At 69.6% G+C, this 113,425-nt stretch carries 107 protein-coding genes, 2 tRNA genes and 1 pseudogene (2 of these 110 running past the window's edge); 42 read left to right on the top strand and 68 right to left on the bottom strand.

Annotated features, from left to right (window positions below; translation table 11 throughout):
- Positions 1-393, top strand: the 3' portion of a protein-coding gene (locus AL346_RS14080) for an aldolase (protein WP_019402096.1). The gene continues 285 nt to the left of window position 1, outside the view; the window shows 393 of its 678 coding nt (coding positions 286-678); the start codon falls outside the window, past its left edge; its stop codon occupies positions 391-393.
- Between the two features lie 6 nt (positions 394-399).
- Here AL346_RS14080 and AL346_RS14075 read toward each other — a convergent pair whose 3' ends face one another.
- Positions 400-1,242 carry an IclR family transcriptional regulator gene (locus AL346_RS14075; RefSeq protein WP_019402095.1) on the bottom strand — a complete coding sequence of 281 codons (843 nt, stop codon included), beginning with the start codon at positions 1,240-1,242 and terminating at the stop codon, positions 400-402.
- A 233-nt stretch (positions 1,243-1,475) separates the two neighbouring features.
- Between AL346_RS14075 and AL346_RS14070 the strand changes: the two genes are divergently transcribed.
- On the top strand, positions 1,476-1,793 hold the full coding sequence (locus AL346_RS14070; RefSeq protein ID WP_019402094.1) for a cytochrome c: 318 nt from the start codon (positions 1,476-1,478) through the stop codon (positions 1,791-1,793).
- Between the two features lie 2 nt (positions 1,794-1,795).
- On the opposite strand, the gene AL346_RS14065 is transcribed toward AL346_RS14070, so the two are convergent.
- The 7 genes from AL346_RS14065 to AL346_RS14035 form a co-directional block, all read right to left on the bottom strand.
- The gene (locus AL346_RS14065; RefSeq protein WP_019402093.1) at positions 1,796-2,584 is read right to left on the bottom strand and encodes an enoyl-CoA hydratase-related protein; all 789 of its coding nucleotides are present in this window, start codon (positions 2,582-2,584) and stop codon (positions 1,796-1,798) included.
- 84 nt (positions 2,585-2,668) lie between these two features.
- A complete protein-coding gene (locus AL346_RS14060) occupies positions 2,669-3,064 on the bottom strand; it encodes a cytochrome c family protein (protein ID WP_019402092.1) in 396 nt (131 codons plus the stop codon).
- Positions 3,065-3,145: 81 nt separating this feature from the next.
- Positions 3,146-4,069 carry a sugar kinase gene (locus tag AL346_RS14055; protein ID WP_019402091.1) on the bottom strand — a complete coding sequence of 308 codons (924 nt, stop codon included), beginning with the start codon at positions 4,067-4,069 and terminating at the stop codon, positions 3,146-3,148.
- A 69-nt stretch (positions 4,070-4,138) separates the two neighbouring features.
- Complete coding sequence (gene xdhC, locus AL346_RS14050; protein ID WP_019402090.1) at positions 4,139-5,056, bottom strand: xanthine dehydrogenase accessory protein XdhC; 918 nt, start codon at positions 5,054-5,056, stop codon at positions 4,139-4,141.
- A gap of 6 nt (positions 5,057-5,062) precedes the next feature.
- Positions 5,063-7,366, bottom strand: a complete 2,304-nt coding sequence (gene xdhB / locus AL346_RS14045; RefSeq protein WP_019402089.1) for a xanthine dehydrogenase molybdopterin binding subunit — start codon at positions 7,364-7,366, stop codon at positions 5,063-5,065.
- A gap of 190 nt (positions 7,367-7,556) precedes the next feature.
- On the bottom strand, positions 7,557-9,032 hold the full coding sequence (gene xdhA, locus AL346_RS14040) for a xanthine dehydrogenase small subunit (RefSeq protein ID WP_019402088.1): 1,476 nt from the start codon (positions 9,030-9,032) through the stop codon (positions 7,557-7,559).
- A gap of 411 nt (positions 9,033-9,443) precedes the next feature.
- Positions 9,444-10,499 (bottom strand): aldose epimerase family protein, encoded by a 1,056-nt coding sequence (locus AL346_RS14035; RefSeq protein WP_019402087.1) that lies wholly within the window; start codon positions 10,497-10,499, stop codon positions 9,444-9,446.
- Positions 10,500-10,690: 191 nt separating this feature from the next.
- Here AL346_RS14035 and AL346_RS25085 point away from each other — a divergent pair, with 191 nt between their 5' ends.
- A complete protein-coding gene (locus tag AL346_RS25085; RefSeq protein WP_156332756.1) occupies positions 10,691-10,846 on the top strand; it encodes a hypothetical protein in 156 nt (51 codons plus the stop codon).
- Between the two features lie 248 nt (positions 10,847-11,094).
- Here AL346_RS25085 and AL346_RS14030 read toward each other — a convergent pair whose 3' ends face one another.
- Positions 11,095-11,535, bottom strand: coding sequence for a VOC family protein (locus AL346_RS14030; protein WP_019402085.1), 441 nt, complete (start codon positions 11,533-11,535; stop codon positions 11,095-11,097).
- A gap of 76 nt (positions 11,536-11,611) precedes the next feature.
- Between AL346_RS14030 and AL346_RS14025 the strand changes: the two genes are divergently transcribed.
- The 4 genes from AL346_RS14025 (at position 11,612) to AL346_RS14010 (ending at position 19,222) form a co-directional block, all read left to right on the top strand.
- Complete coding sequence (locus AL346_RS14025; RefSeq protein WP_019402084.1) at positions 11,612-13,063, top strand: cation diffusion facilitator family transporter; 1,452 nt, start codon at positions 11,612-11,614, stop codon at positions 13,061-13,063.
- A gap of 23 nt (positions 13,064-13,086) precedes the next feature.
- Positions 13,087-15,723 carry an aminopeptidase N gene (gene pepN, locus AL346_RS14020; protein ID WP_019402083.1) on the top strand — a complete coding sequence of 879 codons (2,637 nt, stop codon included), beginning with the start codon at positions 13,087-13,089 and terminating at the stop codon, positions 15,721-15,723.
- A gap of 196 nt (positions 15,724-15,919) precedes the next feature.
- Positions 15,920-18,223: a PAS domain-containing sensor histidine kinase gene (locus AL346_RS14015; RefSeq protein ID WP_019402082.1), complete on the top strand. Its 2,304-nt coding sequence runs from the start codon at positions 15,920-15,922 to the stop codon at positions 18,221-18,223.
- A gap of 711 nt (positions 18,224-18,934) precedes the next feature.
- Positions 18,935-19,222: a GIY-YIG nuclease family protein gene (locus AL346_RS14010; protein WP_019403214.1), complete on the top strand. Its 288-nt coding sequence runs from the start codon at positions 18,935-18,937 to the stop codon at positions 19,220-19,222.
- Between the two features lie 176 nt (positions 19,223-19,398).
- Here the strand turns inward: AL346_RS14010 and AL346_RS14005 are convergent, their stop codons facing one another.
- The 24 genes from AL346_RS14005 to AL346_RS13890 all read right to left on the bottom strand — a co-directional run bounded on the left by AL346_RS14005 (position 19,399) and on the right by AL346_RS13890 (position 43,934).
- The gene (locus tag AL346_RS14005) at positions 19,399-22,323 is read right to left on the bottom strand and encodes a bifunctional [glutamine synthetase] adenylyltransferase/[glutamine synthetase]-adenylyl-L-tyrosine phosphorylase (protein ID WP_019403215.1); all 2,925 of its coding nucleotides are present in this window, start codon (positions 22,321-22,323) and stop codon (positions 19,399-19,401) included.
- Between the two features lie 184 nt (positions 22,324-22,507).
- Positions 22,508-23,899, bottom strand: coding sequence for an ATP-binding protein (locus tag AL346_RS14000; protein WP_019403216.1), 1,392 nt, complete (start codon positions 23,897-23,899; stop codon positions 22,508-22,510).
- On the bottom strand, positions 23,883-24,566 hold the full coding sequence (locus tag AL346_RS13995) for a response regulator transcription factor (RefSeq protein WP_026015311.1): 684 nt from the start codon (positions 24,564-24,566) through the stop codon (positions 23,883-23,885). The genes AL346_RS14000 and AL346_RS13995 overlap by 17 nt, the downstream gene beginning before the upstream one ends.
- Positions 24,567-24,691: 125 nt before the next feature.
- Entirely contained in the window at positions 24,692-26,227 is a 1,536-nt protein-coding gene (locus AL346_RS13990; protein WP_019403218.1) for a Do family serine endopeptidase, read from the bottom strand.
- Positions 26,228-26,339: 112 nt separating this feature from the next.
- The gene (locus AL346_RS13985) at positions 26,340-27,512 is read right to left on the bottom strand and encodes a M20 family metallopeptidase (RefSeq protein WP_019403219.1); all 1,173 of its coding nucleotides are present in this window, start codon (positions 27,510-27,512) and stop codon (positions 26,340-26,342) included.
- A 157-nt stretch (positions 27,513-27,669) separates the two neighbouring features.
- Complete coding sequence (locus AL346_RS13980; protein WP_019403221.1) at positions 27,670-28,143, bottom strand: cytochrome c-type biogenesis protein; 474 nt, start codon at positions 28,141-28,143, stop codon at positions 27,670-27,672.
- Between the two features lie 4 nt (positions 28,144-28,147).
- Positions 28,148-30,121, bottom strand: a complete 1,974-nt coding sequence (locus AL346_RS13975; RefSeq protein ID WP_019403222.1) for a heme lyase CcmF/NrfE family subunit — start codon at positions 30,119-30,121, stop codon at positions 28,148-28,150.
- 6 nt (positions 30,122-30,127) lie between these two features.
- On the bottom strand, positions 30,128-30,607 hold the full coding sequence (gene ccmE / locus AL346_RS13970) for a cytochrome c maturation protein CcmE (protein WP_026015313.1): 480 nt from the start codon (positions 30,605-30,607) through the stop codon (positions 30,128-30,130).
- Positions 30,604-31,710, bottom strand: a complete 1,107-nt coding sequence (ccmI, locus tag AL346_RS13965; RefSeq protein WP_053193794.1) for a c-type cytochrome biogenesis protein CcmI — start codon at positions 31,708-31,710, stop codon at positions 30,604-30,606. The genes ccmE and ccmI overlap by 4 nt, the downstream gene beginning before the upstream one ends.
- Before the next feature lie 87 nt (positions 31,711-31,797).
- Positions 31,798-33,189 (bottom strand): ATP-binding protein, encoded by a 1,392-nt coding sequence (locus tag AL346_RS13960; RefSeq protein ID WP_019401372.1) that lies wholly within the window; start codon positions 33,187-33,189, stop codon positions 31,798-31,800.
- Positions 33,189-33,854 (bottom strand): response regulator transcription factor, encoded by a 666-nt coding sequence (locus AL346_RS13955; RefSeq protein ID WP_019401373.1) that lies wholly within the window; start codon positions 33,852-33,854, stop codon positions 33,189-33,191. The genes AL346_RS13960 and AL346_RS13955 overlap by 1 nt, the downstream gene beginning before the upstream one ends.
- Before the next feature lie 32 nt (positions 33,855-33,886).
- Positions 33,887-34,198, bottom strand: a complete 312-nt coding sequence (locus tag AL346_RS13950; RefSeq protein ID WP_019401374.1) for a PepSY domain-containing protein — start codon at positions 34,196-34,198, stop codon at positions 33,887-33,889.
- Positions 34,199-34,282: 84 nt separating this feature from the next.
- A complete protein-coding gene (locus tag AL346_RS13945; RefSeq protein WP_019401375.1) occupies positions 34,283-35,062 on the bottom strand; it encodes a glycoside hydrolase family 108 protein in 780 nt (259 codons plus the stop codon).
- Between the two features lie 33 nt (positions 35,063-35,095).
- Positions 35,096-39,025, bottom strand: coding sequence for a glycoside hydrolase/phage tail family protein (locus tag AL346_RS13940; protein ID WP_053193791.1), 3,930 nt, complete (start codon positions 39,023-39,025; stop codon positions 35,096-35,098).
- Complete coding sequence (locus AL346_RS13935) at positions 39,025-39,468, bottom strand: NlpC/P60 family protein (RefSeq protein ID WP_019401031.1); 444 nt, start codon at positions 39,466-39,468, stop codon at positions 39,025-39,027. The genes AL346_RS13940 and AL346_RS13935 overlap by 1 nt, the downstream gene beginning before the upstream one ends.
- Positions 39,465-40,358 (bottom strand): DUF2163 domain-containing protein, encoded by an 894-nt coding sequence (locus AL346_RS13930; RefSeq protein ID WP_019401030.1) that lies wholly within the window; start codon positions 40,356-40,358, stop codon positions 39,465-39,467. Before AL346_RS13930 ends, AL346_RS13935 begins: the two co-directional genes overlap by 4 nt.
- 22 nt (positions 40,359-40,380) lie before the next feature.
- Positions 40,381-41,022, bottom strand: a complete 642-nt coding sequence (locus AL346_RS13925; RefSeq protein WP_019401029.1) for a DUF2460 domain-containing protein — start codon at positions 41,020-41,022, stop codon at positions 40,381-40,383.
- A gap of 10 nt (positions 41,023-41,032) precedes the next feature.
- The gene (locus AL346_RS13920) at positions 41,033-41,605 is read right to left on the bottom strand and encodes a phage tail tape measure protein (protein WP_019401028.1); all 573 of its coding nucleotides are present in this window, start codon (positions 41,603-41,605) and stop codon (positions 41,033-41,035) included.
- On the bottom strand, positions 41,602-41,850 hold the full coding sequence (locus AL346_RS13915; protein ID WP_019401027.1) for a rcc01693 family protein: 249 nt from the start codon (positions 41,848-41,850) through the stop codon (positions 41,602-41,604). Before AL346_RS13915 ends, AL346_RS13920 begins: the two co-directional genes overlap by 4 nt.
- Positions 41,847-42,179: a gene transfer agent family protein gene (locus AL346_RS13910; RefSeq protein ID WP_019401026.1), complete on the bottom strand. Its 333-nt coding sequence runs from the start codon at positions 42,177-42,179 to the stop codon at positions 41,847-41,849. Before AL346_RS13910 ends, AL346_RS13915 begins: the two co-directional genes overlap by 4 nt.
- A gap of 7 nt (positions 42,180-42,186) precedes the next feature.
- Positions 42,187-42,594 (bottom strand): phage major tail protein, TP901-1 family, encoded by a 408-nt coding sequence (locus AL346_RS13905; RefSeq protein WP_019401025.1) that lies wholly within the window; start codon positions 42,592-42,594, stop codon positions 42,187-42,189.
- 35 nt (positions 42,595-42,629) lie between these two features.
- A complete protein-coding gene (locus AL346_RS13900; RefSeq protein WP_019401024.1) occupies positions 42,630-43,046 on the bottom strand; it encodes a DUF3168 domain-containing protein in 417 nt (138 codons plus the stop codon).
- Entirely contained in the window at positions 43,043-43,378 is a 336-nt protein-coding gene (locus AL346_RS13895) for a phage head closure protein (protein ID WP_053193788.1), read from the bottom strand. The genes AL346_RS13900 and AL346_RS13895 overlap by 4 nt, the downstream gene beginning before the upstream one ends.
- A 1-nt stretch (position 43,379) precedes the next feature.
- On the bottom strand, positions 43,380-43,934 hold the full coding sequence (locus tag AL346_RS13890; RefSeq protein WP_019400414.1) for a hypothetical protein: 555 nt from the start codon (positions 43,932-43,934) through the stop codon (positions 43,380-43,382).
- Positions 43,935-44,015: 81 nt separating this feature from the next.
- Between AL346_RS13890 and AL346_RS13885 the strand changes: the two genes are divergently transcribed.
- Positions 44,016-44,801 carry a trypsin-like serine protease gene (locus AL346_RS13885; protein WP_082312518.1) on the top strand — a complete coding sequence of 262 codons (786 nt, stop codon included), beginning with the start codon at positions 44,016-44,018 and terminating at the stop codon, positions 44,799-44,801.
- Positions 44,802-44,808: 7 nt separating this feature from the next.
- Here AL346_RS13885 and AL346_RS13880 read toward each other — a convergent pair whose 3' ends face one another.
- The 7 genes from AL346_RS13880 to AL346_RS13850 are packed head-to-tail and all read right to left on the bottom strand — an operon-like array spanning position 44,809 to position 49,837.
- On the bottom strand, positions 44,809-46,047 hold the full coding sequence (locus AL346_RS13880; protein ID WP_019400416.1) for a phage major capsid protein: 1,239 nt from the start codon (positions 46,045-46,047) through the stop codon (positions 44,809-44,811).
- The gene (locus AL346_RS13875) at positions 46,044-46,586 is read right to left on the bottom strand and encodes an HK97 family phage prohead protease (RefSeq protein ID WP_019400417.1); all 543 of its coding nucleotides are present in this window, start codon (positions 46,584-46,586) and stop codon (positions 46,044-46,046) included. The genes AL346_RS13880 and AL346_RS13875 overlap by 4 nt, the downstream gene beginning before the upstream one ends.
- Before the next feature lie 14 nt (positions 46,587-46,600).
- Positions 46,601-46,780 (bottom strand): hypothetical protein, encoded by a 180-nt coding sequence (locus AL346_RS13870; RefSeq protein ID WP_019400418.1) that lies wholly within the window; start codon positions 46,778-46,780, stop codon positions 46,601-46,603.
- Positions 46,777-46,968, bottom strand: coding sequence for a hypothetical protein (locus tag AL346_RS13865; RefSeq protein WP_019400419.1), 192 nt, complete (start codon positions 46,966-46,968; stop codon positions 46,777-46,779). Before AL346_RS13865 ends, AL346_RS13870 begins: the two co-directional genes overlap by 4 nt.
- Positions 46,969-46,976: 8 nt before the next feature.
- Complete coding sequence (locus AL346_RS13860) at positions 46,977-48,188, bottom strand: phage portal protein (RefSeq protein ID WP_019400420.1); 1,212 nt, start codon at positions 48,186-48,188, stop codon at positions 46,977-46,979.
- A gap of 22 nt (positions 48,189-48,210) precedes the next feature.
- Positions 48,211-49,533, bottom strand: coding sequence for a DNA-packaging protein (locus tag AL346_RS13855; RefSeq protein WP_053193783.1), 1,323 nt, complete (start codon positions 49,531-49,533; stop codon positions 48,211-48,213).
- Positions 49,451-49,837 carry a hypothetical protein gene (locus AL346_RS13850; RefSeq protein WP_083861181.1) on the bottom strand — a complete coding sequence of 129 codons (387 nt, stop codon included), beginning with the start codon at positions 49,835-49,837 and terminating at the stop codon, positions 49,451-49,453. The genes AL346_RS13855 and AL346_RS13850 overlap by 83 nt, the downstream gene beginning before the upstream one ends.
- Positions 49,838-50,283: 446 nt before the next feature.
- Here AL346_RS13850 and AL346_RS13845 point away from each other — a divergent pair, with 446 nt between their 5' ends.
- Both AL346_RS13845 and AL346_RS13840 read left to right on the top strand, forming a co-directional pair.
- On the top strand, positions 50,284-51,060 hold the full coding sequence (locus AL346_RS13845) for a L,D-transpeptidase (protein ID WP_019400424.1): 777 nt from the start codon (positions 50,284-50,286) through the stop codon (positions 51,058-51,060).
- Positions 51,061-51,161: 101 nt separating this feature from the next.
- The gene (locus AL346_RS13840) at positions 51,162-51,620 is read left to right on the top strand and encodes a GFA family protein (protein ID WP_026014818.1); all 459 of its coding nucleotides are present in this window, start codon (positions 51,162-51,164) and stop codon (positions 51,618-51,620) included.
- A gap of 153 nt (positions 51,621-51,773) precedes the next feature.
- Here the strand turns inward: AL346_RS13840 and AL346_RS13835 are convergent, their stop codons facing one another.
- The gene (locus AL346_RS13835; RefSeq protein ID WP_019400426.1) at positions 51,774-52,259 is read right to left on the bottom strand and encodes a YcgN family cysteine cluster protein; all 486 of its coding nucleotides are present in this window, start codon (positions 52,257-52,259) and stop codon (positions 51,774-51,776) included.
- Between the two features lie 192 nt (positions 52,260-52,451).
- Here AL346_RS13835 and AL346_RS13830 point away from each other — a divergent pair, with 192 nt between their 5' ends.
- The 3 genes from AL346_RS13830 (at position 52,452) to AL346_RS13820 (ending at position 55,882) form a co-directional block, all read left to right on the top strand.
- The gene (locus tag AL346_RS13830) at positions 52,452-54,638 is read left to right on the top strand and encodes a transglycosylase domain-containing protein (protein ID WP_040403433.1); all 2,187 of its coding nucleotides are present in this window, start codon (positions 52,452-52,454) and stop codon (positions 54,636-54,638) included.
- A 117-nt stretch (positions 54,639-54,755) separates the two neighbouring features.
- Positions 54,756-55,325: a DUF1214 domain-containing protein gene (locus tag AL346_RS13825; protein ID WP_019400428.1), complete on the top strand. Its 570-nt coding sequence runs from the start codon at positions 54,756-54,758 to the stop codon at positions 55,323-55,325.
- Complete coding sequence (locus tag AL346_RS13820) at positions 55,322-55,882, top strand: hypothetical protein (RefSeq protein WP_019400429.1); 561 nt, start codon at positions 55,322-55,324, stop codon at positions 55,880-55,882. Before AL346_RS13825 ends, AL346_RS13820 begins: the two co-directional genes overlap by 4 nt.
- A gap of 6 nt (positions 55,883-55,888) precedes the next feature.
- On the opposite strand, the gene AL346_RS13815 is transcribed toward AL346_RS13820, so the two are convergent.
- Positions 55,889-56,119 (bottom strand): hypothetical protein, encoded by a 231-nt coding sequence (locus tag AL346_RS13815; RefSeq protein ID WP_026014820.1) that lies wholly within the window; start codon positions 56,117-56,119, stop codon positions 55,889-55,891.
- A gap of 177 nt (positions 56,120-56,296) precedes the next feature.
- Here AL346_RS13815 and AL346_RS13810 point away from each other — a divergent pair, with 177 nt between their 5' ends.
- A complete protein-coding gene (locus AL346_RS13810) occupies positions 56,297-57,421 on the top strand; it encodes a DUF2336 domain-containing protein (protein WP_019400431.1) in 1,125 nt (374 codons plus the stop codon).
- 27 nt (positions 57,422-57,448) lie between these two features.
- Here the strand turns inward: AL346_RS13810 and AL346_RS13805 are convergent, their stop codons facing one another.
- From AL346_RS13805 to AL346_RS13795, 3 genes are read right to left on the bottom strand one after another with little or no spacing between them, the layout of a single operon-like run.
- Positions 57,449-57,793, bottom strand: a complete 345-nt coding sequence (locus AL346_RS13805) for a DUF1491 family protein (RefSeq protein ID WP_026014821.1) — start codon at positions 57,791-57,793, stop codon at positions 57,449-57,451.
- Positions 57,794-57,798: 5 nt separating this feature from the next.
- Complete coding sequence (locus AL346_RS13800; protein WP_019400433.1) at positions 57,799-58,482, bottom strand: peptidoglycan-binding protein; 684 nt, start codon at positions 58,480-58,482, stop codon at positions 57,799-57,801.
- On the bottom strand, positions 58,475-60,280 hold the full coding sequence (locus tag AL346_RS13795) for a HAMP domain-containing sensor histidine kinase (protein ID WP_019400434.1): 1,806 nt from the start codon (positions 60,278-60,280) through the stop codon (positions 58,475-58,477). Before AL346_RS13795 ends, AL346_RS13800 begins: the two co-directional genes overlap by 8 nt.
- A gap of 382 nt (positions 60,281-60,662) precedes the next feature.
- Between AL346_RS13795 and AL346_RS13790 the strand changes: the two genes are divergently transcribed.
- On the top strand, positions 60,663-61,013 hold the full coding sequence (locus AL346_RS13790) for a hypothetical protein (protein ID WP_019400435.1): 351 nt from the start codon (positions 60,663-60,665) through the stop codon (positions 61,011-61,013).
- A gap of 126 nt (positions 61,014-61,139) precedes the next feature.
- Complete coding sequence (locus AL346_RS13785) at positions 61,140-61,571, top strand: SufE family protein (protein WP_019400436.1); 432 nt, start codon at positions 61,140-61,142, stop codon at positions 61,569-61,571.
- Between the two features lie 11 nt (positions 61,572-61,582).
- Here AL346_RS13785 and AL346_RS13780 read toward each other — a convergent pair whose 3' ends face one another.
- Entirely contained in the window at positions 61,583-62,431 is an 849-nt protein-coding gene (locus tag AL346_RS13780) for a DUF6456 domain-containing protein (RefSeq protein WP_019400437.1), read from the bottom strand.
- A gap of 372 nt (positions 62,432-62,803) precedes the next feature.
- On the opposite strand from AL346_RS13780, the gene AL346_RS13775 reads away from it, so the two are divergent.
- Positions 62,804-64,072 carry a diguanylate cyclase gene (locus AL346_RS13775; RefSeq protein ID WP_053193780.1) on the top strand — a complete coding sequence of 423 codons (1,269 nt, stop codon included), beginning with the start codon at positions 62,804-62,806 and terminating at the stop codon, positions 64,070-64,072.
- A gap of 118 nt (positions 64,073-64,190) precedes the next feature.
- Here AL346_RS13775 and AL346_RS13770 read toward each other — a convergent pair whose 3' ends face one another.
- Positions 64,191-64,622 (bottom strand): MucR family transcriptional regulator, encoded by a 432-nt coding sequence (locus AL346_RS13770; RefSeq protein WP_019400439.1) that lies wholly within the window; start codon positions 64,620-64,622, stop codon positions 64,191-64,193.
- A 382-nt stretch (positions 64,623-65,004) separates the two neighbouring features.
- On the opposite strand from AL346_RS13770, the gene msrB reads away from it, so the two are divergent.
- From msrB to AL346_RS13755, 3 genes are all read left to right on the top strand, one after another.
- Entirely contained in the window at positions 65,005-65,421 is a 417-nt protein-coding gene (gene msrB, locus AL346_RS13765) for a peptide-methionine (R)-S-oxide reductase MsrB (protein ID WP_026014822.1), read from the top strand.
- Entirely contained in the window at positions 65,418-67,517 is a 2,100-nt protein-coding gene (locus tag AL346_RS13760) for a S9 family peptidase (RefSeq protein WP_019400441.1), read from the top strand. Before msrB ends, AL346_RS13760 begins: the two co-directional genes overlap by 4 nt.
- 113 nt (positions 67,518-67,630) lie before the next feature.
- Positions 67,631-67,900, top strand: a complete 270-nt coding sequence (locus tag AL346_RS13755; protein WP_019400442.1) for a hypothetical protein — start codon at positions 67,631-67,633, stop codon at positions 67,898-67,900.
- Positions 67,901-68,115: 215 nt separating this feature from the next.
- Here the strand turns inward: AL346_RS13755 and AL346_RS13750 are convergent.
- Positions 68,116-68,192, bottom strand: a tRNA-Pro gene (locus AL346_RS13750).
- Between the two features lie 264 nt (positions 68,193-68,456).
- Between AL346_RS13750 and AL346_RS13745 the strand changes: the two genes are divergently transcribed.
- A tRNA-Gln gene (locus AL346_RS13745) sits at positions 68,457-68,531 on the top strand.
- Positions 68,532-68,562: 31 nt separating this feature from the next.
- Here AL346_RS13745 and AL346_RS13740 read toward each other — a convergent pair.
- The 4 genes from AL346_RS13740 to AL346_RS13730 form a co-directional block, all read right to left on the bottom strand.
- Positions 68,563-68,868 (bottom strand): addiction module antidote protein, encoded by a 306-nt coding sequence (locus AL346_RS13740; RefSeq protein ID WP_019400443.1) that lies wholly within the window; start codon positions 68,866-68,868, stop codon positions 68,563-68,565.
- A 38-nt stretch (positions 68,869-68,906) separates the two neighbouring features.
- On the bottom strand, positions 68,907-69,203 hold the full coding sequence (locus AL346_RS24685; protein WP_026014823.1) for a type II toxin-antitoxin system RelE/ParE family toxin: 297 nt from the start codon (positions 69,201-69,203) through the stop codon (positions 68,907-68,909).
- Positions 69,204-69,413: 210 nt separating this feature from the next.
- Entirely contained in the window at positions 69,414-70,793 is a 1,380-nt protein-coding gene (locus tag AL346_RS13735) for an HTH domain-containing protein (RefSeq protein ID WP_019400444.1), read from the bottom strand.
- A gap of 52 nt (positions 70,794-70,845) precedes the next feature.
- Complete coding sequence (locus AL346_RS13730) at positions 70,846-71,964, bottom strand: Gfo/Idh/MocA family protein (RefSeq protein WP_019400445.1); 1,119 nt, start codon at positions 71,962-71,964, stop codon at positions 70,846-70,848.
- A gap of 86 nt (positions 71,965-72,050) precedes the next feature.
- Here AL346_RS13730 and AL346_RS13725 point away from each other — a divergent pair, with 86 nt between their 5' ends.
- From AL346_RS13725 to AL346_RS13665, 13 genes are all read left to right on the top strand, one after another.
- On the top strand, positions 72,051-72,869 hold the full coding sequence (locus tag AL346_RS13725; RefSeq protein ID WP_053193777.1) for a MurR/RpiR family transcriptional regulator: 819 nt from the start codon (positions 72,051-72,053) through the stop codon (positions 72,867-72,869).
- Between the two features lie 194 nt (positions 72,870-73,063).
- Positions 73,064-74,008: a sugar ABC transporter substrate-binding protein gene (locus tag AL346_RS13720; RefSeq protein WP_053193775.1), complete on the top strand. Its 945-nt coding sequence runs from the start codon at positions 73,064-73,066 to the stop codon at positions 74,006-74,008.
- Between the two features lie 145 nt (positions 74,009-74,153).
- Positions 74,154-75,251: an ABC transporter permease gene (locus AL346_RS13715; RefSeq protein WP_019400448.1), complete on the top strand. Its 1,098-nt coding sequence runs from the start codon at positions 74,154-74,156 to the stop codon at positions 75,249-75,251.
- A complete protein-coding gene (locus AL346_RS13710; RefSeq protein WP_019400449.1) occupies positions 75,251-76,030 on the top strand; it encodes an ATP-binding cassette domain-containing protein in 780 nt (259 codons plus the stop codon). Before AL346_RS13715 ends, AL346_RS13710 begins: the two co-directional genes overlap by 1 nt.
- Complete coding sequence (gene iolC / locus AL346_RS13705) at positions 76,030-77,943, top strand: 5-dehydro-2-deoxygluconokinase (RefSeq protein WP_019400450.1); 1,914 nt, start codon at positions 76,030-76,032, stop codon at positions 77,941-77,943. Before AL346_RS13710 ends, iolC begins: the two co-directional genes overlap by 1 nt.
- Positions 77,940-79,769 (top strand): 3D-(3,5/4)-trihydroxycyclohexane-1,2-dione acylhydrolase (decyclizing), encoded by a 1,830-nt coding sequence (gene iolD, locus AL346_RS13700; RefSeq protein ID WP_019400451.1) that lies wholly within the window; start codon positions 77,940-77,942, stop codon positions 79,767-79,769. The genes iolC and iolD overlap by 4 nt, the downstream gene beginning before the upstream one ends.
- A 279-nt stretch (positions 79,770-80,048) precedes the next feature.
- Entirely contained in the window at positions 80,049-80,948 is a 900-nt protein-coding gene (iolE, locus tag AL346_RS13695) for a myo-inosose-2 dehydratase (RefSeq protein WP_019400452.1), read from the top strand.
- 236 nt (positions 80,949-81,184) lie between these two features.
- Entirely contained in the window at positions 81,185-81,985 is an 801-nt protein-coding gene (gene iolB / locus AL346_RS13690) for a 5-deoxy-glucuronate isomerase (RefSeq protein WP_019402420.1), read from the top strand.
- A 183-nt stretch (positions 81,986-82,168) separates the two neighbouring features.
- Positions 82,169-83,155 carry an inositol 2-dehydrogenase gene (gene iolG, locus AL346_RS13685; RefSeq protein ID WP_019402421.1) on the top strand — a complete coding sequence of 329 codons (987 nt, stop codon included), beginning with the start codon at positions 82,169-82,171 and terminating at the stop codon, positions 83,153-83,155.
- 112 nt (positions 83,156-83,267) lie between these two features.
- Positions 83,268-84,806 carry a PAS domain S-box protein gene (locus AL346_RS13680; protein ID WP_019402422.1) on the top strand — a complete coding sequence of 513 codons (1,539 nt, stop codon included), beginning with the start codon at positions 83,268-83,270 and terminating at the stop codon, positions 84,804-84,806.
- A complete protein-coding gene (fixJ, locus tag AL346_RS13675) occupies positions 84,796-85,425 on the top strand; it encodes a response regulator FixJ (RefSeq protein WP_019402423.1) in 630 nt (209 codons plus the stop codon). The genes AL346_RS13680 and fixJ overlap by 11 nt, the downstream gene beginning before the upstream one ends.
- Positions 85,426-85,561: 136 nt before the next feature.
- On the top strand, positions 85,562-85,939 hold the full coding sequence (locus AL346_RS13670; RefSeq protein ID WP_019402424.1) for a response regulator transcription factor: 378 nt from the start codon (positions 85,562-85,564) through the stop codon (positions 85,937-85,939).
- 178 nt (positions 85,940-86,117) lie between these two features.
- Entirely contained in the window at positions 86,118-86,795 is a 678-nt protein-coding gene (locus tag AL346_RS13665) for a helix-turn-helix domain-containing protein (protein ID WP_245258896.1), read from the top strand.
- Positions 86,796-87,169: 374 nt separating this feature from the next.
- Here the strand turns inward: AL346_RS13665 and hemN are convergent.
- Positions 87,170-88,518 (bottom strand): annotated as a pseudogene (hemN, locus tag AL346_RS13660) (oxygen-independent coproporphyrinogen III oxidase).
- An 89-nt stretch (positions 88,519-88,607) separates the two neighbouring features.
- The gene (locus tag AL346_RS13655) at positions 88,608-89,570 is read right to left on the bottom strand and encodes a LysR family transcriptional regulator (RefSeq protein ID WP_019402427.1); all 963 of its coding nucleotides are present in this window, start codon (positions 89,568-89,570) and stop codon (positions 88,608-88,610) included.
- Positions 89,571-89,830: 260 nt separating this feature from the next.
- On the opposite strand from AL346_RS13655, the gene AL346_RS13650 reads away from it, so the two are divergent.
- The 7 genes from AL346_RS13650 to AL346_RS13620 all read left to right on the top strand — a co-directional run bounded on the left by AL346_RS13650 (position 89,831) and on the right by AL346_RS13620 (position 98,235).
- Positions 89,831-91,354 carry an ABC transporter substrate-binding protein gene (locus tag AL346_RS13650; RefSeq protein ID WP_019402428.1) on the top strand — a complete coding sequence of 508 codons (1,524 nt, stop codon included), beginning with the start codon at positions 89,831-89,833 and terminating at the stop codon, positions 91,352-91,354.
- 206 nt (positions 91,355-91,560) lie between these two features.
- Complete coding sequence (locus AL346_RS13645) at positions 91,561-92,478, top strand: ABC transporter permease (protein ID WP_019402429.1); 918 nt, start codon at positions 91,561-91,563, stop codon at positions 92,476-92,478.
- A gap of 1 nt (position 92,479) precedes the next feature.
- On the top strand, positions 92,480-93,376 hold the full coding sequence (locus AL346_RS13640; RefSeq protein ID WP_019402430.1) for an ABC transporter permease: 897 nt from the start codon (positions 92,480-92,482) through the stop codon (positions 93,374-93,376).
- A gap of 4 nt (positions 93,377-93,380) precedes the next feature.
- Complete coding sequence (locus tag AL346_RS13635; protein ID WP_019402431.1) at positions 93,381-94,367, top strand: ABC transporter ATP-binding protein; 987 nt, start codon at positions 93,381-93,383, stop codon at positions 94,365-94,367.
- Positions 94,364-95,332 carry an ABC transporter ATP-binding protein gene (locus AL346_RS13630; protein WP_019402432.1) on the top strand — a complete coding sequence of 323 codons (969 nt, stop codon included), beginning with the start codon at positions 94,364-94,366 and terminating at the stop codon, positions 95,330-95,332. Before AL346_RS13635 ends, AL346_RS13630 begins: the two co-directional genes overlap by 4 nt.
- A 12-nt stretch (positions 95,333-95,344) precedes the next feature.
- Complete coding sequence (locus AL346_RS13625) at positions 95,345-96,811, top strand: amidase (RefSeq protein ID WP_019402433.1); 1,467 nt, start codon at positions 95,345-95,347, stop codon at positions 96,809-96,811.
- A 35-nt stretch (positions 96,812-96,846) separates the two neighbouring features.
- The gene (locus tag AL346_RS13620) at positions 96,847-98,235 is read left to right on the top strand and encodes a M20 family metallopeptidase (protein ID WP_019402434.1); all 1,389 of its coding nucleotides are present in this window, start codon (positions 96,847-96,849) and stop codon (positions 98,233-98,235) included.
- 672 nt (positions 98,236-98,907) lie between these two features.
- Here the strand turns inward: AL346_RS13620 and AL346_RS13615 are convergent.
- The 14 genes from AL346_RS13615 to AL346_RS13550 form a co-directional block, all read right to left on the bottom strand.
- Positions 98,908-100,410, bottom strand: coding sequence for a tripartite tricarboxylate transporter permease (locus tag AL346_RS13615; RefSeq protein WP_019402435.1), 1,503 nt, complete (start codon positions 100,408-100,410; stop codon positions 98,908-98,910).
- A 7-nt stretch (positions 100,411-100,417) separates the two neighbouring features.
- Complete coding sequence (locus AL346_RS13610) at positions 100,418-100,894, bottom strand: tripartite tricarboxylate transporter TctB family protein (protein ID WP_026015177.1); 477 nt, start codon at positions 100,892-100,894, stop codon at positions 100,418-100,420.
- A 132-nt stretch (positions 100,895-101,026) separates the two neighbouring features.
- Positions 101,027-102,001: a tripartite tricarboxylate transporter substrate binding protein gene (locus tag AL346_RS13605; protein WP_019402437.1), complete on the bottom strand. Its 975-nt coding sequence runs from the start codon at positions 101,999-102,001 to the stop codon at positions 101,027-101,029.
- A 258-nt stretch (positions 102,002-102,259) separates the two neighbouring features.
- The gene (locus AL346_RS13600) at positions 102,260-102,574 is read right to left on the bottom strand and encodes a hypothetical protein (protein ID WP_019402438.1); all 315 of its coding nucleotides are present in this window, start codon (positions 102,572-102,574) and stop codon (positions 102,260-102,262) included.
- Between the two features lie 375 nt (positions 102,575-102,949).
- Positions 102,950-103,621: an orotate phosphoribosyltransferase gene (locus tag AL346_RS13595; RefSeq protein WP_019400631.1), complete on the bottom strand. Its 672-nt coding sequence runs from the start codon at positions 103,619-103,621 to the stop codon at positions 102,950-102,952.
- 30 nt (positions 103,622-103,651) lie between these two features.
- Entirely contained in the window at positions 103,652-104,719 is a 1,068-nt protein-coding gene (gene pyrC / locus AL346_RS13590) for a dihydroorotase (protein WP_019400630.1), read from the bottom strand.
- Position 104,720: 1 nt separating this feature from the next.
- Positions 104,721-105,998, bottom strand: a complete 1,278-nt coding sequence (locus AL346_RS13585) for a hydantoinase/carbamoylase family amidase (RefSeq protein ID WP_019400629.1) — start codon at positions 105,996-105,998, stop codon at positions 104,721-104,723.
- The gene (locus AL346_RS13580; protein WP_050996447.1) at positions 105,995-106,966 is read right to left on the bottom strand and encodes a dihydroorotate dehydrogenase; all 972 of its coding nucleotides are present in this window, start codon (positions 106,964-106,966) and stop codon (positions 105,995-105,997) included. The genes AL346_RS13585 and AL346_RS13580 overlap by 4 nt, the downstream gene beginning before the upstream one ends.
- Positions 106,960-107,802, bottom strand: a complete 843-nt coding sequence (locus tag AL346_RS13575; RefSeq protein WP_019400627.1) for a dihydroorotate dehydrogenase electron transfer subunit — start codon at positions 107,800-107,802, stop codon at positions 106,960-106,962. The genes AL346_RS13580 and AL346_RS13575 overlap by 7 nt, the downstream gene beginning before the upstream one ends.
- Before the next feature lie 23 nt (positions 107,803-107,825).
- On the bottom strand, positions 107,826-109,106 hold the full coding sequence (locus AL346_RS13570; RefSeq protein ID WP_245303204.1) for a TRAP transporter large permease: 1,281 nt from the start codon (positions 109,104-109,106) through the stop codon (positions 107,826-107,828).
- Between the two features lie 51 nt (positions 109,107-109,157).
- A complete protein-coding gene (locus AL346_RS13565) occupies positions 109,158-109,667 on the bottom strand; it encodes a TRAP transporter small permease (RefSeq protein ID WP_026014854.1) in 510 nt (169 codons plus the stop codon).
- Positions 109,668-109,698: 31 nt separating this feature from the next.
- A complete protein-coding gene (locus AL346_RS13560; RefSeq protein WP_019400624.1) occupies positions 109,699-110,721 on the bottom strand; it encodes a TRAP transporter substrate-binding protein in 1,023 nt (340 codons plus the stop codon).
- Between the two features lie 67 nt (positions 110,722-110,788).
- On the bottom strand, positions 110,789-111,694 hold the full coding sequence (locus AL346_RS13555) for a helix-turn-helix domain-containing protein (RefSeq protein WP_026014853.1): 906 nt from the start codon (positions 111,692-111,694) through the stop codon (positions 110,789-110,791).
- Between the two features lie 94 nt (positions 111,695-111,788).
- Positions 111,789-112,610 carry a helix-turn-helix domain-containing protein gene (locus tag AL346_RS13550; RefSeq protein WP_019400622.1) on the bottom strand — a complete coding sequence of 274 codons (822 nt, stop codon included), beginning with the start codon at positions 112,608-112,610 and terminating at the stop codon, positions 111,789-111,791.
- A 378-nt stretch (positions 112,611-112,988) separates the two neighbouring features.
- On the opposite strand from AL346_RS13550, the gene AL346_RS13545 reads away from it, so the two are divergent.
- Positions 112,989-113,425, top strand: the beginning of a protein-coding gene (locus tag AL346_RS13545; protein ID WP_019400621.1) for an MBL fold metallo-hydrolase. The gene runs 475 nt beyond the window's last position; 437 of the gene's 912 nt are visible here — the first part of the coding sequence; the start codon lies at positions 112,989-112,991; its stop codon lies off the right edge, out of view.

Genomic DNA, 113,425 nt, shown 5'->3' with positions numbered 1-113,425 from the left:
TCGACCCATTCCGTCGCCGTGTCCATGCTGCCGGAGATCGATGCCAGGAACGTGCTGCCGCCGCTCACCGCCTATTCGGTGATGCGCGTCGGCCGCACGGCGCTGGTGCCCTACTACCGCCCCGGCGACCCGGCGGTGGCGGACGCCATCCGCGGCCTTGCCGGCCGCTACAGCGCGGTGCTGCTCGCCAACCACGGCCCGGTGGTGGCGGGCGACACGCTGGAGGCGGCCGTCTACGCCACGGAGGAGCTGGAGGAGACGGCGAAGCTCCACCTGCTAACGCGCGGCCTCAACCCGCGCCTGCTCTCACCGGCGCAGGTCCGGGACCTGATCGCGCATTTCAAGCTGGAGCCGTGGCCCGAAGACGAGCACGGGCACGATCACGACCACTGACGCAAGTCAGGCCCTGCGGGCCATGCGCGTCTTCGCCTCGCGGCCGCGGCCGAAATCGGCGAGCTTCATCTCGAGGCGGCGCGCCTCCTCCTGGAGGAGCGCCGCGACCTCGGCCCGCCGGGCTTCGCCGAGACGGCTCTCGATGGCCGCGACGCTCAGGGCGCCGACGGGCTGGCCCGCGGCGTCGCGCACGGCGACGCCCATGCCCCAGGAGCCCTGCATCAGCAGGCCGGGGTTGAGCGCATAGCCGGCGGTGCGCGTCTCCGCGATGCTCGCGCGCAGCATCTCCGGCGTGAAGCGCGGATAGCGCTCGGCCATGACCGCGCTGTTGGCGGCGATGACGGCCTCGACGTCCTCATCCGGCAGCGCCGCCAGGATGGCGAGCGAGCCGGAGCCGACGCCGAGCGGGTGCCGGTCTCCGGGCATCAGCACATGGGTGCGGATGGGGAAGGCCCCCTCCTCCCGATGCAGGCAGATGGCGTAGTTCTCGCGGCGGATGGAGACGAAGGCCGTATCCTCGGTGCGGGCGGCGAGCCGCGCCACGCCTTCGAGCGACAGGCGATGCAGGCCGAAGCGCTCCTCCGCCAGGGTGCCGAGCACGTAGCTCTCGGGTCCCAAATGATAGCGCCCGCCGGTCGCCTCCTGCTCGACGAGGCCGGCGCGCATGAGCGAGAGCAGCAGGCGGCGGACGGTCGGCTTGTTGAGCCCGCTCTCGGCCACGAGATCGGCCAGACGCGCGCCCTCCCGGCGGCGGGCGCCGACCATCATGAGCAGCGCGAGCGCCCGGTCGACGCTCTGCGCCCCCTCGGCCTTGCCCCCCTCGATCCTGCCATTCGAAGCATGATCCATACTGCGGATCATCCTGCACTCCCGCCTCGCCCGCAAAGGCGATGAGATTAGCGCCTATTGCGCGCGAGACAACCGAGCATGCCTGAAGCGCGACACCTGGGGTTCACATATCGGACCGCACCATCACGCGTGGCCCGAATATCCACATCCGGTGCATGCCTTCGCCGCGACGCATCGGGGCCAAACTGGGCTACCATCGTGCGAATCGCGGCCAGGGACGGGAGCGAAGCGCGATGGATGCCCGCTGGTTGATGCTCGGCCTTGCCGCAGCGATGTTCGGGACGGCGGCCATGGCCCGCCCCGGCGACGGGGCGGCGGGCCACGCCCTGGCGCAGAAGCACTGCGGTGCATGCCATGCCCTCGACAAGACGGGCAAGAGCCCCAAGCCCGAGGCGCCGCCCTTCCGCGCGCTGCACGAGCGCTATCCGGTCGAGGGCCTGGAGGAGGCGCTCGCCGAGGGCATGGTGACCCTGCATCCCGACATGCCCGAGATCACCTTCGCGCCCGACGACATCGACGATTTCATCGCCTATCTGAAGTCGCTGGAATAGCCCTAGCGACCCGTGAAGCGGGGCGCCCGCTTGCCGATGAAGGCGCTGACGCCTTCGGCGAAATCCGCGCTCGCGGCGCAGGTCGTAAAGGCGGAGGCCTCCTCGGCGAGCTGCGCGGGCAGGTCCCTGTCGAGCGAGGTGCGCATCAGCCGCTTGATCTTGCCGTAGGCGAGCGCTGGCCCGGCTGCGAGACGGGCGGCGAGCGCCTCCGTCTCCGCCTCGAGCCGCTCGCGCGGCACGACGCGGTTGACGAGGTTGAGCCGCAGCGCCTCGGCGGCGTCGATCGTGTCGGCGAGCAGCGCCAGTTCAAGCGCCTTGCGCAGCCCGACGACGCGCGGCAGCGACCAGGTGGCTGAGCCGTCCGGGCTCGTGCCGATGCGGGCATAGGCGAGCGTGAACTGCGCGTCGTCGGCGGCGATGGCGAGATCGGCGAGCAGCGCGATGCTGAGCCCGGCGCCGGCCACCGGGCCGTGCAGGCTGGCGATGACGGGCTTGGGCATCTCGGCGAGGCGCGCCACAGCCTCATGGAACGGCTCGATCAGCCGCTGCACCAGCGCCGGCGCCTCCGGCCCCGCGGCATGGAAGCGGCCGACATCGCCGCCGGCCATGAAGCCGCGGCCCTCGCCGGAGATGACGACGACCCGCACCCGCTCGTCGCGGGCGGCCGTCTCCACCGCCGCGCGCAGGGCGGCGACCATGGCCTCGTCGAGTGCGTTGAGCACCTGCGGCCTGTTGAAGCGGATGGAGGCGATGCCCTCCGCCCGCGCGAAGATGATGGGGCTGTCGTCCACGCAGGTCCTCCCGGATCGTTCGCGGCAGAATGGCGGCTGGCGGGCGCGGGCGCAATCGCCCCGTGGCGCGAGACCCCGACGGGCCTATTCGGCCACGCGTGTGCCGTCGGCGTTGAAGGTCTTGAGATAGGCGACGAGGTCGTCGACCTCCTGCTCCTTCTTGAGGCCGGCGAAGACCATCTTCGTCCCCGGGATCCTGGCCCGCGGATCGGCGATGTATTCGCGGAAATTGGCTTCGTCCCAGACGATGCCGGACGCCTTGTTGGCCTCGGAATAGCTGTAGCCGGGCGCCGTACCCGCCGTGCGGCCGAAGAGCCCGTTCAATTCCGGCCCGACGACGTTCTTCGCCTTCTCGCCGACCTGATGGCAGGCCCGGCACTTGAGGAAGACGCGCTCGCCGGCCTTGGCGTCGCCCGCGGCGGCGGCCGGCGACAAGGTGGCGGCGAGAATGGCGATTGCGAGCAGCGACTTCAGAATCATCGAACTCCCCTTCCATCGGCAAACGGGCGCCGTTATGGCCCGAATGCCGCAAAAGGAGGCGACGACTCTTCGTCGCGGGGCTCAGCCCTCGGCCAGGAAGGCGGCGACATCGGCCGCCCGCGGCATCGGGGCGACGGCGCCGTGGCCGAGGGTGGAGAGCGCCGCGGCGGCATTGCCATAGGCGGCAGCGGCGAAGGGATCGCCCGAGCGCAGCCATTCGGCGAGGAAGCCGCCGTCGAAGGTGTCGCCCGCCCCCGTCGCGTCTACCGCTTTGACCGGCCGGCCTGCGATCATCCGCCGCTCGCCCGGCACGGCGACCATGGTGCCGTCCTTGCCGAGCGTGAGCCCGACGATGCGCGCGCCGCCCTTCAGGTAGAAGTCGCAGATGTCCTCCGGCCGGTCGAGCCCGGTGAGCTGGCGGGCATCGTCGAGACCCGGCAGGACGATGTCGGCGAGCTCCGCCGTCGCGTTGATGACGGCGCGCGCCCTGTCGAGCGGCCACAGGCGCAGGCGCAGGTTGGTGTCGTAGCTGACCGCCACGCCTTTCTCGCGCGCATGGCGCACCGCCGCGAAACAGGCGTCGCACGTCTCCACCGAGATCGCCTGGCTGATACCGGAGATGTGGAGGATGCGGCTTGAACCGATTAGATCGAGCGGCAAAAGAGAAGGGCCGACGAGGCTCGCGGCGGAGCCGGCGCGGTAGTAGCTGAACTCGTGCCCGTCCGGGCCGTAGCTGATGAAGTAGATGCCGGTGCGCTCCCCGGGCATCGTGACCACGGAGGAGCGGTCGACCCCCTCTTCATCCCACAGCTTGAGGAAGTCGCGCCCGAAGGCGTCGTCGCCCACGGCGGTGAAGACCGCGGTCTTCGCCCCGAGGCGGGCCGCCGCGATGGCGACATTCGAGGTGTCGCCGCCGAAACCGGGCAAGTAGTGCCGCCGCGAATCGTCGAGCTGGGCGAATTCCATCAGGGGTTCGCCGAATGCCAGAATGTCGAAGGCGGCCATCAGGGGTCTCCGGTTTCTCGTCGCCGGCTGTCTAGACCATGGCGCCCGAAAGTGTAAGCGGTTTTCGCCTCAGCGCACGGCCTCGCGCCGGATCAGAAGATCCGCCGCCGTTGCCGCGGCGATCACGGCCGGCGTCTTGCCCGCGATGCCGGGAATGCCGATGGGGCAGACGAGGCGGGCGATGGCGGCGTCATCGAGCCCGGCCTGGGCGAGCTGGCTGACGAAACGCGCCTTCTTGGTCGCGCTGCCGATGAGGCCGACGTAGGCGATGTCCGGGCGCCGCAGGGCCGCAGCCACGACGGCGAGGTCGAGCGCATGGTCGTGCGTCATGACGAGGACGAAGGCGCCCGCTGGCGCGGCGGCGAGCTCTTCGGCAGGATCCGAGAAGACGGCGGGCGCCGCATTGGCCGGGATGTGGGCCGGGAAGGCATCGGGGCGCGCGTCGAGCCAGCGGACGGTGAACGGCAGCGGCGCCAGCGCCAGGACGAGCGCGCGCCCGACATGGCCGGCGCCGAAGAGGAGGAGCGGCGTCGCCTCCTCCTCGTAATGCTCGCGCCAGCCGCCGGCCGGCGCTTCCTCGCCGATGTGCCGCACGATGCGCCCCGAGGCGTCGCGGGCCGCCGAGACCATGAACGATCCCTCCGTCTCCGCAGCGGCCAGGGCCGCGAGTTCATCGGCATCCTCGCGCCCGAACACCTCGACATGGACGGCGACCCGCCCGCCGCAGCACTGGCCGAGATCCGGACCGAGCGCCATGTCGAGCCGTGTCAGCGCCCGCCGGCCGGCCGCCATCGCCCGGCGCGCCTCGGCGAGCGCCTCCCATTCGAGCCGTCCGCCCCCGATCGTGCCGTGAAAGGCGCCGTCGGGCCGCATGACCATGCGGGCGCCGGCCTCGCGCGGGGCAGAGCCCTTCACTTCGGCAAGGGTGACGAGCGCGCCGCCGCCGTGGTCGCTCACGAAATCCCGCAATGTCCGCCAGATGGGCATCTCGCCTCACAGCGCGCCGACGATGGCACGCAACACGGCCTCCGGCGTCGCCGGCGCGTCGAGGGGCGCGAGGCCGTCGCCGCGCGCGGCGCGCACTGCATCGGATATGGCGCAGAAAACGGAATTTGCCAGCATCAGGGGCGGCTCGCCCACCGCCTTGGAGCGGTAGATGGTCGCCTGGCGATTGGCGCTCGGGAAGAGCGTGACGCGGAAATCGGCCGGCACGTCCGAGGCGACGGGGATCTTGTAGGTGGAGGGCGCATGGGTGGCGAGGCGGCCCTTGCCGTCGAACACCAGTTCCTCGGTGGTCAGCCAGCCCATGCCCTGGACGAAGCCGCCCTCGATCTGGCCGATGTCGATGGCCGGGTTCAGGGAGCGGCCGACGTCGTGCAGGATGTCCACGCGGTCGAGCCTGTACTCGCCGGTCATGGTGTCGATGGTCACTTCGGCACAGGCGGCGCCATAGGCGAAGTAGAAGAAGGGCTGTCCCCGCCCCGCCGCCCGGTCCCAGTGGATCTTGGGCGTGCGGTAGAAGCCGGTGGCGGAGAGCTGGACGCGGGCCTGATAGGCCTTCTTCACCAGCTCCGCGAAGGCGAGGCTCTCGTTGCCGAAGAAGACACGGTCGTCGCGGAACTCGATCTCGCCCTCGGCGACATCGAAGGTCTCGCAGAGGAAATCGACGAGGCGCTGGCGGATGGTGCCGGCGGCGATGCGGGCCGCCATGCCGTTGAGGTCGGAGCCCGAGGAGGCGGCCGTCGGCGAGGTATTGGGCACCTTGGCCGTCGTCGTCGCCGTGATACGCACCCGCTCGATGCCGACGCCGAACTCCTCCGCCACCACCTGCGCCACCTTGATGAAGAGCCCCTGCCCCATCTCGGTGCCGCCGTGGTTGAGGTGGATCGAGCCGTCCTGATAGACGTGCACGAGCGCGCCGGCCTGGTTGAGATGGGTGAGCGTGAAGCTGATGCCGAACTTCACCGGCGTCAGCGCAACACCCTTCTTCAGCACCGGCGAACGGGCGTTGAAGGCCGCGATTGCCTCGCGGCGGGCGCGGTAATCGCAGTCGGCCTCGAGCTGCTCGACGAGGGCGGCGAGCACGTCCGTATCCTCGACGCTCTGGCCATAGGGCGTCTCGTCCCGGCCGGGCGCGTAGAAGTTCGCCTTGCGCACGTCGAGCGGGTCGCGCCCGAGGCGGGCGGCGATCTCGTCCATGACGCGCTCGGCCGCGAGCATGCCCTGCGGGCCGCCGAAGCCGCGGAAGGCGGTGTTGGAGACCGTGTTGGTCTTCAGCCGCCGCGTGGCGATGCGCGCCGCCGGCAGAAAATAGGCGTTGTCGGCATGGAACATGGTGCGGTCGACGACGCCCTGGCTGAGATCGGCCGAGCAGCCGCAGCGGGCGTTGAACATCACGTCGTAGGCCGCGATGCGCCCGTCGTCGTCGAAGCCGACGCGCCAGTCGGCCCGCATGTCGTGGCGCTTGCCGGTCACTGCCATGTCGTCGTCGCGGTCGAGCCGCAGCTTGCACGGGCGGCCGGTGGCGCGGGCGGCGAGCGCGGCGATCACCGCCCATTGCGTCGCCTGCGTCTCCTTGCCGCCGAAGCCGCCGCCCATGCGCCTGACCTCGCAGGTGACGAAGGCATCGGGGATGGCGAGCGCGCGCGCCACGATGTGCTGCACCTCGCTTGGATGCTGGGTGGAGGAATGGACGAGCATGTCGCCGTCCTCCCCCGGCACGGCGAGCGCGGCCTGGCCCTCGAGATAGAAATGCTCCTGCCCGCCGATGCGCAGCACGCCCTCGAGGCGATGGGGGGCGCCGGCGAGCGCCGCCTCCACGTCGCCGCGGCCGAAGGCATAGTCCGGCAGCACCGTCTCGCCGCGCGCCAGCGCATCCTCCACCGTGAGGCTCGGCGCCTCCTCCGCGATGTCGAAGGCGGCGAGCCGCGCGGCCCGCCTGGCCGCGTCGCGCGTCGTCGCCACCACGGCGAAAACCGGCTGGCCGTGGAAGAGCACCTCCCCCGCGGCGAAGACCGGCTCGTCGGCATTGGCCGGCGAGATGTCGTTGCGGCCCGGCACGTCGGCGGCCGTCAGCACGGCGACGACGCCGGGGGCGGCGCGCACGGCGGCAAGATCGAGTCCCGCGAGCCGCCCGCGCGCGGCCGGGCTGAGGCCGAGCGCGACGTGCAGGGTGCCGTCCGGCTCGCGGATATCGTCGATATAGAGCGCCGCGCCCGAAACGTGGCGGATGCCGGAATCGTGCGGCAGGGGGCGATGGACGTGGCGGAGTGCCGGTCCATCGGGAGCGCCGTTCATCCCGGAGAGTGCCGCATGATCCTCCCCCGCAGGGAGAGGTGGCGGCCGCAGGCCGACGGAGGGGGCCTGCGCGACCGCCGCTGGGAGCGCCCCACCCGTCTCGCGCCTGCGGCGCGATCCACCCTCCCCTGAAGGGGAGGGATCAGATGCGCCCAACCTGCTTCCAGGCACCCGGAGATCGCCCGACCCTTCATTCTGCCGCATGACGGACCTCCCGATGGGCGATGAGGCGCGTTGCGGCATCGTCGCCCGTGGCGATCTCCATCAGCGCCTTCATGAGGAGATTGCCGGCGACGCGGCGGCGATAGGCGGCGGAGGCGCGGTGATCGGTCAGGGGGGCGAAGTCGGCGTCGAGCGCGGCAACCGCCCGCTCGGCGGCGGCGCGATCGTCAATGGCCGCGCCGGTGAGCGCCGCCTCGGCGGCCCGCGCCCGCTTGGGGATGCCGGCCATGCCGCCATAGGCGATGCGCGCCTCGCGCACCGTCCCGTCGTCGGCCGTGTCGAGGCAGTAGGCGCCCATGACGGCGGAGATGTCCTCGTCGAAGCGCTTGGTCACCTTGAAGGCCCGGACGTGCCGGCCGGCGGGCTTCCTCACAGTGACCCCCGTGACGAACTCGCCCGGCTGCCGGTCCTGCTTGCGGTAATCGAGGAAGAAGTCTTCGAGCGGCAGGCTGCGATGGTCATCACCGCGGCGCAGGTGAAGGGTCGCGCCGAGGGCGATGAGGGCCGGCGCGAGGTCGCCGATGGGCGAGCCGTTGGCGATATTGCCGCCGACCGTGCCGGAGGCGCGCACCTGCTGCGAGCCGAAGCGGCGCATCAGCTCGTCGAGGTCTGGATCGAGCGCGCCGAGCGCCTCGCGCGCCCGCACCAGCGTCGCGGCGGCGCCGAGCGTCAACGTCTCACCGTCCTCCGCGACCGCATCGAGCCCGGCGACGCGGCCGAGCCAGATGATCTTCGGCAGGTCGGCGAGGACCTTGGTCACCCACAGGCCGACATCGGTGGCGCCGGCGACGAGCGTCGCATCCGGGTGGTCGAGATAAAGCCGGGCCAGGCCCTCCATGCTCGCCGGGGCGGCGAAGAAGGAGCGCTCGTCGCCGACGAAGACGTCCGCCTCGTCCCTGAGGGCCGCCAGCGCCTCGGCCACTTCCAGCCGCCGCTGCGCGAAAGGATCGGCCTCGATCCGGCCCAGCGCATCGAACGCCGCCTCGACGATCGGCCGATAGCCGGTGCAGCGGCAGAGATTGCCGGCGAGCGCATCCGTCACCCCCTGCCGGTCCGGCGTCTCGCCCGTCTCGTAGAGCGCGAGGAGGCTCATGACGATGCCGGGCGTGCAGAAGCCGCATTGGGAGCCGTGGCGCTCCACCATCGCCTGCTGCACGGGATGCAGGCGCCCGTCGGCGGCGAGGTCCTCGACCGTCAGCACCTCGGCGCCGTCCACCTGGCCGAGGAGGAGGATGCAGGCATTGACCGGATCCGACACGAGCCGGCCGTCGACGAGGCGGCGCAGCACGACCGTGCAGGCCCCGCAATCGCCCTCGCCGCAGCCTTCCTTGGTGCCGGTGGACCTTTCGGTCAGGCGCAGCCAGTCGAGAAGCGTGGTGCGCGGTTCGAAATTCCTGACCTCGACCGTTTCGTTCCGTCTCAGGAAACGGATTGCTCGGCGCATTTTCTGGTTCGTCCCTCTGTTTGCCCGAGTGTGCCCCATTCGGGGGGCCGCGCAACAGGGGAAAACGAGGGCAGCCGGGAGGGTTGCGCAGGCAGGCGGGCGCAAGGAGGATTCCACGCTGCTGCGAGGAGGGAGCGTCCCGGGAATGGGCCCCGGCTCAGCGCCGCATCACTGCGTGCTGCGGTGCGTCCGGGGCACGAGGGCGTTCTGTGGCAGCGGGCCGCCTTTCGAGGTGCACGCGCGCCGCACTGCACAACCTCGTTTCCCGGGCGCATGCAGCGCAAGCGGAATGCGACCCGGGAACCAGCGCACGGACTCGCCGAAGGCTCCTGAGATTGGACCCCGGATCTGCACCGCATCACTGCGTGCTGCGGCGCGTCCGGGGCACAAAGGCGTGCCAGGCCGGTCCCGTCAGCCCGCGTGGAAGCGGAATTCGCTCACCTGCCGGTAGACGTCGCCGGGGGTGAGGAGCGTCGAGGGGAAGTGCGGCACGTTGATGCTGTTGGGGAAATGCTGCGGCTCGAGGGCGAGGCCCGCGTTGGAGCCGTAGGCCGCGCCGTCGAGGCCGGGAATGCCGGAAAGGTCGATCTTGCGTCCGTCGTAGACCTGAAGGCCGGGCGCCGTCGTCCACACGTCGAGGGCGAGGTTGTTGCGCAGCGAGGCGACGAGCGCGGCATGGGCGAGCGGCAGGCCGGGAATGCCCGACGGCTCCAGCCGGTTGCGCCGCAGGACGAAGTTGATGTCGTAGTGCACCGGCGCGCCTGTCTCGGCGTCGGGAAAGCGGATGGAGCGGTTGCCGCGGAAATCGTAGGGCGTGCCCTCGACCGAGCCGATCTCGCCGGTGGCGATGAGATCGGCATCCGTCCCGGTGATGAAGTCCGCCTCGACGCGCATGCGGTGGTCGAGCACCGAGGGCGAGCCGTCGAGGTTGAAATAGGAATGGTGGGCGAGATTGACCGGCGTCGGCCGGTCGCTCGTCGCCGAGAGCTCGATGCGCAGCGTCGCCGGCTCGAGCAGGCGGTAGACGCAGGTGACCGTCACGTTGCCCGGAAAGCCGTGGTCGCCGTCGGGCGAGAGGAGCGTCAGCGTGACGCTCGAATCATCGTGGTGGGCGAGCTGCCACGGGCGCTTGCCGAAGCCCTTCGCGCCCCCGTGCAGCATGTGCCGGCCGCCCTGGTTGCGGTCGACCTCGTAGACGGTGCCGTCGATGGAGAAGCGGCCGTGGCCGATGCGGTTGGCGACCCGGCCGGCGATGGCGCCCATATGCGGGGAATGGGCGATGTAGTTGTCGAGGCTGTCGAAGCCGAGGACGACGCGCTGCAATTCGCCCGACGGCAGGGGCACCTGCATGTCCCTGAGCACGGCGCCCCATGTCAGCACCTTGGCCTGCGCCTTGCCCCTGGGGGCGCGAATGGTGATCTCGCGGACGGGCTGGCCCTCGGCCACACCGAAATCTCTGACGCTCATCGACGCTCCGTTTCTCGTGCGGCCAGTCGTCGCTTCGTTCCGGCCAGTTAACAGCATTACTCCCGCGGCCACGATCTTGCCAAATTCCGAGCCGTATCCCGATGTCCGGCCTCGCGCCTTGACCTCGCCGCCCGTCTGGGGCACGTCGCCTCGCGGAAGAGCGAAACGCAACGCATCACAAGGGGATGTCCATGCGCATCATCGTCGTCGCCGCGCTCCTCGGCCTCGTGCTCGCCGCCTGCAGCTCCTCGTCCGGCACGCGCACCCAGCCGGCCCAGGCCTATATGCCGCATCCGGCGCCGGGCCAGCTGATCGACGCCGAGAACGACCCTTACGCCGTGGAATGAGGCAGTCGGCAGTCGGCAGTCGGCAGTCGGCAGTCGGCAGTCGGCAGTCGGCAGTCGGGCTGATCTCGCACCATCGCCTTCAAGCGCAACCCCGTTTCCCGGGCGCATGCAGCGCAAGCGGAATGCGACCCGGGAACCAGCGCATGAACCGGCCGAAGGCGCCGAATGGCCGCCCCGGCTCAGCACCGCATCATTTCATGCTGCGGTGCATCCGGGGTACGAGGGCGCTCATACGACCGCCGATGGCCTCACCACGTCCCGGTGTTCTGCATCGAGGCCCAGGGTTCGGCCGGGGGCTTGGGCTGGCCCTCCTGCAGGAGCTCGATGGAGATGCCGTCCGGCGAGCGGATGAACGCCATGTGCCCGTCGCGCGGCGGGCGGTTGATGGTGACGCCCGCCTTCATCAGCCGGTCGCACAGGGCGTAGATGTCGTCGACGCGATAGGCGAGATGACCGAAGTTGCGACCGCCCTTGTAGTCCTCGGGGTCCCAGTTGTAGGTCAGCTCGATGAGCGGGGCCTGGCTCGCCGCGGCGGCCTCCCTGTCCTTCGGCGCGGCGAGGAAGACAAGGGTATAGCGCCCCTTCTCGTTCTCCACCCGCCGCACCTCGACGAGGCCGAGCTTGTTGCAATAAAAGTCCAGCGAGTCCTCGAGATTCGAGACACGCACCATCGTGTGCAGATATCGCATGGATCACCTCCCGTCTGATGCGGGAGAGGATCGTCGATGCCGCGGGCAAGTCAAACCCGCAAGCGGAATAGGTGCCATGAGCCCACCGTCCATCTCGCCGGAGCGGCAGCGCAACGAACGGCGCAAGGAGCGCGCCGCCTTCGTCTCGATCCTGGCGAGCGCCGGGCTCACCCTCGGCAAGGGGGCGGCCGGCTTCGCCACGGGCTCGCTCGCCCTCATCTCGGACGCGGCCAACAGCCTGCTCGACGTCGCGGCGACGACCATGACGTGGCTCGCCGTGCGCGCTGCGCACAAGCCGGCCGACGCGCAGCACCAGTACGGCCACGGCAAGTTCGAATCGCTTTCCGCGCTGGTGCAGACGGCCTTCCTCTTCCTCCTCTCGGGCGTCATCGCCGTCGAGGGCGTGCGGCGGCTGTCGAGCGGCGAGACGGAGATCCTCCTCTCCTGGGCGGCCGTCGGCGTGGTCGTCGGCTCGATTTTCGTCGACGCCTGGCGCTGGTGGGGGCTGACGCGCGTGGCGCGCGAGACGGGCAGCGAGGCGCTGGCGGCCGATGCGCTGCATTTCTCCTCGGATCTCGTCAATTCCGTCTTCGTGCTCGTCGCCTTCGCCGCCGCCCATTTCGGCTATCCGCAGGCGGATGCGCTCATCGCCATCGGCGTATCGTTCTTCATTGCCTTCGCCGGCTTTCGCCTTGCCCGGCGCACCATCGACACCTTGCTCGACACGGCGCCCAAGGGCCTCGCCGAGCGCGTGACGGGGCTCGCCGAGAAGGTGCCCGGCGTCGTCGGCGTGGAGCGCGTGCGCGTGCGCTCCTCCGGCTCGCAGGTCATGGGCGAGGTAGGCATCCGCGTCTCGCGCACCCTGCCGCTCGACCGCGTCACCCAGATCAAGGAGCGGGTGCGCAAGGCCATCGGCGCGGACCTGCCGGACAGCGAGTTCACCATCTCGACGACGCCGGTGCAGATCGACGACGAGACGGTGCTGGAACGCGTGATGCTCATCGCCGCGCGCCTGCGCGTGCCCGTGCACCATGTCACCGTGCAGAACCTCGCGAGCCGCCTGTCGGTGAGCTTCGACATCGAGGTCGACGCCCGCCTCACCCTCGCCCAGGCGCACGAGGTGGCGAGCCGGCTGGAGACGGCGCTCGTCGAGGAGCTCGGGCCGCAGGTGGAGGTGGAGAGCCACATCGAGCCGCTCGTCGTGCAGCATCTCGACGGGCGCGAGGCGGATGCCGAGACCGTCGCCGGCATCGCTTTGTCGCTCGCCAACCACGCGCGCGAATGCAACGGCATCACGGGCGTGCACAGCGTGCGCGTGCGCGAGACGCCGGCGGGCTTCGTCGTCAACTACCACTGCAGGCTCGATCCCGGCCTCGACATCGCGACCGTGCACGGTATGGTCGACGAACTCGACCGGCGGATGCGCACCGACCATCCCGAAATCGGCCGCATCGTCGGCCATGCCGAGCCGCGACCGGAGACAGCCGGAAGAGACATCGCGGCGGGTGGCACAACCAGCTATCGTTGAGACAGGACACGGGGAGAGCGTCGATGCGTGACGAGAGCGGGGCCGTCATCCGGCTGGAGGACTACAGGCCGACGGACTACCTGATCGACCGCGCAGAACTCGACATCCGGCTCGCCCGTCACGCCACCCGCATCCTTGCGAAGCTCCATCTGCGCGCCAACCCGGCGGGCCGGCCGGCCGCGCCCCTCGTCCTCGACGGGGACGAGCTGCGGCTCGTCTCGCTCGCCATCGACGACGTGCCGGCCGCGCCGGAGGCCTTCGAGGCCTCGCCCGAGCGCCTCGTGATCCACGCCCCGCCGGCGCAGCCGTTCACGCTGACCATCGAGACCGAGATCGATCCCACGGCCAATACCAAGCTGATGGGGCTCTATCGCTCGGGCAGCGCCTATTGCACGCAGTGCGAGGCCGAGGGCTTCCGCCGCATCACCTATTTCCTCGACCGGCCCGATGTCCTCTCCGTCTTCACGACGCGCATCGAGGCGGACCGGGATGAGGCGCCGGTGCTGCTCGGCAACGGCAATCCGATCGCGGTGGGCGATGCGGGCGGCGGCCGCCATTTCGCCATCTGGCACGATCCCTTCCCCAAGCCGTGCTATCTCTTCGCCATCGTCGGCGGGCGCCTCGACAAGGTGGCCGACCGGTTCACGACCATGTCGGGGCGCGCGGTCGAGGTCGCCGTCTATGTCGAGCCCGGCAAGGCGGAGGATGCGACCTATGCCCTCGATGCGCTGAAGCGCTCCATGGCCTGGGACGAACGCGTCTTCGGCCGCGAATACGATCTCGACGTGTTCAACGTCGTCGCCGTGTCGGACTTCAACATGGGGGCGATGGAGAACAAGGGCCTCAACATCTTCAACGACAAATACGTCCTCGCCAGCCCCGAGACGGCGACGGATGCCGACTATGCCAATATCGAGGCGATCATCGCCCATGAATATTTCCACAACTGGACGGGCAACCGCATCACCTGCCGGGACTGGTTCCAGCTCTGCCTGAAGGAGGGGCTCACCGTCTTCCGCGACCAGGAGTTCTCCGCCGACGAGCGCTCGCGCGCCGTCAAGCGCATCGCCGACGTGCGCGTGCTCCGGGCGCAGCAGTTCGCCGAGGATTCAGGCCCCCTCGCCCATCCCGTGCGGCCGCGCCAGTACCGCGAGATCAACAACTTCTACACGGCGACGGTCTACGAGAAGGGTGCGGAGGTCATCCGCATGCTCAAGACGCTGATCGGCGACGACGCGTTCCGCCGCGGCATGGACCTCTATTTCGACCGCTACGACGGCACGGCGGCGACGATCGAGGAATTCCTCGCCTGTTTCGCCGAGGCGAGCGGGCGCGATCTCGGCCACTTCGCCCAATGGTACGAGCAGGCCGGCACCCCGACCGTGAACGCCCGCGGCCACTATGACGCAGAGGCGAAGACCTATCGCCTGGCGCTGACCCAGGCGACGCCGCCGACGCCGGGCCAGCCGGAGAAATCGCCGCAGCTCATCCCGATCAGCCTCGGGCTCGTCGGCCAGAGCGGCGCGGAGATCGCGCTGTCACCCGCGGCCACGGCCGGCCACATGCCGGGCGTCTTCGTGCTCGACGGCCCGTCGGCCACACTCACCTTCACCCATGTGCCGGAGCGGCCGGTGCCGTCGCTGCTACGCGGCTTCTCCGCCCCGGTCCGGCTGGAGATCGACCTCGAGGAGGACGATCTCCTCGTCCTCTTCCGCCACGACAGCGATCCCTTCAACCAGTGGCAATCGGCCCAGACGGTCGCGACGCGGGCGATCCTGCGCGCCGTCGGCGCCGGGACGGCGCCCGTGCCCGACCGCCGCATGGCGGATGCGCTGCGCCACTTCCTCGCCATGCGCGCCGGCAGCGATCCTGCCTTCGCCGCCCAGGTGCTCGCCCTGCCGACGGAGGCCGACATCGCCCGCGAGATCGGCCACGACGTCGATCCCGATGCCGTCCACCGGGCGCGGCGGCTGGTGAAGGTGGAGATCGGCGCGGCCCTCGCCGCGGAGCTGGCGGAGCTCTACGGCAAGCTGAGCACCCCGGAGCCCTATGCCCCCGATGCGGCCGGCGCGGGCCGGCGGGCCCTGCGCAATGCCTGCCTCGATCTCTTCGCGGCCGGCCGGCCGGCCGAGGGCGAAGAGCTCGCCATGCGCCAGTTCCGCGGCGCCGACAACATGACGGACCGCTTCGCCGCGCTCGGCGTCCTGTCGCACCTGCCCGGCACGGCCCGCGAGACCGCGCTCGCCGAATTCGCGGAGCGCTTCCGCGGCAATGCCCTCGTCCTCGACAAGTGGTTCTCGCTGCAGGCCATGATCCCCGAGCCCGAGACGCTGGAGCGGGTGCGCGGCCTGATGCGCCATCCCGCCTTCTCGATGGGCAATCCCAACCGCGTGCGCTCGCTCATCGGCAGCTTCGCGATGGCCAATCTCACCCAGTTCAACCGGCCCGACGGCGCCGGCTACGACTTTCTCGCCGACACCGTCATTGCGCTCGATGCGCGCAATCCACAGGTCGCGGCCCGGCTGCTGACCGCCTTTCGCACGTGGAAGATGCTCGAGCCCACACGCAGGGCCCAGGCGGAGAAGGCGCTGCGCCGTGTCGCCGACACGCCCGGGCTCTCGCCCGACGTCGCCGACATATCGGGCCGGTCACTATCTTGACACACTAAATGTAGTTGAAAGTAGTCCAGACGACGCATCGACGGAAATGCAGCTGCACAACAAGCATTTACCGTGTCGCGTCAACCAATCATAAAGACTCTGGACAAACGGCCCCTTCAGGATTCAGATGTAAGTGATTCGGTGAGATGCGGCACGTCTTCCCGATGAGACGTTTGGACTCCGAAGGGGGCATTCAATGGCGGGCGTCGACGCGACGTACGTGCCCGCGCGCGCGGGCACGATTCTCGGGATAGCGCGCTCTATAGCACATCCCGCCTACAGACGGCTCGTTCTGGCGGAACCCTGGCTGCGCCTCGCCGTTCCGGCGCTGCTCGTCGTCTTTCTCGTCTCGCTCGTCACGGGAGCCTCGCTGCAGGCCGTCGACGCGCGCAACGAGGCGCTCAACGATGCCGCCGCCGAGATCGACACCCTTGCCTCGCTTGCCGCGCGCGTACTCGATGCGGAGATCGCCCGCGGCGACGGCCCCGCCGCGGCGCGGGACCTTGTCGCCGCCTTCGAGCGGCAGATCCCGGCGGCCATGATCGAGAATGGACGCAGCCTTCTCCTCACCGACGCGACGGGAACCCTGATTGGAGCCATCCCGGCCCAGCTCGCCACCGGCCAGCCGCTGGTCGACGTTCTCGGCTCATCCCAGCCCCTCACGACCTTCGCCGATCGGGCGGGCGTGCTGCGCCTGACGCTTGCCGGCGACACCGATGCGCTCGCCACCGTGCGCAATCTCGGTGCCGGCGGCGGCCAGCTCGCCGTGGTGCAGCCCGTCTCGGGCGCGCTCGCCCCCTGGCGGGCGCAGACCTGGGGCCAGATGACGCTGATCGCCGCCGCGGCCTTCGTGCTGCTCGCCATCTCGGCCGCCTATTTCATGCAGGCCGGCCGGGCCAAGGCCGCCGACGAGATCTGCGACAAGGTGAAGGAGCGGGTGGACGCCGCCCTCAACCGCGGCCGCTGTGGCCTGTGGGACTGGGACATCGCGCGCGGACGCATCTACTGGTCCGATTCCATGTACGCCATCCTCGGCTACCGCCGGCGCGACGAGTTCCTGTCCTTCGGCGAGGTCAACGGCCTCGTCCATCCGGACGACACGGACCTCTACGGCCTCGCCGACATGCTGGCCGCCTCGCGCACCACCGCCATCGACCACGACTTCCGCATCCGCGCCGCGAACGGCGAATGGGTGTGGATCAACGCCCGCGCCGAGATCGTCGACGGCGACCCGATCGAGGGCCCCCATCTCGTCGGCATCGCCGTCGACATCACCGAGCAGCGCCGCCTCGCCGAGCGCACCGCGACCGCCGACATGCGCCTGCGCGACGCCATCGAGACCATCTCCGAGGCCTTCGTGCTGTGGGACGCCGACAACCGGCTGGTGATGTGCAACTCCAAGTTCCAGAAGCTGCACGGCCTTCCGGCGGACGCCGCGGCCGCCGGGCGCAGCTATGCCGAGATCATGGATGCGAGCCGCCCGCCCGTCGTCACGACCCAGGCCCTGACGGGCGAGCAGGCCAATATCGGCGCGCGCAGCTTCGAGGCGCGCCTCGCCGACGGGCGCTGGCTGCAGATCAACGAGCGCCGCACGAAGGACGGCGGCTATGTCTCGGTCGGCACCGACATCACGGCCCTGAAGCGCCACGAGGAGAAGCTGCTCGATTCCGAGAAGCGGCTCATCGCGACGGTGATGGACCTCAAGCGCTCGCGCCAGAAGCTCGAGGTGCAGGCCCAGCAGCTCGCCGACCTCGCCGAGCGCTACCTCGAGCAGAAGGCCCATGCGGAGGGCGCCAACCGCGCCAAGTCCGAGTTCCTCGCCAACATGAGCCACGAGCTGCGCACGCCGCTCAACGCCATCATCGGCTTCTCCGAGATCATGGAAAGCGGCATCTTCGGCGCTCTCGGCAACGAGAAATACACCGAATACTGCCACGACATCCGCCAGAGCGGGCAATATCTGCTCGCCGTCATCAACGACATCCTCGACATGTCGCGCATCGAGGCCGGCCGCCACAAGCTGGAGAAGGAGCGCATCGCGCTCGACAAGGTGATGACGGAGGCCGTGCGCACGGTGGCGGAGGCCGCAGAGGCGAAGAACATCGTGCTCGACCTCGAGACGCTGCCAGCCCAGACGCTCGATGCCGACCCCCGCGCGCTGCGCCAGATCCTCGTCAACCTGCTGCGCAACGCGGTCAAGTTCACGCCGGAGGGCGGCCGGGTGGCGCTGCGGGCGCGCGGCGCGGCGGAGGCCGTCAACATCTATGTCGAGGACAACGGCATCGGCATCCCGACCGAGGCCATCGGCAAGCTCGGCCAGCCCTTCACCCAGGTCGAGACCGAATACAGCAAGACCTACAAGGGCTCGGGCCTCGGCCTCGCCATCGCCCGCTCGCTGACGGAGCTGCACGGGGGCGCCCTGCGCATCCGCTCGACCCCCGGCTCCGGCACCATCGTCATGGTGCACCTGCCCCAGGCGGAGCAGCGCAAGGCTGCGTGAGGCGGGGGAAGGTCGCTCGGCCCGGGGCCCGCGCCGTCTCGCCCTGCCTGTCAGGCGCCTGTCCGCTGACGGACACGGAAGGTGGAAACGGAGCGGGGAAGCCGAACGGAAAATCGCAACGCGCAACCTCTCCGCGTCATGGCCGGGCTCGTCCCGGCCATCCTACGCCTTTTGGCCTGGTACAGTCGTCCCGGCGTGGATGCCCGCGACAAGCGCGGGCATGACGCGGGGGGAGGTGGCGCCGCGGTGGATATTCCCCTGCCGTCATGCCCGTGCCTAATCGCATAGCCGTCCGTTGGCGGGAACGAACGGGGAGCCACCGCGCAAACTCTCCACGTCATGGCCGGCCATCCACGCCTTCTGGCCTGGTGCAATCGTCCCCGCGTCATGCCCGCGACAAGCGCGGGCATGACGCGGGGAGAGATGGCGCCGCGGTGGATATTCCCCTGCCGCCATGCCCATGGCCTAATGGCATAGCCGTCCGTTGGCGGGAACGAACGGGGAGCCACCGCACAACCTCTCCACGTCATGGCCGGGCTTGTCCCGGCCATCCACGCCTTCTGGCCTGGCGCAATCGTCCCGGCGTGGATGCCCGCGACAAGCGCGGGCATGACGCGGGGGGAGGTGGCGCCAAGATTCCCCGGCGGGGCATCCCGGCAATCCCGAAGAGCCGCGCTTGTCGCCGATGTGCATGCCTGCTCTTCTAGGAACATGCGGGGCGGCTGGGTTGACATCATGACCAACAGGCCGAACGGCACGCTCTATATCGGCGTGACGAGCAACCTCGCGCGTCGCGCATGGGAGCACCGCGAAAGCATGATCGACGGCTTCACCAAACGCTATGGCTTGAAGCAGCTCGTCTATTACGAAGCTTACGAGGATATTCGCAGCGCCATCCAACGCGAGAGCAACATGAAGCACTGGCCGCGCCGTTGGAAGATACGGCTCATCCTCGAAATGAACCCGCAGTGGCGGGATCTCTACGAGACGCTCGCCTGAAGGAGAAGCGCAACGCTTCCCTGTCGTCATGCCCGCGCTTGTCGCGGGCATGACGACAGGACCAATGCACGAAGGCAAACGGCGTGGATGGCCGGGACGAACCCGGCCATGACGCGGGGAGAGGTGGCGCTTCACGGCCGTGCAGCGGCTCGCCCGGTCCGCCAAGGGGGAGCGTGCTACCCCTTGGCCTTGCGGGACTTCGCCTTGCCGCCGACGCCCAAAAGTTCGTTGAAGGTGGCGCGCACCTGGCGGCGCGTGTCGTCGAGCGTCCGGGCCAGCACCTTCTGGTCGGGCAGGCCAACGGCCGTGGCGATGCGCTTCTGGATCGCCGGGGCGACGGCCTTGGGGTCGAAGCGGCCCTCCACCGTCAGGCGCTGCCAGTGGAAGACGCTCGACAGGAGGTCGTAGGCGGGGCGCAGCACGTCGGCATGGTCCGGCGCGACAAGGCCCTTCTCGGCCGCGCGGGCGAGGACGTGGGCCGTGCCGGGCACGATCAGGGCCGGCTCGGCCGCCGCATGGGCCAGCATCAGGAACTGGGCCATGAACTCGATGTCCACCAGCCCGCCCGCGGCGAGCTTGAGGTCACCGGGGTCGTCCTCCCCCTTCTCCTCGGCGATGAGGGCGCGCATGTCGCGGATGTCGGCGGCGAGCTTCTCCCGGTCGCGCGTCTCGCGCAGCACCGCCGTGATCGCGTCCTCCACGTCGGCAGCGAGGGAGGCGTCGCCGGCGATGACGCGGGCGCGCGTCAGCGCCATGTGCTCCCAGGTCTCGGCCTCGGTCTTCTGGTAGGCGAGGAAGCCGTCGAACTGCGTCGCGACCGGCCCCTTGCGGCCCGAGGGGCGCAGGCGCATGTCGACCTCGTAGAGCCCGCCGCGCCGCGTCGGCACGGTGAGCGCGCTGACGAGGCGCTGGGTCAGGCGGCTGTAGTAGACGACGGCGTCGAGGGGCCGGCGGCCGTCGCTCTCCCGGTTGTCGGGATCGAAGTCGTAGATGACGACGAGGTCGAGGTCGGAGGCCGCCGTCATCTCGTGCGCGCCGAGGCGTCCGAGGCCGACGACGACCGCGCGCCCGCCGGGCACCCTGCCATGCTCCTCCTCGAAGGCGGCTTGCGCGGCCTCGAGGCTGAGGCGCACGGTGGCCTGCGCCACGGCCGCGAAGGCCTCCCCGGCGCGCGGCGGCGACAGGATGTCGGAGAGGAAGCGCGCGCCGACGAGGAAATTCTCCTGCCGCACCGCCTCGCGCAGCCGGTCGAGAAAATCCTCGTAGCTCGCCGGCTTGCCGACGAGGCCGCGCAAGCGCGCCTCGATCGCCGCCTCGTCGCTCGTCGGGTCGAGGAAGGTCGGGTCGATGACGGCGTCGAGCACGTGCGGGCTGGCGGAGACGACCTCGGCGAGCCGCGGGGCGCCGCCGAGAAGATCGGCAAAGAGGCGCAGCAGCCGCTCGTTGGAACGCAGCATGGAGAGAAGCTCGACGGCGGCCGGCATGCGGCCGAAGGCCTCGTCGAGCGCCGCGAGCGCCGCATCTGGAGCCGCCGTTTGGCCGAGCGCGGTCAGGAGCGCCGGCGTCAGCTCCGTCAGCACCTCGCGGGCGCGGGCGCTGGTGACTGCCGAGCGGCGGCCGAAATGCCAGCCGCGCACGGTCTCCGCGACGCGCGGCGGGTCGGAGAAGCCGAGCCGCCGCAGGGTCTCGAGCGTCTCGGGGTCGTCGCTCGTGCCGGTGAAGACGAGGCTGCCGGCCTCCGCGGCAAGTTCCGGCCCCTCCTCGAACAGCATGGCGTAGTGGCCCTGCACCTTGCGCGCATGGGCCGTCAGCGCCTCGCCGAAAGCTTCCACGGTCGCAAAGCCGCAGAAGCGGGCGACGCGCGCCAGCGCCTCGGCGTCGTCCGGCAGGCGCTGCGTCTGCTCGTCGGCCACCATCTGCAGCCGGTGCTCGACGGTGCGCAGGAAAATATACGCGGCCGCCATGTCGTCGCGCGCCTGGGGCGTGATCCACTTCTCCTCGACGAGCGCATCGAGCACCTCGAGCGTGCGCCGCCCGCGCAGCGAGGGGCGGCGCCCGCCGAAGACGAGCTGCTGCGTCTGCACGAAGAACTCGATCTCGCGGATGCCGCCGCGGCCGAGCTTGATGTCGTGGCCGGCCACCGCGATGGCCTCGTGGCCGCGCACGGCATGGATCTGCCGCTTCATCGCATGGATGTCGGCGATGGTGGCGAAATCGAAGTACTTGCGCCAGACGAAGGGGCGCAGGTCGGCGAGGAAGCGCTCGGCGAGCGCGATGTCGCCCGCGACCGGGCGCGCCTTGATGAAGGCGGCGCGCTCCCAGTTCTGGCCGACGCTCTCGTAATAGGAGAAGGCGGCCGGAAGCGACACGGCGACGGCCGTGGAGCCGGGATCGGGCCTGAGGCGCAGGTCGACGCGGAAGACATAGCCGTCGCCGGTGCGCTCCTGCAGGATCTTCACCAGCCCCTGCGTCAGGCGCACGAAGAAGGGGGCCGGCTCCAGTCCCTCGCGCAGCGGCGCCTCGGGATCGAAGAAGACGACGAGGTCGATATCGCTCGAATAGTTGAGCTCGCGCGCGCCGTGCTTGCCGAGCGCCAGCACGACGAAGCCGGGCCCCTCCCCGTCGGCCGCCACAAGGCGTCCGGCCTCCCGCGCCTCGCGCAGGAGGAAGGCGACCGCCGCCGCGACGCAGGCGTCGGCGAAATCGCTGAGCGCGCGCGTGACCTCGGGCAGGCTCCACAGCCCGCCGCAATCGCACAAGGCGACGAAGAGCGCGAACTCCGCCCTGAGGCGCCTGAGGCGGCGCATGATGTCCGCGACCTCCTCCGCCTCCTCCCCGGCGCGCTGCACGTCGGCGAGGATGCGCGCCCGGATCTCGTCCGGGGCGCCGTCGATCAGGGCCAGGAACCGCTCGGGCTTCGTCGTCGCGAGCCGCCACAGGAAGGGCGAATAGTCGGCGAAGGCGGCGGTGAGATTCGCAAGCTGCGGATGCGCATCGAGGAGACGGCCGAGGGCGGCGGAGGTCTCGTCCTCGTCGAGGAGGTCGGCGGCGATGCGTGCGACGGCCGTCTTGCCGGGCGGCGCCGGCAGGCAGTCGACCATGGCTGCGAGAGGCGTTGCTTCCTGCCCTGTCACGTTTTTTTTCTTGCCCATTTTATAACCGGTGTTGAGAGCGACATTTCAGTGCTCGTCATGGCCGGGCCTGTCCCGGCCATCCACGCCCTCGACGTCGTGCGAGCGTCACGGCGTGGATGCCCGCGACAAGCGCGGGCATGACGGCCCGCCTTCATCCCTCGTTTTTCGCCAGCGGCAGCACAAGGACGGCCCTCAGGCCCGGCCCGTTGCCCTCGAGCCGCAGCGCGCCCGTGTGCAGGCGCGCGACGGCCGAGGCGAGGCTGAGGCCGAGGCCGAAGCCCGGCTTGGAGCGCGCGCTTTCGAGACGCGCGAAGCGCTCCAGCACCCGTTCCCGCTCCCCTTCCGGAATGCCCGGGCCCCGGTCGCTCACCGCGATCTCCACCATACCGCCGCTGCGCCGGGCGGTGATCCTCACCTCCGGCGTCGTCTCGCAGCTTGTGCCGTATTTGAGGGCATTGTCCATCAGATTGGCGAGCGACTGGCTGATGAGCTCGCGGTTTCCGTGCACCGGCAGGTCCGGCTCGATCTCGGCGACGAGCGGCATGCCCGCCTCCTCGGCGAGCGGCTCGTAGAGCTCCGCGAGGCTGCCGGCGATCTCGGCGGCATCGAAACCGTCCATGGCGGCATTGGCATTGCCGGCCTCGAGCCGCGCGATCATGAGGAGCGCGTTGAAGATGCGGATGAGATTGTCGGATTCGTCGATGATGCCCTCGAGCGCGGTGGCATATTCGTCCGGTGACCGCGCCGTGCGCAGCGCCTCCTCGGCCCGGTTGCGCAGGCGCGTCAGCGGCGTCTTGAGGTCGTGGGCGATGTTGTCCGACACTTCGCGCATGCCGGCCATAAGCTCCCCGATGCGGCCGAGCATGTCGTTGAGGTTCTGCGCCAGACGGTCGAGCTCGTCGCCGGTGCCGGTCACGGTGAGGCGGCCGTCGAGGTCGCCCTCCATAATGGTGCGCGTCGTCTCCGTCATCGCATCGACGCGCTTGAGCACGCGGCGCGTGATGAACCAGCCGCCGAGGCAGGCGAGCACGGTCACGAGGCCGATGGAGAGGATGAGCGCGCGGCGGATGACGGCCTGCAACTGCAGCCGCTCCTCGAGGTCGCGGCCGACGAGCAGGCGGAAGCCGCCGGGCAGCACATAGACGCGCACGAGGGCCCGGAACTCCCTGTCTCCCGTCTCGTCGCTGCGCCGATAGGCGATCTCGCGCGAGCCCGGCTCGTCGAGAATGCCGAAGGGCACTTCGACCACGTTGCCCGCCAGCCGCTCGCCGGCCATGGTCGTGACGAGATAGAGGGAGGCGCTCGGCGCGCGCGAGCGCCGGTCGATGATGTTGACGAGCCGCCGGATGCCGCCGATGCGGTACTGCTCGGCGAGGCCCTGCAGCTCGGCGTCGATGGTGCCCTGGATCTGGTCGTCGAGCACGCGCCGGGCGTTCCAGGCGACATAGCCGAGGATGAAGCCGGCGAAGAGGACGAAGACGAGGAGATAGGCCGCCGACAGCTTGAAGGCCGTCGTGCGGAAGAGCTTACCGAGCCCCGTCACGGATCATGTATCCCGCTCCGCGCACCGTCTGGATCAGCGGCACGTCCTGTCCCTTGTCGATCTTCGCGCGCAGGCGCGAGACGTGCACGTCGATGACGTTCGTCTGCGGGTCGAAGTGGTAGTCCCACACGTTCTCGAGCAGCATGGTGCGCGTCACCACCTGCCCGGCGTGCTTCATGAGATATTCGAGCAGGCGGAACTCGCGCGGCTGCAGCACGATCTCCTGCCCGGCGCGGGTCACCCGATGCGACAGGCGGTCGAGCTCGAGGTCGCCGATCTGGTAGCTGGTCGGCTCGCCGTTCGCCCCCTTGCTGCGGCGGGCGAGCACTTCGGCGCGCGCCAGCAGCTCGGAGAAGGCGTAGGGCTTCGGCAGGTAGTCGTCGCCGCCGGCGCGCAGGCCCTTGACCCGGTCGTCCACCTGCCCGAGGGCGGAGAGGATGAGCACGGGCGTATCCACCTTCTGCTCGCGCAGGGAGCGGATGAGCGACAGCCCGTCGAGCTTCGGCAGCATGCGGTCGACGACGAGGACGTCATAGCCGCCTTCGCGCGCCATGGCATAGCCATCGAGGCCGTCGGCCGCATGGTCCGCCACGTGGCCGGCCTCCCGAAAGGCCTTGACCATGTAGGCGCCGGCCTCCTGATCATCTTCGATGACGAGAATCTTCATGGCGCTCATGGTAGCAACTCCGCAACGCAAACGGCAGGCCGGACGCGGGGGGTGTCCGACCTGCCGCCATGCGAGGAGGAGCGACGAGCCCGTGGCGACAGGCGGCCCGCCGCCCCTCCCCGAACTCAGGCGAGAGGCAGCGCGACGAAGCGGGCGCCGCTCGCGGTCTCCACCTGCATCAGCACGGCCTTGCGGCCTTCCTTGCGCAGCTCCGTGACCGCCTGGCGCACGTCCTGCGGCGTCTCGACCTTCTTGCCGCCGACGGTGACGATGACGTCGCCGGAGCGCAGGCCGCGCTCCTCGGCCGGGCTGCCCGGCTCGACCCCGACGACGACGACGCCGTCCTTGTCGACGCCGTCGACCGAGCCCGAAGGTGCCAGCGAAAGGCCGAGCTTGCCGGCCTGCTCCTCGCCGCTCTCGGCGCTCGCGGTCTTCTCGCCGGGCATCGTCGCCAGCGTGACGGAGATGTCGCTCTTCTTGCCGCCGCGCCAGACGGTGACGTCGACGGTCCGCCCCGGCGCGAAGCCGGCGATGTCGCGGGAGAGCTCGCGGGCGTTCTTCACCTCCTGCCCGTCGACGGCGAGGATGGCGTCGCCCGACTTGATGCCGGCCTTTGCGGCAGGGCTGCCGTCCTCGACTCGGGCGACGATGGCGCCCTTGGCCTCCTCGAGGCCGAGCCCTTCGGCGATGCCCTCGTTGATCGGCTGGATCTGCACGCCGAGGTAGCCGCGGCGCACCGTGCCGTGGTCCTTGATCTCGGCGACGACCTTCTGCACCGTCTCGGCCGGGATGGCGAAGGCGATGCCGACGTTGCCGCCCGACGGCGAAGCGATGGCCGTGTTGACGCCGACGACCTCGCCGGAGGTGTTGAAGGTCGGCCCGCCGGAATTGCCGCGGTTCACGGCCGCGTCGACCTGCAGGAAGTCGTCATAGGGGCCGGCGCCGATATCGCGCCCGCGGGCCGAGACGATCCCCGCCGTCACGGTGCCGCCGAGACCGAAGGGATTGCCGACGGCGAGCACCCAGTCACCCACACGCGGCGTACCGCTGGCGAAGCTGACGTAGGGGAACTTGCCGCCCTCGTCGACCTTGAGCAGGGCAAGATCGGTCTTCGGATCGGTGCCGACGACCTTGGCGGAGTAGGTCTTGCCGTCGTCGGTCTGGATCTCGACCTCGCGGGCCTTCTCGACCACGTGGTTGTTGGTGACGACATAGCCGTCGGCCGAGATGAAGAAGCCGGACCCCTGAGCCTCGCCGAAGCGGCGCGGGGCCGGGCGCTGGCCGCGCTGGCCCTCCTCGCCGAAGCGGCGGAAGAAGCGCTCGAAGGGGCTGCCCTCGGGCAGGCCGAACTGCCGCAGGTCGAGCCCTTCGGCGCTCGCGCCCTCGACCGCGACCTTGACGCGCACCGACACGACGGCCGGCTTCACATGGTCGACGACATCGGCGAAGCCGGCAGGATTGGCGGTCGGCACCTGGGCCGACAGGTTCTGCGCATAGGCCGGCGCCGGGCCGATGTCGAAGGTGCTCTGCAGCAGCGCGCCGGTCGACAAGGCGCCGAGCGCGACGGCGCCCAGCAGCATCGACACGCGCCGGCTGGCGCGCTTCGGCGACTTGATGCGGGCCTTCAAGGCTTCGCTGTGGTCTTTCTCGTGCATGGCCATCTCCGTTGGCGAACTCTCGGGCCGAACCCGTTATCGCCGCCGACGATGGCTCGCCGCGCCTTACGACAGCCTCACGAGCGCATGAAAACTTCGTAATGGAGGCGGGAGATCCTCAGCGCTCCGCCTCGCAGCGCAGCACCGCGCGCGCCAGCGCCTGGGCACGCGGCACGAGCGAGGCGACCTCCATGTATTCTTCCGGGGAATGGGCCTTGCCGCCCACGGGGCCGAGACCGCACAGCGTCGGCGTGCCGACCGCGGCCGAGAAGCCGGCGTCGGAGCAGCCGCCGGTGAACTCGCCGTCGACGGCAAGGCCCGAATCCGCCGCCGCCGCCTTGTAGGTCGCCATCATCCGCTCGCTCTCGGGCGAGGCGACGAGCGGCAGGAAGTCGCCGCGCGTCGCGAAACGGGCGTGAGTGCCGGGAACGGTGGAGGTCGCCACGATCCGCTCGACCGCCGTAACGAGCGCGGCGCGCTGCTGCGGCGTCACATAGCGCAGGTCGACCTCGGCCTCGGCAAAAGGCGCCGTCGTGTTGACCGATTGGCCGCCGCGCACGGTGCCCACGTTGACGGTGATGCCGGCCTCGAGATCCGTCAGCGCATGCAGCGCGACGATCTTGTGGGCGAGCTCGCCGATGGCGCTCGCACCGTCGGCGAAATTGGCGCCCGAATGGGCCGCCTTCCCGAAGACTTCGAGAAGCAGGAAGATGCCGCCCTTGCGGCCGCTGACGATGTTGCCGGAGGCGCGGCCCGGCTCGCCGTTGAAGGCGGCGCGCGCGGCGGCCGCCTCCTCCTCGATGATCGGGCGCGAGAAGGGCGAGCCGATCTCCTCGTCACCCGTCATCAGCGCCACCACCGGGCCGGGAGCCGCCTCCTGCGCCGCAAGCGCGGCGAGGACGAAGGCATTGACGACGAGCCCGCCCTTCATGTCGGCGACACCCGGACCATAGGCCCGGCCGTCGACGATCTTGAACGGCCGGTGCCCCGCCTCGCCCTTGGGAAAGACGGTATCGCGATGGCCCATGAGGAGGATAGGCTTAAGATTGCTGCCCGGGCTGGCGAGCTCTGCGCGCAGGGCGTCGCCATAGGTGTCGCCGCGCCGCCAGGACGTCGGGATGCCATGATCCGCGAAGAAGCGGGCGAAGCGCTCGCCGACCGCATCGACGCCGGCCTTGTCGTAGCTGCCGCTGTCGATGTTCACCACCTCTTCGAGGAGGGCGAGCATCTCGCCCTCCCGCTCCGCCAGCCAGCGGCAGACGGCCTCCTCGGCCTCGGCGCCTCGCGTCATCGCTCCACTCCCGTCAGCGGTGCCGCGCGAGGTGAATCGCGCAGCCGGTCAGGGGCGGCAGCATGCGCCATCGCGCCCGCCGGCGCATCTGCCGGCAGCGCATGGCGAGGGCCGGGGCCATTCGGGAGAGGATGAGCGCAGGGCTCCGCGTCCGCGGTCACAGGTCCTTGTCGCGCCCCTCGAGGAGAGCGGCGAGCCGGGCCTTTTCCTCGTCGCTGAGCGGAGCGGTCGCCGAGACCTCCGCGCGCCGGCGGCGCGCCGCGATGACGATCGCCGCGATGCCGGCGAGGAGCACGAGGAACGGCCCGCCCCACAGCAAAGCGGTCTGCCAGTTGACCGGCGGGCGCAGCAGCACGAAATCGCCGTAGCGCGCCACGACGAAGTCGCGCACCTCGCGATCGCTGTCGCCGGCGGTGAGGCGCTCGCGCACGAGGATGCGCAGGTCGCGTGCGAGCGGCGCATCGGAATCGTCGATCGACTGGTTCTGGCAGACGAGGCAGCGCAGCTCGGCGGAGATCGCCCGCGCCCGCGTCTCGAGCGCCGGATCGCGCAGCACCTCGTCCGGCTGCACCGCGAGCGCGGGCAGCGACAGGGCGAGAGCGACGACGAAGGCAGGCAGGAGGCGCCGCATCGCCCTACTCCGCCGGAACGAGCCGGCCGCGCGCGGCAACGGGCGCGGCGACGCGCAGGCGCCGGTCGGTCAGGGACAGAAGCCCGCCAAGGGCCATGATCACGGAGCCGAGCCAGACGAAGATGACATAGGGCTTCCAATAGATGCGCACGCCCATGCCGCCGGAAGGCTGCGGCTCGCCGAGGCTGACATAGAGCTGGCTCGGCCCGAGCGTCATGATGCCGGCCTCGGTGGTCGGCATGCCGCGCGTCACGTAGATGCGCTTCGAGCCCTCGAGCGTGCCGATGATGCGCCCGTCCCTGAGGACCGTGAAGCGTGCCACATCCTCGCGGTAGTTGTGGGCGGTGCGCGGGAAGATGGCATCGAGCCGCAGGGTATAGGCGCCGGCGTTGACGAGATCGCCGCGGTTGACCACGGCCAGCGTCTCGGTGCTCCAGGCCTGGGCGGCGATGCCGAGCACGGTGATGCCGACGCCGGCATGGGCGATGGCGGTGCCCCAGGCCGAGCGCGGCAGGCCGGCGGCACGGCGCAGCATGACGCCGGGCGCGACCCGGCCGCCGCCGGCGCGGTGGAAGATGTCGACCGCCGAGCCGGCCAGGAGATAGACACCGAGCCCGATGCCGAGGAGAGCGAGCACCGGTCCGCCGCGGACGAGCGCGAAGACGATGAGCGCCCCGGCAAGGCCGGCGGCATAGGCGGCCCACAACCGCTGCACCGTGCCGAGCAGGTCCCCCCGCTTCCAGGCGATCGTCTGGCCGATCGGGATGAGCGCGAGGAGCGGCATCGCAATCGGCAGGAAGGTCGCGTTGAAGAAGGGCTCGCCGACCGAGATCTTGGCGCCCGTCAGCGCCTCGAGCGCCAGCGGATACAGCGTGCCGATGAACACGGTGGCGCAGGCGGTGACGAGGAGGAGGTTGTTGGCGACGAGCGCGCCTTCACGCGAGATCGGCGCAAACAGCCCCCCTTGGCGCAGGAGCGGCGCGCGCCAGGCGAAGAGGGCGAAACCCCCGCCGATGAAGACGACGAGGATGGCGAGGATGAAGGCGCCGCGCGTCGGGTCCGTGGCGAAGGAATGCACCGAGGTCAGCACGCCCGAGCGCACGAGGAAGGTGCCGAGCAGCGACAGCGAGAACGTGAGGATGGCGAGGAGGATCGTCCAGACCTTCAGCGCATCGCGCTTTTCCATCACGATCGTGGAATGGAGGAGCGCCGTGCCGGCGAGCCACGGCATCAGCGACGCGTTCTCGACCGGATCCCAGAACCACCAGCCGCCCCAGCCGAGCTCGTAATAGGCCCAGTAGGAGCCCATGGCGATGCCGAGCGTGAGGAACACCCAGGCCGTGAGCGTCCACGGCCGCACGGCACGCGCCCAGACGGCGTCGATCCGCCCCTCGATGAGCGCCGCGAGCGCGAAGGCGAAGGAGATGGAGAAGCCGACATAGCCGATGTAGAGCAGCGGCGGGTGAATGGCGAGGCCAAGGTCCTGCAGGATGGGGTTGAGGTCCTGCCCCTCGAACGGAGCCGGGTTCAGCCGCAGGAAGGGATTGGAGGTGAACTCGACGAAGGCGAGGAAGGCGAAGGCCACCGCCCCCTGCACGGCGAGCGTCAGGTGGCGCAGGCGTGACGGCACGGCCCGGCGCGACAAGGCGACCATGGCGCCGAAGAGGGTGAGGATCAGCACCCAGAGCAGCATGGAGCCCTCGTGGTTGCCCCACACGCCCGTGAGCTTGTAGATGAACGGCTTCAGCGAGTGCGAGTTCTCGACGACATTGACGAGCGAGAAATCCGACGTCGCATAGGCATGGGTGAGCGCGGCGAAGGCCAGCGTCACGCAGGCGAAGGCGCCGAGCGCCGCCGGCACGGCGATGGCCGCGAGGGCCTCGTCCCGCACCGTGGCCGCCCACAACGGCATGAGGAACTGCACGAGCGAGAGCCCGAGGGCGAGGGTCAGCGCATAATGCCCGGCTTCGACGAACATTGGCCCTCACTCACTCGCTGCGGTCGCACCGCCATCTTGCGCATCCGTCTTGCCGCCGTGCTGCCACAGGCCCTGCGCCTTCAGGCTGTCGGCGACCTCGCGCGGCATGTAGTTCTCGTCGTGCTTGGCGAGCACGCTGTCGGCCCGGAACAGGCCCGCGCTCTCGAGCACGCCCTCCGTCACGACGCCCTGCCCCTCGCGGAAGAGATCCGGCAGCAGCCCCGTGTAGCGCACGGTGATGCTGCGGTTCGTGTCGGTGACGGCGAAGGTCACGTTCTGGCCCTCGCCCTTCTCGACCGAGCCCTCGGCGACGAGGCCGCCGAGACGCAGGCGCGTGCCCGGCGTCACCGCCTTGGCCTCGAGATCCGTCGGCGAATAGAAGAACACGATGTTGTCGCGCATGGCGAACAGCACGAGCCCGAGCGCCACCCCAAGCACGGCGAGGGCCGCTGCGATAAGCGTGAGCCGTCGTTGCTTGCGAGTCACTGCGGTGCTCCGGTCGCGTCGGTTTCAAGTGACAGCTGGCGCGCGAGCGCCGCTAACATATCGAGCGAGGCAGGGTCGGCCGCAAGCTGGCTGCGCGCCTTGGCAAGCGCCTCGCGGGCCTTCTCCTCCTCGCCGAGAACGACATAGGAGCGCACGAGCCGCGCCCAGCCGGCGGCGTCCGATCCGTCGGCATCGAGGCGCGCGGCGAGCCCCTCCACCATGCCGCGGATGGCGAGCGCCTGCTCGCCCTGTGGAAGCGACGTGATGGCGCTCGCGCCCTCGCTCATCGACAGGGCCGCGAGCCGCTGCTCGACGGCGCCGCGCCAGGACGCGTCGGCCGGCGCGTCGGCCAGGAGCTTCTGCAACATATCCATGGCCTTGGCGTTGTCGCCGTCCTGGCCCGTGGCGACGGCGAGATAGTATCGTGCCTTGGCATTGGCCGGATCGAGCGCTAGGGCCCGCTCGAAGGCTGCGCGCGCCCGTGCGTCGACGATACCGCCGGCCTCGGCCGTCACGGCCTCGCCGAGATCGGTGAGGCGCGCCGGGCTTTCGCCGAGGATGTCGAGGGCGGACTGATAGGCGCGCGCGGCATCGCCGAAGCGCCCGGCCCGCAGATAGACCGGCGCCAGCACCTCCCAGCCGCGGCCGTCGCCCGGATTCTGCGCGAGATGCGCCTCGATCTTCGCAACCGCCGCACCGACATCGAGCTGGCCGCCGTCCATCCGCGCGGCGCGGGGCGCCTGAGGCAGGTGCGGCGAGCCCATGGCCCCATAGATGGCGAGCGCCAGAAGCGGGATCGTCGACAAGGCGATGGCCGAGGCGGCGCGGCGCCGACGCAGGGCGGGCTCGCCCTCCGGGCCGCTGCGTCCCTCGCCGCGCGCCGCCCGCAGCAGGCGCCGGCCGATCTCGGCGCGCAGCGCCTCGGCTTCACGCTCGGAGACGAGGCCGGCTTCGCGGTCGCGCTCGAGGTCCGCCATCTGCTGGCGGAAGAAGGCGGCATCGCCGGTCTCGGCCGCGACGGCCGTCTCGGCGCGCGACAGGGGCCACAGCACCGCAAGCACGGCCGCGCCGGTCATCAGGGCAAAGATCAGCCAGATCAACATGGGCATTGTTTAGCGCAAGGCCCGGGGCCCGCTCATGTCACGATACGGCGACATAAGGTCACGCGGCTGGCGCGGCATTGATCGGCCTCAAACGCGCGGGAGCCGCAGGCTGGCGCGCAGGCCGCCCTCCGGCGCCACGCCCAGCTCCAGCGCACCGCCGTAGAGCCCCGCCAGCTCGCTGACGATGGCAAGGCCGAGGCCGGACCCCGGCTTGCTCTCGTCGAGCCGGCGGCCGCGCTGCACGGCGGCCTGCCGCTCGGCCTCGCCGAGGCCCGGGCCGTCGTCGTCGACGACGATCAGCATCACCGGCGGCTCGCTGTCCGGTACCGCGCTCGCACCGATCCGGACCCGTCCGGCCGCCCATTTGCAGGCGTTGTCGGCAAGATTGCCGACCATGTCCTCGAGGTCCTGCCGCTCGCCGCGGAAGCGCAGGCCCGGCTCGACGTCGAGCGCGAGAGACAGGCCGCGCCGTTCGTAGATGCGCTCCAATGCCCGCACGAGGCCGGCAACCGCCGGCTCGACTTCCGTCACCGTGCCGAGCGTGCCGGCGAGCGCCGCCGCACGGGCACGCTCGAGGTAGTAATTGACCTGGTCGCGCATCACGAGGGCCTGCTCGCGCACCTTGGCGGCGAGCGCGTCGTCCCGGACGTCGGCCTCGTTGAGGATGACGCTGAGCGGCGTCTTCAGGGCGTGGGCGAGGTTGCCCACCTGGGTGCGCGCCCGCTCCAGGATCTCGCGGTTGCTGTCGATGAGGAGATTGAGCTCCCCCGCAAGCGGCGCGATGTCGTGCGGGAAGGTGCCCGCGATGCGCTCGGCCTCGCCGAGGCGGACGGCGCCGACGGCACGGCGCAGCCGCACGAGCGGGCGCAGGCCGTAGCGCACCTGGAGCAGCGTCGTGAGCCCGAGCACGAGCGCGAGGGTGAGAAAGGTCGCGGCCACGACGAATTCGAAGTTGCGGATATCGGCCTCGATGGCATCGGCCGGCGCCGCCACCGCGACGAGGTAGCGCTCGCCCTCGCCGAGATCGATGACGCGCTCGACCGCCCGCAGCCGGCGTCCGTCCACGCCGTCGTAATAGGCCTCGCGGGCACCGCCCTCGCGCGCAGGGGCCCCGAGTTCGGCGAGCGGCGGCAGCCTGCTGCCGAAAAGGGACTTGGAGGCGCGCATCTCCCCCTTGCCCTCCGGATCGACGCGCGTCACCTGCCAGTACCAGCCGGAGAGCGGCAGGTCGAAGCGCGGCTCGCCGAGCGTGCCGAGCGCCTTGTCGTCGAGCGGCTCGGGTCCGGCGAGGTCGGCGACGATGTCGGTGAGATAGACCTGCAGCCGCTCGTCGAAGGCGCGCTCGCTGGTGCGGCGGTAGACCTGCGACAGCGCCAGGCCGCCGAGGAGCAGGACGAGCACCGTCCACAGCGCACCGAAGATCAGCAGGCGCGCGGCGATGGAGCGGCGTTCGAAGAAGCCTGCCGACACGGGGGCCACTACTCCGCGGGCGGCTCGAGCCGGTAGCCGAGCCCCCGCACCGTCTGGATGACGTCGACGCCGAGCTTGCGCCTGAGGCGGCCGATGAAGACCTCGATCGTGTTGGAATCACGGTCGAAATCCTGGTCGTAGAGATGTTCGACCAGCTCGGTGCGCGAGACGACGCGCCCCGTGTGGTGCATGAGATAGGCGAGAAGGCGATATTCGTGCGAGGTCAGCTTGACGAGTTCGCCGTCGACCGTCACCCGGCTCGCCCGCGTGTCGAGGCACACGGGCCCGCAGACGATCTCGCTCGAGGAATGGCCCGCGGCGCGGCGCAGGAGAGCCCGGACGCGGGCGAGCACCTCCTCCATGTGGAAGGGCTTCGTCACGTAATCGTCGGCGCCGGCATCGAAGCCCTGGACCTTGTCGCTCCAGCGGTCGCGGGCGGTCAGGATCAGAACGGGCATGTCGCGACCGGCCCGCCGCCATTTCGTCAGTACCGACTGGCCGTCGAGCTTCGGCAGGCCCATGTCAAGGATGATGGCGTCATAGGGCTCCGTCTCGCCGAGAAAGAGCCCCTCCTCGCCGTCATAGGCCCGGTCGACCGCATAGCCCGCCTGCACGAGCGCATCGGCGAGCTGCCGGTTGATGTCCCTATCGTCCTCGACAACCAAGAGCCGCACGCGCGCCCTCCCGTCCAAAAGCCCGCCGGCGCTCAGCGCCCTTCGAGAACCCTGCCGCTGCCGCCGTCGACGACGATGCGCATGACGCGGCCGTCGCGGCGCAGAACCGAGATGCGGTAGACATAGCCCCCACCCTGCCGGCAGAGCTCCGCCCGGACCACCTCGCCGCCCGAAGCGGCATCGCGCGCAGCTGACACGGCCTGCTGCGGCGCGACCACGCCTCCCTGGGCCACGGCGGCGCGCGTCTCATCCGGCGAAAGGCACGCCCCCTGGGCCGCCGCTTCGAACGAGGCGAGGCCGGCAAGAAGCGCGATCGCGGCAAAGATGGTCCTAGCTCCCCACATGGCGCCGAAATATGGCGGCCAAGGCCTGAACATTCCCTGAATGCATGGCGGCACGGCCAGCGGACCGGCAGCGCCGCATCCGCCTCATCGCTGCAGGCGATTGGTGGCTATCACGCGGAACACGGTGGACACGACGAAACTGACGCCGGCGACGACCTGAAGAAGCGCGTCGGTCAGCGCACCTGTATCGACGCCATCCGTCCTGACGCCGAAGAGCGACAGAAGGACCGCAGCCATGCCCACGGCATTGGCCCACACCGTACGGCTCGTGAAGATCGACTTCGTGTCGGACATGTTTTTTCCCTTCCCTGCTGAATCACCGGGGGCCATGCCGGATCCGGCGGTCGCGTGTGTCGCAAGCCGCTTCGCCCGCTCCTCGACGCGCTCCACCCGCCGGCGCCAGCCGCGGCCGAAGACGTGGAAACGGCGCAGCCGCTCCAGGAAGCCAAGGCGTGCCGCGCAGTAGCGCTCGATGAGAAGATGCGGCGCCTGCGCCTCGACCGCCGCGAGCGTCACCGGCCCGATGCGACCGTCGACCGTGACGCCCGCCGCCTGCTGGAGCAGGCGGCTGGCGCGGGCGGGGCCCGAGTTGACGGCGGTATCGAAGACGGCGAGATCGACGCCGGCGGGCAGTTCGTCGGCGCGCACGGCGTGCCAGTAGTGCTCGCGGTAGATCACCGCTGCCTCGTGCCGGGTCAGCGCCATCACCTCGGCAATGGCGACATCGCGGCCGCGCGCACGCTTCAGCGTCGCCCGCGTGATGCCGAACTTGGTGGCGCCGCCGGGATCGAGCGGATGGTTGACATAACCGCCCTCGAAGCCGAGGACGGCCTCGAGGGCTTCGTCGAAACTCGCGATGGCCATGGGCGTATCTCGCAAAGAGCGGACCGGGAAAGCTCAGCGCACCTCGATCTCGCCGCGCCGGGCAAAGCCGCGGCCGACGATGGCGCTGAGCTGCGTGACGGCGATGTCGAGGCGGAGCTGGGAGCCGCCGAAATCCTCCAGCTCCTGCTCCGCCGCGTAGAGGACGCGCTGCTCGGCCGCGTGCAGGCGGCGCACGGGCTCGCCATCCCGGAACAGGTCGATCTCGTAGGCCTCGACATCCTCGCCGAGCGGCACCTCGACGAGTTCCCACCCGTCGCCGTTGGTGCGCGTGCGCCGGATGAAGGAGATCTCGATGCCCTCGGCCATGCGCCGCGCCTTCAGATGCACCGGCGCGAAGGGCCGCAGCGCGAGATCGGTCGCCCCCGTGCCGAAGGCGGCATAGGCGGGGTCGCCGTGGTCGAGCGTCGCCGGGCCGGCGCGGAAATAGGCAAAGCGGCCGATGTCATCGAGCCGGCTCGTCAGCGGCACGAGGGCGCGATCGAGGAGCACGACGGTCGCGCCGGCGGGCACGAGCCGTGCGGCCAGGGCATCCGAGCCGGCGAGCCCGCGCAGGAGACGGCCGACGCGGTAGACGTCGGCATCGATGAGCTCGACATCGGCCGCGGCGATGATCTCCCAAGCGCCGTCCGGGCCGCGCACGGCCATGAGGTTCGCACCGGACAGGGCCGCGCCTTCGCCGACGCTGGTGAGGACGCCGCCGCCGAGCCGCATGGTCAGCCGGTTCTGCCGGTCCCAGCGCCAGACCGGCCCCGGCGGCAACGGGTCGAGCGTCTCGCCGATGACGGCGGGAAGATCCGCCGCGGCGAGCGGGGCAAAGCTCGCTCCGTCGTTCGACCGCCAGACGGCCACCTGCCCCGGCCAGGGATCGGCGATCGCGGCGAGATATTGCAGAACCGGCGGGTCCTGCATGGCGGCCGGCAGGTCGAGCACCACCACATGCGGTCGGCCGGGCAGCACCGGCGGCGGTTTTCCCGGCAAGGGCTGGAAAACGGCCGGCAAGGAGAAGACGGAAGGCTCCAGCCTGCGGGCCGCCGCGCGCCGGGCCGTGCCATCGGTGAGCTGGGTGATCTGGTAGCTGCGCGGCGCCGGCGCCGTCGGCAGGGCGACGATATCACCGACTTCGAGGCCGGCGAGCCGCGGCGAGAGCGAGAACTCCGCGCTCTCGCGCCCCACCCACAGGTCCTGCAGCCAGATTTCGGCGAGGCGCCCCGCTTCGCTGGCGCGCGTGACCAGCGCAAGGTCCGCGCTCGCCGCGCGCTCACTTTCCCCCGCGAGCCGCCGGGACCGGGCGGCGGCGCGGCGGAAGTCGCGCTCGCTGTCGCTGTAGCCGATGCGCACCTCGCGCGGCAGCTCCGTCTCCTGCTGGCGGCGCAGGGCGATGAGGGCGCCATTCTCGTCCGGCACGAGATCGTCCTCGCCGAGGGTCGCCGCGACGCGGCGCGCATGCATGGCGAAACGCAGCACTCCGCCGCTCGCCAGCGCATCGAAGCCGAAGGCCTGCGCCAGCGGCTCCAGCACCTGCCGGACCGCCATCGTCCGGTCGACGACATAGCCGTCGACCATGCCGTCGATGTCGAGCCGCTGCGGCAGGTCGACGGAGAAGTCGCGCAAAACGGCAGCGACGAGCCGGTCGAGCGGCACGCTCTCCAGCCGTCCCGTCAGCCAATGGCCGGTCTGCCAGTTGTGCCCGTCGGACCAGACGCCGGTGAGTTCGGGAAAGGCGGGGAAAGGCCGCGCGTCCCAGGCCCAGACGAAGGCATGGCCGGGCGCGACCATGGTGCCGCCATAGACCGGCGAGAGCGGATTGGCCTCTCCCGGCGCGCCATAGACGGCGAGCATCGCCTCGACCCCGCGGACCTGGATGAGGTCGTCGCGCCCGCCCGAGGAGAACGGCGGGCGCCCGCCGTCGATGGACTTCGGATCGGGAAAGACGTTCGGCGCATTGGTGCCCTTGTCGACGGCGGGGACGCCGAGCTCCGTCAGCCAGACGGGCTTGGCGCCCGGCTGCCAGGCGGTGCGGCCGGTCTCGACGCCGTTGACACGCTCGACGTGTTCATTCGCCCACCAGCCGGCCAGATCCTTCCGCCGGAACAGCCACGGCTTGCCGTAGGCGCCGTCCGTGATGGGGCTGCGGCGCTGGGAGATGCGATCCGCCTCGCTCGCGTAATACCAGTCGTAGGCCTCGCCGGCGGTGAGCCGGCCGCGCAGGTAGTCGCGGTCATAGATGGCACGCGCCTCTCCCGCATCGGCATGGTCGGTGCCGTCGCGCCAGTCGCTCAGCGGCGGGTAAAAATCGATGCCCACCGCGTCGATGGCGGGCGAGGCCCAGAGCGGATCGAGCGGGAAGCGCACCTCCCTGCCGTCGTCGCGCACATGGGCGCCGTATTCCGTCCAGTCGGCCGCATAGGTGATGGCGGTGCCCGGGCCGACGACCGCGCGCGCCGCTTCGGCCAATGCGATCAGCGCGGATGTCGCCGGATAGTGGCCCGAGGCGGCGCGCAGCCGCGTCAGGCTCACGAGCTCCGAGCCGATGACGAAGCCGTGGACGCCGCCCGCCGCCACCGCGAGATGGGCATAATGCAGGATCTGCCGGCGCAGGGACCACTGCGGCGGCCCCTGGTAGGAGATGACGTCTCCCGAACGGGTGAAATGCTGCGGCTGGGCATGGCCGAAGAAGGCCTGAACCTGTGCCGCGACGGCGGGGCCGCCGTCCGGCGATCCCGGCCGGCCCGGGGCCGGGTGGCAAGTGAGGCGCCCGCGCCAGGGATAGGCCGGTTGCCCGGCGGCGCCCGTCCAGGGATCGGGCAGGCCGTTGCCGGCCGGCACGTCCATCATGATGAACGGATAGAGCACGACCTCGAGGCCGCGCGCCTTGAGGTGCCGGATGAGCGCGATCACGCTGTCGTCCGACGGCGTGCCGCCATAGGCCGGCCGCCCGTTCACCTGGCTGACGAGGCGCGCCGTCTCGCGCGTGAGGGACGAGACCCGCCACGGGAGCTGGCCGCGCCCGTCCTCGGTCGCCTTGGCCGCCGTCTCGACGCGCGGCGCAATGGTGCAGGAGCCGACGCGCAGGTCGTCGCCGAACCAGCTGACGACGAGCGCGACGCGCTCGAGGTTGGGGCACAGCGCCATCAGCATGTCGAGCGAGGCGACGACATCCACGCTGTTCATCAGCTGGTGGCGGTTCTCCGAGCGCGAGGCGCCGAAGCCGAGCACCTGCGTGACATGGCCGGGCATGTAGCCGAACTCGCTCGCCCCCGGGATGAGGTTGACCGCCCGGATGGCGCTGCCGAGCCCCTCGACCGGCCGCACCACCTCGAAGGAGAATTGCGGAATGCGGTTGCCGTAGGCCGCGAGCGGCAGGTGGTCGAAGACGACATAGGCGAGGCCGCGGTAGGCGGGCGCGTTCGCCGCGCCTTCCTTGGCGATGATGAGCGGATCGGGCGTCTGGCTCTCGCTGCCGCGGTGGACGCGCATGTTGACGCGCGTGAGGTCGATCTCCTTGCCGTCCGCCCAGGCGCGGCGGATGTAGGCGATGGGCCCCTCGCACAGGCCGATGGCGATGTTGGCGTAGTAGCTGTAGGTCGTCTCGATCGTCGTCGTCTTCGGGGGCGAGCCCTTGCCGCCGGACGAAGGGGTGCGCGTCACGGTGGTGACGGCCTCCTCCTTCAGGCGCGTCGCCCAGATGAGCTGCCCGCCGACGCGGGCCCGGCCGTAGACGCGGGGAATGGGCGCGCCTTCCGTCGAGGTGATGCCGTCGACGTCCTGAAGGCGCGGCCCTTCGACGACACGCCGCGTGCCGCCTCCGGTGCGCGAGAGGAGCGCGCCGTCGATGGCGGCCCCGGCGAGGCCGCCGAGCGCCCGTCCGACGATGGCGCCGACGGGCCCGCCGACGAGCCCGCCCAGGGCGGCGCCGGCAACCTGCAGGACGATGGTGGCCATCAGTCTGTCACTCCGGGAAAACGGAAGGCGAAGGCGAGGTGGCGCCGCCACCAGCCGCTCAACGGCACCTCGGCGACGGTGGCGCCGTCATGGGCATGCACCATGCCCGCAGCATCCGTCATGATGGCCGCATGCTTGGCCGGCAGATGCGCGCGCCAGCGGAAGAGGAGGACATCGCCGGCGCCGGCATCCGCGGGGGCGATGCGGATGAAATGGCGCTCGCCAGCCTCCGCCATCATCTCGCGCAGGCCGGCCTCGGCCCAGTCGGGCGCATAGGGCGGCACCGCCTCGGGCTCCCGCCCCACCACCTCGCGCCACACGCCGCGCACGAGGCCGAGGCAATCGCAGCCGATGCCCTTGAGCGATGCCTGGTGGCGGTAGGGCGTGCCGATCCAGCCGCGCGCCGCGGCGACGATGGCGGCCCGGGCGACGCCCCCGCTCATCGAAAGAAGCTCCCGCCGTCATGCCCCTCGCCCTCGCGCGGATAGGTGACGACGAAGTCGTTGCCCGGCATGTGGGGGAAACCCCGGAAGTTGACGGTGTTGGAGAAGCGGTCCCGGCAGGTGGCATGGCGCTTGTCGCAGCCCGCCGTGACAGTGAAGGCGTCGCCCTCGCCGATGGTCGCCGGCGCCGCGTGCCAGAGCGTCAGGAGATGCACCCCTTGGTCACGGCGATGGTGCTTGACCTCCACGGCGGCACCGGCGTTGGCGCCGCCCGTCCAGGTCAGCCGCCCGCCGGTGAACCAGCCGTCGGCATGGTCGCCGAGGTCGCGCGCCTGCACCACGAGGCGCCCGTCCGTCGCCGTTACGGCGCCTTCGGCCCGGAAGGCCGGCAGGGTCAGGTCGACGCCGCAGCGGACATCGCCGAGATCGGCGGCGCAGGCGAGCGAATAGAGCCGCCCCTGGGGCTGATCGAGGCGATGCATGATGCCGCGCAGTTCGGCGAGAAAGGCATGGTCGGTGCGCTTGATCTCGCCGATCGAGGCGACGTCGACGAGGAGGCGCTGCCCCTCCGGATCGGCCCAGTTGACGAGCCAGGTCTCGACGGTGGCGTCGTCATAGAGCCCGCCGACGATATCGGCCTCGGTCAGCGCCACCGCACTCAGCGCGCCGGCAACCTCGCTCGTCGCGACGGCGAAGCCGAGCTCTGCCGAGACCTCGGACGGCTCGAGCCCGCTGCGCGCCGTAAAGGTGACACCGGCGAAGGCGAGATCGCGGTCGTGATCCGTGAAGCCGAAGACGGCCCCGTCGCGGCGCAGCAGCTTCCAGCAATGGCAGAGCGTCGTCGCGCTCGCCGCAAGATGCTCGGCGAACGCGGGATCGATATCGCGCATGGCAATGTCCTTAAAGACGCTATCAGGGGACGATCTCGATCACCGGCAGCTGCGGGATGGCGCCGGCGGAGAAGGCGGCGAAATCCACCTCGAGCCGGTCGGTATCGAAGCGGACCGGAACGTCGAACAGATAGCCGGCCGTCACGGCCGTATCCGGCGCGGGAATGCGCCCCTCGGCGAAGGTGACGAGGCCGGTCACTGCGTTGCAGGTGAAATCGAGGCCGGCCGTCAGTTCCTGTCCGTCGACGGCAATGCGGACGCTGCCGTCGACGGGCTTGGTGATGGGGCGCACATAGGGCGCATGGGCGCCGCCGTATTGCTTGACGAGCTGGAAGCTCGCCCTCTCCCCGTCCCCGGTCCCGATCGCCTGGTCGGTCGGCGCAGGCTCCTGCGACGGCAGGCACGACTTGAAGTCGAGCCGGTCGCGCCAGCGGAAGCCGTAGAGCCGGCCGCGCCGCTCCTCGAAGAAGGCCACGGCCGCCGCCAAGGCGTCGAGCGTCTTGATGCCGTAGCCGGCCTCGTAGCGCCGGCGCGCGTGGTGCCAGCGCGCATTGCGGCTCTCGCGCCCGGAACCGAGGAGGACGATGTCGGTGCGCCGCTCCGGGCCGCCGCTGCTCGCGAGCGAGATGTCGACGGGGAACCTGACTTCGTGGAACGAGCTCATCGCCTCTCCCTCACAGCGCACGCTGGCCGCGCGCGACGGCACGGGCGAGCGCCGCGGACACCTGCGCTTCCGAGCGCCGGAAGCTCTCGGCATCGTTGGTGCTGATGTTGACGGTGACCTGCGCCACGGGTCCGCCCTGCGAACCGGCGGCGCGCACGCCGAGCCGGCCGTCCGGTCCGCGCGCCAGCGGCATGATCGCCTCGGCGCCGCGCTCGCCCATGAGGCCGAGCCCGCCGGCGAGCGGGAAATAGGTCGGTGCGGCGACGACGCCGCCCTGGGCGAAGGGCTGCACGAGACCGCGCGAGATCACGCCGCCCTTGGCAAAGGGCAAGGCGCTCGACAGGCCCGAGAACAGGGATTCGAGGCCGCTGCCCAGCGCGCTTTCCAGCGGTTTCGTGGCGGCTTTGAGGGCAATGTCGATGAGGCGCTGGCCGATGCTGCGCAGCACGTCCTCGAAGCGCCGGCCCTCGACGACGCTCGACGAGAAGGCCTTGACGAGCGCCGCGCCGAAGCTCGTCGCCAGCCGGTTGGCCTCGCGCAATTCGTCGAGGTCGACGCGCAGGTCCTGCGGATCACTCGTCATGGCGTTATGGCTCCCGTTGAGGCGGCCGTGTCGGGAAAGGCGCGCATCAGCGCGGCGAGATCCCGACGCGCCGGTGTGGCGCTGCGGCCGAGGCCGAGGGCACGCGCCGTCGCCGCGATCTCGCGTGGCGTCAGGCGCCAGAAGGCGTCCGGACCGAGCCGCAGAGCGCCGAAGCCGAAGGCCTGCACCTCGTCCCACGGAAAGGGCGAGGCGGCCGTGGCTTCAGGGCGCCCTGCGGCGGTCAAGGGTTTGGCGGCGAGGCCTCCCCGGGGCCGAAGGTGACGGCGAGCAGCCGGGCGATGATGGCAGCGAGGTTCTCGAGCCCCTGCCCGATCGGCAGAGCCGCGACCTCCCGGTCGCTCATCGCCCGGCCACCGCCGCGGATGGCGGCGCTGATGAGGCGGATCATGTCGCCGGCCGACAGGCGCCCGCGCGCGAAGCGCTCGCCGAGCCCGGCGAGATCCTCGACCCCGAAGGCGTCCTCCAGCTCGGCCAGCGCCCCGAGCGTCAGGCACAGCACGAAGGTCTCACCGCCGATCTCGGCCGTGATTTCGCCGCGTCTCAGATTGGCCATGGCCGCCTCACAGGGTTGAGAAGGCGAGCGCGCCGGCGGATTCGAGCGCGAGCTCGAAGGTGACCTCGCCGGCGTGGTCGCCGCGGTATTCGAGCGCGGTGACCTGGAAAGGCCCCTCGATCGTGCCGAAATCCGGCACCACGACCTGCCAGGGGCGGATGTCGTCGTCGAAGAACAGCTCGCGGACATAGGCGTCGGACACCTCGTCCTTGAAGATGCCGGAGCCGCTGATGCCGGCCCGGCGCACGCCGGCGCCGGCGAGCAATTCGCGCCAGCGGCCGGCCGATTCCGCATGCGTGACGTCAACCGTCTCGGCGTTGAAGGCGATCTGCCGGGCCCTGAGGCCCGCGACCGTGACGAAAGTGCCGCCGATGTCGAGCTTCAGCAGCAGGTCCTTGCCTTTCTGGGCACCCATGTCGTGTCGTCTCCGATTGGTCGATGGCACCGGCGTCACGGCGCCGGCAGGCGCTCCGTCACCGCCCTGAGGCGCAGCGTCACGCGCGAGCGGTCGGCGCGCTCGTCGCGGCGCGCCTCGGTCTCGACGGTGCGCAGGTTCACGAGCCGGTGGCCGTCGAGCGGCAGCGACGCTTCGCTGAGCAGCGCGTCGATGCGCCCGGCGCTTTCGAGGGCGCTGCGGGCGCCGCCGGCACGAGCCCAGACGGTGAGCGTGATGTCGTGCTCCTCGCCTCGATCGGTGCCGGTCGACCAGTCGCGCGCCTTCCACGGGCCGATGACGCAGTAGAGGCCGTCGAGCCCCCGCGGCGTCTCGTCGAAGATGCGCGCTCCGCCGAGGCGGGCGACGAGGTCGGCGTCGCCAGTGAGGCGCGAGACGATCGTCTCGCGCAGCGCGATGTGGGACGGCTTCACGGCGTCACCTCCTGCAGCGTGCATACGAGCCGGCGCCGGTGTCCGTCGGGGTCGACGGCCGACAGCACGGCGAAGGACCGCCCGCCGATGGCGAAACGGCAGGTGCCGTCGACATCGTCGCGCCAGCGCATCTCGGCCCGGAAGCGGGCAGCGAGATCGCGCCGGTCGGCGTGCTCTCGCTCATCACTGCCCGCCGTCACGCCGTCGAGCGAGCACCACAGATGACCGGCCGGCTCGAAGGCGCGAACGACGCCGCCGGTGCCGTCCGGCGTCTCGTGCGGCCGCAGCAGCGCCGCACGGTGGCGCAGGCGGCCGAGGGGAAGGTCGGCCATGTCACAGCCTCATCCGGCGCCAGGGGGCGAGAAGGGCGACGACATCCGGCGGCAAGGGCGGCTTGCCCGCCATCGGCGCATCGCCCCGGTTCTCGAACCAGTGCGCGGTCAGCAGGCGCACGGCCTGGCGCAGCGGCCCGGGCACGTCGTCGGCGCCGCCGTAGCCGAGCCGCACATCGACCTCGAAGGCGGCGGGCGAAGCTGCGAGCCGACCGAAAAGAAGGGCGTCGCGCTCGACGGTGGCGGCAGGCGCAACGATGCCGTCCGGCAAGGCGAGCGGGGCACCGATCGCGTCGCGACCGTGCACGGCCAGCACGGCATCGACCGGGGCCATCGGCAGGCGCAGCACGCCGGTCCCGGGCCAGGCACCGAGCACGAAGCGCCAGGTCTGGGAGACGAGCGCGAGCCCGCTCACGGCCTCGACCGTCAGCCGCGCCGAGGTGACGAGCGCCGCGAGAAGCCCGTCCTCAGCCGTGTCGTCGAGGCGCAGGAAGGCCTTTGCCTCGTCGAGCGGCACCGGCTCCTCGGCCGGCGGCTCCAGCAGAATGGGTGTCATGAAAGCCTCGAAACTGTGCGCACCCCCTTGCGCCGGCCGGAGCCGCCGCTAAGGCTGGCGCAGCCAACGAAAGGACTGCTCGTGAAACGGCTCCTGCCCCACGCCGCCCGGCGGCTCGCCTGGATGACCTGCGTGTTCGCCGGCCTTCTGGCCTCCGCACGGATGCCGGCCGAAGCCGTCATCGGCGGGCGGGAGGATGCGGGGCCACTCGCTGAGGCGAGCGTCATGGTGCTGAACGCGCGCGGCGGCGTGTGCAGCGGCATCGTGCTCGCGCCCGATGCGGTGCTGACCGCGGCCCATTGCGTGACGGGGGCGGACGCCTATCGCGTGCACTTCCGCGACGGGGCCGGCGAGCCGGTGCTGATTGTGCCGCGGGAGGTCATCATCCACCCGCGCTACGACCGTGACGCCATCAAGGCCCGGCGGCAATCGGTCGATCTCGCCCTCGTGCGCCTGCCGGAGCCGCTGCCGCCCACGTTCGCGGCGGCGACCCTGTCGCGCGCGGCGGCGCCACGCGAGGGCGCCCCGATGACGCTCGGCGGCTGGGGCGTCGCCGCCGAGGGCGACCACCGCAGCACCGGCACCTTCCGCGCGCTCGATATGTCCGTCGTCGAGCCCTACGGGCCGGGACGGATCCTCGTCTGGCTCGCCAACGGGCCGAAGCGCCGCGGCGGTGCCTGCGACGGCGATTCCGGCGGTCCCATCGCCGATGCCGCCGGCCTCGTCGTCGCCGTGACGGGCTTTGCCCGCGGCGAGGGCCGCGACCGTTGCGGGCTGATGACGCAGGGCACGCTGGTCGCGCCCGAGCGCGCCTTCATCGACGGCACGCTCAGGCGCTGGGGACGCGAGGCCAACTGGGCCGAGTGACGCCCGCCTACGCGGAGAAGGTCAGCAGCTTGATGGCGTCGAAATCCTGCACGCCGCCGCCGACGCGCTTCGTCGTGTAGAAGAGCACGTAAGGCTTGGCGGAATAGGGATCGCGCAGTACGCGCACGCCGGCACGGTCGACGACGAGGTAGCCGCGCCGGAAGTCGCCGAAGGCGACCGCCGCGGCATCGGCCGCGATGTCCGGCATGTCCTCGGCCTCGACGACGGGGAAGGACATGAGCGACGCCTGCTGGCCTGCACCGGCCGGCGGCTGCCAGAGATACCGGCCCTCCTCGTCCTTCATCTTGCGGATGACGCTCTGCGTCTTGCGGTTGAGCACGAAGGAGGCGTTCTGGCGGTAGCCCGCCTTGAGCGCGTGGACGAGGTCGATGAGCACGTCGGCCGGAGCCTCCTCCCAAAAGGCGCCGGCAACCCCGGTCGCGATGGTGCCGATATGGCCCCAGCTCCAGCTCTGGTTGGCGACGCGGTCGTAGGCGAGGAAGCCCTTGGGCTTGTTGATGCCGTCGCCGTTGACGAAGGCCGCTCCCTCCTGCTCGGCGAAGGCCGTCTCCACCTCCTCGGCGAGCCAGGCGTCGATGTCGACCACCGCATCGTCGAGCAGCGTCTGCGTCGCGGCCGGCATGGCGTAGAGCTCCATGGCCGGGAAGGACTGCTCGGCGAGCGTCGGGCCGTTCGTCTGCGGCCGGGGCGCCTCTTCGCCCACCCAGCCGGTGGCCGGCCCCGCCGTGGCAACGGCGCGCTTGTAGGTGCCGGTCGAGATCACGCGCACCGAGGCGATGGCGCGGATGGGGGAGACGGCGGCGAGGCGGCGCAGCACCTCGCTTTCCACCTGCGCCGGCACCAGGTAGCCGCCGTCGGGGCCCGACCCGGCGCTGAGCGCCTTTTCCTCCAGTGCCTTGAGGCCGCCGGCCTCGCCGGTGCGGACATAGGCGTCGAAGGCGCTCTTGTGCTCGCCGACCAGCGGCGCCGCCGGCTCGCTCGCGCCGCCGAGCGGCGGCCGGCGCGCATCGAGGGCCAGCCGGTCGAGCCGGCTCCTGGCCTCGTCGAGCGCCGCATCGATACGGGCGAGCTTCTCCTCGACGAGGACGTCGACCGGGCGCCGGGTTTCCAGCGCGCCGAGGCGCTGATCGTTGGTCTCCTTGAAAGCCTCGAAGGCACGCGAGAAATCCTCGAAGGCCGCGCCGACATCGGTGCCGAGCGCCTTCGTCTCCGGAGCGTCGTTCATGCAAGGGTCCTTTCGCTTGGATTGATGCGGCGCGCAGCGTCCCGGATGAGGCGCGCGAGGCCGCCGGCATCGGCGCCCTGCGCCGCGGCCTTGTGGTGGGCGGGACGCGCGATGACCCGCGCCCCCGGCTGCATGGGGAAGGTGACGAGCGAGATCTCCCACAGGTCGAGCTCGAGGATGCGGCGCACCCGGCCTGCCGCATCGTTGACGGCCCGCCGTGTGCGGAAGCCGATGGAGAGGCCGTCGAGGCCGCCCTCGGCGATCAGGCTCGCGATCTCGCGGGCGCGGGCGACACCGGCATTGAGCCGTCCGCGCACGAACAGGCCGTGCGCGTCCTCGCGCAGGGACAGCCAGGTGCCGACGGGCTGGGCGGCATCGTGCTGGAAGAGCATGCGGATGCCGCCGGCACCACGGCGGGCGAGGCTCGCCGCGAAGGCGCCGCGCTCGACGACGTCCCGGCCGAGATCCGGCACGCCGAAGCGGCTCGCATAGCCCTCGAAGACCAGAGGATCGTCATCCGCCCGGGAGGGGCCCGGCATGACCGCGCGGGCGCTCACGCGACCGGCCCCGGTCGAGCGGGAGGCGCCGCGCCGCGGCGCCGCTCGCCGTCGAGCCGCTCCAGCGTGCGGACGAAGCCGGCGACCGTTTCCTTGAAGCGCACCTCCCCGGCGCGGGCCGTCACCCGCGGCTCGGCGCGCGGGCGCGCCGGGCCGTTCGATCGCTTGCGGCTCATGGATCGTCTCCCGAATAGCGTCTGTTGAAGCGCGCGAGCTCGCGCACGAAATGGTCGAAGCGCCGGTTCGCCGCCGCGAGCTCGCGCAGCGCGATGGCGAGCATGGCGGAGGCGCCGCTCGCCCACAGGAACAGCGCCAGGTGGGCGAGGTCGCCGCGCGCGATGATGCTGTCCGTCACGGCGTCCATCGCAGGCCTCATTCGTTCTGGGGAAGGCGCTCGCGCCGCCCGTAGCCGACGGCCTCGCGCTTCTCGTCCTCGCTCAGGAAATCGGCGGAGGAGATGCGCCGCCACAGGGCCTCGCGCTCGCCCGCCAGGGCGTCGATGCGGTCGAGGTCGATCTCGAAGCGCAGTTCGCCGCCGAAGGCGGGGGCGAGCCAGTGCGCGACGCTCGCCGCCGCGCGCTGGGCGAGCGGGATGACCGTCTGGCGCCAGAAGGAGCGGTTGGCCTCGGCGAAATTCGCGTAGGTGTTGTCGCCGGGCAGGCCGAGCAGCATCGGCGGCACACCGAAGGCGAGCGCGATCTCCCGTGCTGCCGCCGCCTTGGCCTCCACGAAATCCATGTCCTTGGGCGACAGCGACAGCGGCCGCCAGTCGAGCCCGCCGTCGAGCAGCAATGGCCGGCCGGCATTGTCGCGCCCCTGGAACTGCTGCTCGAGCTCGCCCTTCAGGCGCTCGAACTGCGCGTCGGTGAGGCCGACACCGTCCGGCCCCTTGTAGACGAGGGCACCGGAGGGGCGGGCGGCATTGTCGAGCAGCGCCTTGTTCCAGGCGCTTGCGGCATTGTGGATGTCGACGGCCCCGGCCGCCGCCTCCATCGGCGAAAGGCCGTAGTGGTCGTCGACGGGATTGAACAGGCGCAGGTGCAGCACGGGTTCGACGAGGCTGCCCTCGCGGCGCGCCAGGCGCACCGTGCGTCCGCCCACCGTATAGTCATAGGCCGCGGGCCAGCCGTCGCCGCCGGGCACGACGCGCATGCGGTCGGGCCGCAGCACGTAGAGCTCCCGCGGCGCCTCACCGATGCACACCGCCTCCGCATAGGCATTGCCGGCGACGAGCAGGTGGCTGAACAGGCTTTCCAGGAACGAGCCGCCGTCCTCGCGCGGGTTCGGCCGCCGGACGAGATCGAGCAGCGGGTGCCGCTCGGGCTCCGTGGCGCCGTCGTGCAGGACCCACGGCACCGAGGCGGCGGCCTCCGCCACCAGCTTCACGCAGCGGTGCACGACGGGATTGCGCGAAAAGCCCTCGCGGGCGAGCGCCTCGAACTCGCGCGACGTCCAGACCGGCCGGCCGACGCCGTAGATCGCGAGAAGGGGCGCAACGCGCGAGGCTTTCGTTTCCGGGACGGTGTCGGCAAGGCGCGCGGGGGCGCGCCGCCGCGTCCAGCGGTCGATCCAGGCTGCCATCATGTCGTCTCTCGTCGGGTAGCAGTCAGATGCGGCGCACGCGCGGCCCCGAGCCGCTGGCGCCGATGAGGGCGGTCGCCGCCCAGACCATCGCGTCGAGCCGGTCGGGCGAGCGCCCGCTCGTCAGGCCGCCCGGGCCGAAATCGGTCATCTCGTCCTCGAGCGCCGGAAAGGCGCCACGGAATTTCAGCCGCCCCTGCGCCGACAAGGCGGCGATGGGCTCGGCCCGCAGGTACTTGCCGCGCGTTGCCCTGACGCTGGTGACCGGAACGGTGGGATCGACGTCGCGCAGCACGGCGGCGGCCATCTCGCCGCCCTGGTTGACCTCGACGACGAGGGCGTCGGCCTCGTGCCGGTGATAGGCCGCGATGGCGGCTTCGGCCCAGGCGAGCGGCCTGGCGCGCGGCAGCGTCGCATCCTCCAGCACGTAGATCGTCCGCGCGCCATCGCAGCCGGCGGCAACGATGCCGCAGGCGTCGGCCCGCCGGCCGGAGGAGGCCGGCGGATCGACGGCGACGACGACCCGCTCCAGAGGCGGCGTCTCGTCGATGCGCGCGGCCTCGATCATGGCCCGCGACCAGAGGGCGTCGGCCCTCTCCTCGATGAGCTCACCGTCGAGCTCCTGCCGTCCGAGGCGGGTGCCGGCGTAGCGGCCGACCACCGCCTCGAGGAAGGCAGGCGCAAGGTTCAGTGCGTTTTCGTGCGTCGCCGCGCGGGAGAGCGCCGTTCGCGCATCGCCCATCAGCCGCTTCAGGAGCGGCATGGCGCGGGGCGTCGTGGTGACGACCTCGCGCGGGCGTGTCCCGAGGCGCAGGCCGAACTGCAGCATGTCCCACGTCTCCTCGGCATGGCGCCATTTGCACAATTCGTCTGCCCAGGCCGCGGCGAACTGCGGTCCGCGCAGCGCGTCCGGATCCTCCGCCGAGAAGACCATGGCCACCGCTCCGTTCGGCCATTCGAGCCGGCGGCGGGTGGGGATCCATTGCGGCCGCTCGTCGCGCGGATGCACCGCGAGCAGGCCGGAGACGCCCTCGACCATGACGTCACGGACGTCTGCCATCGTCTCGCCGACGAGGGCGATCGGCGAGACGGGAGCCCCGTCGCAGCCGAGGGCCTGCGCCCTCACCCATTCGGCGCCCGTGCGCGTCTTGCCCGCGCCGCGCCCGCCGAGCACCAGCCAGACCGTCCATTCGCCGGGCGGCGGCATCTGGTCCGGCCGGGCGAAGAAGGGCCAGTGATGCGCGATCCAGCGCAGCAGCGGCTCGTCACAACGGCTGAGCAGGGTCGGCAGCGCCCCGCTCCTCGCGCAGTCGATCAAGCTTGCGCGCAAGCTCGCGTCGGAAATCATCGAGCTCGCGGAATGCGCCGCCATCCTCGTCTCCCTCCCGCCCGGCCGCCTTGCCGCCGGCCTCGGCGGAGAATTCCGTCAGTTCGCGCAGGGTGCGGGCCAGCGTCGCCAGCGCCCGGGCATCGCGCTCGGCCCCGGCGGCATCGCCGCGCACCGTCTTCGCCCGCGCCTCGATCTCGCGCACCTGCCGCTCGGCAGCGCGCCACAGGCGTGCCACGAGCGTCGAGCGCCGCTTCGCCTCGCCGGCGCAGCGGCTTCTGCCGGCGCTCATCCGGCCGGCGGCGTCACCATCATCTGTCGTCATGCGGGTTCTGCCTCGTTCGCAACGATGCTCCGACTGACCCCGGAGGGCAGCGAAGCGGCATCGGCGATGGGAAAGGAATGAACCGACCGGAGGGGCCCATCGGGCGCAGATCCGGAGCATGCATGAACACTATCCTATGACCGCCCGCACGTCAATGATTAAATTCCTAACAAGCGATCGCGCATTCACGTTCGGGTGAATCCAGCACGGTTCGGGCTTGCGCGACCGGCGCCTCGCAAGGTTCGGTCAATGCACGGCGTTCAAATGTCTTCAGCGTTCGGTGCAATGTCGCGGCAGGCGATCAGGGGCATGGTCCGGCCCGCCACGGCCTGGAACTTTCGCGCGGCGTGGGCCATTCACCATTCCGGCTGGGTCTGCACCCCGGCCCCATTGTCGGCATTTTCACGTTCGATACGAACCGAAAGCAACGATCGAGGTGACATCACATGCATTCCATCAGCCGCCGCTCGTTCCTGATCGGCGCGCCGGCAGCGCTGGCCGCCTGCACGACGACGGCTCCGCCCCCGGTAGCGCAGGGGCCCAGCATCGACCCGATGTACTTCGACATGTATGACGAGATCACCACCGAGCCCTACTCGGTCCCGGCGGTCGACCTCACGCAGATCAATCCCACCTTCCTGCGCCAGGTGGTGTCCTTCGCCGGCCCTCAGGAAGCCGGCACGATCGTCGTCGATCCCTACCGCCATTTCCTCTACCTCGTGATGGAGGGCGGACAGGCCATGCGCTACGGCGTCGGCGTGGGACGCGAGGGCTTCGGCTGGAGCGGCAATGCCACCATCCGCCGCAAGGCCGCCTGGCCCACCTGGACGCCGCCCGCCTCGATGATTCGCCGTCAGCCGGAGCTCGCCGAATGGGCGGCCGGCATGCCCGGCGGCATGGACAACCCCCTCGGCGCCCGCGCGCTCTATCTGTACCAGGGGGACCGCGACACGCTCTACCGCATCCACGGCACCAACGAGCCGTGGTCGATCGGCCAGTCCGTATCGAGCGGCTGCATCCGCCTCATCAACCAGGACATCATCGACCTCCACCGCCGCGTCCCCATCGGCACGCGGGTCACGGTGCTCAGCTCCGGCAGCCCGCGGGTGGCATCGAACGACGCGGTGGCTCCCTTCCCGGGCGACGATGGCGTCAACCCCGACCTCGCGGTCACCGACATTCCCGAGATCGACGGCCAGGCGCAGATCGCCGTCTGGCGTTGATGCCTCTGCAGGGACGGAAGAAATACGATGAAGCGGCATGCGGGGCGGAGGCACAAGGCTGCCCGATAGGCTATACCGGTCGCCCACATCGGGAGATTGCCATGAAACCGATTCCGTTGCCGCTTTCAGGATCGTGCCGCTGCGGGCGCGTGGAAATCCGCGTGACGAAGCCGCCGCTCGCGACCAGCGCCTGCCATTGCCGGGGCTGCCAGAAGATGTCGTCCTCGGCCTATTCGCTGACGGCGATCATTCCCGCCGACGGCTTCGCGGTGACGAAGGGCGATCCGGTGATCGGCGGCCTGCACGGGCCCGATGTCCACCACTATTTCTGCGGCCACTGCATGACGTGGATGTTCACGAAGCCGGAGGGCATGGACTGGTTCGTCAACGTGCGGCCGACGCTGTTCGACGATACCAGCTGGTTCCGGCCGTTCATGGAAACCTACACATCGGCGAAGCTGCCGTTCGCGGACACGGGCGCCGTGGAGAGCTTCGAGACCTTCCCGGAAATGGACCAGTATGAAGGGCTGGTGAAGGCCTATGCGGAATGGGCGGGGTAGGCAAGGAGCCCCCGGGCTCGCATCCGGCCTGACGTTCAACGTGCTTTTCGGCAGCGGGCAGCATTGCCTCGAGGGCCGGTGAGCGACGCGAAGGTTTTCTTCGTCCCGTTTCCTGTCCAGGCGCCCAGCCCGGACGGCGAAGCCCCAGCCCAGCTAGCGCGGCCCGGACCTTCGGGCCGCCTTGGGCACGCGCATCGGCCAGGTCACGATGTAATCGACGATGTCGTCGAGGCTGACGTCGTCCTCGCTGGCCGAGACGCGGCCGCGCACGGAGACGCCGGCCATGTGCACCGTCTCCGGATCGCCCGAGACGAGCGGATGCCACCAGTAGAGGTCGCTTCCCTCGCGCACCAGGCGATAGGCGCAGGTCGGCGGCAGCCAGGTGAGCGTGCGCACCACGTCCGGCGTCAGGCGCACGCAATCGGGGACGATGCCCTGGCGCTCGGGGTAATTGCGGCACCGGCAGCTCTCGCCGTCGAGCAGCGTGCAGCCGACGTCGGTGAAGAGGATGTCGCCGCTGTCCTCGTCCTCCAGCTTGACGAGGCAGCAGCGGCCGCAGCCGTCGCACAGGCTCTCCCATTCGCCGGCCGTCATCTCCTCCAGCGTCTTGAGGCGCCAGAACGGCGTGTCGTCCTTCATGCGTGCCCGGCCGGCCTCTGGCCGCCCCTTTCGTTGTCCTGAATGTGCGAATGCACCTTTTGCTTTAGCCTCCGTCGCGCAATACGATAAGTGCTGCTATCAGCAGAATGAGGCGCCGGATCGGCGTCTTATATTCGCGTCCGGACTTAAGAGTAGACCACCGTGGCATTCTTCGGCGAGACGACGCTTCTGATGCGCATCAAGCGCGCCGCGCTCGCAGTCGATTCGTGGATCGATGCCTCCCTCTACACCGCCGGCCAGCGCGCGGGCGAGGCGTGGGTGAATTTTTCCAGCCTGTTCGACCGTTTCGCCGTGCGCGGCGGCTGGCGTCTTGCGTTCGAAGGCGCCAGCGAGGCCGTGAACATCGGCACGGCCGGTTGCGTCGTCATGCTGGCGCTCGCCCTGCCCGCCTTCCGCGAGACGAGCGAGGACTGGCTGAAGCAGCAGGAGCTGGCCGTCACCTTCCTCGATCGCTACGGCAACGAAGTCGGCAAGCGGGGCATCCTGCACGACGATTCCCTCAAGCTCGAGGAATTGCCCGACCACCTGATCAAGGCGGTGCTGGCGACCGAGGACCGGCGCTTCTACAGCCATTTCGGCATCGACTTCATCGGCACCATGCGCGCCCTGTCGGCGAACGCCCGCGCCTCGGGCGTGGTGCAGGGCGGCTCGTCCATCACGCAGCAGCTCGCCAAGAACCTCTTCCTCAACAACGAGCGCTCCATCGAGCGCAAGGTCAAGGAAGCCTTCCTCGCCGTCTGGCTCGAGACGCGCCTCACCAAGAACGAGATCCTCAAGCTCTATCTCGACCGGGCCTATATGGGCGGCGGCACCTTCGGCGTCGCGGCGGCGGCGGAGTTCTACTTCGGCAAGAACGTCAAGGACATCAGCATCGCGGAGGCGGCGATGCTGGCCGGCCTCTTCAAGGCGCCGACGCGCTTTGCACCGCACGTCAACCTGCCGGCGGCGCGCGCCCGCGCCAACGACGTGCTCGCCAACATGGTCGAGGCCGGCTTCATCTCCGAAGGCCAGATGCTGTCGGCGCGGCGCAACCCGGCGACGCCCGTGGACCGGCATCGCGACCTCAGCCCCGACTATTATCTCGACTGGGCCTTCGGCGAGGTGCAGAAGATGGCGCGCGACGGCCTGTTCGGCCCCGAACGCGTGCTCACCGTCAAGACGCCGCTCGACCCGGCCATCCAGAAGCGCGCGGAGGAAGCCCTCGAAAACGGCCTGCGCCAGCACGGCAAGACCTATGGCGCGAAGCAGGGCGCCATCGTCGTGCTCGACCCGGACGGGGCGGCGCGCGCCATGGTTGGCGGCCGCGACTACGGCACGAGCCAGTTCAACCGGGCGACGGATGCCCTTCGCCAGCCCGGGTCCGCCTTCAAGCCCTTCGTCTATACCGCGGCGCTCGCCGCGGGGCTCTACAAGCCGAACAGCACGGTCGTCGACGCGCCGGTGTGCATCGGCAACTGGTGCCCCAACAACTACACCCGCTCCTATGCCGGGGCGATGCCGCTCACCTCGGCCCTGGCGCGCTCGATCAATACCATTCCGGTGCGCATGTCGCTGGCGCTCGGCAAGGGCAATGCCAAGGCCGGGCGCGCCAAGATCATCGAGATGTGCCGGGCCATGGGGCTGACGACCGAGCTGAAGGATACGACCTCCCTGCCGATCGGCGCCGCCGAGGTGACGGTCCTCGACATGGCGTCCGGCTATGCCGTCCTCGCCAACGGGGGGCGGCGCGCCCGGCCCTATGTCGCGCTCGACGTGCGCAACAACCACGGCGAGACGATCTGGCGCCACGACGCCAATGCGAAGCCGGCCGAGCAGGTGGTGGCGACCTCCGTCGTCGCGGACATGAATTTCATGCTGAACAAGGTGGTGGAGGCCGGCACCGGCCGCCGCGCCATCATCGAGGGCCTGCAGGCCGCGGGCAAGACCGGCACGACCAACGCCTATCGCGACGCCTGGTTCGTCGGCTACTCGCGGCGTCTCGTCACGGCCGTATGGTTCGGCAACGACGATTACACCTCGACCAACCGGATGACCGGCGGCACCCTGCCGGCGATGACCTGGCGCGAAGTGATGGCCTTCGCGCATCAGGGCTCCGAAGCCGAAACCGGCCTGCTACCCGGCCTCGACGGCGGGGCCGGCGCCGTCGCCCAGGCCGGCGACAACAAGGATGCCGGCGCCACCCCGTCGAGCGGCGGCAATCTCTCCCGGCGCTCGTTCGAAGTCATCGAGAGCATCGGCAACCTCCTGCGCCAGCCGGCGCGTCCGGACCGGCAAGCCACCGACGCCCGGGCCGGGGGATCGGCCCAGATGGCGCAGGACGGCGTGCGGGCGCTCGGCGGGCGCATCGCCCTTCCCTGAGACGCTGCAGTGATCACCCAAGCCGATGCCGGAAAGGCGCCTGCGGAGCGGTTGACGAGGGGGGCCTCGGCGGGCTGGTATGCCCCCCTCCCCCGGCGGCCTCACGCGACGAGATCCGTGCCTGCGATCCTGTGCATCCTCATGACCTTCGCCATCGGCGCCCTCACCGGCGTCCTGAGTGCGGACTGGGCGACATCCGGCCGCCCACCGCTCGGCGCCCTGTCGGTCGGCTCCTGGGTCACGTGGCCTGCCCTCGGCGGGCGCGACGTCGATCCTTACGCACGCGCGATCACGGTGCGCTCGGGGGCGCTGCCGCTCGGCACCGGCGAAGGCCTCGAGTTCCTCGCCGCGCGGGATGACGCGGGGCGGCCGCTACAGGCCTCGTGCAGCTACAGGATCGGCGGCGCCATGCCGGCCGCCCGCGCCTGGACGCTCACCGTCTACGATACCGCCGGGAAGATGCACGGTCCGCGTGCCGGCCTCACCTCGGCGGAGGTGCTGCGGGCGCCGAGCGGCGAAGCGCAGATCGCGCTCTCGCATCGCGTATCGCCGGGAAACTGGCTACCTCTGCCGCCCGCCGGCCGCTTTGTCCTCGCCCTGCGGCTCTATGATTCGCCCCAGTCGGCCGATGCGGCGGCCATCGAGCCGGCGGCCATGCCGCGCATCGTCCGCGGAGACTGCACGTGAGACGCCTTGTCGGCTCCTTCGCGATCGCGCTCGCCGCCGGCCTCGTGCTCGGCGGCATGACGCATCTCGCCATCGTCCTCGCCATGCCGACGCTGGCCGGCAACAGCGCCTACGACCGCCATGCCGCGGCGCTCGCTCCCGGCGAGACGCGGCTTCTCACCGAGCAAGCGGATGATGGGGGCGTACCGTTTGCCGACCCCGCCGTGGCGATGGCGGTGTGTGCATTCGACATCACCGATGCGCCGCTGCGCGTCTCGGCGCCGATGCCGGAGGGCTTCGGCTCCCTCTCCGTCCACGGGCGCGACGGCACCGTCCTCTATTCCGTCACCGATCGCACGGCGGTGGACGGCGTCGTGTCCCTCATCGTGATGACCCGCCAGCAGCACGACGAGGCGCTGGCCACGGGGCGCGGTGACGAGGCGAGCCAGGAGCTGCGCTTCGTCTCGCCGCGAATGCAGGGGCTGGTGGTGGTGCGGGCGCTCGCCGCCTACCCGAGCGGCCTGCCCGAGGCGCGCGAGCGCGCGGCGGCGATGGAGTGCATGGGCGAAGCCGACTAGCCGGGCTCAGGATCCGCGGACGAGGCTGCGCCCGGTCCGCTGCGAGCGTCCCGGCGTCGCGCCGCCGCCAGAGCGGCCGGCGGGATCGGCATCGTCGCTGCCCCAGCGGCTGTAGCGCACGCCCGTGAACAGCAGGATCGTGCCGCACTCCTCCGGCGGAGCCGGTGCGCGTTCGAGGCGGCGTGCCATCGGAAAGGCGACGAGATTGTCTCCACTGTGGCCGGCGATGTCGCTCATTTCGCCCTCCAAGCCGGTTCGAGAATCCCCACGCCGACATCGTCGGCATTAAGCATTCGTCAAGGTTAACAAATCGTTGACGCGTCCTGCGCGACGGCCCGGCCCGCGATGGTTAACCCGACGCTAAGCAGGGGCTGCCATTATCGAACGCCGCGTTCACAGTTTTGTTTCACCCTCATGGACGAGTCTTCGCTGCGCGATCGTGATCTGTCGGGCCTGGCCGACCTCGCCGGCTCGGGCGCAGCCGAGGCTCGCCCGACGCTGCTGCGCGTCCATACACGGCTGTTTCTCGACGCCGCCTCCCATTCGGGCGACGACATCGTGACCTTCACCACATTGGCGTGCGGCCTCATCCCCCTCGTCGATGCCGATACCCGCGCCTTCGTGGCGCAGGCGCTTGCCAGCCATCCGGCTGCGCCAAGGGCGGTGCTCGAAACACTCCTGCGCAGCGGCGGCGATGCGGCGGCGGCCGTCATCGCGGCGGTGCCTACCCTGCCGGACCGGTGGCGCGAGGAGGTGCTGGCGTCAGGAGACCGGCAGCTTCTTCCCGCTCTGGCGACGCGCGCCGACCTGCCGGCCGCCACTGTCCGGGAACTCGCCGCGCTGGGCGACGAAGCGATCATGCTGGCGATCGCGCGCAATACCGCCGCCCCCGTACCCGACGAGGTCTTGCGCGACCTGACCACGCGGGCGCGGCAGCACGCCCCCCTCGCCTGCGCCCTGCTCGCCCGCCCCGACCTGCCCGCACTGGACGCGGCGGCTCTTCTGCCCTTCGCTCCGGCCGGGCAGCGCAAGGACATTCTCGCGCGGCTTGCCGAACAGGCCCGCGTCGCGCCGCGCCGCACGCGCCCCGCCGGGTCGGCCGTGACCCGGGCGCTCATCGGCCATGCCGCCGATCACGACCGGCTCGGCTTCGGCGTCGTCATCGCGACGACGATCGGGCTCGATGCGGAAGGGGCCGCGCGGGTGCTGACGGACCCGTCCGGCGAGCTTCTGGCGCTGGCACTCATCGTCGCCGGCCTGACGCCGGACGAGGCGGTGCGCATCTTCCTCACCCTCGAACCCACCATCGCCCGTTCGGTGGAGACGGTCTTCACCCTCACGGAGCGCGTCCGCACCACCGATGCCGAAACGGCCCTCCTCGCGCTCGAGGCCTGCCTCGGCAGGCGCCTCGACCGTGCAGGCGGCCGCGGCACGAGCCACGTGCCGGCGATGGCGCCGTCGGGATCGCCGGAGCGCGCGGCGACGGACGCCTCGCAGCCCGCGAAGGTCGAAAGGGAACCGGTGCGTCGGCAGGGCTGACCGGCCTCGCGGCGCCCGGCGAATGCCTCAGACTTCGACGACGTTCAGGAAATGGCGCCCGGCCCGGTCCTCGACCTCGACCACCCACAGGTCGGGATCGAAGGAGATCTCGCGCTGCAGCTTCTCCTCCGCCGCCAGCGCCGGGATGTCGCCCTTGAGCGGCAGCTCGATGAAGAGCCGGTCCGCGCCCCTGTCCTCGACGGCATATTGCGGCGCCGGGCCGAAGAGCCGCACCGAGCCGTCGAGCGCATCGAGCTTGATGAAGATGGCGCCGGCCTCCTCCGCACCGCGGCGGCGCAGATAGGCAAAGGCCCCCTCGATGCGGCAGCGGCGCATATAGGCCGAGACCCAGATGTCGCTGCGCAGCCGCACGCCGCTCACCGGCCGGCGTTGCCGGCTGCCGCCGCGAGCAGGGAGCGCATCTTGTCGGTGAGCTCGCCGGCCACGGGCAGGCCGCGGTCGCGCTCGAACTGCTCGATGGCCTGGCGGGTCTGGGGACCCCACAGGCCGTCCGGCGTCACGCCGTAGCCGAGCTTGGCGAGCGCCTTCTGCGCGTCGAGAACGGCCTTGTCGCCCCCGCCGCCGCCGAGGCCCGTGCGGATGAGATCGCCGATCGGATCGGCCGGCCGCGGGCGCGGCATCACCTCGCCGCTTCCTTCCATGAGATGCTGCGTGAGGGCCGAGGGGCGCGACGGCGGCGCGGGCTCCGCCACCGCGGCGGGTGCCGGCGCGGCCGTGTCGACGACGGCCGCGGGCTGCGGCGCGGTCCGTGCGGGCGGCGCCGTGCGCACAGGCCCTTCGCTTCCCCGCGCCGTGAAGAGCGGCGCGGGATGAGGGCGCGGCTGCAGGACGAGCGCATTGACCGCGACGGCGACGGCAAAGCCACCCGCCAGCACGACACCGAGGGTGCGGCTCGGGCGGTGCAGCACGAGCCCCATCAGGCGGCTGGCGAAGGCGTTTCGCCGCGAGGCGGCAACGATCCGCCCGCGCTGCTGCGTCCGCCCCTGCGGGCGCTCATAGAGCACGAAATCGTGGTCCGAACGGGCGAGGGCTTCACGCACTTTTCTTCATCTCTTCCTTGAAGGGGTGAACCGTGCCGCGCGGGCGGGCGATGGTCTCGACGGCAGCCGCCGGCGTCGGCCGGGCGCAGTGGCCGTCGCGCGGCAGCGAGACGGTCACCGTCGTGCCTTCGCCGCTGCGGCTCGCCACCTCGACCGTCCCGCCGTGCAGGGCCGCAAGCCCCTGCACCACGGAGAAGCCGAGGCCGGCTCCCTCGTGCGGCCGATCATAGGACGAATGCGCCTGAAAGAAAGGCTTGCCGAGCTGCGGCAGGTCGCTCTCCGCGATGCCGATGCCGGTATCGCTGACGACGAGCGCGACCTGCGCGCCGCGATGGGCGAGCCGCACCGCGACCTCCCCCTGCGGGGTGAACTTGAGCGCATTGGCGAGAAGATTGAGGAGGATCTGCCGGCAGGCGCGCGGGTCGGCCACGATCATGCACGCATCCGTGCCGATCTCGCGGCGGATGCACACCCCGGCCGCCCGGGCCTTGACCTCCATGAGGTCGCAGCAGTCGCGCGCGAGCGCGGCGAGGTCGAACGGCTCCGGCGCGATGGTGAAGTTGCCCGATTCGATGCGCGAGACGTCGAGCAGGGAATTGACCACGTCCAGCAGGTGCCGGCCGGACCCGGCGATGATGCCGGCATATTCGCGCCGGCGCGCCTCGTCCGCCGGGCACAGCGAATCGCTCGCCAGCATCTCCGAAAAGCCGATGATGGCATTGAGCGGCGTACGCAGCTCGTGGCTGACGACGGCCAGGAAGCGGTCCTTCGCCTCGCTCGCCGAAACGGCCGCGCGACGCGCTTCCTCGAGCTCGAGCTCGCGCTGGCGCTGGTCGCTCACGTCGCGCGTCACCGCGATCACGGCACAGCCGTCGGGCGCCTGCGCATCCGCCGGCGCGGCTCGCATCTCGACCCAGCGCACCGTGGGCGCGCCGCGCCCCTCGGGCGATGGCGTCATCAGGCGATAGCGGACCTCCACCGGCCGGGCCGTGTGGCGCGCATCCGCCAATGCCTTGAGGAAGGCGGGCCGGTCCGCCACGTGCACGCGCTCGAACAGGCCACGGCCGCCGAGGCCTTCCGGCGCCTCGCCGAGAAGGGCGCAGGCCGCCTCGCTGGCGAACACGACCTGCCCGGCCGCGTCATGCCAGGTGACGAGATCGTTCAGCGCGCCGAGGACGGCCCGGTCGCGCACGTGGCGCGCCATCTCGCGCCGCCGCCCCTCCCTGTCGCGTCGCTGGGCAAGGAGCACGAGGGCGGTGGTGTAGGCGATCGCCACGGCGGCCGCGAAGGGCCATCCGACCAGCGGGGACAGGATGCTGGCGGCGGGACCGGCGAGCGATTCGGCGGCCAGCACGACGCCGGCCGTCGCTGCCGCGATCGCCGCGGCGGCGAGGGCGGCGCCCCGCTCGCCCCAGGCGAGCGCCCCGAGGGGCATCAGCGGCAGGAAAATGAGCGCCGGCGAGGCCATCCCACCCGTGCCGCGGCTGACGGTCAGGATGAGGCCGGCGAGCGCCAGCGACGAAATGGCATGGGCGGGCAGCAGTCGCCCGGTGCGGGAGAGGACCGCGGCCGCGACGACCGGCAGGGCGAGGCTGGACAGGGCGAGCGCCGCCAGGGCCCCCGGCGCACCCCAGACGACGAGATAGACCGGCACGAGCGCAAGGGCGGCAAGGCCGGCGGCAAGGCGCGTCAGCATGAAGTCGACATGGCGCAGACGCGCGGCCTCGTCCTCGACCGCCGGGTGGACGAGGACGCCGATGCGCGCCCGAAGGATCGACAGGATCTGCGCTGCAGCCACTCTACACACGTCCGCACGAGGCCCTCGCGCGCTCCTCCAACTCGTGCCCGCAGCTTGCCACCCCGCGATTAAGCGAACCCTAAAGGCCGAGCCGAAAATGCGCCGCCGCGACGGCTGGCCACGTCACGCTTTTCCGGCGGAGGAAGCCATGAATCGGTTGCGGGCTCACATCGCCGTTAACGAAGGGTGAAGATGCGGGAGGCCCTGCCCGACAAAGGATTGGCCGGCGCCGCGCGGCCCGTTGCAAGGCATGCCGCCGCAGCGCGGCCCAGGATCGTTCAAATTGTAGCAATCCCGTTCACCCGCCCTTGCCGGCGCGGCGGCAGGCTCGGCGGATCAGCCGCGCGAGATGACGGACCCACGGCGACGGACGCACGATCCCATGACCTTCCTGCTGCGCAGCGCGCTCGTCATCGGCGTGATCTTCTTTCTCTCCCCCGTGCGCGAGGGAGCTGATGACGGACGTTCCGCCGCAGCGCCGGGCTCCGAGCTTCCCTCCCCCGCCATCGCCGAAGCCCTGACAGGCGAGGTTGCGAAATCCGCCGATGCGGCACAGCGGGCGCTCGCCTTGTGGCAGATGCTCGACGACGACACCCGCCGCCGCCTCGTCGAGGCCCTGACCGGCCAGTCGGCCACGAAGGCTCCGCCGGCGGCCGGGTCCGACAGCCGCGACACCCTGAACGAGGGTGACCGCGGCGTTCCGTGGCGCGGCCCCGCTGCCGGCCGGGGCTGATCCTGCGGCCGTTATCGCCGCGCGCGACCCTGCGCACCGTGCAATCCGCCGCCGATCGTCTATATAAGTCTCGATGACAGAAAGCCGGCGCCGCATTGTGACGGACCGGGCGACGGACGATTGGTGATGCAGCCTCCTCTCGACGAGATCCTGGACAATTTCGAACTGCTCGACGAGTGGGACGACCGCTATCGCTATCTGATCGAACTCGGCCGCACGCTCGAGCCCCTGCCGGAGGCGGCGCGCACCGACGCCAACAAGGTGCGCGGCTGCGCCAGCCAGGTCTGGCTCGACACCCGCGTGGTGCGCGAGCCGGGCCGCGAGCCGGTGCTCGACTTTCACGGCGACAGCGACGCCCATATCGTGCGCGGCCTCGTCGCGCTTGCCTTCGCGATCTTCTCCGGCCGCCCGGCCACGACGATCATCGACACGGATGCGCTCGCCATCTTCAAGCGGCTCGGCCTGTCGGAGCACCTGACGCCGCAGCGCTCGAACGGCCTGCGCTCCATGGTCGAGCGCATCAAGAGCGAGGCCCGCGCCGCGCTGGCGACGGCCTGACGCATAGCGGCCTAGATCCGCGCACCGTCGTCACGCCACAGCCGCAGGGAGCGCGCCCGTGCCGCGCCGCGCACTTCGGCGGCGAGGCCGTAATGCTCCGCAAGCCGGACGAGGGCCATGCCGAGCACGAGCTTGGCGGAACGGGCCGGCCAGCCACGCTCGCGCTCCACCGTCTCGAGCCCCTTGAGAAAGCCGCAGACGTCGAGGAGCAGATCGGCGAATTCCGGCCCCACCGCCTTCATGGCGCGCTGAACGCGCTGGCGGGCGGCGATGACGGCGTCGCTGGCGCTGGCCGGATCGCGCATGCCCCCTGCCCCTTGCCCGCCGACCGGATCCCAGCGTGCGGTGACGCTCGGCAGGATCTGGCCCATGGTGATGTCACGCCGCAGACGCTCACCCGCCTCCAGCCCGGCGGCATCGACGAGCGGCGCGCCACCGCGACCGCGCCTTCGCGCCAGGGCCTGCAGGGGGCTTTCGGCCGCGTTCACGCGCAGCCGGCGTGCCTCGCCCGCCCCGGGCGACCGTTCGACCATCTCGACCATGTCGCGGTGCTGGGCCTGGAACCCCTCGGCGCCGCCGCCGGCGCGCAGGCGCGCGACGCGGGCACGGCCGGCCTCCGTCGCGACGAGCAGACGGTACCCGCGCGACGGCCGCTCCCAGCAGGCCAGGTCTTCTGCCACCAGCCGCTCGGCCGCCGCGATGGGCACGCGGCCCGCCCCGAGCGTGGTCCTGCCGCGCCGGGCATAGAGCGCGACGTGGCCGGGATCGTCCGTGCTCGCCCGGGCGAAGGCCTCCGCCGTGGCCAGGTGCAGGAGCAGCCGCCGGCCGGCTGCGCCCAGGTTCTCATCGTGTCGAGGCATGATCCAATCCTTTCGCCAGGAGCCGGCGGCGCGTGCAACGACCGGAGCCGCGACACCGGGCATTGCGCGATCCACCATTCATGTTCACTATATGTTCTCATAACCGACCATCGCCGCCGCCCACCCGAGGCCGAATATAAGGTATATATTCCTATTATCGCCAAGGCAAGGGCGCCGTGCAGGAAACGGCGCTCATCGCCAGCCTGACGAGGGGCTGCTTGCGGGCGCGCTTCCATCTTCCGCAAGGCGGCGCGAACCGTGCCTCGTGCAGCACAGAGCGCCATCGAATTCGCCGGGCACTGCCGCAGGCAGTTGACAGGTCCGCTCGCGGGCGTGCTGTAGGGGACGTCATCCCTCCAGCAGCCGCACCTCATGCCGGGCACCGTTCTTCTTCTCTCTCAGGCGCTGATCTATTTCGGCGTGATGGCGGCCCTGTTCCGGCTGCGTCACCGGATGGGCCTCGGCGCCTTCCTGTGCGCCCTCGGCGTCATGCACTTCCTCGAGACCTATCTCGCGGCCGTCTTCTTCATCGAGCTGCCCTTCGGTCTGCTTTCGCCGGGCTCGACGGTCCTGTTCTCGGGCAAGCTGGCGATCATCCTGCTGTTCTACATCCGCGAGGACGCCGAGACGGTTCGCCAGCCAATCTACGGTCTCCTGATCGGCAACTTCCTGATGGTCGCCCTCGTGGCGACGCTGCGCCTTGCCGGCCCGCCCGTGCCCCTGCCCGGCTACAACCCCGATCTGGTGCTGATCGACCAGATGGGGGCGCTGATGATCTGGGGGACGACGCTGCTCTTCATCGATGCGATCGCGCTCATCCTGCTTTACGAGAAACTGCGCTCGCTGCTGAAGAACGCGGTCGTCCTGCGCGCCTGCGCCACCCTGGCGGTGATCCTGACCTTCGACCAGATCTTCTTCTTCATCGGGCTTCGTTTCGTGACGGGCACGCCCTTCGACGCGCTGATCGGCGGCTGGATCGCGAAGATGGGGGCGGCCGTCGTCTACAGCGGCCTGATCGGGCTATACCTCGCCTTCTTCGAGCGGAATGCGCGGAGCCTGGCGCCCCAGGCGATATCGGACATCTTCGACAAGCTGACCTATCGCCACAAATACGAGGAACTCCTCGGCAAGACCCGCTACGACGCCCTGACCGGCGCGCTGACGCGGGAGCGATTCGAGACCCTGGGGCAGGTGATCCTCGGTCGCAACGCGGCAGCCCGGCGGCCCGTCAGCCTGGCCATTCTCGACGTCGACCATTTCAAGAGCATCAACGACCGCTACGGGCATGTCACCGGCGACGAGGTGCTGCGGCGTGTGGTCGCGTGCCTGCGGACGGAAATCCGGACCGAGGACCTCATCTTCCGTTACGGCGGCGAGGAATTCGTGATCCTTTGGGAAAACATGCCGCATGCGGCGGCCCTGGCCTCGGCCGAACGCATGCGCCTCTCGCTGCACGAGACGCTGGCGCGGGAATTTGCGGCTGCGCCGACGGTCAGCTTCGGCATCGCGACCTTTCCCGACGATGCGAGCACCATTCGCGACCTCGTCGCCCATGCCGACGGGCATCTCTACGAAGCGAAGCGGCAGGGCCGGGACCGGGTGATGGGCAATCATCCCATCGCCCAGGAGCATGGGGCCTGAAGGCGGGCCGTGGCCCGCCTCCGGCGGACAGGAGAACACGGGCGCCAAAAGAAAACGGGGCAGCCTGCGGCTGCCCCGTCATTCGTTCCCGACCGGCCCGCGGCGAGGCGGAGCCTGATCAGCCGCGGCTCGAGGTGCGGCGCTTGCGGCGCTGCTGGCCGAGGCCCATCTCCTTGGCGAGCTGCGAACGCGCCTTGGCGTAGTTCGGCGCCACCATCGGATAGTCGGCCGGCAGGCCCCACTTCTCGCGGTACTGCTCCGGCGTCATGTTGTACTGCGTGCGCAGGTGACGCTTGAGCGACTTGAACTTCTTGCCGTCTTCCAGGCAGATGATGAAGTCAGGCGTAACCGACTTCTTGATCGGAACGGCCGGCTTGGGCGCCTCGACCGGCGCCTCGACGATACCGCCGGCGACGCGCATCAGCGCGCCGTGCACTTCGCCGATCAGCCCGGGCAGGTCTGCGGAGGCGACAGAATTGTTACTCACGTAGGCGGAAACGATATCGGCCGCGAGCTCGATATAGTTCGCTGACGCTGCATTGTCGTTCATTGAACCCGAATTCCTCTTTTTATCCCGATCGTCCGGATACCAGCCAAGTGCGGCAGGTAACCGGTGACAACACCAAACCGCCCACCGTGGCGCCGGCGAGAGTTGAACAGTCGCCCCGCGAACACTGGCATCTTCGTGTTCCAATCACACTCATGAAGTATGGCAAAGTTGAGAATTTCGCAAGACAAGTTTTTCACTTCTTCGAAATTCTCGTAATCAGGCGCACCTGCGTGAACAACCCTGAATAGCTGAAGCTCCCGAATGCGCGCGCGCCCCGCGCGTGCGCTATCCTGCCTCCGAGCATTGCGATCTTTGCGCGCGCCGGCTTGCGCCGGCCTTGGCCTCGGAACATATCGTCAGCGCAAACAGGAAGGGAAAACCCATGCCAGCACTGGCCCGCGGCGGAAAGATGGAGAAGAGTGCGGCGCAATGGCGCGCCGAATTCTCGCCGGAGCGGTACCGCATCGCTCGTCTCGGCGGCACGGAACCGCCGTTCTCGGGCCCCCGCGACGACGAGAAGCGGCCGGGTTTCTACCGCTGCGTCTGCTGTGGCGAGGTGTTGTTCGCCAGCAATGCCAAGTATGCGTCAGGCTCCGCCGTCGCCGAGGCACTTGATCACAAGCTTGCGATGTCGCGCAGCGAGACCCGATGCGCCCGGTGCGGCAGCCGTCTCGGGCCCGTCGTCCCGGACGGACCTCAGCCGACGGGCCAGCGCTGTCGCACCAACGGCGGCGCGCTTGCCTTCGATCCCGAAGGGGACGACAGAGGGGCCGACGAGACGATATGGAACGAGCGATGACACAGCCCCTCCCGCCCCGCGCACAGGCCCGCCCCGTCACCCGGACCATCCACGGCACCGATGTCACCGACGATTACGGCTGGCTGCGCGCCGAGAACTGGCGCGACGTGCTGCGCGACCCCGCCCTCCTGCCGGCGGACATCCGTGACCACCTCGTCGCGGAGAATGCCTACGCCGATGCGATCCTCGCCCCGGTCGAGGACCTGCGGCGGCGGCTCGTGGCCGAGATGCGCGGGCGCATCAAGGAGGATGATTCGTCCGTTCCGAGCCCGGACGGCCCCTACAGCTACTACGTGCGCTTCCGGGAGGGCGGGCAGCATCCGCTCGTCTGCCGCCAACCGCGCGACGGCGGCGAGGAGGCGGTCCTGCTCGACGCCGATGCGCTGGCGGCGGACAAGGCCTTCTTCGACCTCGCCGAGGCGCAGCATTCGCCGGACCACCGCCTGCTCGCCTGGAGCGCCGACGAGACGGGCGGCGAACTGCACACGATCCGCCTGCGGGACCTCGAGACAAGCACGGACGGTGACACCGCTGTCGAGCAGACCACCGGCGAAGTGGTCTGGGCCGGCGATTCGCGCAGCTTCTACTATGTGCGCCTCGACGAGAACCACCGGCCCTCGCGCGTCTTCCGCCACATCCTCGGGACGGATCCGGCGGATGACGAGGAGATCTACCGCGAGGATGACGCAGGTTGGTTCGTGCACCTGTCGCGCACCCAGTCCGGCGCATTCGGCCTCATCAGCGTCTCCGATCACGAGACGAGCGAGGTGCATCTCATCGACCTCGCCGATCCTTCCGCCCGGCCGCGCCTCGTCGTCGCCCGCGAGACGGGCCACCGCTACAGCGTGGAGCACGCGGGCGAGGACCTCGTCATCTCGACCAACGCGGACGGGGCGGAGGACTTCAAGCTGGTCACGACGCCGCTCGCCGCGCCCCGGCGCGAGAACTGGCGCGAACTGGTGCCGCATCGGCCGGGCATCATGCTGCTGAAGCACACGGCCTTCCGCGACTTCCTGGTGCGGCTGGAGCGGGAGGACGCCAATCCGCGCCTCGTGGTGCGCGCGCTCGCCACGGGCGAGGAGCACGCCATCGCCTTCGACGAGCCGGCCTACGGCCTGCGCTACGAACCGGGCTACGAATACGACACGTTGGTCGTGCGCTTCACCTATTCCTCGATGACGACGCCGGCCGAGACCTATGCCTACGACATGGCGAGCCGCGAGCGGCAGCTCATCAAGCGCCGCGAGGTGCCCTCCGGCCACGATGCGGCCCGCTACGTGACGAAGCGCCTCTTCGCCACCGCCGCGGACGGCGAAACCGTGCCGATCTCGGTGCTGCACCGCCGCGACCTCGCGCTCGACGGCACGGCGCCGTGCCTGCTCTACGGCTATGGCGCCTACGGCATCGCCATTCCCGCCGATTTCGAAACCAACCGGCTGTCGCTGGTCGACCGCGGCTTCGTCTATGCGATCGCCCATATCCGCGGCGGCACCGAGAAGGGCTGGCGCTGGTACACGGATGGCAAGCGCGAGAAGAAGACCAACAGCTTCAGCGATTTCATCGCCGCCGGCCGGCACCTCGCAGCGCTCGGCTATACGGCGCCGCGGCGGCTCGTCGCCCATGGCGGCAGCGCCGGCGGCATGCTGATGGGCGCCGTCGCCAACGACGCGCCGGACCTATTCCGCGCCATCCTCGCCGAGGTGCCCTTCGTCGACGTGCTCAACACCATGCTCGACGACAGCCTGCCGCTGACGCCGCCCGAATGGCCGGAGTGGGGCGATCCGATTCGGGACGAGGCGGCCTTCCGGCGCATCCTCTCCTATTCGCCGTACGACCGGGTGCAGGCGCAGGCCTATCCCGCCATCCTCGCCGTCGCCGGCCTGTCGGACCCGCGCGTCACCTATTGGGAGCCGGCCAAATGGGTGGCGCGCCTGCGCGAGCGCATGACCGGCGGCGGCCCCATCGTCCTCCACACCAACATGGAAGCCGGCCACGGCGGCGCCGCCGGGCGCTTCGAACGGCTGGAAGAGGTGGCGCGGCTCTATGCCTTCGCCATCCTGCAGACGGGGGCGCCGCACGAAACGCCGGGCGCGTGACGAGCCGCCGCTCGATCGAAGCTCCGGCGGACGCGCAGCCTGTTCGCCGGGATTGAAGATTGCGCGCGACCGGGAGAACCTCTTCCCGGCGATTCCGGCTGTGGGGGAACTTGATGAACGAACAGGCAAGCGGGCTGCGCTATTGGCGCTGCGTCTTCTCGTTTCTTCTGGATTTCCTGACCGCCTTCTTCGGCCTCGGCATCGCCGTCGCCCTGTTCAGCGGCCGCGGCGTCGAGACCGAAGGGGCCAGCTTCAATTTCAATCTCTCCGGACTGTCGGCTGTGGCCTTTTTCCTGCTCTTCTTCGGTTACTTCATCATCTTCAACAGGTTCCTGGGTGGAACGATCTGGCGCCGCATCCTGGGCGTCGGGCCCCGCGCTTAGGCGACGGCCGGTTCCCCCTGCCCGCCCCGAAAAGCGAGCAGGAGCCGGTGACGGCTCGCTCAGACGTGTGGAGATGTCAGACGCGCGGAGATGATGGAGAAAAACACCGGCTCCATCAGGTCGGGCTGCTTTCAGCGCCGCCGGGGCCGGAAACCCGCGGGCAGGCCGATGCTGCCGCGCACGCGGCCGCAATCAAGCCAAGGCTTTTGGAAGAATGGTCGGAGTGGCAGGATTTGAACCTGCGACCCCCTCGTCCCGAACGAGGTGCGCTACCAGACTGCGCTACACTCCGACATGTGCCCGTCGGCAGGCGGTCTTATAGACTCGACGCCTGCGGCCGGCAAGCGTCCTTGCGCAACTTCTTTTCATGCATCCACATGCTGCAGTGGGGCAAGTGCTGCAAAGGCCGCGAAGCGGGCGCGGCCGCGGCCGCTTTTCCGCTCCGCCAGCCGCTTGTGGACAACGCCCGGCCGGCGCCATCCGCCCGGCCCGGCCGCCGCATCGGCGTTGCGTCACGCCGTCGCTCGAATTATGGTCCGCCCCGCCTGAGCGCTGTTGGGGCGTCGCCAAGTGGTAAGGCAGCGGTTTTTGGTACCGCCATTCGCAGGTTCGAATCCTGCCGCCCCAGCCAGATCTGCAATCAAATAGGCGCTGAAGCGTGATTATGCGGCCGGTCTGAAGCTTACCCGCAATCCCAGCGCGTGCGCGACTTTCACAATCGTGGCAAAGGTGGGATTGCCGTCTTCTGAAAGAGCCTTGTAGAGCCCCTCGCGGCTCAACCCGGTATCGCGCGCGAGCTGGCTCATGTTGCGCGCGCGGGCAACGACGCCGAGCGCACGCGCGATATAGGCGGGATCGTCGCCACCTTCCTCCATCACCGCTTCCAGGTAAGCAAGGATATCTTCGTCGTTCTTGAGATAGTCTGCCGTATCATATCGGCTGAAGGTCTCGCTTTTTCCGGAAAGCATCTTATTTCTCCAGTCTCTGATCACCCAAGACGCGGCCTTCAATCCTTCCACTGCGCGGCCATTTCCATAGCCTTGGCGATGTCAGCTCTTTGCGAAGACTTGTCACCGCCGGAAAGCAGGATGACAACAATTGGCCCTCTCTGCATGTAATAGACTCGATAGCCAGGTCCATAATCGATCCGCATCTCGGAAATGCCGCCTCCGACGGGTTTGACATCGCCGGGATTTCCACCTGCAAGTCGATCAAGTCTCGCCTGGATGCGTGCCACGGTCCGTCTGTCGCGCAAGCTACGGAGCCAGCGATCGAACGTGGCGCTCTTGATCAACTCGATCATATGTGAACTGTAGTTATCACCTCTCAGGGTGTCAACCGTGGTTATCAATCACGGTCGATATGCGACGCCTTCTCTCGCATCTCGTCCTGCGCATTTCATGTCGCCGACGCGAGGCGCAAAAGCTTCCCGGAGCATGAGGAACGCGGGCCAAACCGCAGCAGGTCCCGCCGCCGGACGGCGGGACCCAGGGACTCGCGTGGGCATCTGTCCTCAGGCTGCGGACCACGCCTTCTGCGCTTCGAGCTTCTTGACCTCGGCCTCGGCGCGCTGCGCGGCCGGGCGGCTGGCAAGCGGTCCGCAATAGGCCTCGAACTCGGGACGCCTCTCGATCATGCCGACCATCATGCCCCACTGCAGGTGGCTCGCGAGATAGAGGTCGGCCGCGCTGAAGCGATCGCCGGCGATATAGCGCCGCCCCTTGAGCGCGCCCGCCAGCGTGTCGAGAACCATCTCGTAGGAGCCGTAGCCGAAGCCGCGCTGCTTTTCCGGCGACGGGTCCCATCCCTCGGAATGGTTGGAAACTGCGGGCTCGAGGCAGGCGGCGGTGAAGAACAGCCAGCGGAAATAGGCGCCGCGATGCTCGGGCGCCGGCAGGAGGCCCGCCTCCGGAAACGCATCGGCGAGATAGGCGCAGATCGCGGCCGCTTCCGTGACGACCTCATCGCCGTGGACGATCGCCGGCACCTTGCCCATGGGATTGATGGACAGATAGTCCGGCGCCTTCATGGTCGTGCCGAAGTCGAGCACCTTGACGGTGTAGGGGCAGCCGACCTCCTCCAGCATCCAGTGGACGATATACCCCCGCGACTGCGGATTCGTGTAGAAAATCAATTCCTTGTTCATGGGGACCTCCTCGCGGTCTCTGGTGACGTCGGTTGACGTAGCCCCACGATAGGACGGCTCACTGACAGTTTTTGTCAGCAGCGTTTGCCGCCATTCCTTCATCATCTGCCGGCGCGGCCGCGGCGACCGGTCAGCGAGGACCTCAGCGGCGAGCATGCGATCGGCGCGGAAGCTGCGGTAGGCGTTGCGCAGCTCGCACCAGGCCACCAGCACCCGCTTCGTCTCGAAGAAGCCGAGCGTCACGGGCCACACGACGCGCTCGGATCTCGCGCCGGCTTCGTCGACATAGGTGAGCGCCAGCTTGCGCTCGGCATTGAGCGCCTGCCGCAGCAGCGAGAGCGCGACGCTTTTCGGGCGTTCCCAGCCGGGGCCGATGACGAGCGCATCGTCCTCCATGCGTTCACCGAGGTCACGCGGGAGAACGGCGGCGAGCTTGGCCATCGCATCGCGCGCCGCCGCGCCCATGCCCTCGTCCGTGCGCTGCGCCACCCATTTGAGGCCGAGCGCCAGCGCCTCGATCTCCTCGGCGGAGAACATGAGCGGCGGCAGCAGGAAGCCCGGCTTCAGGACATAGCCGACGCCCGGCTCGCCATCGATCTCGGCGCCCATGGCCTGCAGCGCGGCGATGTCGCGATAGAGCGTGCGCAGGCTGACGCCGGCTTCCTCCGCGAGCGCCGCCCCGCTCACCGGCCGGCGGTGACGGCGGAGCATCTGCAGCAGATCGAACAGGCGGTGCGTGCGCGACATGGCGCCAGCATAGCATCGATGCTGACGGTTTCTGTCAGCAGCGCCGATATGACTACAGCATCACACGCCGGTCGGTGTGGGCCGCCTCCGCGATGGCGTGGATCACGCGCTCGAAGGCGAGCGCCGTGACGAAATCCGGCTCGGGGCGGCCGCCTTCGGCGATGGCGCGCAGCAGGGTGGCGGCCTCGATGACCTTGAGGTCGTTGAAGCCGAGCTGGTGGCCGGCCGCCGGCACGAAGGCGCCGAAGGGCGGATGGGCGGGGCCGGTCAGGATGGTCTTGAAGCCCTGCTGCGCGCCCGGGCCTTCGTTCTCGTAGAGCTGCAGCTCGTTCATGCGCTCCTGGTCGAAGATCAGCATGCCCCTGGTGCCGTGCACCTCCCAGCCGAGCCGGTTCTTGCGGCCGAAGGCGCTGCGCGAGGTGGCGAGGCTGCCGTGAAAGCCGGCCTTGAAGCGCACGAGCGCGGTGGCGACGTCCTCGTTCTCCACCGCCGCCTCGCCCGACCCGTCGGCGAGCGGGCGCGTGCGGTGGATGGTCTGCATGTCGGCGACGAGGCTGTCGATCGGGCCGGCGAGGCCGTAGGCCATGGAGACGAGATGGCAGCCGAGGTCGCCGAGCGCCCCGAGCCCGGCCTCGGCATGGCGCGCGCGCCAGGTCCACGGCAGGTCGGGATCGGCCTGATAGTCCTCGTCGACCCAGCCGCGGAAGTGGACGATGCGGCCGATGGCACCCTCCTGCACGAGGCGCTGCGCATGCATGAAGGTGGGGTTCTTGATGTAGTTGTAGCCGACGATGGTCTTGACGCCGGCTGCGCGTGCCGCCGCCGCCATCTCCTCGGCCTGGTGCAGCGTCAGCGCCATGGGCTTTTCGCAATAGACGTGCTTGCCGGCCGCGATGGCCGCCATGGCGATCTCGTGGTGCAGACGGTTCGGCGTCGTGATCGAGACGATGTCGACGGCGGGATCGGCGACGAGCGCGCGCCAGTCGTCGGTCGCGCGGGCGAAGCCGAACTGCCCGGCCATGGCCGCCGCCTTGTCGGCCGGCGTCTCGCACAGGAGCTCCAGCCGCGGCGTCGGCACGTCCCCCATCACCGCCTTGACCGCGCCGAAGGCGAGTGCGTGGCACTTGCCCATGAAACCCGTGCCGATGAGGCCGATGCCCAGGCTCTCCATTTTCAGGCTCCCCTCCCGAGGAAATGGAATATATATTCTATTCAATCGATGATTATAGAACGCCGGTTCTGTCAAGGGACAATGTCATGAAGAAGCCCGCCGCGCCCGCCTCCATCGACGAGTTCCAGGAGCGGCTCGTCCAGATCGCGGACACGCTGCCCAAGCGCCTGCGCCAGTGTGCCGACTTCGTGGCGCACAACACGGACAAGATCGCCCTCTCGACCGTCGCAGAGCTGGCGGCGGGCGCCGGCGTGCAGCCATCCGCCTTCATGCGCTTCTGCCAGTTGCTCGGCTTTGCCGGCTTCAGCGACATGCAGCGCCTGTTCCGCGACAGCTACGGCCAGCGCTGGCCCGATTATGCCACGCGGCTCGACAACCTGCGCTCGGAGGGCGGGCAGAGCCCGGCGGCGCTGCTCGCCGAATTCATCGAGGCGGGCCGGCTGTCACTGGAGCGTCTGGCCTCGACCGTCGATTCGGAAGCGCTCGACGCCGCGGTGGCCGCGCTCGCCGCCGCCCCCACCATCCACGTCATGGGCATGCGCCGGGCTTTCCCCGTCGCCACCTATCTCAGCTACGCCTTCGAGAAGATGGACATCCCCTCCATCCTGCACGACGGCGTCGGCAAGCTCGGGCGGCGCCACGCCATCCGCCCGGGCGACGTCGTGATCGCCATTTCCTTCGCGCCCTATACGCAGGAGACCATCGACCTCGCCGTCTATGCGCGCGAGCGCGGCAACGAGGTCGTCGCCATCACCGACACCGTCACCAGCCCGCTCAGGCGCCTCGGCGTCCATGCCCTCGACGTCTCGGAGGTGGATGTCGGCTCGTTCCGGGCGCTGTCGGCCACGCTGTCGCTCGCCATCGCGCTCGCGGTGGCCGTGGGCGCCACGCGGCAATCGCGATGATATGGAATTTTTTTATTGCATTCTGATTTTTTTGGAACAAAATTTCTATCCAAGAGCCTGCGAGCCCGCCCGTCACGAATGGCGGCCGCAGCTCCCGGACGCACGTAGACGCCGCGCCAAGCGGGGCTGCGCCGGGCGGGGTCTTCCCGCGCAAGCTCGACGGACTGAGGCTTCTAAAGTCTGGGAGAGGAACCATGAGAAAGACACTTGCGGCGCTCGCCGTCGCGTCCCTTGCGCTCGCGGGCGGCCTGGCAGTGCCGGCTCACGCGGAGGGTGAGCGTTTCGTCTTCGTCAGCCACGCGCCGGACAGCGACAGCTGGTGGAACACCATCAAGAACGCGCTCAAGGTGGCGAGCAGCCAGATGGGCGTGACGGTGGAATACCGCAACCCGCCGACCGGCGACCTCGCCGACATGGCCCGCATCGTCGAGCAGGCGACCGCCTCGAACCCGGCGGGGATCATCTCGACCATCGCCGACTTCAACGTCCTCAAGGGGCCGCTCACCAAGGCGATCGAGCAGGGCATCCCGGTCATCACCGTCAACTCCGGCACCATCGAGCAGTCGAAGGAGATCGGCGCGCTGCTGCATGTCGGCCAGCCGGAGAAGGACGCGGGCTTCGCCGCCGGCGAACGCGCCAAGGCCGCCGGCGTCAAGAAGTTCCTGTGCGTCAACCACTACATCACCAATCCGGCCTCGGTCGAACGCTGCCAGGGCTTTGCCGAGGCGCTGGGCGTCGATCTCGGCAACCAGATGATCGACACCGGCCTCGATCCCTCCGAGGTCAAGAACAAGGTCTCCGCCTATCTGCGCGCCAATCCCGAGACCGACGGCATCATCGCCCTCGGACCCAACTCGGCCGAGCCGACCATCGCCGCGCTCAAGGAAAACGGCATGGCGGGGCAGGTCTTCTTCGGCACCTTCGACCTGTCGGCCGGCATCTCCGCCGCCATCAAGGACGGCACGATCGAATTCGCCATCGACCAGCAGCCCTACCTGCAGGGCTACCTGCCTGTCGTCCTGCTGACGAACCACGCCCGTTACGGCGTCATTCCGCCGAACGCGATCAACTCGGGTCCGGGCTTCATCACCAAGGACAACATCGCGCTCGTCGAGAAGCTCGCCGGCGAATACCGCTGAGGCGGCTGCCGATGCCGCGGGGCGCGCCCAGCGCCCCGCATGGCCAAGACTGCGACGGGGCGCCGGGCGCCCCGGAGGTTGAGGACTGCGGCGGGGCGCGCCTCGCGCCCCGCATGCCAAGCAACATCGAAAACGGGGAAACGTCATGACGGACGAGCGGCTCATGCCCGTCTCTTCGCTTCGCCGCGCCATGATCCGGCCGGAGCTCGGGGCGATCTGCGGGGTCATCCTGGTCTTTGCCTTCTTCCTGATGGTCGCGGGCGACAGCGGCATGTTCGCGCCCGCCGGCTTCCAGAACTGGCTCGTCGTCTCGGCGCAGTTCGCCATCATCGCGGTCGGCGCCTGCCTCCTCATGATCGCGGGCGAGTTCGACCTCTCCGTCGGCTCCATGATCGGCTTTGCCGGCGTCATCGCCGCCATCCTCACCGTGCAGTGGGGCTTGCCGGCGTGGCTCGCCATCCTCGTCACCTTCGCCGTGTGCATCGGGCTCGGCGCGATCAACGGCCTGCTCGTCATCCGCACCGGGCTGCCGAGCTTCATCGTCACCCTCGCCTTCCTCTACATCCTGCGCGGCCTCACCATCTGGCTGTCGATCCTGACCACGCGCCAGACCATCATCGGCGGCGTGCGCGAGGCGGCGGAGGGCGACTGGATCGCCGCCCTCTTCGGCGGTGTCATCTTCAAGGGCTTCTTCCAGTGGCTCGGCGACATCGGCCTGCTCACCACCTTCACGCGCGGCGCGCGCGCCGGCCAGCCGGTGGTCGAGGGCGTGCCGATGCTCATCGTCTGGGCGATCGGCCTCATCATCTTCGGCCACTGGCTCCTCGCCAGGACGCGCTTCGGCAACTGGATCTTCGCCTCGGGCGGCGATGCGCAGGCCGCGCGCTACGTCGGCGTGCCGGTCAACCGCGTGAAGGTGCTGATGTTCATGTTCACCGCCTTCTGCGCCACCGTCTTCGCCATGTGCCAGGTGATGGAGTTCGGCTCCGCCGCCGCCGACCGCGGCCTCCTCAAGGAGTTCGAGGCCATCATCTGCGTCGTCATCGGCGGGGCGCTGCTCACCGGGGGCTACGGCTCGGTGATCGGGGCGGCGCTCGGGGCGCTCATCTTCGGCGTCGTGCAGCAGGGCCTGTTTTTCGCCGGGGCCGAGAGCTCGCTGTTCCGCGTCTTCCTCGGCACCATCCTGATCCTTGCGGTCATCATGAACACCTACATCCGCCGCCTCATCACGGGAGAACGCTGATGTCCGCTCCCATCATCGAGATGCGCAACATCGAGAAGCACTTCGGCCCGGTGATCGCGCTCGGCGGCGTCTCCTTCGACGTGCGCTCCGGCGAGTGCCATTGCCTGCTCGGCGACAACGGCGCCGGCAAGTCCACCTTCATCAAGACCATGTCGGGCGTGCACAAGCCCTCGCACGGCACCATGGTGGTGGAGGGCCAGGAGGTCGTCTTCGACAGCCCGCGCGACGCCATGGCGGCCGGCATCGCGACGGTCTATCAGGATCTGGCGATGATCCCGCTCATGAGCGTGACGCGCAATTTCTGGATGGGCCGCGAGCCGGAAAAGGGCTTCGGCCCGTTCAAGACCATCGACTTCGCCAAGGCGAACGAGGTGACGATGCGGGAGATGGCGCGCATGGGCATCAACCTGCGCGAGCCGGAGCAGGCGGTCGGCACCCTGTCGGGCGGCGAGCGCCAGACGGTCGCCATCGCCCGCGCGGTCTATTTCGGCGCCAAGGTGCTCATCCTCGACGAGCCGACCTCGGCGCTCGGCGTGCGCCAGACGGCCAACGTGCTCGCCACCATCGACCGGGTGCGCAAGGCGGGCATCGGCATCGTCTTCATCACCCACAACGTGCGCCATGCCATGGCCGTCGGCGACCGCTTCACCGTGCTCAACCGCGGCAAGACGCTGGGCACGGCCGTGCGCGGCGAGATCACGGCCGAGGCGCTGCAGGACCTGATGGCCGGCGGCCAAGAACTCGCGGTGCTGGAAAGCTCGCTCGGAGGGACCGTGTGATGCTCGACGTCATCACCATCGGCCGCTCGTCGGTCGACCTCTACGGCGCCCAGGTCGGCGGGCGGCTGGAGGACATGGCGAGCTTCCGCAAATATATCGGCGGCTCGCCCACCAACATGGCCGCAGGCACGGCGCGGCTCGGCCTCAAATCCGGCCTCATCACCCGCGTCGGCGACGAGCACATGGGCCGCTTCATCCGCGAGCAGCTGATCGCCGAGGGCGTCGACGTCACGGGCGTCAAGACCGACCCGGAGCGGCTCACCGCCCTCGTCATCCTCGGCATCCGCGACCAGCACCAGTTCCCGCTCATCTTCTATCGCGAGAACTGCGCCGACATGGCGCTCAGCGAGGAGGACATCGACCCCGCCTATATCGCCCGCACCCGCTGCGTGACGGCGACCGGCACGCACCTGTCGCATCCGCGCACCGAGGCGGCCGTGCTCAAGGCCGTGCGGCTCGCCCGGGACAACGGGGCGAAGACGGCGCTCGACATCGACTACCGCCCCAATCTCTGGGGCCTTGCCGGCCACGGCGCCGGCGAGAGCCGCTACATCGCCTCAGAGGCGGTGACGAAGAAGCTGCAATCGACCCTCTCCCTCTTCGACCTCATCGTCGGCACGGAGGAGGAGTTCCACATCGCCGGCGGTACGACGGACACGATCGCCGCGCTCCGCGCCGTGCGCGCCGTCTCGAAAGCCACGCTCGTGTGCAAGCGCGGGCCGATGGGGGCCGCGGCCTTCGAGGGCGACATTCCCGACAGCCTCGACGACGGCATCTCAGGCCCCGGCTTTCCGATCGAGGTCTTCAACGTGCTCGGCGCCGGCGACGGCTTCATGTCGGGGCTGCTGCGCGGCTGGCTCCGCGACGAGGACTGGGTGACGAGCCTCACCTATGCCAATGCCTGCGGCGCCTTCGCCGTGTCGCGCCACGGCTGCACGCCGGCCTATCCGAGCTGGGAGGAGCTGCAGTTCTTCCTCAAGCGCGGCATCGTCACCCCGGCGCTGCGCCACGACGGCGCGCTCGAACAGGTGCACTGGGCGACGACGCGCAAGGGCAAGTGGCCGCACATGCGCGTCTTCGCCTTCGATCACCGCATGCAGCTCGAGGACATGGCCGACCAGGCGGGCGTGCCGCGCGAGCGCATCGGCCCCTTCAAGTCCCTGTGCCTCAAGGCGGCGCAGCGCGTCGCCGATGGCCAGGCGGGCTACGGCATCCTGTGCGACGGCCGCCTCGGGCGCGATGCGCTCTATGCCGCCGCCGGCACCGGCCTGTGGATCGGCCGCCCCGTGGAACGGCCGGGGTCGCGGCCGCTCGAACTCGAGGCGGAGCTGGGGCTCGACTACGGCACGGCGCTCACCGAATGGCCGGTGGAGCATGTCGTCAAGGTGCTGTGCTTCTACCATCCGGACGACGACGCCGGCCTCAAGGCGCGGCAGGAGGAGACGGTGAAGCGCCTCGCCGAGGCGGCGCGTCGCAACAACCTCGAATTGCTGCTCGAGATCATCGCCTCGAAGGCGGGGCCGGTGGACGACACGACCACGGCCCGCGTCATCGAGCGCTTCTACGAGATCGGCGTCTTCCCCGACTGGTGGAAGCTCGAGCCGTTGCGCAGCGAGGCCGCGTGGCGCAACGCGGTCGAGGCCGTCTCGCGCAACGACCCGCATACGCGCGGCATCGTGGTGCTCGGGCTCGATGCCCCCATCGAGGAGCTGTCGGCGAGCCTCGGCATGGCGGCGGCCTTCGATCTCGTGAAGGGCTTCGCCGTCGGCCGCACCATCTTCGGCGACGTGGCGCGGCGCTGGCTCGCCGGCGAGACCGGCGACGAGGACGCCGTCACGGAGATGGCCGAAAAATACCGCATGCTCTGCGACATCTGGGACCGCGTCCGCACGCAAGAGGGACAAGCGTCATGAGCACCATCCGCCTCACGGCCGCCCAGGCCATGGTCCGCTGGCTCGCCGCCCAGAAGACGGCCGACGGCGAGCCCTTCATCGCCGGCTGCTGGGCCATCTTCGGCCACGGCAACGTCGCCGGCATCGGCGAGGCCCTCCACGGGGCGGGCGACGCCCTGCCGACGTGGCGCGGCCACAACGAGCAGACCATGGCGCATGCGGCCATCGCCTATGCCAAGGCGCTCAACCGCCAGCGGGCGATGATGGTGACGACCTCCATCGGCCCCGGCGCCCTCAACCTCGTCACCGCCGCGGCGCTCGCCCATGTCAACCGCCTGCCGGTGCTGCTGGTGCCCGGCGACGTCTTCGCCAACCGGGCGCCCGACCCGGTGCTGCAGCAGGTGGAGGATTTCGGCGACGGCACGGTGAGCGCCAACGACTGCTTCAAGCCGGTCAGCCGCTATTTCGACCGCATCGCCCGGCCGGAGCAGCTGCTCACCGCTCTGCCCCGCGCCATGGCGACCATGACCGACCCCGTCGACTGCGGCCCGGTGACGCTCGCCTTCTGCCAGGACGTGCAGGCCGAGGCCTATGACTGGCCGGAGACGTTCTTTACCCCGCGCATCTGGCACATCCGCCGCCCACAGCCGGATGCGCGCGAACTCATCGAGGCGGCGGAGGCGATCCGCGGCGCGCGCAAGCCGCTGATCATCGCCGGCGGCGGCGTGCTCTATTCGCTCGCCACGGAGACGCTCACCACCTTCGCCGAGACGCACCAGATCCCGGTCGCCGAGACGCAGGCGGGCAAGTCGTCCCTGCCGTGGGATCATCCGCTCAACCTCGGCTCGATCGGCGTCACCGGCTCCTCGGCGGCCAATGCCGTTGCGGAGGATGCCGACCTCGTCATCGCCGTGGGCACCCGGCTGCAGGACTTCACCACCGGCAGCTGGGCCCTGTTCCGCAATCCCGACCGGCGCATCCTTGCCGTCAACGTCGCGCCCTACGACGCCGGCAAGCACCGGGCGATCCCGCTCGTCGCCGACGCCAAAGTGGCGCTCGAAGCGCTCTCCGCGGCGCTCGGCGGGCACAAGGCGACGGCGCCCGAGCCGCAGCTGAAGGCCGAGTGGCTGAAGGCGGTCGATGCCGCCACCGCCGCCCCCGGCGACAACGCGCTGCCCTCGGACGCGCAGGTCATCGGCGCCGTGCAGCGCAGCCTCGGTGACGACGCCATCCTCGTCTGTGCCGCCGGCGGCCTGCCGGGCGAATTGCACAAGCTGTGGAAGGCAGGCCGGCCGAACGGCTACCACCTCGAATACGGCTTCTCCTGCATGGGCTACGAGATCGCCGGCGGGCTCGGCGTCAAGATGGCGCGGCCCGACCGGGAGGTCGTCGTCATGGTCGGCGACGGCAGCTACATGATGGCGAATTCGGAGCTCGCCACGGCGGTGATGCTCGGCCAGAAGATCATCGTCGTCGTGCTCGACAACCGCGGCTACGGCTGCATCAACCGGCTGCAGCGCGCCACCGGCGGCGAGAGCTTCAACAACCTGCTCGACACGGCCCGCCACGCCGTGCCCTCCGCCATCGACTTCGCCGCCCATGCCGCCTCCATGGGCGCTGATGCACAGAAGGTGGCGAACATCGCCGAGCTGGAAGAGGCGATGGCCCGCGCCCGCAAGGCGGACAGGCCGAGCGCCATCGTCATCGACACGGACCCGATGCCGGCGACGGAGGCCGGCGGCCATTGGTGGGACGTGGCGGTACCGGAGGTCTCCGTGCGGCCGGAGGTCAACGCCGCCCGCGCGGCCTACGAAAAGAACCTGAAGAACCAGCGCCTGGCGGATTGACGCCGGGCCTTTCCCCGGAGCCTGAGATGGGCGCAGCAGGATCGAGACTGATCGGGCATGACGGCGAGCCTTCGGCTTGCTTCTTGCGCTGGGTCCCAGCTCGCATTCCGCTTCGCTCAATGCGTCCGGGGAACAAGGTTCTTCTCAAACCACACCCTCGTTTCCCGGCCCGCATGCGCGAAGCGCAGGCGAGAGCCGGGAACCAGCGGACAACCCGATGCCCGAGAGGGCATCGCCGCAACCACCTTCAGCCAACCCAGCCCCCACGCGGATAGCGCAATGATCCTCTACGGCACCAATCCCATCGCCTGGTCCAACGACGACGACCAGAGCCTCGGCGCCAATATCAGCCTCGAGCAGTGCCTGAGCGAAGCCGGCAAGATCGGCTTCGACGGTATCGAGAAGGGCCACAAGATGCCGACGGAGCCCGCGGCGCTGAAGGCCGCGCTCGCGCCGCACGGGCTTTCCTTCGTCTCCGGCTGGCACTCGCTCAACCTGCTCGCCCATTCGGTGGAGGAGGAGAAGAAGGCGATCAGGCCGCATCTCGACCTGCTGAAAGCCATGGGATGCAAGGTCTGCATCGTCTGCGAGACGTCGAACGCCATCCACGGCAACGACGCGGTGGCGTTGAGCGATCGGCCGGTGCTGCCGGCCGGTGACTGGCCCGCCTTCGGCGCCGCGGTGGAACAGATCGCGCAATATTGCGCCGATGAGGGCATCACCCTCGTCTATCACCACCACATGGGCACCGTGGTGCAGGCGGAGGAGGAGATCGACGCGCTGATGGCGCATACGGGGCCGGCGACGCATCTCCTGCTCGACACCGGCCATTGCTGGTTCGGCGGCGGCGACCCGACGCGCGTCGCGAAGAAATACATGGGCCGCGTCGCCCATATCCACGCCAAGAACGTGCGGCCCGCCATCCGCGCCGAGGTCGAGAAGGAGGGCCTCTCCTTCCTCGAGGGCGTGCGCCGCGGCGTCTTCACCGTTCCGGGCGACCCGGAGGGCGGCGTCGACTTTCCGCCCGTGCTCAGGATCGCCGCAGAGCACGGCTATCAGGGATGGCTCGTCATCGAGGCCGAGCAGGACCCGGCCGTGCGCAACCCGTTCGAATACCAGTCGATGGGGCTGAAGGCGCTGAAGGGCATGGCGCGCGAGGCGGGGCTGGACAAGGCGTGATGGCGACGGACAAGCGGCCAAGGGTTTGGTACGGCCTGATCCTCCCCCCTCGGGGGGAGGTGGCGCCGCGAAGCGGTGACGGAGGGGGTGACGCGGCGGACCTCGTGAGCCTTGCTCCAGGCCGAACCCCACCCGTCTCGGTCCTTCGGACCGATCCACCCTCCCCTCACGGGGAGGGATCTGACGTGCCTTATCCCCGATCATCGAGGAACACCAAGTGAGCCGGAGGACATGAGATGACCCAGCTCTTGCGCAAGCCCACCGGCACCACGGGCAAGGTGCACGACATCACGCCGACCAGCGCCGGATGGGGCTATGTCGGCTTCGGCCTCTACAGGCTCGTGCCCGGCGAGACGGCGGCGGAGCCGACGGGCGACACCGAGGTGATCCTGGTGCTCGTCGAGGGCAGAGCCGAGATCGGCGTCGGCGACAAGAGCTTCGGCGAGCTCGGCCAGCGCATGAACGTCTTCGAGGGCACCCCGCCGCATTGCGTCTATGCGCCGAACGGCGCCACCTGGTCGGCGCGGGCGACGACGCCGTGCACGCTCGCCGTCTGCACGGCGCCCGGCAAGGGCGGCCACGAGGCCCGCGTGCTGACCGGCATCGAGAAGATCACGCGCGGCAAGGGCGCCAACACGCGCTACATCCATCCCATCGCCATGGAGGACAGCGACGTCGCCGACAGCCTGCTGGTGACGGAGGTGTTCACGCCGCAGGGCAACTGGTCGAGCTACCCGCCGCACCGGCACGACGAGGACCGCTATCCCGAGATGACCTATCTCGAAGAGACCTATTACCACCGCCTCAACCCGGCGCAGGGCTTCGGCATCCAGCGCGTCTTCACCGAGGACGGCACGCTCGACGAGACCATGGCGGTGAGCGACGGCGACGTGGTGCTGGTGCCGCGCGGCCACCATCCCTGCGGCACGCCCTACGGCTACGAGATGTACTACCTCAACGTCATGGCGGGCCCGATCCGCAAATGGCGTTTCCAAAACCACCCGGACCACGACTGGATTTTCCAGCGCGACAAGTGATGCAAACGGCCCTCGCCTCCACCGTCATGGCCGGGCTTGTCCCGGCCATCCACGCCTCTGACATAGCTCAGGCTTCAGGGCGTGGATGCCCGCGACAAGCGCGGGCATGACGGTGGGGAAACAGGGCCGTTGGTGTGGCGGCGCGCCGCCAAGATAGAAGCCCCCGACCCAAGGACGACACCCATGCTCAATATCGGACTGCTCGGCGCAGGCCGCATCGGCATCACCCACGCCCGGGCCGTGACCGCCCTCCCCGACGCGCGCATCACCGCCGTCTTCGATCCCGTCGACGCGGCCGCCGCGGCGGCGCAGGCGCTGACGGGGGCGCGGCGCGCCAGCGTCGAGGAGATCATGGCGGACAAGGACATCGCCGCCGTCATCGTGGCGACGCCGACGGACCTGCATGCGACGCAGGTGGAAGAGGCGGCGCGCGCGGGCAAGGCAATCTTCTGCGAGAAGCCGATCGACCTCTCCAGCGCCCGCGCCGAGGCCTGCCTCGCCGTGGTGCGCGAGCACAACGCCAGGCTCATGCTCGGCTTCAACCGCCGCTTCGACCCGAGCTTCGCCCGCCTCAAGGCGGAGGTCGAGGCCGGCGCGGTGGGCAAGGTCGAGCTCGTGCAGATCACGAGCCGCGACCCCGCCCCGCCGCCGGTCGACTACATCAAGCGCTCGGGCGGGCTCTTCCGCGACATGATGATCCACGACTTCGACATGGCGCGCTTCCTCCTCGGCGAGGAGGTGACGGAGGTCTTCGCCACGGGTGCTGCCCTCGTCGACGCGGCGATCGGCGCGGCGGGCGACGTCGACACGGCGACCGCGACGCTGAAGACGGCGAGCGGGCGCATCGCCGTCATCACCAATTCGCGCCGGGCGACCTACGGCTATGACCAGCGCCTCGAGGTGCATGGCGAGAAGGGCATGATCCAGGCGGGCAACGAGACGGCGACGACGCTGACGCGCGCCAATGCGTCCGGCTTCACCAGCGACCCGCTGCTCGACTTCTTCATGCAGCGCTATGCGGAGGCCTATCGGCTCGAGCTCGCGGCGTTCTGCCGGCTGGCGGCCGGCGAGGACATCGCGGTGCCGACGGGCGAGGACGGCCTTGCCGCGCTCAGGCTGGCGGATGCGGCGGTGAAATCGCTCGCGTCCGGCCAGTCGGTCAGGCTCTGACCCGCGCCACGCGTGCGACGCGCCGCCGCAAGGCTGCCACGCACGCGGGACGGTGGCCCCCGGCACCGCAGGGCGTTATACAATCGGCGTGACCGATCATCCGGGGGATCGCTTGACCGACGCCAGCGCCCAACCGGTGCTCGCCGCCTCGCGCGGCCAGCGCGCCGAACTCTTGATCGACGCCGTCGCCGATATCGCGCTCTTCGTGCTCGACCCCGAAGGCGTGATCACGACGGTGAACGCCGGCGCTCGCGCCATCACCGGCTGGCGCGAGGACGAGCTGCTCGACGAGAACTGGGCGAAACTGCTTCCCCCCGACGAGGTGGCCGCCGGCCTGTCCGCACAGGCGCTCGCCGCCGCGGCCGCCGAAGGCCGGCATGAACTGCGCCGGCCCATGCAGCGCAAGGACGGCGGCACCTTCGCCGCGCAGGCCAGCCTGACGCCGCTCGGCGACAAGGGCGCGCCGATGGGCTTCGCCCTCGTCATCCGCGACGTTTCCGCCAGCGCCATGGCCGAGCAGACGCTCAAGGCGCGCGAAGCCCATCTGCGCTCGATCCTCGATACCGTGCCCGACGCGATGATCGTCATCGACGAGCAGGGCCTGATGCAGTCCTTCAGCGTCGCGGCGGAGCGCCTCTTCGGCCTGTCGGCGGCCAACGTCATCGGCCGCAACGTCAGCTTGCTGATGCCCTCGCCCTACCGCGAGCGGCACGACGGCTATCTCGAGCGCTACCTGACCACCGGCGAGCGGCGCATCATCGGCATCGGCCGCGTCGTCGTCGGCCAGCGCAGCGACGGCTCGACCTTCCCGATGGAGCTCGCCGTGGGCGAGATGGTGTCGGGCGGGGCGCGCTATTTCACGGGCTTCATCCGGGACCTGACCGAACGGCAGAAGACCGAGACACGGCTGCAGGAGCTGCAGGCCGAGCTCGTCCACATGTCCCGCTACACGGCCCTCGGCGAGATGGCCTCGACGCTGGCGCACGAGATCAACCAGCCGCTCACCGCCATCACCAACTATCTCAAGGGCTGCCACCGCCTGCTCGGGCAGCTGGAGGGCGAGCGCATCGCGCTTCTGCGCGACGGCGTGAACGAGGCCGCCGAGCAGGCGCTGAGGGCGGGGCAGATCATCCGCCACCTGCGCGAGTTCGTCGCCCGCGGCGAGAGCGAGCACCGGCTGGAGAGCCTGCCCAAGCTCATCGAGGAGGCGAGCGCCCTCGCCCTCGTCGGCGCCCGGGAAAAGGGCGTGCGCGTGACCTTCGGCCTCGACCCGGAGGCCCCCGAGGTCTTCGCCGACCGCATCCAGATCCAGCAGATCCTGCTCAATCTCATCCGCAACGCCATCGAGGCGATGCAGGATGCCCCCGTGCGCGAGCTTTCGGTCACGACCCGCGCGCTGCCCGACGAGCACCTCGTCGAGATCGCGGTGTCCGACACGGGCACGGGCCTGTCGGAGGAGGTGCGCAACCGCCTCTTCGAGCCCTTCGTGACGACCAAGCAGCACGGGATGGGCGTCGGCCTGTCGATCTGCCGCACGATCGTCGCGGCCCATGGGGGCCGCATCTGGGCCGAGACCGAGGCGGGCGCCGGCACCACCTTCCATTTCACGTTGCGGACGGCCGGAGAGGAGGAAATCACCCATGGCACCTGAGGCGGTGGTCCACGTCGTCGACGACGATCTCGCCGTGCGCCAGTCGCTGTCCTTCCTGCTCGCCTCGGACGGCCTGCCGGTGCGCCTGCACGAATCGGCGACCGCCTTCCTCGCGAGCGCCGTTCAGGCGCCGGCGGGCTGCATCGTCACCGACGTGCGCATGCCCGGGCTCGACGGCATCGCCTTCCTGCAGGAGCTCAGGCGCCGCGGCAGCACCCTGCCGGTCATCGTCATGACCGGTCACGCGGACGTGCCGCTCGCGATATCCGCCATGAAGGCGGGTGCCGTCGACTTCCTCGAGAAGCCGTTCGACGACGACCTGTTCCTCGCCGCGGTCCGCACCGCGCTCGACCGCAATGCCGAGGAGGCGCGCCGCGTGGCGGAGGCCAGCGCGCTCAACGAGCGCCTCTCGGCGCTCAGCGAGCGCGAGCGGCAGGTGCTCGCGGGACTCGTCGACGGCAAGGCCAACAAGGTCATCGCCTTCGAGCTCGGCATCAGCCCGCGCACGGTCGAGATCTATCGCGCCAACGTGATGGCCAAGATGCAGGCGGCGAGCCTGTCCCAACTCGTGCGCATGGTCCTCGTCGGCGAGGGCGCCGGCGAGCGCCGGGAAGCGTGAGCAGCGCCGCCGGCGAGGCGGCGAGTAGGTAGATTTCCGTAATTGGAGCATGGCCCGGTCTTGAGGCACATCAAGCCGTTGCTCGCGTCGACGGCGTAGGGTGCTCCCAATCGCCAAGACCATACGGGACGTGTTGATGTCGCTGGTTGGGGGGCCTGTCCTCATCGTCGATGACGATGCGGCGGTCCGCGCCTCGCTCAAGTTCGCGCTGGAGCTCGAAGGGCTCGATGTGCGCCTCTACGAAAGCGCCCCGCAGCTTCTGGCGGAGAAGGCGCTTCCGCCGCACGGCTGCATCGTGGTCGATTATTCGATGCCGGGGATGAGCGGCCTCGAACTCATCGACGCCCTGCGCCTGCGCCACATCGGCCTGCCCGCCATCCTCATCTCCGGCAAGGTCAACGACGACCTGCGCCGCCAGGCGGAGCGCCACGGCTTCCGCCAGGTGCTGGAGAAGCCGCTCGAAGACAGCCAGCTGCTCGACGGCATCCGCACGGCCCTCGCCGACGCGCCCTGATCCTCCTTCATTCCTTCCCCGAGGCCGGCGCCGGCGTGGCGCCGGCCTGCGCGTGCCATTGGGCTGCGACAGGCGGTCATCAGGGGTTTCCCTTAGGTATCGAGCGGAATTTTCCGCATGCCGCGTCCGGGCTACCCATCATGCAACAAATCATTTGGGTGCCCTCGAGGAGGTGCAGATGCAGATCGTGATGAACGCCCCGGCCGCCAGGCACTTCGATGCAGCCGTCCTGTCCCGCGCCGCGGTCGCGCAGGGCCGGCGCCCGGCCGGCGTCGGCTCCGTGCGGACCCTCGACAAGGACGAGGAGCTGTTCGCCGAGGGCGATCCGGCCGTGTCCTTCTACCGGGTCACCCAGGGGGTCGTGCGCACGTCGAAGCTCCTCAGTGACGGCCGGCGGCAGATCGACGCCTTCCACTTCCCGGGCGACGTCTTCGGCGTCGAGGCCGGCGCCGAGCACCGCTTCAGCGCCGAGGCGGCCAGCGCCGCCACCGTCATCGCCTACCGCCGGCGCGATCTGGACGACCTCCTCTTCGACGAGACCTTCTCGCGCGAGGTGCTCGGCGCGATGATGCATGCGCTCGAGCGGGCCCAGCGCCATATGCTGCTGCTCGGCCGCAAGTCCGCCATCGAGAAGATCGCGACCTTCCTCGTCGACATGGCCGAGCGGCTCGCCGGCGCCGATGCCGTCGAGCTCCCCATGTCGCGGCTCGACATCGCCGACCACCTGGGCCTCACCATCGAGACCGTGTCGCGCTCGCTGACCGAGCTGGAGCGCAAGGGCGTCATCGACGTACCGGCCAGCCGCCGCACCATCGTGCTGCGCGACAAGGCCGCCCTCGCCCGCCTCAACGGCTGACCTCCGGTCCCTCTCGGTCCTGCCGGGCCGACCCTTGATCGTCCGAAAGGTGGCAGACCCTTTCGGACGATTTTTTTGTGACTTTTCAGACCGCTGGCAGCGCACGGTGCCGGGCCATCAGTTTTGGTGCGTTCGGCAAGTTGTCGCGCTGGTTCCCGGATCGCATTCCGCCGTCGCTGCATGCGTCCGGGAACCGAGGTTGTGCGGCGTGGGCCGCGCATGGTCTGGCCGAAGGGTCGCCTTCCACCACAGCACACCCTCGTGCCCGGGACGCACCGCAGCATGAAATGATGCGGTGCTGAGCCGGGGCCAACCCGCACGGCGCTTCGATCAACGCGTCCGGGGAACGCGTGTGTGGGGGATCGTCCTGCGCCTCACACCGCGCGGCTGTGGGTGCGGCCGCCCTGGCCGAGATAGGCGTCGAAGGCGGCGGCGATGTTGCGCACGAGGAAACGGGCCTCGTCGGGCACGCGCACGACGTGGCCCTCGATGCGGGCGAGGCCGTCGCGGACGACGTCGCCCAGCCGCGGCGCGTTCATGAGCGGCGCCGGATCCGTGCCGTGCCGGGCACAGATCTCGCCCACGTCGACCACGAGGTCGCACATGAGACGCTCGATGATGTCGGCCCGCAGCCGGTCGTCGGCCGTCAGGGCGTAGCCTTTGACGGTGGCGAGGCCCCCTCCCCGATCAGCTTGGAATAGCGGCGCGGCAGCGGCTCGTTCTGCACATAGCCCTGGGGCAGGCGGCCGATGGCGGAGGCGCCGAAGCCGACGAGCACGTCGCAGGCGTCGCTCGTATAGCCCTGGAAATTGCGGTGCAGACGCCCTTCCCGCTCGGCGATGGAAAGCTCGTCGTCCGGCAGGGCATAATGGTCGAAGCCGATGCGGCGGTAGCCGCCGGTTGAGAGCACCTCGGCGATTGCCTCCGCCTGCAGCCGCCGCTCGGCACCGTCCGGCAGCGCCGCCTCGTCGATGAGCCGCTGGTGCGGCTTGAAGGCGGGCACATGCGCATAGCCGAAGACGGAGAGCCGCGCCGGCCGCAAGGCCAGGCACTGGCGCGCCGTCTCGCGGCAGGATTGGACGGACTGGTGCGGCAGGCCGTAGATCAGGTCGAAATTGACGGCCGTAATGCCCGCCTCGTGCAGCATCTCGACCGCGGCGGCCGTGACGGCATAGCTCTGCACGCGGTTGATGGCCTGCTGGACCACGGGATCGAAGCTCTGCACGCCGAGGCTGGCGCGGTTGACGCCGCCCTCGCCGAGGGCCTGCGCCATCGGCCGCTCGAGGCGCCGCGGATCGATCTCGACGGCGATTTCCGCATCGGGGCCGAGATCGAAGCGCCGGCGCAGCAGCGCCATCAGCGCCAGGAACTCGTGCGGGGCGACGATCGTCGGCGTGCCGCCGCCGAAATGCACGTGGCCGACCTTGAGCGGATGCGGCACGCAGCCGGCCACCGTGTCGATCTCGCGGCAGAGCTCGGCGACATAGGCCGAGATCGGCGCATCCGAGCGCATTACGGTGGTGTTGCAGCCGCAATACCAGCACATCTGCCGGCAGAACGGCACGTGCAGATAGAGCGAGGCCGACAGATCCGGCGACAATTCGCCCAGCCAGCGCGCATAGACGTCCGATGTCACGGCATCGGAGAAATGCGGGGCGGTGGGATAGCTCGTATAGCGCGGCAGGCGCTCGTCGCCATAGGCGGACGCCTTGTCCTCGTTCATCAAAAAGACCTCTCGAACGACCAGCCGGCGCGAAGGCCCGGCGTTGCCCCGACCATGACGGCACGCCCGGCGGACGTCCTTGCGGTCGATCAAATCTCGGCTTCTGCCTCCGTATGCGCGAGATAGACGAGGAAGCCGAGCACCTGCGACAGCGCGGCGAGGTCGTTTTCGATATGTTCGCTGAGGAAGGCGACGAAGGCCTCGGCCGCCGTCGGCAGCGTGCGGTCCAGCATCGTCTGGATCTCGAAGCGGCGGCGGTGGAGGAGCTCGGAGCGCACCGGGCGGGCGACGAGCCGGCCCGAAACGAGGCCCGAGACCATCGACAAGGGCGAAGCGACGAGCACGCCGCCCTTCGTCTCGACGAAGCGGCGCTGCGCGGAGACGAAATTGGTGATGAGCACCGGCTCCAGCGCCACTCCCTCGTCGGCGCAGGCCATGTCGACGAGCTGGCGCAGCGTCGTGTTCGCCTCCGACAAGGTGATGGGATGGTCGCGCAGGTCCTGCAGCGTCAGGCTCTCGCGGGCGGCGAGCGGATGGTCCGGCGTCATCACGGCGAGGATCGGCGCCGGCCAGGCGCGCTGCACCTTGACATCCGGCGACGGTGCGAGACCGAAGGTGACGCCGATGTCGACATCGCCGTTCTGCACGAGGCGCGTCACCGCCGTGAACGGCACCACCGCGAGGTCGAATCGGATGCCCTCGTAGCGGCGGCGGAAGGCGACGATCGCCTCGGGCATCATGTCGAGCGCGAAGCCCTCGGTCGTTGCGATCCGCACCTCGCCGCGGGCGAGCCCCTCGAGCTCGCGGATGCGGCCCACGACCCGCTCGCCTTCCAGCGTCATGCGCCGCGCATAGGTGGCGAGCAGGCGGCCGGCCTCGCTCAGCACCATGCCGCGCGGCCGCCGCTCGAACAGGCGGCTGCCGAGGTCACGCTCCAGCTTGGCGATCTGCCGCGAGACGGCGGAGGCCGCCACGTTGAGCCGGCTCGACGCCTCGCTCACCGAGCCGGTGCGCACGACCTCGAGAAAATACCGCAGGGCCGTGCCTTGCATGATGCCTTACCCTCTGCCTTGCCAAATCGGCAATGAAAGTTTCGAAACAATATAATTGCAGAAAGTGTAGCCGTGTTCTGAAAATATGCACTCGGACCGGCCTGGCCGGCTCGCAACGGAGGAGGGCGAAAATGCCCCCTCCAGCCAAGGGAACGGGGAACAGCCGGTCAGAGCCGGTGACGGAGCCGCCGCGCGAGGGCGCAGGCGCTGCGTCATGGTTGGCGTCGGGGTTGCCACGTTCCGCCAGAAAGAGGGTGAACATGCGCAACCTGATCAAGCTCACGACCCTTGCCGCGGTCAGCGCCCTGGCGCTCTCCGCGCCGGCCTTCGCCGGCAAGAGCGACAATTCCGTCGTCATGGCCTATGACCAGGCGCCGGAAAGCGTCGATCCGTTCTTCAACAACGTCCGCATCGGCGTGATCATCGGTCAGCACGTCTGGGACACGCTGATCTACCGCGATCCCATCACGAACGACTACAAGGGCCAGCTCGCCAAGAGCTGGAAATGGGTCGACGACCGCACGCTCGAGGTCGAGCTGCGCGAGGGCATCAAGTTCCACAACGGCGAGGAATTCGACGCCGACGACGTCGTCTACACGCTGAACTTCGTCTCGAAGCCCGAGAACAAGGTCACCACCCAGCAGAACGTCAGCTGGATCGAGAAGGCCGAGAAGGTCGACAAGCACAAGGTGCGCATCACGACCAAGAAGGTCTTCCCCGCGGCCATCGAATATCTCGCCGGGCCGGTGGTGATCCACCCGAACGAATATTACGAGAAGGTCGGCCCGGCCGGCCAGAACGACAAGCCGGTCGGCTCCGGCCCCTACAAGGTGACGGAATACGTCCCCGGCAAGTCGATCGTGCTCGAGACGAACCCGGATTATTTCGCCGATTCGCCGAAGCCGAAGCCCACGATCGGGAAGGTCGAGATCCGCTTCATCCCGGACCGGCAGACGCAGATGGCCGAGGCCATCTCGGGCGGCGTCGACTTCATCATGCACGTGCCGAAGGACCAGGCCGAGCAGCTCGAGGCCGCGCCCCACCTGCAGGTCGTCTCGGGCGAGACGATGCGCATCGTCTTCATGCAGATGAATTCGCAGGAGGGCACGCCCGCCCCCGCGCTCAAGGACGAGCGCGTGCGCAAGGCCATCATCCACGCCATCGACCGCGAGACGATGGTGAAGGAGATCGTCGGCAAGGGCTCGCGCGTGCTCAACACGATCTGCTTCCCCTCGCAGTTCGGCTGCACCGACCACGGCGCGCCGAAGTATCCGTACGACCCGGAGAAGGCCAAGTCGCTCCTGGCGGAAGCGGGCTTTCCCAACGGGCTCGAGCTCGACATCGTCGCCTATCGCGAGCGCAACCAGACGGAAGCCATCATCGGCTACCTGCAGGCGGTCGGCATCAAGGCCAACCTGCGCTTCCTGCAATATGCCGCCATGCGCGAGCAGATCCGCGGCAACAAGGCGATGCTGACGCACCAGACCTGGGGCTCGTTCTCGGTCAACGACGTCTCGGCCTCGACGCCGGTCTATTTCGCCATGGGCGACGACGACATCTCGCGCGATCCTGAAGTGCGCGACGCGCTGAACAAGGGCGACAACTCGGTCGACCCGGCCGTGCGCAACGCCTCCTACAAGGAAGCGCTGACCCGCATCGCCGAGAAGGCCTATGCCGTGCCGCTCTATTCGCTGCCGGTCTATTACGTCGCCACGGCGGACCTCGACTTCCGCGCCTATCCGGACGAGATGCCGCGCTTCTGGGAAATGACCTGGAAGAAGTAAGGACCGCCCGAGTAGCTGGGGACTATTCCAGCTGAACGTCGGAGCGCGCGCCCTGTTCCCTCCCCCCTTGTGGGGGAGGGTTAGGGAGGGGGGTGGTGCCAAACGAACGGCGGCACACTCGCCGGTGACGACCCCCACCCCTACTCCTCCCCACAAGGGGGAGGGGAGTTGGCGCCCAACCGGAGCAAGAGCCCGGAGAACGGCCCATGATCGGCTATATTCTGAAACGGCTGGGGCTGGCGCTGCTCGTTGCGCTCGCCGTCTCGGCCATCGCCTTCTTCCTCTTGCGCATGTCGGGCGATGTCGCCATCGCGATCGCCGGCGAGGGCGCGCGACAGGAAGACATCGAGCTCGTGCGGCGCACCTACGGCCTCGACCGGCCCCTCGTCGTGCAATATGTCGAGTGGCTGTGGAACACGCTCCGGGGTGACTTCGGCACGTCGATCTACTTCAAGACCGATGTCGCCACGCTCGTCTTCGCCAAGCTGCCGACGACGCTGCTGCTCGGCGTCCTCTCCCTCGGCTTCGCGCTCCTCGTCTCGATCCCGCTCGGCGTGCTCGCCGCCGTCTATGCCAACAGCTGGATCGACCGCCTGGCGCTCGCCATCGCCGTCGTCGGCCAGGCGCTGCCCAACTTCTTCTTCGCCCTCATCCTCGTGATGCTGTTCTCCATCACGCTGCGCTGGCTGCCGGTCTCGGGCTCGAAGACATGGGCGAACTTCATCATGCCGACCATCGCGCTCGGCTATTACGTCGCGCCGGCCTTCATGCGGCTCATCCGCGCCGGCATGATCGAGGTGCTGTCGGCGGACTACATCCGCACCGCCCGCGCCAAGGGCCTGCCGACGCGCAAGGTCATCTTCAAGCACGCCCTGCGCAACGCGGTGGTGCCGGTCGTCGCCCTCACGGCCGTGCAGCTCGGCTTCCTGCTCGGCGGCTCGGTGGTCATCGAGACCATCTTCGCCCTCGATGGGCTCGGCTACCTCGCCTACCAGAGCATCACCTTCAAGGATTTTCCCGTGATGCAGGTGATCGTCCTCATGCTCTCCGTCCTCTACGTCCTGCTGACGCTCGCGGCGGATATCGCGAACGCCTGGCTCGACCCGCGCATCCGGGTGGCATGACATGACGAGCGAACCGCTTTCCCTGCCCGCCGCGGCAGAGCCCACCGCCTTCTCCCGCCTCATGCGCCGCGTGCTGGGGCAGAAGGCCTTCGTCATCGGCGTCGGCATCCTCGCCGTCATCGTGCTCATCGCGCTCCTTGCGCCGGTGCTCGCGCCGCACGATCCCTATCTGCAGAACCTCAGCGCCCGCAACGTGCCGCCCTTCTGGTACGCCAAGGGCTCCTGGGTCCACCCGCTGGGCACCGACCAGCTCGGGCGCGACTATCTCTCGCGCGTCATCTACGGGGCACGCATCTCGCTGCTCATCGGCATCAGCGTCGTCATCATCTCCGGCCTCATCGGCACGACGCTGGGGCTCGCCGCCGGCTATTTCGGCGGCAAGGTCGACATGCTCGTCACCTTCCTCGTCACCACGCGCCTGTCGATGCCGGTGATCCTCGTGGCGCTCGCCGTCGTCGCCATGATCGGCGGCTCGCTGTGGATCGTCATCCTGGTGCTCGGCTTCCTGAAATGGGACCGCTTCGCCGTCGTCATGCGCAGCGCGACGCAACAGGTGCGCTCGCTCGACTATGTGGCGGCGGCGGAGGCGGCCGGCGCCTCGACGACGCGCATCGTCCTGCGCGAAGTGCTGCCCAACATCGCCCCGCACCTCATCGTCGTCGCGACGCTGGAGGCGGCGAGCGCCATCCTGCTGGAAGCCGCCCTCTCCTTCCTCGGCCTCGGCGTGCAGCCGCCCCTGCCCTCCTGGGGCCTGATGATCTCGGAGGCGAAGGCGTACATGTTCTTCTCCTTCTGGCTCATCGCCATCCCCGGCACGGCGCTGGCGCTGCTCATCTTCGCCATCAACCTCGCCGGCGACGGCCTGCGCGACATCATCGCCCCCGAAGGACGGAGCTGACGGCATGGCCAACATCTCCAGCGACATCGTTCTCGACGTCGACGGCCTCAGCGTCGACATCAGGACCGCGGGCGGCACGCTGCACGCCGTGCGCGACATCTCCTTTTCCGTGAAGCGCGGCGAGACGCTCTGCCTCGTCGGTGAATCGGGCTGCGGCAAGTCCATGACCTCGCTCGCGATCATGGACCTCCTGCCGAAGGCCGCGACGAAGAGCGCGCGGCGCCTCGCCTTCGCGGGCGAGGACCTGTCGCGCGCCGGCAAGGGCCGTATCAACGCGCTGCGCGGCAACCGCATGTCGATGATCTTCCAGGAGCCGATGACGGCGCTCAACCCCGCCTACACCATCGGCAACCAGCTCGTCGAAGCCTATTGCCTGCACAAGAAGGCTTCGGATGCAGAAGCGCGCGAGCGGGCCGTGTTCCTCCTCGGCAAGGTGGGCATCGCCAATGCCGCCGAGCGCCTCGGGCAATATCCGCACCAGCTGTCGGGCGGCCTGCGCCAGCGCGTCATGATCGCCATGGCGCTGATGTGCGGGCCGGAACTGCTCATCGCCGACGAGCCGACGACGGCGCTCGACGTCACCATCCAGGCGCAGATCCTGCGCCTGCTCGCCGACCTGCAGCAGGAGCTCGGCATCGCCATGGTGCTGATCACGCACGACCTCGGCATCGTGGCGCGCATCGCCGACCGGGTGGCGGTGATGTATGCGGGCCAGATCGTCGAGGAGGGCCCGACGACCTCCCTCTTCAACGCCCCGCGTCATCCCTACACGCAGGGGCTGATCGAGTGCATCCCGGTGCCCGGCCGTACCGAGCCCGGCGGGCGCCTCGGCGTCATTCCGGGCGTCGTGCCCTCGCTCGTCGGGGAGGTGCGCGGCTGCAGCTTCCGTGATCGCTGCACCAAGGCCCAACAGGCCTGCCTCGACGCCCCGCCCGTGCGCGAGACCGCGGACGGCCACCGCTGGCGCTGCATCCTGGAGAACGCGGCATGACGGCTCTCATCGAAGCGCACGACCTCACCCGCTCCTTCGAGGTGAGCCGTGGCATGTTCAAGGGCAAGCGCACGCTCCATGCCGTGAACGGCATCTCGCTCGACATCCGCCAGGGCGAGGTGCTCGCCATCGTCGGCGAATCCGGCTGCGGCAAGTCCACCCTCGCGCGCATGCTGCTCGGCCTCCTGCCGCCGAGTGCCGGCGCGATCACGCTCGAGGGGCAGGACATCCGCAGCCTCGGCCGCAAGGGCATGGCCCGGCGCGTGCAGCCGGTGTTCCAGGATCCCTATTCCTCGCTCAATCCGCGCCGCACCATCGCCTCCATCGTCGCCCTGCCGCTCGAGGTGCACGGCATCGGCACGGCGGCCGAGCGGCGGAAGATGACGATCGAGATGCTCGACAAGGTCGGCCTGCCGCAGCGCTTCGCCGACCGCTACCCGCGCGAGCTGTCCGGCGGCCAGCGGCAGCGCGTCGCCATCGCGCGCGCGCTCGTCATGAAGCCCGAGGTCGTCGTCTGCGACGAGCCGACCTCGGCGCTCGACGTGTCGGTGCAGTCGCAGATCCTCAACCTCTTGATGGACCTCAGGCGCGAGCTCAACCTCACCTATGTCTTCATCAGCCACAACCTCGCCGTCGTCGAGCACATCGCGACGCGCGTCGCGGTGATGTACCTCGGCCGCGTCGTCGAGCTCGCCGAGACGGAGGCGCTCTTCAAGGCGCCGCGCCATCCCTACACCAAGGCGCTGCTCGCCTCGGTGCTGACGCCGGAGCCCGGCCTCGGCATTCCCGACACGGGGCTCGGCATCGCCTTTCCCGATCCGCTCAACCCGCCCTCGGGCTGCCCCTTCCACCCGCGCTGCCCCGAGCGGCTGCCGCAATGCGGGAGCGTGGTGCCGCAGATCCTGCGCGACGAGACGGGTGCCGTCGCCTGCCATCTCCACGGGCAGGCCCCGGCGCCACACTAAAGGAGAAGCGCCATGCGCCTTGCTGCAGCGAACCCCACGGGCGACGTCACCGGCAAGGCGCCGGAGCTGTGCCGCCTCGACGCCGGGACGCTCGTCCGCCTCATCGCGCGGCGGGATGTCTCGGCGCGCGAGGTGATCGGCGCCTTCCTCGACCATATCGCGGCGATCAACCCGACCTACAACGCCATCGTGTCCCTGAGCCCGCGCGAGGACATCCTCGCCGAGGCGGATGCGGCGGATGCCGCGCTCGCCCGGGGCGAGGCGGCTGGGCCGTTGCACGGGCTGCCCCAGGCCATCAAGGACCTCGCGCCGACGAAGGGCCTCACCACCACCTTCGGCTCGCCGCTCTTCGCCGATTTCGTGCCGCCGGCCGATGCCATCGCGGTCGCCCGCATGCGCGCCGCCGGCGCCATCATCATCGGCAAGACGAACACCCCTGAATTCGGCCTCGGCTCGCACACCTACAACCCCGTCTTCGGCGCGACGCGCAACGCCTATGCGCCCACGCGCACGGCCGGCGGGTCGAGCGGCGGGGCGGCCGTGGCGCTCGCCACGCGCATGCTGCCCGTCGCCGACGGCAGCGACTTCGGCGGCTCGCTGCGCAACCCGGCCGCCTACAACAACATCTTCGGCTTCCGCCCGTCCCAGGGCCGCGTGCCGAGCCTGCCGGCGCCGGAAGGCTTCTTCACCCAGCTCGGCACCGAGGGGCCGATGGCGCGCAATGCGGCGGACCTCGCGCGGCTCCTTTCCGTACAGGCGGGGCACGATCCGCGCGCTCCGCTGTCGCTCGACGGCGGCGGGCCCGACTACGAAGCCGCGCTCGATGCCGACCTCAAGGGCAGGCGCATCGCCTGGCTCGGCGACCTCGGCGGGCACCTTGCCATGGAGGACGGGATCCTCGCCCTGTGCGAGGGCGGTCTGCGGCACCTTGCCGACGCAGGGCTGATCGTCGAGCCGCATGTGCCGGCCTTCGACTTCGAGGCCCTGTGGCAGGCCTTCGTCGCGCTGCGCCATTTCATGGTCGGCGGCAAGCTGAAGGCGCTCTACGACGATCCGGCGAAGCGCGAGCAGCTCAAGTTCGCCGTGCGCTGGGAGATCGAGGGCGGCCAGCGGCTGAGCGCCTACGCGCTCTACGAGGCGAGCACCGTGCGCTCGGCCTGGTACGCGAGCGTGCTCAGGCTCTTCGAGCGCTTCGACTATCTCGCCCTGCCGACGGCGCAGGTCTTCCCCTTCCCGATCGAGGAAGAATGGCCGAAGGCAATCGCCGGCCGGACGATGGACAGCTACCACCGCTGGATGGAGGTGGTGGCGCCCGTCACCCTCTCCGGCTGCCCCGCCGTCTCCGTCCCCGTCGGCTTCAACGCGGCCGGCCTGCCCATGGGCATGCAGCTCGTCGGGCGGCCGCGCGACGACCTCTCCGTGCTGCAGCTCGTGCGCGCCTATGAGCAGGTCTCTCCCTTCCCGGCGGTGGCGCCCTGAGCCCAGCCGTCTACTCGCAAGGAGTTCCAGCCACCATGACCCGTGAAGCGGCCATCGCCCGCGCCGAAGACTACTTCGATTCCGGAGCCCTCAAGACCGACCTGACGCGTCTCGTCGCCATGCCGACGGAGAGCCAGAACCCCGACCGCGCGCCCGTGCTGCGCGACTATCTCGTCAAGGAGATGGTGCCCGCGCTCGAGGCGCTGGGCTTCGCCTGCCGCCTCCTCGAACACCCCAAGGCGCGCGCCCCTTTCCTCTATGCCGAGCGCATCGAGGATCCCGCCCTGCCGACCATCTTCGGCTACGGCCACGGCGACGTCATCCGCGGCCTCGACAAGGACTGGAAGGAGGGTCTCTCGCCCTGGCAGCTGACCGAGGTGGGCGACCGCTGGTACGGCCGCGGCGTCGTCGACAACAAGGGCCAGCACGTCATCAACATCGCGGCGCTGAAGGCCGTGCTGGAGACGCGCGGCAAGCTCGGCTTCAACGCCAAGTACCTCATCGAGATGGGCGAGGAGATGGGCTCGCCCGGCCTGCGCGAGCTCTGCGCCGAGCAGAAGGAGCTGCTCAAGGCCGATGTGCTCATCGGCTCCGACGGGCCGCGGCTCAATGCCGAGCGGCCGACGGTCTTCCTCGGCTCGCGTGGCGGCGTGACCTTCGACATGACGATCGATGCCCGCGAGGGCGGCCACCATTCCGGCAACTGGGGCGGCCTCCTGTCGGATCCCGCCATCCAGCTCGCCCACGCGATCGCGACCATCGTGTCGCCGACCGGGCAGATCCGCATCCACGAGTGGGTGCCGAAGGAACTGCCTGAGGGCGTGCGCCGCGTGCTCGCCGATTGCGAGGTGGACGGCGGGCCGGACGGTCCGACCATCGATCCCGACTGGGGCGAGCCCGGCCTCAGCCCGGCCGAGCAGGTCTTCGGCTGGTGCTCCTTCGACGTGCTCGCCATGAAGGCCGGCAATCCGGAGACGCCGGTCAATGCCGTGCCGCCCAAGGCCTGGGCGCGCTGCCAGCTGCGCTTCGTCGTCGGCGTCGACCCCGAGGAGGTGCTGCCGGCCCTGCGCCGTCACCTCGCCCGGCACGGCTTCGCGATGGTCAAGGTCGAGAAGAGCCGCGACGAGATCTTCCACGCCACCCGGCTCGACCCGGAGGACCCGTGGGTGACCTGGGCGGTCGGCTCCATCGCGCAGACCACCGGCAAGAAGCCGGCGATCCTGCCCAATCTCGGCGGCTCGCTGCCCAACGACATCTTTTCGGAGGTGCTCGGCCTGCGCACCATCTGGGTGCCGCACTCCTATCCCGGCTGCTCGCAGCATGCGCCCAACGAGCACCTGCCGGTCGCGATCGCGCGCGAGGCCCTCGGCCTCATGGCCGGGCTCTACTGGGACCTCGGCACGGGCAAGACGCCGTCGGTGTGAGGCGACCGGCGAGGAGCCGCCGCCGCGTGATGCCCGCGCCTGTCGCGGGCATCCAGGCCGTGACGCTCGCGCGGGATTGAAAGGCGTGGATGGCCGGGAAAAGCCCGGCCAAGACGGGTGGAGAGGTTGTGCCACGCTCCCCGCTCCGTTTGCGCAGCCGTCTCCACGTCATGCCCGCGCTCGTCGCGGGCATCCCCGCCGTGACACGCGCGCAGGATTGAAAGGCGTGGATGGCCGGGACAAGCCCGGCCAAGACGGGTGGAGAGGTTGTGCCACACTCTTCCCGTTCTATTTGCGCAGCTGTTTCCGCCGTCATGCCCGCGCTCGTCGCGGGCATCCACGCCGCCGACGCTCGCGCAGCGGGGTTGAAAGGCGTGGATGGCCTCCCTCAAGCCCAATCGATGCGATGATGATCTTCATCTTCCCGAACAGCCTTCGGCGATGTCTCCGGGCTGAACAACGAGCCCGGCCGTGACGACCGAGGGGCGACCCGCAGTCGCGCAACCGCGTTTCCGGGACGCATGCAGCGAAGCGGAATGCGCGCCGGGAACCAGCGCAAGAACCTGCCGAAAGCTCCAAATGAACGGGCCCCGGATCTGCGCCGCATCATTTCGTGCTGCAGCGCGTCCGGGGCACAGGGTTCTTCTGCTGGGGAGCCGTGGCCCCTCCCCGTCACGCCGCGTTCGCCGCCGGGCGCCGCATGCGCCGCAGCGCCATGCCGATGAGGGGGCTCAGCACCACGAGGATGGTGAAGACGCCCAGCACGCCGGCGATCGGCCGCTCGAAGAAGGCAATGAAGCTGCCGTCCGACTTGATCATCGAGGTCACGAAATTCTCCTCGATCATCGGCCCGAGCACGATGCCGAGGATGCAGGGCGCGACGGGGATGTCGTTCTCCTCCATGAGGAAGCCGAGCACGCCGAAGGCGAGCATGATGACGATGCCGTAGGCCGTGTTGTTGACGGCGAAGGCGCCGATCATCGAGAAGCCGAGGATGAGCGGCATCAGCACGCGCCGCGGCACGCGCAGGATGACGGTGGCCCCCTTCATGACCGCCCAGCCGAGCGGGATCATGAAGAGATTGGCGAGGATGAAGATCAGGAAGACGGCGTAGATGCTCTCGGGATTGTTGATGAAGAGCGTCGGCCCGGGGTTGAGCCCCTTGATGAAGAGCACGCCGATGACGACGGCGGTGATGGAATCGCCCGGGATGCCGAAGACGAGCGCCGGCACCCACGCGCCGCCGAGCGCCGCATTGTTGGCCGAGGTGCTCTCGACGATGCCCTCGACATGGCCCTTGCCGAATTTCTCGGGCGTCTTCGAGAACTTCTTCGACATCGCATAGGCAACCCAGGCGGCGATGTCGGCGCCCGCGCCGGGCAGGATGCCGACGGCCGTGCCGAGCGCGTTGCCGCGCACCTGCTGGCGCCAGTAGGTCCGGACCATCCCGCCCCAGTTGCGGAAGAGGTTGCCCACGCGGCTCTGCGTCACCTTGAGGTCGGTGGCGCCGTGCACCATGGCGCGCAGCACCTCGGAGACGGCGAAGAGGCCGATCATCGCCGGGATGAAGTCGACGCCGCCCATCAGCTCCGTATAGCCGAAGGTGAAGCGCGGCACGCCGGCGGGGTTGTTGAGGCCGACGGTGGCGACGAGCAGGCCGATGAAGAGGCTGATGAGGCCCTTCAGGGGCGAGACCGCGCCGATGAAGATGGCGCAGGTCAGGCCCAGCACCGCGAGCCAGAAATATTCGAAGGACGAGAACCGGAGCGCCACCTCGGCAAGCGCCGGCGCGGCGACGATGAGGACGGCCGTGCCGAACAGGCCGCCGATGGCCGAGAACAGGAGGTTGGCACCGAGGGCCGTCTCCGCCTCGCCCTTGCGCGTCATGGCATAGGCCTCGTCCGTATAGGCGGCGGAGGCGGGCGTGCCGGGGATGCGCAGCAAGGTGCTCGGAATGTCGCCGGCGAAGATGGCCATGGCCGAGCAGGCGATCATGGCGCCGACGGCCGGCAGCGGATCCATGAAGAAGGTGATCGGCACGAGCAGCGCGATCGCCATGGTCGCCGTCAGGCCCGGGATGGCGCCGATGACCATGCCGAAGGCCGAGGCGAGCAGAACGGATATGAGCACGCCCGGCGTGGCGACGAGCCCGAAGGCTTTCTCGATGGCTTGCATGGGCGCCTCAGAGGAACGGTGCGAGCAATCCGCGCGGCAGCGGAACCCGCATCAGGACGACGAAGAGCTGGTAGATCACGAAGATCGTTGCCGCGCTGACGAGGAGCGCCACCCACCAGCGCACGCCCAGCATGAGCATGCCCCCGACCAGCACCACGGCCATCACGGGGATGAAGCCGATGCGGTCGGCGAACAGGCAATAGGCGATGACGAGCACGATCGTCGCCAGCCCCTTCATCCAGCCGGCGGGCGTGATGCCGGCCATCCTGTGCTCGACATCGACCGCCGCGAGCGAGGCCCTGCGCCGCCAGGCGCCGAAGGCGAGAAGGACGCCGCAGGCCGCGAGCGCGCTCGCGATCAGCACCGGGAAGACGGCGGCGCCGTATTCCTGGCCGGGGATGGCGGGGAAGGACTGGGCGTGAAGGATGACCGTCACCCCGAGCACCGTCAGGATGAGGCCGATGATGATGTCCGATTTGACCATGAACTGCGTCTCGCGGCGCCTGATGAACGGTCCGGGGCGGATCGATGCGGTGGCCCGTGGCATGGGCGAGCCGTGCCACGGGCGACCTCGATGACGCGCCTGAGTGGTGAGGCGCCTGACCCGTCGGGCGCCTTACTTGGCGAGCCCGAGTTCCTTCATGACGGTGCCGAGCGATTCGTTGCTCTGCTTCATGAAGTCGACGAACTCATCCTTGGGGGCCCAGGACACGCCGAAGCCGCGGCCCTTCATGAAGTCCTGGAACTCGGCGCTCTTGTAGATCTTGTCGAGCGCGGCGATGAGCTGGTCCTGGATGTCGGCCGGCAGGCCCTTCGGAGCGGCAAAACCGCGCCAGGCGCCGAGCGTCCAGTCGATGCCGGCCGCTTCCTTCAGGGTCGGCAGGTCAGGGAAGGCGTCGCTGCGCTTGTCGGCCATGATGGCGAGGCTCTTGACGCGGCCTGCGTCGATGAGCGAGCGCGCCTCCGGCACGGAGCAGGTGACGACCTCGACGCCCCCGGCCACGAGATCCTGCAGGCCCGGGGCCGCACCGTTCGACGGCACCCACGGCGCCGCGTTCGGCGGGATGCTGTCCATCGCCAGCATGCCGGCGAGGGCGAGGTGCCAGATGCCGCCCTGGCCGGTGCCCGAGGCCTTGAACTTGCCCGGGTTCGCCTTGATGGCGGCGAGCAGCTCCTTGACGTCCTTGTAGGGCGCGTCGGCACGCACCTGCACGCCGGCGGGGTCGATGTTCATGAGGGCGAGCGGCGTGTAGCTCTCGTAGGTGAGCTGCGTCAGCCCCTGCCAGTGCATCATGCCGATCTCGACGGTGATGATGCCGAGGGTGTAGCCGTCCGGCGCAGCGTCGGCGATGGCCGCGTGCCCCACCACGCCCGAGCCGCCCGTGCGGTTGACGACATTGACCGGCTGGCCGAGTTCCTTCTCGAGGAGCGAGCCGACGATGCGGGCCGTCGCATCGGTACCGCCGCCAGCACCCCACGGCACGATCATGGTGATCGGCCGCTCCGGATAGGCAGCCAGCGCCGCGCCCGGCAGGGCGAGCGTCGCCGCGGCCGCCGCGGCAACAAGCGTTTTCAGGAAGGTCCTGCGCATCAAGGTCTCCTCTCTCGAATGTTTCCGGTCCCGTTGGAGCGGCCGTTCATCGGCTCGCCCTTGTCCATCGCCTTCTGGCGAATTGGTTCTTTAAATCGTTACAATAGGGGAGGCCCGAGGTCGTGTTCAAGCGACTTTCACAAAAATCGCAGCCTCTTGGGTGGGCATCGTCTCCCTTGCGGCGGCGGCGCCAAAACGCAAAAAGCCGCGACCGCGGCAGCGGTCACGGCTTCAGCCGAAGGTGGTGGCCGGGTGCGCTCAGTCGGCGATCTGGCGGAAGGCCAGCTTGTCGAGCGCGGCGACCTTGCCGGCCGCATCCGCATCGCTCGCCGCCGCTGCTTCCTCGAGCATCTTGAGCGTGTTCTCGCGCGCCGTGCGGGCCACCTCGCTCGTGAAGGGCTCGCCGAAATAGCGGTCGATGAAACCGTCGAGCGCGCAGACGAGAAGCTGTCGCACCGCCGCATCGGGAGCGCCCGGGGCCATGTCCTTGGCGCACAATTCTCGCAGGGACGAATAGGTGCGCAGACCCTCGTTCTGCTGGCGGAACCACTCAAGCAACGCGCGCGTGTCCATCGCTCCCTCACAGTGCACGTTAAAAAGGGACGCTATCCCAAAAGACGACACGGATCAAATTTTTTAGACGGCAATCGGCAATCGGCCAGGACGCATGCGCAGCATCCCCAATCGCCCGGGCTGAGCCTTTCCAGCGTCATGGCCGGGCTTGTCACGGCCATCCCATGCCCGCCCCCACGCCGGCACCCGAGCTGGAAAGGCGTGGATGGCCGGGACAAGCCCGGCCATGACGCGCTAGGGACTGCGCATGGCGTGCTGCATGCGGGGCCTGCCGATCGCCCGACCGCCGGTCGCCCAACTACCGATCGCCAGACCGCCTATTGCCGACTGCCGCTTGCCCGACTGCCGACTGCCCACTCCCCACCGCCGCTCTTCTCAGAAATCCGACTTGCCGCCGTGCTTGGCCGACCATTCGGCCGGGGCGTGCAGGAACTTCTCCACCTCGTCGAGGGTGCTCGTGGCGAAGTAGCCGCGCTCGCGCGCCTCGGCGAGCACGTCCCACCAGGTGGCGAGGGCGTGCATCTTGATGCCGTGCTCGGCGAGCGTCGCCGTGCTCTCCTTGAAGATGCCGTAGTGGAAGACGACGAAGGTGTGCTGCACGTCGGCGCCGGCGCGGCGCAGCGCCTCGGCGAAGGCGAGCTTGGAGCGCCCGTCCGTCGTCAGGTCCTCGACGAGCAGGACGCGCGCGCCCTCCTTGATGTCACCCTCGATCTGCGCGTTGCGGCCGAAGCCCTTGGCCTTCTTGCGCACGTAGAGCATCGGCAGCATCAGCCGGTCCGCCAGCCAGGCGGAGAAGGGGATGCCCGCCGTCTCGCCGCCGGCCACCGCGTCCAATGATTCGGTGCCGATCTCGGACAGGATCTGCTCGGCGGCGAAGTCCATCAGCCGCCGGCGCAGGCGCGGGAAGGAGATGAGCTTGCGGCAGTCGACATAGACCGGGCTCGCCCAGCCCGAGGTGAAGATGAAGGGCTTCTCGGCGTTGAACTGGATGGCCTGGACCTCCAGCATCATGCGGGCCGTCTGTGAAGCGATGAATGACTTGTCCATGGTCCCTCGGCCCCCGGTTCGGTTGTCCAATCAGGCGACGGCGGCCACGGCGCTGTCCGCGTCGGCGACCGCCCACGATACCGTCTCGCCGCCACGGAAGACGTGCACCGCCTCGCCTGCGGGAAGAGAGACGTCCTCGGCGACCATCCGCGGCCGGCGCACGAGGGTGATCGTTCCCTCGTTGACGGGCAGGCCGTAGTGGCGCGGGCCGTTGAGGCTCGCGAAAGCCTCGAACCTGTCGAGAGCGCCCTCCTCCTCAAAAACCTGCGCATAGCACGCAAGCGCGACGGGCGCCACGAACAGGCCCGCGCATCCACAGGCCGCTTCCTTGGCGGCGCGGGTGTGCGGGGCGGTGTCGGTGCCGAGGAAGAAGCGCGCATTGCCGGACGTCGCCGCCTGCCGCAGCGCCTGCCGGTGCACCTCGCGCTTGGCGATGGGCAGGCAGTAGTAGTGCGGGCGGATGCCGCCCTGGAAGATGGCGTTGCGGTTGAAGATGAGGTGGTGCGGCGTGATGGTGGCGCCGACGCGCTCGCGCGCGCCCGTCACGTAGTCCACGCCCTCCTTCGTCGTCACGTGCTCGAGCGTGACCTTGAGGCCGGCAAAGCGCTGCACCAGCGGATCGAGCACCGTGTCGATGAAGACCGCCTCGCGGTCGAAGATGTCGACGTCCGGCCGCGTCACCTCGCCGTGGATGAGCAGCGGCACCCCCGCCTTCTCCATCGCGGCGAGCACGGGATGGATCTTCTCGATGTCGGTGACGCCGAAATGCGAGTTGGTCGTCGCATGCTGCGGATAGAGCTTCACCGCGGCGATGCGCCCGTTCTCGTAGCCGGAGACGACATCGGCCGGATCGGTGTCGTCCGTCATGTAGAGCGTCATCAGCGGCTCGAAGCGGCTGCCGGCCGGCAGGGCGGCCATGATGCGCGCGCGATAGGCATCGGCCATCGCCGTCGTCGTCACCGGCGGCACCAGGTTCGGCATGATGATGGCGCGGCCGAACTGCGCGGCGGTGAAGGGCAGCACCGCCTTCAGCATGGCGCCGTCGCGCAGGTGCACGTGCCAGTCGTCCGGGCGGCGGATGGTGATGGTCTCGGTCATCTTACGGCTCCTTCGTCAGGGCCTCATAGAGCAGATCGACGCCGGCAAGGAAATCGGCAATCTCCATCGCCTCGTCCGGATTGTGCGAGCCATGCTCGTTGCGCACGAAGACCATGGCCGCCGGAATGCCGGCATTGGCGAAGACGGCCGCGTCGTGACCCGCCCCGCTCGCGATGGTCTCGGCCGGCAGGCCGAGGCGGCGCGAGGCCTCGACGAGGCGCTTCACCCAGCCTTCGTCCATGCGCCCGGGCGCGGCGTCCTGCCGCCGGTCGAAGACGAACTTCACGCCCCGCTCCCGGGCGATATTGGCGCATTCCGTCTCGAAGAGCACGTAGAAGGCTTCGAGCGTCTCCCGGCTCTGGCTGCGGATCTCGAAGGAGAAGGCAACCTCGCCCGGAATGCGCGTCGTCGCGTGATCCTCGGGATCCGTCGCGACGATGCCGACGGTGACGACGAGGTCGAGACCACGCTCCAGCAGCACGCGCCAGTGCTCGTCGAGGCGCGAGACGAGCTCCGCCAGCGCGAAGACCGCATCCTTGCGCAGCCAGCGCGGCACGGCGCCGGAATGGCCGGCCTGGCCCTGGCACAGGATGCGCTGGTGGCGGATGTTGCCGCGGATGCCGGTGACGACCGCCGTCGGCCATTCGCGGGCGACCATCACCGGGCCCTGCTCGATGTGCAGCTCGAGGAAGGCGGCGATGTCGCGCTTGTCGACGAGGGGCGTGCCCTCCCTCACCTTCTCGACGTCGATGCCGACACCCGCGAGCGCCTCGGCGAGGCTGCGCGCGCCGTCCCGCTGCCTGAGGTCGAGGTCCTGCGGCTTCAAGGCGCCGAGCAAGGCGGAGGAGCCGATATAGGGCTTGCCGAACCAGGGCGATTCCTCGCCGCGCAGGCCGATGACGCGCACGGGCCGCGGCGGCGTGACACCCTCGCTCTTCATGCGCGCCAGCACCATGAGCCCGGCGAGCACGCCCGCCGCACCGTCGAAATTGCCGCCGCGCGGCACGGAATCGAGATGCGAGCCGACGAGGATGTAGGGCCCGGGTGCCTCGTCGGGCAGCGAGACGACGAGATTGTCGCCGGCATCGCGCGCGGCGAGAAGGCCCTCGCGCCCGGCAAGACGCTCCATCACGGCCATCGCCGCCGCCTCGCCCTCGGCGAAGGCCTGGCGGGTGATGCCGACGCCGTCGAAGCCGAGCTGGCGCAGTTCGGCGAAGACCTCCCCGGCCAGCGCCTCCCAGTCGCGCTCGTTGCGCATCGGATGGGCGAGCGGCTTCACAGCACGGCCTCCGCCTCTTCCGGGGCCGTGTTGCCGTCTGCGACCGCGCCGACGAGCGCGTTGACATCGGCGATGCCGCGGCGGGCGCAGAAGGCGGAGAGCCCCTCGATGACGTCGATCATCGCCGTCGGGCGCACGAAGGTGGTCGTGCCCACCTGCACCGCACGGGCACCGGCGAGCATGAACTCCACCGCGTCCTCCGCCGTGGCGATGCCGCCGCAGCCGATGACGGGAATGGTGAGCTTGTCGGCGCACTGGTAGACCATGCGCAGGGCGATGGGCTTCACCGCCGGCCCCGAGAGGCCGCCGAGCACGTTGCCGAGCTTGGGCCGGAAGGTCTCGGTGTCGATACGCATGGCGAGGATGGTGTTGGCGACCACCACCGCATCAGCCCCGCCCGCCTCCGCCGCGCGGGCGACGGCGACGATGTCGCCGGTATTGGGCGTCAGCTTCACCCACAGCGGCAGGGGCGTCGCCTTGCGCATGGCGGCCGTCACGGTCTCGGTCAGCCGCGGCTCCATGGCGAAGGAGCGCCCGTCCTCCTCGATATTGGGGCAGGAGATGTTGGCCTCGATGGCGGCGACGCCGGCCACCGTCAGGTCGCGCGCCATGGCGGCGAAGTCGTCCACCGTCGGGGCCGAGATCGAGACGACGAGCGGCGGCGAGAAGGCCTGGTAGAACGGCACCACGTTGTTGCGGAAATAGTCGAGCCCCTTGGAGGGAATGCCGATCGAGTTGATCAGGCCCTCGGTGGTCTCGCACACCCGCGGCACGGGATTGCCGGCGCGGAACTCGCGCGTGATCGTCTTCGTCACGAAGGCGCCGAGGCGATTGAGGTCCATGACCTTGTCGAGCCCCTCGGCAAAGGTGCCCGAGGCCGGCATGACGGGGTTCGCGAGCCGCAGCCCGCCGACGTCGACGGCGAGGGAGACGGACGAACCGGCGGGAGAAGACACTGCCGTTACCATGAGGTGGCCTCCTTCAGGTCGAAGACGGGCCCGTCCCAGCACACGCGCTTGTCGACGAGTTCGCCGTCGACCTCGAACTTGCGCACGCAGCAGAAGCACATGCCGATGCCGCAGGCCATCTGCTGTTCGAGCGCGACCTGGCCGGCGATGCCCGTCTCCCGGGCAAAGTCCTTGGCGAGGCGGAACAGGCGGTTGGAGCCGCAGGTGAAGATGGCGTCCGCCCTTCCCTCGCGGGCGAGCCCGGCGAGGATCTCCCGTACATTCTCGGGCGCGCTCGAACCGTCGCTGTCGAGGACGGGGCGTACGTCCGCCCCGATGGCGCCGAAGCGGTCGGCGGACATGACGAGATCCGGCCGGCGGGCGCTCAGGATGGCGGTGACGCCGATGCCCTTCCGGGCCGCGGCCTCGGCGAGCGGGGCGAGCGTCGCGAGGCCGACGCCGCGGCCGAGCACCACGATGTGGCGCCAGCCGTCGTCGAGCGTGAAGCCGACGCCGAGCGGCCCGAGCACGCGGAAGGGATCGCCCGGCTTCAAGGTCGCGAGGGCGCGGGTGCCGAGGCCGGCGACCTTGTAGAGGAATTCGAGCGTGCCCGCCTCCGGGTCAGCCTTGTAGGTGCTCATCGGCCGGCGCAGGTAGGGCTTGTCCTCGCTGCTCGCGGGGCACAGGAGGTGGAAGAACTGGCCCGGGGCGGCGAGCGTCGCCGGCCTGCCGGCGCGCAGCACGAGATGCCGGTACTCGTCGTTGACGGCCGTGTGGCTCAAGACGATGGTTTCGGCATCGGCAACGGGGGCATCGTTCGCGGTCCATGCAGACCGCGTCTCACAGCTTTGCAGCATGTCTTTCTCCCTGGCTTGCCGGGTCAGTAGCCCAGCAGCCGCGGCAGCGCCGTCGAGATGGACGGCACGTAGGAGATCACGAGCAGCACGGCGATGTTCGTCAGCACGAACGGCCAGATGCCCGCGATCACCGTCTCAACCGGTTTGCGCAAGGCCGACGACGTCACGAAGAGGTCGAGGCCGAAGGGCGGCGTGATCATGCCGATGCAGATGTTGAGGCAGACCACGAGCCCGAAATGGATGGGATCGATGCCGAGCGCCGTCGCCACCGGGAAGATGGCGGGCAGCAGGATGACCATGATGGAGTTGGGATCGATGAACATCCCGGCGACCAGCAGCACGACATTGATGATCAGCAGGAAGACGACCCAGTTCACCTGCCAGTCGTTGAGCAGCATCAGGAGCTGGTCCGGCAGGCGCGCGAGCGTGACGAAATAGGCGAGCAGCGAGCCGACCGCGAGCAGGATGAAGATGGCGACGATGGTGAGCGCGCTCTGCTCGGCGACGTGCATCACGTCCCGCCAGCCGAGCTGGCGGAAGATGACCATCTCCACGAGGAGGGCGTAGGCGACGGCGACGGCCGCGGCCTCGGTCGCGGTGAAGAAGCCGGAATAGATGCCGCCGAGGATGATGACCGGCATGCCGAGCGCCAGCAGCGAGGCCTTCACCGCCTCGAAGCGCTCCGCCCTGCTCGCCCGCGGGGCGGGCTCGATGCCCGCACGACGCGTGACGAAGGCGACGTAGAGCATGAAGGCGAGGGCGAGCACCACGCCGACCGCAAGGCCGCCGGCAAAGAGCGCCGCGACCGAGGTGCCGGTGAGCCAGGCATAGACGAGGAGCGTGATGCTCGGCGGGATGAGCAGCGCGCATTCCGCGCTCGCCGCGATGAGGCCGAGCGAGAAGCGCTCCTTGTAGCCGGCGCGCACCAGCTCGGGATGGAGGAAGCGCCCAAGTGCGGCGACGGTGGCCGGCGCCGAGCCGCAGACCGAGCCGAAGGCCATGCACGAGACGACCGTGGTGTGGCCGATGCCGCCGGAGCGATGGCCGAGGTTCTTCTTGACGAGGTTCATGAGCCGCTCGGCGATGGTGCCGTGGGCCATGAGATCGGCGGCGAAGATGAAGAACGGGATGGCGAGCAGCGTGCCGACGTTGACGCCGCCGACCATCTTCTGCGCGATGACGATGTCCGGCAGGTTCGGGAATTCGGTCAGACGGGCGAGGATGCTCGGCACGCCCATGACGAGCAGCATCTCGAACCCGAGGACGAGAAGCAGGGCAGCCAGTATGCAGAGCAGGATCAACACGGGAAAAGCGCCCTCTTCGAAACGTCGGACCGTCTGCCGCGGTGGTTGGGTTCAGTGATCCTGGCCGCGGTCGGCGAGCGCGAAGCGGTTCTCGACGCCGACGAGCTCAAGCAGGTAGCGCAGGCCCAGCAGCACGAAGCCGACCGGCAGGGCTCCATAGAGCCAGACCATCGACACATCGAGCGTCGGGCTCGTCTGGCCGGAATTGACGATGAACCGCGCGAAATCGTAGCCGACCTTCGTCAGATAGGCGCAGAAGACGAGGCCGACGGCATTGATGACGAAGGCCACGACCCGCTGCACGCCCGCCGGCATGCGTCCGTAGAGCGCCGTCATGGCGATGTGGCGGCCCTTCTCCAGCGTCAGGCCGAGGCCGAGGAAGACGAGCCAGGCGAGCATGAACAGCGTCGCCTCCTCCATCCAGGCGAAATGGAGGGACTGCGAGGGCGCGAAGACACGCACCAGCACGTTGACCACATAGCCGGCCGACATGGCGATGAGCAGAAGGCCGATGATGTTGCGCTCGAAGGTGCGCAGGACGGTCATTGCGGTGCGGAGCATGGGGTCGCGCCCTCGGGTTTCGTCACAAGGCTCAGTTGGCGAGGCCGAGCTTCTTGGCTTCCGCCTCGTAGGCCTCCATCACGGCCTTGCCCTCGGCGCCGGCGCGCTCGAGATAGGCGTCACGGGCCGGCGGGAACATCTTGGTGCGCCAGTCGGCCCGCTCCTGATCGCCGAGGACGCGCACGTTCACGCCCGCTTCCTTGATCTGGTTGAAGGCGAGCGCCTGCACCTCTTCCTTCAGCGCCTCGACCTGCGGGCGCACCTCGAGGAAGGCCTTGACGATGACGTCGCGGTGGCCTTCCGGCAGGCCGTTCCACCAGGCGGGGTTGAAGAGGACGAGGTCCTCCATGGCGCCGTGGTTGGAGACCACGAGGTCCTTCTGCACCTCGTAGTACTTCATGGTCGAGATCGTATCGAGCGGGTTCTCCTGCCCGTCGACGACGCCGGTCTGCAGCGCCGTGTAGAGCTCGCCGAAGGGAATGGCGATGGCGGCGGCGCCGACGCCCGCGAACTGCTGGATGAGGATCCGCGAATCCATGACGCGGAACTTCTGGCCCTTGAAGCTGTCGACGCCGGCGAGCGGCTTGGCGGAGGTGACGCTCTTGCGCCCGTTCGGCCAGATGGCGATGGCGACGAGGCCGCGCTTGGTGAACGAATCGAGGATCGCCTGGCCGAAGGGGCCATCACGCAGGGCCTGCGACTTGGCGCGGTCCTCGGGCATGATGAAGGGGATGTCGAGCACCGAGACGACGGGGTTGAAGCCGCCGAGGAAGGCGGCCGGCATCACCGTGCCCTCGGACGAGCCGAGCTGGGCGCCCTCGACCATCTGGCGGGCATTGCCGAGCTGCGAGGCGGGATAGAGCTGGAATTCGACCTCGCCGTTGGTGCGCTCCTTGACGAGCGCGGCGACCTTTTCGAGCCCCTTGTGGCGCGGCTGGGTGGCGGCCTCGAGATGGCCGATCTTGGCGACGTACTTGGCCTGCTGTGCCTGGGCGGCGAAGGTCCCCGCAATGACCAGCCCGGCCGCGAGCAGAACGACTCTGCGCGTGAGCATCCGTTTCTTCCTCCGGCTATACGGAAGCCGAAACGATATCGCTTTTTTGAGTGTTGTCTAATTTTTTTTACGCGTCGCGCGCGCCGGCTTCCACGCGCTCGACAACCTGCCGCAGGCGCTCGGCGCCCTCGCGGCCCTTCGCGGCCCTGCGCCACAGGGAGGCGATGAGGTTGTCGAAGAGCTGCACCGCGTCCGGCGCCTCCGTGACCATGGCGACGCCGTTGCGGATGTTGGGATGGTCGGCGAAGCGGAAGGGGCTCATGGCGACGAAGGTGCGCTCCTTCTGCCGGAAGATCTGGAAGGTCTGCTGCGGCAGGGTTTCCTCGACGATGCCGATCTGGATGCCGATGGGCTCCTCCTCGAGGAGATCGGCAAGACGCAGGATCTCGCGGCGCGCGATCGCCCGCCGTTCGGCCGCCTCCTCCTCCGGCAGGTCGAAGCGGCCGATGACGCCGCTGCGCAAGAGCCGCTCGATGTCCTGCAGCCCGACGATGCTGACGATGCCGGGCCGCCGGCGGCTGGCGTGGCCCCGCCGCTCGCGCAGGATGCGCACCAGCGCCTCGACCTCCGGAGCGACCTCGCCCTCCTCGACATCGCCGATGACGGTCTCGCGGATGGCGAGCTCGACGGCGTGCGCATATTCGTCCGACGACAGCAGGTAGGAGAAGGGCGCGAAATGGGCGAGGATCTGCTCGGCGCCCTCCTCCAGCTGGCGCATGCGCTCGAAATAGGCCACCGCGTTGTCGTAGTACTCGACGCTGACGCCCAGCAGCGAGGCGACCGAGACATCGAGGAGGTCGGCGATGCGCTGGATGGTCTCGATCTTGACCACCTCGCCCTTCTCCAGGCGGTAGATGGCCGCGCGCGACATCTCCAGACGGTCCGCGACCTGCTCGGCTGTGATGCCGCGCCCCAGGCGATAGGCGCGCAGGCGCAGGCCGATCTCCAAAAATCGCGAATTGTTCTCTTTCATGAGACACAATTAGCAAATTTGGATATGCCGCGCCAGTTGCGACAGCTCTGGCGTGGGAAGCCGCGCCCCCCACGCCGCCCTGTCGCCCCCTCTGCTACTGGGAACTGCGTGGCGAGTAGCCGTATTTGCGCTTGAAGTTGCGGTAGAAGGTCGAGACGTCGTTGAAGCCGCTGTCGAAGGCGATGTTGATGATCTTCTTCTCGGACGACGACGCCAGCTCCTTGCGCGCCGCCTCGAGCCTGTAGTGCAGGATGGTGTCGCGCAGGGACAGACCCGATTCCTCGAAGATCTTGTACAGCTTGCGCTGGGAAATGTTGAACTGGCGTGCGATGCGCCCGGCGCCGAGATCGTGGTTGTCGATGTTCTTCTTGATGTATTCGATGATGTCGTTGGCGAGGCGCGCCTTGTTGCCGCCATCGCTGCGCGCCGTCTGGTCACGCAGGAACGTCTTGAGCATCTCGACGATGTTCTGGCGGATCGAAACGTCGACGTAATCCGAGATGTGCGAATTGCCGTACTTCAGCAGGAAGCGGGAGAAGAACTGCATGTACTCGCGCAGGGAAACGGATTCGATGCTCGCCGCCTCCCCCTTCAGCGCGCCGGCGAAATCCGTCATCGAGGACAGTTCGAGCCACTGGAAGGTGCACCGCCCGTCCTCGCCCGCCATGAGGTCGATCGAGGACAGCGCCCGTGCGTCGAAGACGACGATGCGCTCGCCGCCGACATCGAGGGAGCCGTGCTCCAGCGCCAGCCGCATCGCACCGTTCTGCACGGCCGCCATGACGATGCATGGCGTCTTGCTCGCAGCATGCGCAGCCTCGCGCAGGAGACGCCCGGGCGGCAGCACCATGCTGCAGACGCGCATGTCGTTATACTTGATCCAATCGATGCCCGCCCTGAACTCGCCATCAAGCATAAATTCGCACCTGTCGACACCGACAAGCGTTGATATATCAGACTGAAACTCACCATCTATTTTATTATAAGTGGTTCTAATTACGACATTGCCATCATTTAATTCATTTTGTTTTATCATTTTATTTCTCTCGACTGGCGTCGTAGCGAAAAGTCACCCCTCAAAACTGACCATCAAATGCTCATACAGCAATGCAACCACTGCGCTAATAATAGCAATTTATGCAACTTTGCATAGAATGCGAGCGATCTCCAGCGCCATTCGCATACCGTTTGTAGACCGGCTGATGGTCGGTGGTCGCCTTGCCAACCGCTCGTGCTACAAGAGCGCTTCGGGTGGTGCAAAGGCCGGTCCTCGCGCCCCCGGGGAGCCGAATCAATGACGCAATCCATTCCCTTCGAGCAGGAGACGGAGGCTCCGACAGGCCGGGCCGAGGCGCTCACGCCGCTCGTGCGCCGGCTCATCGCACCGAACGGCGGGCCCTTCACCTATCGCGGGACCTGCAGCTACATCGTCGGCCGCGGCCGGGTGGCGATCATCGATCCGGGCCCGGACGATGCCACCCATGTGGCGCGGCTGCTCGAGGCGGTAGGCGGCGAGACGGTGACGCATGTCGTCGTCACCCACACCCACCGGGACCACTCCCCGGCCGCGGCCGCGGTGCGCGCGGCCACCGGCGCCCTCGTCGTCGGCTGCAGCCCCCATGTCGCATCGCGCGCACTGGCGCTCGGCGAGGCCAATGCGCTCGATGCCTCCGCGGACCACGCCTATGCGCCCGATGTCGTCCTCCAGGAGGGCGAGGCCGTGACCGGCCC

This window comes from Chelatococcus sp. CO-6 (genome assembly GCF_001271345.1).
GTDB classification, from domain to species: domain Bacteria; phylum Pseudomonadota; class Alphaproteobacteria; order Rhizobiales; family Beijerinckiaceae; genus Chelatococcus_A; species Chelatococcus_A caeni.
The sequence above is the reverse complement of the archived record's forward strand: the minus strand, read 5'-3'. Positions and strand labels throughout refer to the sequence as shown.

Coding starts and splice junctions, on each gene's coding strand:
- AL346_RS14075 (WP_019402095.1), bottom strand. CDS start 1,242: ATGGATCATGCTTCGAATGGCAGGATCGAGGGGGGCAAGGCCGAGGGG.
- AL346_RS14070 (WP_019402094.1), top strand. CDS start 1,476: ATGGATGCCCGCTGGTTGATGCTCGGCCTTGCCGCAGCGATGTTCGGG.
- AL346_RS14060 (WP_019402092.1), bottom strand. CDS start 3,064: ATGATTCTGAAGTCGCTGCTCGCAATCGCCATTCTCGCCGCCACCTTG.
- AL346_RS14055 (WP_019402091.1), bottom strand. CDS start 4,069: ATGGCCGCCTTCGACATTCTGGCATTCGGCGAACCCCTGATGGAATTC.
- xdhC (WP_019402090.1), bottom strand. CDS start 5,056: ATGCCCATCTGGCGGACATTGCGGGATTTCGTGAGCGACCACGGCGGC.
- xdhB (WP_019402089.1), bottom strand. CDS start 7,366: ATGAACGGCGCTCCCGATGGACCGGCACTCCGCCACGTCCATCGCCCC.
- xdhA (WP_019402088.1), bottom strand. CDS start 9,032: ATGCGCCGAGCAATCCGTTTCCTGAGACGGAACGAAACGGTCGAGGTC.
- AL346_RS14035 (WP_019402087.1), bottom strand. CDS start 10,499: ATGAGCGTCAGAGATTTCGGTGTGGCCGAGGGCCAGCCCGTCCGCGAG.
- AL346_RS25085 (WP_156332756.1), top strand. CDS start 10,691: ATGCGCATCATCGTCGTCGCCGCGCTCCTCGGCCTCGTGCTCGCCGCC.
- AL346_RS14030 (WP_019402085.1), bottom strand. CDS start 11,535: ATGCGATATCTGCACACGATGGTGCGTGTCTCGAATCTCGAGGACTCG.
- AL346_RS14025 (WP_019402084.1), top strand. CDS start 11,612: ATGAGCCCACCGTCCATCTCGCCGGAGCGGCAGCGCAACGAACGGCGC.
- pepN (WP_019402083.1), top strand. CDS start 13,087: ATGCGTGACGAGAGCGGGGCCGTCATCCGGCTGGAGGACTACAGGCCG.
- AL346_RS14015 (WP_019402082.1), top strand. CDS start 15,920: ATGGCGGGCGTCGACGCGACGTACGTGCCCGCGCGCGCGGGCACGATT.
- AL346_RS14010 (WP_019403214.1), top strand. CDS start 18,935: ATGCGGGGCGGCTGGGTTGACATCATGACCAACAGGCCGAACGGCACG.
- AL346_RS14005 (WP_019403215.1), bottom strand. CDS start 22,323: ATGGTCGACTGCCTGCCGGCGCCGCCCGGCAAGACGGCCGTCGCACGC.
- AL346_RS13995 (WP_026015311.1), bottom strand. CDS start 24,566: ATGAAGATTCTCGTCATCGAAGATGATCAGGAGGCCGGCGCCTACATG.
- AL346_RS13990 (WP_019403218.1), bottom strand. CDS start 26,227: ATGGCCATGCACGAGAAAGACCACAGCGAAGCCTTGAAGGCCCGCATC.
- AL346_RS13985 (WP_019403219.1), bottom strand. CDS start 27,512: ATGACGCGAGGCGCCGAGGCCGAGGAGGCCGTCTGCCGCTGGCTGGCG.
- AL346_RS13980 (WP_019403221.1), bottom strand. CDS start 28,143: ATGCGGCGCCTCCTGCCTGCCTTCGTCGTCGCTCTCGCCCTGTCGCTG.
- AL346_RS13975 (WP_019403222.1), bottom strand. CDS start 30,121: ATGTTCGTCGAAGCCGGGCATTATGCGCTGACCCTCGCCCTCGGGCTC.
- ccmI (WP_053193794.1), bottom strand. CDS start 31,710: ATGTTGATCTGGCTGATCTTTGCCCTGATGACCGGCGCGGCCGTGCTT.
- AL346_RS13950 (WP_019401374.1), bottom strand. CDS start 34,198: ATGTGGGGAGCTAGGACCATCTTTGCCGCGATCGCGCTTCTTGCCGGC.
- AL346_RS13945 (WP_019401375.1), bottom strand. CDS start 35,062: ATGGCCATCGCGAGTTTCGACGAAGCCCTCGAGGCCGTCCTCGGCTTC.
- AL346_RS13940 (WP_053193791.1), bottom strand. CDS start 39,025: ATGGCCACCATCGTCCTGCAGGTTGCCGGCGCCGCCCTGGGCGGGCTC.
- AL346_RS13935 (WP_019401031.1), bottom strand. CDS start 39,468: ATGAGCGGGGGCGTCGCCCGGGCCGCCATCGTCGCCGCGGCGCGCGGC.
- AL346_RS13930 (WP_019401030.1), bottom strand. CDS start 40,358: ATGCGCGATATCGATCCCGCGTTCGCCGAGCATCTTGCGGCGAGCGCG.
- AL346_RS13925 (WP_019401029.1), bottom strand. CDS start 41,022: ATGAGCTCGTTCCACGAAGTCAGGTTCCCCGTCGACATCTCGCTCGCG.
- AL346_RS13920 (WP_019401028.1), bottom strand. CDS start 41,605: ATGACGAGTGATCCGCAGGACCTGCGCGTCGACCTCGACGAATTGCGC.
- AL346_RS13910 (WP_019401026.1), bottom strand. CDS start 42,179: ATGGCCAATCTGAGACGCGGCGAAATCACGGCCGAGATCGGCGGTGAG.
- AL346_RS13905 (WP_019401025.1), bottom strand. CDS start 42,594: ATGGGTGCCCAGAAAGGCAAGGACCTGCTGCTGAAGCTCGACATCGGC.
- AL346_RS13895 (WP_053193788.1), bottom strand. CDS start 43,378: ATGGCCGACCTTCCCCTCGGCCGCCTGCGCCACCGTGCGGCGCTGCTG.
- AL346_RS13890 (WP_019400414.1), bottom strand. CDS start 43,934: ATGACACCCATTCTGCTGGAGCCGCCGGCCGAGGAGCCGGTGCCGCTC.
- AL346_RS13880 (WP_019400416.1), bottom strand. CDS start 46,047: ATGAACGACGCTCCGGAGACGAAGGCGCTCGGCACCGATGTCGGCGCG.
- AL346_RS13875 (WP_019400417.1), bottom strand. CDS start 46,586: ATGCCGGGCCCCTCCCGGGCGGATGACGATCCTCTGGTCTTCGAGGGC.
- AL346_RS13870 (WP_019400418.1), bottom strand. CDS start 46,780: ATGAGCCGCAAGCGATCGAACGGCCCGGCGCGCCCGCGCGCCGAGCCG.
- AL346_RS13865 (WP_019400419.1), bottom strand. CDS start 46,968: ATGGACGCCGTGACGGACAGCATCATCGCGCGCGGCGACCTCGCCCAC.
- AL346_RS13860 (WP_019400420.1), bottom strand. CDS start 48,188: ATGATGGCAGCCTGGATCGACCGCTGGACGCGGCGGCGCGCCCCCGCG.
- AL346_RS13855 (WP_053193783.1), bottom strand. CDS start 49,533: ATGATTTCCGACGCGAGCTTGCGCGCAAGCTTGATCGACTGCGCGAGG.
- AL346_RS13850 (WP_083861181.1), bottom strand. CDS start 49,837: ATGACGACAGATGATGGTGACGCCGCCGGCCGGATGAGCGCCGGCAGA.
- AL346_RS13845 (WP_019400424.1), top strand. CDS start 50,284: ATGCATTCCATCAGCCGCCGCTCGTTCCTGATCGGCGCGCCGGCAGCG.
- AL346_RS13840 (WP_026014818.1), top strand. CDS start 51,162: ATGAAACCGATTCCGTTGCCGCTTTCAGGATCGTGCCGCTGCGGGCGC.
- AL346_RS13835 (WP_019400426.1), bottom strand. CDS start 52,259: ATGAAGGACGACACGCCGTTCTGGCGCCTCAAGACGCTGGAGGAGATG.
- AL346_RS13830 (WP_040403433.1), top strand. CDS start 52,452: ATGCGCATCAAGCGCGCCGCGCTCGCAGTCGATTCGTGGATCGATGCC.
- AL346_RS13815 (WP_026014820.1), bottom strand. CDS start 56,119: ATGAGCGACATCGCCGGCCACAGTGGAGACAATCTCGTCGCCTTTCCG.
- AL346_RS13810 (WP_019400431.1), top strand. CDS start 56,297: ATGGACGAGTCTTCGCTGCGCGATCGTGATCTGTCGGGCCTGGCCGAC.
- AL346_RS13790 (WP_019400435.1), top strand. CDS start 60,663: ATGACCTTCCTGCTGCGCAGCGCGCTCGTCATCGGCGTGATCTTCTTT.
- AL346_RS13785 (WP_019400436.1), top strand. CDS start 61,140: ATGCAGCCTCCTCTCGACGAGATCCTGGACAATTTCGAACTGCTCGAC.
- AL346_RS13780 (WP_019400437.1), bottom strand. CDS start 62,431: ATGCCTCGACACGATGAGAACCTGGGCGCAGCCGGCCGGCGGCTGCTC.
- AL346_RS13775 (WP_053193780.1), top strand. CDS start 62,804: ATGCCGGGCACCGTTCTTCTTCTCTCTCAGGCGCTGATCTATTTCGGC.
- AL346_RS13770 (WP_019400439.1), bottom strand. CDS start 64,622: ATGAACGACAATGCAGCGTCAGCGAACTATATCGAGCTCGCGGCCGAT.
- msrB (WP_026014822.1), top strand. CDS start 65,005: ATGCCAGCACTGGCCCGCGGCGGAAAGATGGAGAAGAGTGCGGCGCAA.
- AL346_RS13760 (WP_019400441.1), top strand. CDS start 65,418: ATGACACAGCCCCTCCCGCCCCGCGCACAGGCCCGCCCCGTCACCCGG.
- AL346_RS13755 (WP_019400442.1), top strand. CDS start 67,631: ATGAACGAACAGGCAAGCGGGCTGCGCTATTGGCGCTGCGTCTTCTCG.
- AL346_RS13740 (WP_019400443.1), bottom strand. CDS start 68,868: ATGCTTTCCGGAAAAAGCGAGACCTTCAGCCGATATGATACGGCAGAC.
- AL346_RS24685 (WP_026014823.1), bottom strand. CDS start 69,203: ATGATCGAGTTGATCAAGAGCGCCACGTTCGATCGCTGGCTCCGTAGC.
- AL346_RS13735 (WP_019400444.1), bottom strand. CDS start 70,793: ATGTCGCGCACGCACCGCCTGTTCGATCTGCTGCAGATGCTCCGCCGT.
- AL346_RS13730 (WP_019400445.1), bottom strand. CDS start 71,964: ATGGAGAGCCTGGGCATCGGCCTCATCGGCACGGGTTTCATGGGCAAG.
- AL346_RS13725 (WP_053193777.1), top strand. CDS start 72,051: ATGAAGAAGCCCGCCGCGCCCGCCTCCATCGACGAGTTCCAGGAGCGG.
- AL346_RS13720 (WP_053193775.1), top strand. CDS start 73,064: ATGAGAAAGACACTTGCGGCGCTCGCCGTCGCGTCCCTTGCGCTCGCG.
- AL346_RS13715 (WP_019400448.1), top strand. CDS start 74,154: ATGACGGACGAGCGGCTCATGCCCGTCTCTTCGCTTCGCCGCGCCATG.
- AL346_RS13710 (WP_019400449.1), top strand. CDS start 75,251: ATGTCCGCTCCCATCATCGAGATGCGCAACATCGAGAAGCACTTCGGC.
- iolC (WP_019400450.1), top strand. CDS start 76,030: ATGCTCGACGTCATCACCATCGGCCGCTCGTCGGTCGACCTCTACGGC.
- iolD (WP_019400451.1), top strand. CDS start 77,940: ATGAGCACCATCCGCCTCACGGCCGCCCAGGCCATGGTCCGCTGGCTC.
- iolE (WP_019400452.1), top strand. CDS start 80,049: ATGATCCTCTACGGCACCAATCCCATCGCCTGGTCCAACGACGACGAC.
- iolB (WP_019402420.1), top strand. CDS start 81,185: ATGACCCAGCTCTTGCGCAAGCCCACCGGCACCACGGGCAAGGTGCAC.
- iolG (WP_019402421.1), top strand. CDS start 82,169: ATGCTCAATATCGGACTGCTCGGCGCAGGCCGCATCGGCATCACCCAC.
- fixJ (WP_019402423.1), top strand. CDS start 84,796: ATGGCACCTGAGGCGGTGGTCCACGTCGTCGACGACGATCTCGCCGTG.
- AL346_RS13670 (WP_019402424.1), top strand. CDS start 85,562: ATGTCGCTGGTTGGGGGGCCTGTCCTCATCGTCGATGACGATGCGGCG.
- AL346_RS13665 (WP_245258896.1), top strand. CDS start 86,118: ATGCAGATCGTGATGAACGCCCCGGCCGCCAGGCACTTCGATGCAGCC.
- AL346_RS13655 (WP_019402427.1), bottom strand. CDS start 89,570: ATGCAAGGCACGGCCCTGCGGTATTTTCTCGAGGTCGTGCGCACCGGC.
- AL346_RS13650 (WP_019402428.1), top strand. CDS start 89,831: ATGCGCAACCTGATCAAGCTCACGACCCTTGCCGCGGTCAGCGCCCTG.
- AL346_RS13645 (WP_019402429.1), top strand. CDS start 91,561: ATGATCGGCTATATTCTGAAACGGCTGGGGCTGGCGCTGCTCGTTGCG.
- AL346_RS13640 (WP_019402430.1), top strand. CDS start 92,480: ATGACGAGCGAACCGCTTTCCCTGCCCGCCGCGGCAGAGCCCACCGCC.
- AL346_RS13635 (WP_019402431.1), top strand. CDS start 93,381: ATGGCCAACATCTCCAGCGACATCGTTCTCGACGTCGACGGCCTCAGC.
- AL346_RS13630 (WP_019402432.1), top strand. CDS start 94,364: ATGACGGCTCTCATCGAAGCGCACGACCTCACCCGCTCCTTCGAGGTG.
- AL346_RS13625 (WP_019402433.1), top strand. CDS start 95,345: ATGCGCCTTGCTGCAGCGAACCCCACGGGCGACGTCACCGGCAAGGCG.
- AL346_RS13620 (WP_019402434.1), top strand. CDS start 96,847: ATGACCCGTGAAGCGGCCATCGCCCGCGCCGAAGACTACTTCGATTCC.
- AL346_RS13615 (WP_019402435.1), bottom strand. CDS start 100,410: ATGCAAGCCATCGAGAAAGCCTTCGGGCTCGTCGCCACGCCGGGCGTG.
- AL346_RS13610 (WP_026015177.1), bottom strand. CDS start 100,894: ATGGTCAAATCGGACATCATCATCGGCCTCATCCTGACGGTGCTCGGG.
- AL346_RS13605 (WP_019402437.1), bottom strand. CDS start 102,001: ATGCGCAGGACCTTCCTGAAAACGCTTGTTGCCGCGGCGGCCGCGGCG.
- AL346_RS13600 (WP_019402438.1), bottom strand. CDS start 102,574: ATGGACACGCGCGCGTTGCTTGAGTGGTTCCGCCAGCAGAACGAGGGT.
- AL346_RS13595 (WP_019400631.1), bottom strand. CDS start 103,621: ATGGACAAGTCATTCATCGCTTCACAGACGGCCCGCATGATGCTGGAG.
- pyrC (WP_019400630.1), bottom strand. CDS start 104,719: ATGACCGAGACCATCACCATCCGCCGCCCGGACGACTGGCACGTGCAC.
- AL346_RS13580 (WP_050996447.1), bottom strand. CDS start 106,966: ATGGTAACGGCAGTGTCTTCTCCCGCCGGTTCGTCCGTCTCCCTCGCC.
- AL346_RS13575 (WP_019400627.1), bottom strand. CDS start 107,802: ATGCTGCAAAGCTGTGAGACGCGGTCTGCATGGACCGCGAACGATGCC.
- AL346_RS13565 (WP_026014854.1), bottom strand. CDS start 109,667: ATGCTCCGCACCGCAATGACCGTCCTGCGCACCTTCGAGCGCAACATC.
- AL346_RS13560 (WP_019400624.1), bottom strand. CDS start 110,721: ATGCTCACGCGCAGAGTCGTTCTGCTCGCGGCCGGGCTGGTCATTGCG.
- AL346_RS13555 (WP_026014853.1), bottom strand. CDS start 111,694: ATGAAAGAGAACAATTCGCGATTTTTGGAGATCGGCCTGCGCCTGCGC.
- AL346_RS13550 (WP_019400622.1), bottom strand. CDS start 112,610: ATGCTTGATGGCGAGTTCAGGGCGGGCATCGATTGGATCAAGTATAAC.